The following is a 115,343-nucleotide window of genomic DNA, read 5'->3' as shown; positions in this document are numbered from 1 at the left end:
ATATTCATCAAGTCGGGAATCTCACTGGCGAACACGCGTGTGATGACGTTGGCAATCTCGGTTGCGACGACCGGATCCCCGTACTCCACAACGATGTTAATGACTTGTGATTCTTCTTCACTTTCGACTAAAAGAATCTCACTGATGTCTTTCGGTGCTTCCGCCACTCGAGCTTGGACCTCGTTCAAAATGGCCGGGCTACGCATAATGACTCGATATGTGTTCACAAGAGATAGTGAAGATGAGACTTGTGAACTGTCGACGACATTCGTACCGGCCTCTTCCTTCGGTACAATCAGTACTTGTGTCGAGGCCTCATAAGTCGGTGCAATCACATACTGGCTTAAATAGTAGGCTGCACCCCCGCCCACGAGGATCATCAAGAAAAGAAGCAACATATTTTTCTTTAACACCCCGAATATTTCTGAGAGTAACATCGTTTGACTTTTCACTCATAAGCCCTCCTTCAGACAAAGTTGCGTACACTAAAATCCAGTCGTGACGTTGAGGTCGTTCTCTGTCTTTACTCCTTACCCGACGCTCACTGCAAATCGGAAAGAAATCTTTACCATCTTTTCATGAACTATCATGTCGGCTTATTCTGAACGAATTGTGAATAGATGCGACGCATCTCCGATTTCGAGCGGTCGACGTCGAACGCCTTGACCGACTCGCTGTTGTGGAGCCCCATCTGATGGGACAAATCGAAATCGAGTTGCATCGTCCGGATGGCCCGGGCGAATCCGGTCACGTCTTCCGGCGAACATTTATAGCCGGTCACCCCGTCGATCGAATAGTCATTGATGCCATGCACGTTCGACGTGATGAGAGGGAGTCCGGCTGCCATCGCCTCGAGCGCGGCCATGCCGAGCCCTTCCCGTTTCGACGGGAAAACGAAGCAGTCCGCCGCCTTCATCACTTCGATGACGTCGTCCCGGAAACCGAGCAAGGTCACTTGCCGCTCGAGTCCGAGTTCACGGATAAGCCGCTCGAGGTAGTCCTTATTGTCACCCGTCCCGGCGATCAAATAGCGGAGCGTCGGTTCTTTGAGCGAGGCGATGGCGCGGATGATCGTCTCGTGGTTCTTGTTCTCGTTCAACTCGCCGACCGACAACAAGACGAAGTCCGTGTCACTGTCGACGCCGAGGCCGCGACGCTTCAATGACCGGTCGATGATGACCGCCTCGATCCGTTTCGTGTCGACGCCAATGCCGGGGATACGGAACGTGTGCGACGTCTTGAACGTCTGTGCCCGCGAGAAGTCCTCTTCGTTGATGGTGACGATCGTGTCGGTCATGCGGGCGAGCGTCCGTTCGACCGGATAATACAGCATCCAGTTGAGCGACGGGCTGCCTTTGAAAAAATGGAAGCCGTGCGCCGTGTACATGCATGGGGTGTGCGTCTGGCGCGCGACGAGCCGGCCGACGACCCCGCCGATCGGGGAGTGGCAGTGGATGAAGTGATAGCGGTTCGCCGTCATGACGGCTTTCAACTGTTGATAGGCGCGGACGTGACCGTTCATCTTCTTGATGTCGCGCTCGAAATCGATTTGGTACAACGTGACGCCGTTCGCTTCTAAGTCCTGTTTGATGCGGGCGATCTTCTCCGGCGAATACATGCTGCCCCATTCGAAGTTCGTGGCGACATCGACTTGATACCCCATCTCTTGGAGCATGCGGATATTGTCGCGGTTGAAGCTCTCGATCATCGAGACGACCGAGGCGACCATGAGCACTCGTTTCATCGTTTTCTCCTCCTCACACACGTTTCCGAAGATAGTCGACCCCACGCAACATTAAGACGAGCGGTACGGTCTGTTCATGTTTACAGAGCTGGAAGAACGTCCGCCATTTGATGTCGAAATAACGCATATCCATCTGCGAGTAGGCGCGTTTATATTCTGCTTGCCGGAGCACTTGTTTCAACGACTCTGCCTGGGCGAAAAGTGACTTCGGCGCGGCGAGTTCGTTCAAGCCGATGCCGATCATGCTGAGGGCGATCCGATTATAGAGCGCGTGATTGTAATCCTCTCCAAGCTGATGTGCCTCGATATAGCGCATCAAGATATGGAAGAACTGCATGCGTGAAGCGATGAGGTCTTTATGATAAACACTCGTTTCCGATTTTCGATTCGTTTTTCGATAATGGTAGACCGGGTAATCGATATAAATGAATCGGTGGCAATGCTCCAACGCTTGGATTTGAAAGTATAAGTCGACGAACGTGCCATATGGTCCGCCAAATGATAAATGTTTGATGAGATCGCGATGATAGAGCGTGATGCAGTTCGAATTGAGCGCATCCACCGTTTCCGGGTGAGCCAGTTCCTCCCCGACAAGTCCGAACAGACGGCGATGGACATAACGTCTCGTCTCCTCTGCGTTATACGATAAAAAGTCCGCTTCAAAGATTCGTTTCGGGAGTGAACGCCCTTCGTATTCGCGTACATACGTCCCCATGACAGCATCTGCTCGCTCAGCCTCTGCATGTTCGACCATCAACCGAATCGCATCCAGATCTAGCCAGTCGTCACTGTCGATAAACATGATGTACTCACCCGATGCCAGTTGAAGCCCTCGATTCCGGCAAGCGGAACATCCGCGATTTGTCTGGCTGATAACACGAACCCGCGGATCTTTATCGTAGGTCAACGCAATGTCGAGACTGTGATCCGTACTGCCGTCATCGATACAAATAATTTCGAGGTGTGGATATGTTTGATGGACAAGGCTATCGAGACACTGTCCCAGATAGGCGCTTGTATTGTAGATGGGTACGACCAAACTGACGAGCGGGGTAAGGCTTGGCATGTGGGTCACTCCTTCTAAGTTGTCGTTTCATGATGTGAGGATGCTATCCTCGTTGTTCCCGTAAGCCCTTTCCGGTAACTCACAAACGGAATGAGCCGTGGATAATCTTTTTGTGAAGTATAAAAAACGAAAAAAACCGATTGCATCATCGCAATCGGTTCGTCTATTGAGGTGGAACTATGGAGTTAACATGTCATGATAAATCTGCAACAGACGTTGTAAATTCAATTCTTGGTCGTGGGTGACTTTGGCTCGTCGCTGCGCTGCCGCGGATAAGTTTTTAGCTAACGCATCATCCTCGAAAATTTTGCAGACATAATAAGCCAACATGTAAGGGGCATCATGTTGGTACAGGAACCCTTCTTTTTTGTCGGCCAACATGTCACTCGTCCCGCCTACATAAGACGCAACGGATGGCACACCTAATAGCATCGCCTCCGCCAATGAGTTCGGACTGTTTTCGATGGTGGACGGACAGACAAATACATGAGACTCGAGATAACGTTGGCACATCGCTTGCTCGTCCAACGTTCCTGTGAATGAAATATGTTCACTTAAATTATACTGGTCAATCAGCGATTGAATATAATTGCCATAATGTGTGGCGAACAGCTTATTTTTCCAACCGGATCGATCCGTCAAATCGCTGCCGCCAATGTACAACCTCGCGTCCGGATACCTTTGCAAAATCAACGGCATGGCTTCTAACATGAAATGCAACCCTTTGATGGAATATTGGCCTTGGCTCAAGAAAATCGAATGGGGCTCACATTTCTCCCGCTCCCATGTTTCATGGTAAAACGATTCCCGTAACGTCTCGTTGCAATGGAAGTAAGTGGCCTGGTCATTAATTTGTGAGACGCACGCCCGGTCCCAAGTCGTTCTGCCGATGACATGGTCCACTTTCCGAATCGCCTCCCGTTCAGCCTCCCCGCGCACTTGGAACGTTTTTCGCAATCCGCTCACATGGTCGTGACGAACCCAGTTTCGAAACGTTTTTTTGTGGATGGCGTCTTGGGGCAGTCCGGCAAACGTATGTTTCTCGATGACGGAGACGAGTCCTTGGATGGACACCACCGTCTTCACACCTTGTCGTCGGCAAGCGTTGACCATGGCCAACGTGTGCGGCATCTCTGTCCCAAAGATATGAACGAGGTCTGGCGACACTTCCTGGAGAATTGTTGCGAATCGTTGATGATCTTGAATAGAAGGATCACTCACCTTTTTTATCGGAGAGAATGGATAATATATGATTTTGTCTCCTTCTAACCGTTTCACACGTTTCGCTTGTTTACTTGGAAATGCGACTGAAAGTTTGACTTCATCAAGATTTGACAAATATTTAGAGGTGTTGACGAGCCATCCGCCATATGGGGTTGATGATTCATGTAATAAATGACTTGCCTCGGGCAACGGAATATTAATCAACCATAACACCTTCATACTGGTCTCACCATCCATCTTTATACGTTATAGTCCTCTCGTTCCCTTATTCGGTCTTACGCCCCTCACTTCCTTTGTCAGTGAACGATTTACACGTATGCACTGTAGGTCAATTGTTTAATTGCTCGATTTTCAGGTGATCCATAATGTTATGAAATAAACGCTCTTTCACCCGGTCCGACACGTACGAATTGTGCGGGGTGAGCGTCACCCACTCGAAGTTATAGAGCGGATGATCGGACGGGAGCGGCTCGGTCTCAAAGACATCCAAGGCGACCCCGAAGAACTTTCCTTCCTCGAGTGCCGCGATGAGCGCCTCCTCGTCGATGATCGATCCGCGCGCCACGTTCAATAGGACGGCATCTTCCTTCATCGCCGCAATCGCCTCGGCATCGATCACATGATACGTGTCGTCGGTGAGTGGCAAGGCGACGACGACGACGTCACTCTCCGCCAATACATCATGCAACTCATCCATCAACACGTAACGGTCGACGAACGGCACTTGTTTCTCGCGATGACCGACACCGATGATCGTCATATCAAACGCCCGGAGCCGGGTCGCAACCGCCTCCCCGACGTGACCGAGCCCAAGCAAGGCCACGGTCTTCCCAGTCAATTCGCGTAAACGGCGTTCCTTCTCCCAATGCCGATTCGCCTGCTTCTCGCGAAATGCTGCCCCGTGCTTCATGAAGTCGAGCAGCTGCCAGACGACCCATTCGGCCATCGGCACGGCATACGTGTCGCCGGCGTTATAAACACGGATACCTCGGTCTTCGAGCTCGTCGAGCGGAAGACGGTCGAGTCCGGCACTGACGGCTTGGACGAACCGCAGCTGTTTAAAATCGTCGACGTGACAATATTGGAACACGTTGTTACAAATCAAGCCCTCGACTTCTGAAACGTCGATGTCCGTGACATCCGCCTCTTCACGGAGCGTCGTCACTGTATAGCCAAGTTGTTCGAGTTTTGCGAGTAGTTCAGGAGTCAATCGCACTCCTGTCGACAGCAAATTCAAGATAAGATCCCCTTCCGGTTCTGGATTTCCGCCGTGATGGCATCGACGGTCGAGACGAGGCTCAACCGATTCAATTCCAACCACTCCGGTGTCGCGTGTTCGAGCTGTTGCTCGTACACTCTAATTTTCCATACCCCTTCTTGGAACATTTGTGCCTGTTTGGCGTCAAGTTTTCCAATCGAACCAACGTTACAAAAGCTGCGCGATAGAATCGCAAGTGACGAACCGAGCCGGACATGCTCCCCAATCACTTTCTCGGCCGGGAGCTTCCCTTCCCCAATCCGGGCGATGCCACCAAAGCCATACGGGATGCCCGACGCCTGCATTTGACGAACAATCGCCTCGATTGTTCCGTCGGCGAGCGGCTCGAATAGGAAACTTTGTCCGTAACTCAAATGAAGGTCGTTCAGCCCGATATGAATGTAGTCGATGCCTGTTAATTTGAGCACGTCCGGCATACAAGCGACGGCCTCTTTCGTCTCACACAACAGACAGACTTTGGCCCGCTTGTCGACGAGTTCGATGAACGTCTCAACTTCGTCAACCGTCTTATAATATGGCAACATGACGACGTCCGCTCCACGGTTAATGACCTCATTGATCTCATAGCGTGAGCCTTGGAAAATCGGATTGACGCGGACGAGCAGCTCGGCATGCTTCAAGACAGCGCGCAACCGGCTCACGTCGCGAATCGCGTGGCGCGAGATGACCGTATCAAGATGACCTTGCCGTTCCTCTTTTCCGTTCAACTCCAAATCGACAAATACCCAGTCGACCCCGTTCTGTTCGGCGAGCAGAGCGATATCCGGCTGGTTCGTGATATACATCAGTTTCAAAGGCATGGCGAGCACTCCTTCCGTAGATAGATTACTTTAGGAAAATAGCCCGTCTGAAAAACAACAAAACGGAAATGCGAATAATGCTTTTACAATCCAAATCATGCTGTTTCAGATTTGTGAACGTGTGTCTTTGTACATAGTTACATGCTCCTTATTTGAATATGTTTTGATATCAAACTATGATCGCAACTTCTTTCTAGTTTTGTTTTAAAAATGGGGAATCGGAAATAACTAACGTACAAGATAAAAATTCGACAGTTTTCGGCAAAAAAGGGGTGGCCAATCATGGAATGGATTGTGATATTTGGTGCAGGCGGTCACGCACAAGTTCTGATTGATATTCTCGAATTGATGGGGGTTTATCGTATTGCTGGAATTTATGATGATAGTCCTTCGCTGTTAGGGAAGTTCATTGCAGGATATCCAGTGCTAGGGTTCGTTGATTCGAAAACAGTTGTTCAAAGAGGGATCATCGGTGTCGGAGACAACGTTCATCGTGAGCGTATTGCCGAAAAAATTAAGTACCATAACCCAGACTTCAAATTCGTCAACGCCATTCACCCGAGCGCCGTCATCGGCAAGAACGTGACGCTCGGTGAAGGAACGGCCGTCATGGCCGGCAGCGTCATCAATCCGAACGCCGTCATCGGTCCGCACAGCATCATCAACACGATGGCGTCGGTCGATCACGACTGTGTGCTCGAATCATTCGCCTCAATCGCCCCGGGTGCCCATCTCGGTGGCAACGTCCATGTCGGCGCCCGCACGTTCATCGGCATGAGTGCGACGGTCATCCACAACGTCCATATCGGCCACGACACGGTCATCGGTGCCGGCGCCACGGTCGTGAAAGACATCCCGAACCACGTCGTCGCCTACGGCTCCCCGGCCAAACCGATCAGGGGTCGGATCATGAACGAACGATATTTGTGAACACAAAAACGAGGTCGCCCCGCGCCGGGTGACCTCGTTTTTTCATTTCAGCTCGCGATGCAGCTCGCGGTCGGTGATATAGTCCGGCTCGAGTTTCAAGATGATTCGCTCGAAATAGCGTTGGAGCAGATACATCCCGCCGACGAGAACGGCGAGCGTGAGGAAAACGGACGGTCCCGGTGAACCAAGCTCGTACCATCCCAAGATTAAGTAAAGAATCGCTAAACCGGACAACGTCATCCAGAACGGCAACCGGACGAGCCGTTGATACGTCGCATTGTCGTTGAACGAGGCTCGAATCGTGCCGAACCGCCACTCGCGGACGAGGAGCGGAATGACGCCAAGAAAACCGAAACCAAGCAAGAGATATTCAGATTGGTCGACCTTATCGATCAGTGTCCCGGTGATGATGAATGATGCGACTGCTAAAATGATGGCCCAGCGCTGACTTTGTTTTGCGTAGTCGCCGAGGCGGCGGATATGTTGTTCACGTCTCATGATATACCTCCCTGATTCTCGCTTTTTTATATTACGAAAACCAAACCTGTCTGGTTTCAACACTTATTGAATCAGAAGCAGTCGTATTCCTTATTGTTTAGTCTATTTATAGACTCCATATTTCCAACCCTAAATCTACTCCGTCTTCTTTTGAATAGATTGCTTTCAAGTCGTAGATGGAATTCGCCTGCGGTTTTAACATCGTCCTCAACTCGATAAGGGGGTAATTAGCGCGAAATACATCATGTCCGACTGCAATAATGATTGCGTCTAGTTCTCTTAGTTTCTCCCTCGATACTAAAGGTTGTGAATAATACAATTCTACATCTGACGCGTTCGCTTCCGGATCATGAACAATTACTTCTATACCATAATCGTTCAAAGACGACACAATATCAAACACCTTCGAATTCCGTACGTCGCTGCAATTTTCTTTGAACGTGACACCTAAGACACCTACTCGAATCGCTCCTGATAAACGCTTTTGACGAATCAAGTTTTTGATCACTCGTTGGGTAACGAATTCTCCCATCGAATCATTGACAGCTCGTCCCCCTGAAATAATTTGTGAATGATACCCAAGTTGCTCTGCTTTGTAAATAAAATAGTAAGGATCTACTCCAATGCAATGTCCACCAACTAAACCAGGCTGGAACGGCAAGAAGTTCCACTTTGTACGAGCAGCCGCCAAGACTTCTTGCGTGTCGATTTCCATGCGATCAAATACCATCGAGAGCTCATTCATGAACGCTATATTGATGTCACGTTGAGCATTTTCAATTACTTTTGCTGCTTCCGCCACTTTGATGGACGGGGCTCGGTAAGTTCCTGCTTGAATGATAGTTCGATATAAAGCGTCTATACGTTCAAGCGCTTGTTCGTCAGAGCCAGATACAATTTTTTGAATCGTTGTCAGTTTATGAACCTTATCACCTGGATTAATACGTTCTGGCGAGTAGCCTACCTTAAAATCACTTTGAAATACAAGTCCACTTCCGGCCTCAAGAATGGGAACACAAATCTCCTCTGTCGTACCGGGATAAACGGTAGATTCAAAGATAACTAAATTCCCTGGCTCCAAGACTTGGGCAATCTTTCGAGTCGCTTGAATGATGGGATCAAGATTTGGGGTTTTATCTGCGTTAATCGGTGTTGGGACTGTGACAATATAGGTAGTGCACGCCGCTAGCATTTCCTCTTCAGTTGTAAGCGTAGCCGCTGTCTCTAGCAAAGCCTGTTCCCCTACCTCTTGAGTGACATCAACTTGTTTTAGATAAGAAGCCACTTTCTCGTGGTTCGTATCATATCCGACAACATCAAAAAATTTAGCGAATTCAATCGCCAGCGGTAATCCGACATATCCCAATCCTATGACGCCTATCGTTTCTTTTAATTCCATATAATCGCGCCTACTTTCCCTTCATCATCTTGATATCGCTTTGAGTGAATCATCGGACCACTCCCCAGCTCGCCAAAGCGAAAACTTATGATAATCGTAAGTTTGTTCCCAGTAGTCCATCCAATCCTTGATTGTCTGCCCATCGGCCCACCAAATAGAAGTTGAGACCCCATCTTCTATGAAAGTGGCATGAAGTACGCTGCTATTTGGGTCACGCACTACCGTGGTCCCTTTTGGAATCATAGATTGAGCGTCCATCTCGGTTAGAGACGTAACCGTTCCTTCCTTAAAACGAAAGCCTCCCGTTGCAAGAGCAATCGTCCAATCGTGACGTTGCCCCAGCTGTTCATGTAACTGATCAAAGAATGCATAGGTCGCTTTTGGACCTGGCTCGTCTGGCGTGTGAAAACCATGGACGTTGTACGCCATGACCACGTACTCGATTCCGGAAGGAAGATGGATGTCTTGAAACGATACGCTCGGTTCCAAGACAACCCGTAAAGCCATCTCATTTTCTTTTAGTCGTTCGCGAGCGCGCTCTAAAAACGCCGTATATTCGTTAAAACTTGTTACAGGAATTTTTTCGAAATCAAGCTCGACTCCTGCAAAGGGATGCTGATCAAGCACGTCAAACACTTGATCCCAATATACTTCTTCGAGATTAGGATTTTGAAGCATACTCGTGATGACATTCGGATCTTTTTGGGTGACTGTGTCTCCTACGAACCGATCATTGACTAGAGTTAAATAAATCGGTTTATCATTAATCGATTTGCTAGAGAATACCGTATCGATAAGCTCCTTACTTTGTTCCGTTTGGTAAAGGTGACCCTCCTCATCCACATAACTTGTAAATAAAAATAGTCGATTTAATTCAGCGTCAATCGCTATTGTGTCAGCCACACTCGCTTCACTAGCCCAATCTACAAGCCACCAAGATAAATCAGTTGAAACTTCCTTAGTCGGTTCAGTGAATTCAGGCTCGTCACATCCATACAGCCCTAACAACGTCATGAATACCAGTGGATAAATAACTCTTTTCATAAAGCGTACTCCCTTTTAAAACGTCTCGATAAAGTAATCAACGGTCCGGTCCCAACGTGTTTTCAACTGCCCGATGATTCGTTCAGACCGTGTCGGAGCTGTATCATAAATCACTTGATCGCTTTGCTCAATTCTCAATCCTTCAAACGTGGAATCATAAATCGTTCCTTCATCTTTCTGAAAACCGGTATTTGATTGGAGCGATTGCCCACCCAGCTTCACATAGAACGTGTCTTTAATGTCAGATGGCACGCTCAACATTTGTTTTCCATCGATCCAAACGGACAACTCCTCAGCATCTAGATGCAACTTCAATTGTCGATCATTCGGTAACGTGCGTGGATACTCTCCCTCTACGATACGGGAGCCAGCTTGTGTATCTTCATAAGTATATTGGGTTGCCTTATTGAACGAAAAGTCTTTACCATCCCAGTCAATAGGAGAAAGCATGACTTGTTTAATTTTTTTCTTCTCTCCTAATTCGTCTTCATAAAGAGACAATATATTCTTAGCTAACGCGAGAACGTATGTCTTTCCAGTGCTCGAATCTTGGAGTGAAATGCTCTGTTCACCCATCACTGCCCCAGTCATTCGCGTTGTCAGTGTGGAGTCTGTAGGAATCTCATCCTGTAGCGTCACAACCCCCTCTTTTCCGGGATAGGTCGTGACAATCAGGGACTCTTTCCCAGCTTCTAATACAGCATTTGTTGTTTTGAAACGAGCAGACAGTGTAGCATCTCCTTCAAAGAAAGAAATGTCATATGGAGAATCTTGTTGGAGCTTCATCAATAAATGATTGACCGACCATGATGGAATTGCTTGAACTCTCGTCAAATTATAGATGTCTGACTCGTTGTCATTATAGGCTGTCTGATCACGGTTGAAATGAATCCCGAAAGTGTCTCGAATGTTCTTATCGTTCACTTCTTCTACGTACTCATTCATATTATTGTACAAAGAATTCGCATGCATAATCGCATAACTTTTGGGGACAAATCCAAACGACGATTCATAAATCGTCTTCATATTGGCATAGTCCTTTGTAATCCGGTTCTCCATCTCTTGTTTCGATTCTGTAGAAATCAAATACTCGTCACGTAAATAGTCCATTAAGTAATGATTGTAGTATTCAATATCAGTTTTATCGGGCACATCATTCTCCGGAATCACCCCTAAAAGTTCACCCTGATCATTGAATGTATTGATGTAAGTCAGTTGATATCCGTTTGAACCGAGCTCCCAATAACCACTGCGTATCATCGGCTTCAAATCACGCGGTTTCAAGAATTTAGTATCAGAGCTCTCCATCTTGTCCGCGTATGTGAACATCGTAGCTCGGTAATTTAAGGCTTCAAGCACAGGCTGCGCAAAAATACTGGAGTCATTTCGACCATCTTCAAATGATAAAAATAACGCTTTTTCGGGAAGTGCATCTCCGTTTTCTAAAAAGTTCGTCACTTGATCTTGAGAGATTGTTTCAAACCCTTGCTCTCTTAAAAGGGTTAACTGTTGTCGAAGGGTGTCACGACCAACATATTTAGAAGATTCATTCCTAGCCACTCCGAAGTAAGAGAGCGCCACAAACCCTTTCGTATTCGTATATTTGCTTGCATCGGAAGGCTCGTACCGATCCGTAATCCATACGATGCGTATCAAGGTGACGACAAGCAATAATAGAATAACTGCTTGTATCACCGTACTGATACGCTTTCGTCGATTTTTCGATGCGACATTAAATGACTTACTGCTCATCGTCTCGACTATCCCCTTTCATGGCGAAAAACGGAAATGGCCGTCGTTTCGTTCGTCGTTCTTGCTTTTTATTCTGTTCCAGTACATCTTGAGGCGTGTCTCGAGTCCCCCATGTCGACTTCCAGAATGTGACCCACGCGACTGGCATCTGCCAGAGGAGGACAAACTCATAAAAAAGAACAAAGACAATGCCGAAAGACCAAAGTTTACTTTTGCGGAAGAAGAGATGCGCGAAGCTCATCATCAATGCCATCAATAACAACCCGAGTAAGAAAGTCGTCGGGAAAATGCCATATCGCGCCGGCACATAAATTAAATTGTAAGTAACGACGATTGGAGCGGCAATCGGGACAATTAGACCGACGATAAAGAATGCCGCCATAAAAGGCTCCTTACGCCAAACAAATCCTAGAGCGCGGAGTGATTCACGCAACCATGAACGTTTCCAACGCATCTGTTGACGTAAAAATACGCCTGTTTTAGATGGAACAATTGTCGAGCAAACAGCAAGATCTTGATAACTTGTTCGGTGAGTTTTCAAGATAAAATTCGTCATACTGCGATCATCACCAAATGTTGCCGGATGACCTAAGAAGCGTTGATTTAACCAATCTTCCGAGTTTTTGAGGACGAGATCTTTTCGGTAGCATGAGAGGGGGCCTGATAGACATGTCACACAATCAAACCACGATTCGGCCGCTTTCATAATTCGGAAAGCTACGTAATATCGGACAGTCTGTAGTTTTGTGAGTGCGTTCGTGAATTTATTCTCCACTTCAGTGCGTCCGGCTACGCCGCCCATTTCTGGATCTTGAAACGGTTGAACCAAGTTACGAATTGCTGTCGGTTCTAAGAAACTATCAGAATCAACGAAGACTACTAAGTCATGTTTGGCCATCTTGACACCAACGACGAGTGCTTCTCGTTTTCCGGCGTTTTCACTCAGAACGTGAAAACGCATCCTTGCTTTTGTATCGAAGCGCTCTCCATTGGCATCGATTTTTTCAAAAGCACGTCTTACGCGTTCAGCAGTTTGATCAGTTGAACAATCATCGACGACAATTACTTCAAGCTTGTCAATTGGATAAGCTTGGTCGATGCAGCTAATGATTGTTCGTTCAATCCACTCCTCCTCATTAAATACCGGAATGATAATCGACACACCCGGTTCATAGTCCAAGTTAATCGGCACATTCCGATACAAGAGTCCAAATAGATAACGACTAAGCAAAAAAGTGGCCGCTAACAAACTGTAAAAATATAAAAACTTGTTAAATCGAAAATAAATGACACTTTCTGCCCTCATTAAAATGACGAGCAACGTGATGAACAGGAGAAAAGCACTCGCCATGAAAATCGATAAACCCCAACGGCGTCGCTTGAAATAAAGGTCGAGCGGTTTTTCAAATATGAACGCCATGAATGTGATTTCTTCGCCTTCTATAAGTTCAACAAATGTTCGAACTTTCTTCGCGGATATACTAACTTTCGCTTCATACCCCTCTGGCATCGCACCATCAGGAATTGTGAATTTTAAATGCACTGCCGCATCGAAAGATGTTTCTTGCTCCCCTGCCGGCAACTCGAGTAAAATTCCCGTCGTTGAGATATTATGACACCGTAGCGTCGCTGATTTTTTGTTGTATTTAATTGTCACAGGGAAGTCAACAACGTACCGCTGTCCTTCTAATTTTTTCTTATACATCTCATTCGGATTCTCGATGACCCCATGCTCGAGAAATCCTCTGCGATCGATTGACCGTCGTACACCTTCTGGGTCTGGGATATTCGATAGGATTCGTCTGTCTTGAAGCGGCTGAAGAATAGTCTCTTTTTGTTCGTTCATCTCATTCGCTGTCGTTGACAGCTCCCTCCTTTTCTAACATCTTTGATATCGGTTGAATAGAATAACCGTCTCGATGTAAGGTTTCAATCACATCCGGTAAAACGTCTAAGGTGTGTGACTCGTCAAGCAGGTGCATCGTGATGATGCTCCCTGGTTCGACAGCTGTCATAATCCGGTCATAAACTTCTTCAGGTTCAATCTCCATATTCCAATCCCACGAGGCAATGTCATAGAGCATAATATAATCGACGCCCGTAGCTGTAATCACCCGAGCCGCTTCATCCGTCATGATGCCTTGAGCTGGGCGGAAATAATTCAGTGGTTTCTCTTGGAGCGCTTCCGTCAAAATTTCATCAGAACGCACCACATCTTGTTGTAGTTCATCAGTCGTCATCTCTGTGACCACTTGGTGGTGATAAGAGTGACTTGCGATTTCATGACCTCGCTCTAAAATCAAACGGGCAAGTTGCGGATTCTGCTCCACGCCCCTCGTAATCAAGAAAAATGTTGCTTTTACGTTATATCGGTCTAATACATCAAGCAATTCTAATGTTCTCGTTTCACTCGCCCAATCATCAAATGTCAACGCAACTTTTCGTTCGTCTGTTTGAAATTGGCGAATCACTTTTGGCTGTGTAGCTTCATCAAACGATTGCTCTTTAAGACCATTCGAAGGAATCGTACGTCCAGTGACATAGCTCATATTCTCTAGCTCTTCTAACGTGGAGAACACATATTTTCGGTCATTCATTCTTTCTGCTAACAAATCAATCAATGGGATAATTTCAGGATTCAAATATGTATTTAACTCAATGATTGCTCCGCGAGAAACAAACCGGTCAATGTAGGCAAGCATCTCTTCTGCAGACTGCATCATTCGATCTTTCGGATTAATAGTCGACGTAACGACCCGTTGGTCCAATTGAGAGGCGGCCAATTCAAAGTATTCTGTGCTATCGCCTGATTTAGAACGGACGTATTCAGGATCAAGTGAAAACCGATCTCGTAACACTTGATCAGCTAGAAATATTTCACGATATGCGTCTTCGTAAGATAGTTTGTCGGGTGCTACTAAATTGAGTGTATTGTTTTGAACGGAATGACCAGCATCAATAATCGTCTCAATCAGCTCTGGATTTTCTGCTGCCTGCATGCCCGGCACGAAAAAAGTCGCTGTGATATTTGAACGTTTCAACGCGTCCAATAATTCCATCATCGTCTGATCGTCTGCCAAACCATTAAATGTGAGTGCAATAGAAGGATTTGTCGTTTGTACTGTAGTTAGGGGAGGTAGAGCCGGAAGTGATGCTTTTGGAATCTCAAGCGATGGTTTCACTGTTTCAATTACTTTCTCATCTTGGCAGGCCGCGAGGAGAACCATACTGACTAATATTGAGGATATGAATGAATAGAATTTCATATGATGTTCCTTTCATTTCTGTAATGATGATTTCAAGTACAATACGTCCATCATAAAAAAATGTTTCATAAAGAGGATGTGATTTTTCAATGTTTGGTCAATATTTAGGTGTATAGCTCTATTCCAATGTGCAACTATACGCCTAATCCTATCCTTATATCTCATCTTTTTAAGATTTTTGTCTAAATAAAGAAATCTGAAAATTCCTAAATGTAAGCGTTGACATTTTGTTTTGACACGTGCTACATTTCAAGTATCAAATAACAACTGAACGGTCTCCTGCGCAGGAATGTTACCTTTAGTGGGCATAACCTGACTCGAGTCAGATGGTAGACGTGATTTCACGTATCTCATCTGACACGGGTCAGGTTTTTTATTTGACGCAAACCAAAAATCTAACGAAAAAGGAAGGTAATGGACATGAAGTACGAACAGCTCGCACGCGACATTATCCAGCAAGTCGGCGGCAAAGAGAACGTCAACAGCGTCGTCCACTGTATTACCCGTTTGCGTTTCAAATTGAAAGACGAAAGCAAGGCAAACACGGAAGCCATCAAAAACATGGACGGTGTCGTCACCGTCATGAAGAGTGGCGGCCAATACCAGGTCGTCATCGGCAACCACGTCCCGGACGTGTATAAAGCGGTCGTTGAAGTCGGCGGCTTCCAAAACCAGTCACCTGTTGAAGAAGAGGACGGCCCGAAAGGATCATTGTTCAGTCGGTTCATCGATATCATCTCTAGCATTTTCACCCCTGTCCTCGGCGTCTTGGCCGCGACCGGGATGATCAAAGGGTTCAACGCCCTCTTCGTTGCCCTCGGTTGGCTCGACGCCACATCTGGCACGTATCAGCTGTTGAACGCCATCGGCGACTCGTTGTTCTACTTCTTCCCGATCTTCCTCGGCTATACGGCCATTAAGAAGTTCGGCGGCAGTCCGTTCATCGGGATGGCCATCGGGGCGGCGCTCGTCTATCCGACGCTGTCGACGCTCACGGCCGGTGACCCGCTCTACACCGTCTTCGCCGGCACCATGTTCGAGTCACCGATCCACATCACGTTCCTCGGTGTCCCGGTCATCTTGATGACGTATTCGACATCGGTCATCCCAATCATCATCGCGGCGTTCTTCGCAGCGAAGCTTGAGAACTTCTTGAAGACGGTCATTCCAGACGTCGTCAAAATGTTCATCGTCCCGTTACTTACATTACTCATCATCGTCCCGCTCACGTTCATCTTGATCGGACCGATCGCGACGTGGGCCGGTATGTTGCTCGGTAGCGCCACGGTCGCCGTCTACAACTTGAGCCCGCTCGTCGCTGGTCTCTTCCTCGGTGGCTTATGGCAAGTGTTCGTCATCTTCGGTTTGCACTGGGGCCTTGTCCCGGTTGCCATCAACAACTTGACGTCGCTTGGGTCAGACCCTGTACTCGCACTCGTCTTCGCCGCCTCATTCGCGCAAATCGGTGCCGTACTCGCAGTCTTCCTTCGCATTAAAAATCAAAAGATCAAAACGCTCAGTATCCCGGCCTTCATCTCAGGCATCTTCGGTGTCACCGAGCCGGCCATCTACGGGGTCACGCTTCCACTTAAAAAACCGTTCATCATGAGCTGTATCGGTGGTGCCGTCGGTGGTGGAATCATGGGCATCATGGGTACACAAGTGTATATGATCGGCGGACTCGGCGTCTTCGGTTACCCGTCGAACATCTCACCGGAAGGACTCACGACTGGCTTCTACGGATCACTCATCGGGACGGCCGTCGCCTTCGTCGTCGGTTTCGTCTTGACGTACTTGTTCGGTGGCGTCAACAAAGCGGTCGCCGCGACGCCACAACCAGAAGTCACACCGGTCGCAGAAGAAGTATCAGCCACAAAAGTCGGCCAGGAGCAGATCCTTAGCCCACTCGCCGGGAACGTCGTCAACTTGAAAGACATCTCGGACGTCGCCTTCTCATCCGGCTCGCTCGGCCAAGGCGTCGCCATCGAACCGACGGAAGGCAAGCTCGTCGCCCCGGTCGCTGGGACGGTGTCCGCCCTCTTCCCGACGCATCACGCTATCGGCATCACGACCGAGACGGGCGCTGAGGTGCTCATCCATATCGGCATGGACACGGTTCAACTCGAAGGCAAACACTTTAAAGCACACGTCACGCAAGGCGAGTTCGTCGAGAAAGGACAGCTGTTGATTGAGTTCGACCTCGACGCAATCAAACGCTCTGGCCGTGCCCTCACGACACCGGTCATCGTCACGAACCGGAAAGTGATTTCACCGAGCCGCGCCACAAACGTTCGCTCAGGCGAAGCCTTGTTTGTCATCAACGAATAAATGTGGGAGGGCTCGTCCCTCCCCTATCTGAGAAAGGATGGATTTAATGAGTTTTCCAAACGGATTTTTATGGGGCGGCGCCATCGCCGCGAACCAAGCTGAAGGTGCGTACTTAGAAGGTGGCAAAGGCTTGACGACAGTCGACTTGTTGCCGACCGGGAAGAAGCGGTTCGACGTCATGTTCGGCGACTTGCCGTCACTCGAGCCGGTGCCAGGCGAGTTTTATCCGTCACACGAAGCGATCGACTTCTATCACCGTTATAAAGAAGATATCGCGCTGTTCGCCGAGATGGGCTTCAAGGCACTCCGCCTGTCGATCTCATGGGCCCGCATCTTCCCGAACGGCGACGACGCCGAGCCGAACGAGGCCGGGCTACAGTTTTATGACGACGTCTTCGACGAACTGTTGAAGCATGGGATTGAACCGGTCGTCACGATCGCCCACTTCGACGTTCCGGTCAGCCTCATCCAAAACTACGGTAGTTGGCGCGACCGTCGTGTCGTCGACTTCTTCGAGACGTACGCGACGACGCTGTTCACCCGCTATAACGGTAAAGTGAAATATTGGATGACGTTCAATGAGATCAATATGCTGTTGCACTTGCCGTTCATCGGCGCCGGTCTCGTCTTCGAAGACGGGGAGGACAAGCAGCAAGTGAAATACCAGGCGGCCCATCATCAGCTCGTCGCGAGTGCGAAAGCGGTCAAGGCGGCGCACACCATCAATCCTGACATGCAAGTCGGCTGCATGCTCGCGGCCGGTCAGACGTACGCCTACTCGTGCAACCCGGACGACGTCTTAGACGCGATGGACAAGGACCGTGAATCGTTCTTCTTCATCGATGTCCAGTCGCGCGGCGAGTACCCGGGCTATGCCAAACGTTTCCTCGACGAAAACGGCATCACGCTCCAAATGGAAGACGGCGACCTCGAGTTGTTGAAACAGCACACCGTCGACTATATCGGCTTCAGCTATTATGCGAGCCGGACGACGAGCACGGACCCGGAGATCAACGTATTGACCGAAGGCAACATCTTCAGCTCGCTCGAGAACCCATTCCTCGAGAAGTCGGAATGGGGCTGGACAATCGATCCGACCGGCTTCCGCATCACGGCGAACCAGCTGTACGACCGCTATCAGAAGCCACTGTTCGTCGTCGAGAACGGACTCGGTGCCGTCGACGCGCCAGACGCGAACGGCTACGTCGAGGACGATTACCGCATCGACTATATTGCGAAACATATCGAACAAATGCATGAGGCCATCAAGGACGGCGTCGAGATTCTCGGCTACACGAGCTGGGGCCCAATCGACTTGGTCAGCGCCTCGACCGGCGAGATGAAGAAACGTTACGGTTTCATCTATGTCGACAAAGACAACGCCGGAACTGGTACGCTCGCCCGCTCGAAGAAGAAGAGCTTTGATTGGTACAAGCAAGTTATCGCGACGAATGGAGAAGAAGTGACGCTCAAGGCGTCTGTAGAGAAATGAGAAAAACGCAGGTTGGCTTAATGCCAACCTGCGTTTCGTTTATAAATATTTTTTTATTGCTGTCACCGGATAGTTCGCAGCCTCCTACGTATGATCCGCGCGAAGTGTCGCATTGGACACTAGGAAGTAGTCGTACCTGACTTTACCTGGCTGATTCGGAACGGGGTCGTTCCACGTCTTGTCGAGGTGATACCATTCCCCATCGATTTTGACGAGGTTCCAAGCGTGAAGACCGGTTTCGACTTCCCCTGAGGTATATTTCGTCTCGACTCCGGTCGCTTCTAATAAAAGCAATGTCGTCAGCGCATACCCTTCACAGACACCTTCGCCGTTGAACAAAATCGAGTAAGGCGTATACGGGCTCGCGTAGCTGTCCAAGTTATAGGCCGTGTTCAAGACGACATAATCGTTCACGTATTTCACTTTCTCAAAGTGGTTCAATCCGACCGGCATCTCCGCGAATACTTGGTCGACACGTGCTTGAATTTGGTTCGCCTGTTCGGTCGTCATGTCATAGGTGATGTCGAGCTCGACATCGACGTATCCTCCGTAATCCGTAACCTGCGTTTCCCATTGCCGAGACAAGCGATAGACGTAAATATGATTCGCCTCGAGCCAGTCGCCTGCCTGTTCCATCATTTGTTCAAAGTTTTTGCTGTCCCCGATATAACGGACGGCAAACGACTCATCGAACTGGCTCATATGATAAGCGAGCACCATACCTAATTCTTCTGGTGAAGCAATCTGACCTGGTAACTCGAATGTGTCTCCGAGAAGCGCGGTCGTCTCACTTACGACAGGTTTTGGTTCGAATTGTTTCGCAGGGTTATGTTCGTGCCGCTTTAATTCACTCTTAAGTGAATGAAGTTGATTGTTTGTATAAAACCAAATTATTAGGTGGCATCGAAAATCACTAAGAAGTATTAAAATGATTTTTTGTTGTATTTTTTGCTAATGATGGATATATTTTAACTTTCTTCTCGATATTTGAACGAAGAACAGCTGAATGTATATGCCAAGCTTACGAGTAAAGCCCTTCGTAACTGTGAGTCACAGAGACGAAGGGCTTTACTTTGCTCTCTATTCAACTTAACGCGATATTCAACAGTAGTGAGGATAGACGAAGTTTTCTTTGAGAAATCCTACATCTCGTTTGATGTGTATCCATCGACGGGAACTAAAGCGATTCAGACTCTATTACGTCGATAATTTGAAATATATTTTCCCTTTTGCCCGAGAGATGTCACCGAAACACCATTTTTCTGGACGATCAATCATAACTTGATACAGAATTTGACCGTAAAATTGAGCTGCAAATGTATCGTCTTTTTGACAGGCAATCCAAATGGGTCCATATAGCGTTCCTCTCCAGTCACTCCCTGGAATTCAACTCGATGTATGCACTTCTCCACAATCAATCACTCGATTTAATTCTTCAACAATCACCCGATAATCTTCATTGTTCAAGCTTTTCATCCGTTGCTTAAACGATTTTTCGTAAGCCACCACGGTGATTTGTTTGCCTTCAATTAAGTAGAGCATATCCATTCCTCCTCGAGGTCAAATGCGTCAAAAAATTAATTTGTCTGGGATAAGCGCAAAATTTCTGCCGCGGCTTTAAATCTCATTTCGGGATCCTTAGACTCAAGCAATGACACCATGACTTCCTTTGCTCGATTTTGTACATCTGCCGTGAATAGTTCTGACTTCAATGAAGATTCTTTTGGAGGAGACAGGATAAATGGGTTACTCCCATCATCCTCGAAATTAAGAAACGTTCCAAGTTCCGCTTCTTCGACCGTTCCGGAGAACTTTGTGATAATCCCTCTGTTTTTAACAAACTCAATCACATCATGATTTAGATTTGCTTTTGCGACAGTAGCAACCCATTCAACACTTCGACGATGACACATACCTTCCTCATTGTCATAGGCAGGTTCATAATAATATGGCCCAACAAGCCCAATATGGACGATGACTCCGACCGGGACTAAAATAACATCTTTTTCTTGAATCACGTTCACAAATGTATTCACGGCACCGGTATACGCTCCTAGTTGCTGACCTGTGTATCCATATGCTTGCTCAAGTCTTTCTCGAATTCCTTCACGATTGATTCCCTTCAAATCTCCGATCCCAGGCCAACCGATGCAGACAAATCCTTCATCAAGAAATAACTTCCATCGTTCAATGCCATGCGGACGACTCTTCAATTGAAATATTTGTTTCATAACAAACACTCTCCTACTCTTAGGGTTCTTTAGAATATAATAAGAATAAATCATAGTTTCGTTTTTGTCAAACCTTTAAAGACCCAAAGAGTTTAATGGTTTGAATGAGTTTAAACTATGGGTGCTTTTTATTGAAACCGTACGATGAAAAAACGGCATTCTTATAAAAAGAATACCGTCTCGTTCATCATAAAATCTGGAGTTGTAATCCTGACACATCTTATTCGAACACTCTTGCAATCATAAAGAGCGTTTCCTTTTGGTATATCCACTTCAATTTGTTTGAGCTTATTTTCTGCCATCTTGTATGGTCTCGTCAATCATTTCGAAGGTGCAATGAAACTACTTTTAGCTCTTAAACCGTTTGATACTGCTTCAAACTCTTTCAGTTGATCGATTGTTCCAGAAAGAAGTCCACCTTCGTCATCAAGAATATTCGTCTCAAGCAATCCTTTTGAAAGTTGCGCAATGAGAAGGCTCGTATGAACGGTTTCTTTCTCTTCTTTAGTAAATTGCTTCCAATCAGTTTTAAACTGAATGATTTTTCTAAGGTCTTTATCTGCTTTTAGCTGTAGTTTTCGAATGTCGAGTAATAGGATGTTGAATGAGTTCGTCACATTATAAATATTTTCAAGTGCCGTCGTAAAGATTTGTTGTTGTTCGTGTTTTACTTTGGCTTTAGCTACTTCAGTTCTAGCCTCTTCGAGTTTTTGTGTTGCGATTGAATCCATCACAAAACCCCCGACTGCGATGGCTGGACCAGCCACCAATCCACCAAGTGCTAATGTTCCCCCTGCTATTCCGTAACCACCTGCTGCAAGCGACCCACCACCTAAATAAGCAAGAGTGGCATTTGTAGCAGCTACGCCAGTCAACGAGGTACCTATAGAAGCAGACCCAAGAGACATTATGCCTGAATATGCACCAAATGCTACAAATGCTCCTGTACCTGCAGAAAACGTGACATTTGAAAGAATATTTGTCATTTCAATTGTGTAGCTTTTTAATTCATTAAAAATTTCTTGTTCTGATTTTGTTAAAATTTTCGAATTCATATTCCGAACTTTGTTCATTCTTTCAATATATTTTTCGATTTGTTTTAAAAGTTTAAGTTTTTCTTCACCCAATTTTTCAAGAGATGCATTTGAAGAGACACGTATTTCTTCAATTTCACTTTGCCCTTTTTTTAACAAATAGTTAGCATTTTTTGTGATTCGATTAGCCTCATCACTCTTCTCGATGGCATCGATTCCTTTTTTCACACCCACAGCTCCTGCTACGACAGCTGCTCCTGCTAAAATAAATGGGATTGGCATCTTGTTTCCTCCTGGACATTATAATATGAATGGAATCGTTGAATCTGACATCATCTCATCGAATTCGTCAAAATTCGTCAATCGTAATTTGATTTCAAATTGTTCAGCAAGCCGTATAATTGATTGATTTATTTGTTCTGGCGTAATCGCATACCTAATTTCCCTCATCATAGAATGAATCGTTTCCCACTCCAACGTATCGCGTTCACCAATTTGAATCACTTCTTGATGCAATAAGCTTAATTGCTTCGTCATTTCCAAGCAAAACACTTCAATCTCTAATCGTTTCTCCTTCGCGAGTTTCGCCTTTCGGTTAAGGCGAATCAACTCTTTAACCACATATTGCCCAGCTGCATAACCAATCATCCCAGGTATAGTCAGTATAAGTGGGTTTAACGTATTCGGGACTGCTTGTTTGACTGCCGTCGTTAAAAATGCCGCAGCGAATGTTCCAGTAACGTGTTCGCTTGTATCAGTCAAAAAATCGATAACCTGATAGTTCGAATCATTTAAAAGTCGATATATATTTTGACTGAGATCAACTGAAGAATTAAGGATTTGTCCAATCACATTTGTCTTTGCAATCTGTTTTGCTATAGCTTTTGAGGATGCACTCAACTGACCTTGAATCAATACTGTCGCTCCTGTAATAACATAATTCGAAAGTGTGCTCGTAGCGACAATCTTGGCATAATCGCCCCCCGCTTCTTTCCACGTGTATGCTTCGTCCACGATTAAACGATGTAAAATAAAAGGTGACGCTAAGACACTACTTATAGTCGCCCCTTGGAGAGCAGCCTGTTTACCTGCGACATGGGCTTCCTTGACACTTCGTTTCAAGTGTTCGCGCAATGGTCGCAGTCGATGATTCATCGCATCGCTTTGGGAGCCGCCATCAATTAGCCGAGACTTTACAGATTCGGCATTTTTCTTTTTATCGAGAATTTGTTGAGCTTTCTCAACCTCACCTCGTTGTCTCAACCGATTAATTTGCTCATTATAGCTGTCGATTCGCTTAGTTAAATACTGATGCGCATCGTTCAGCTGTTCAGTCGGAATTGCTAGCCATTGGTCTTGATATTTTCCGAATTCTTTTTTCGTAAGAAACTGTCTGACGTTTTCCGCACCTGTCTTCCCTCTGAACTTGAGTTGGACACTAGATTGATGAATACGTTCACCTGTTCGCTCGTCAATCCAGACAATATCGGCGGTCGGATCGTTGACTTGCCCGAGTTCGTCCGTGCGGTAGGCACGAATGTTCGACTTGTTTCGAATTGCATGAATGTTGTCGCGCGTGACCATATTAATTTCGGCGTCAAAGCCCGCCTGCTGTTTCAAATTCTGGGCGCTATAATCAGGATGAATTTTACTCTTAGCGACCGCTTTATGTCCTTTAGCCCCATTTTGACCTCTATATCCTCGAATCAATTCTTTTTGGACCAGTGTTTCTCTTGTCAATAAGGCATCGAGACTCGATTGGCCCCCTGATCGGATCAAACGCTTCCGTTTAGTATGTATGTGTTCCATCAGAGGCCTCCTTTTTTAGCGTCTGACACACCGCACTGTTGGATAAAACATATTCATCCCAACTCATCTCAGAAGCAAATAAGATGTCATATCCTTCAGTGATACGGCAGTACAAGGGTCTTGTCTCATAAATAGAGCATTGATGGTACTCATTCAAGTGAATACATGTCCCGTTACCGTCATCAAATTCTTCAAATCCAGGAATCATACCAATTTTTCGACAACATAGCCCACATGAATCACAAGGGAAAGTGCGCGCCTTCACGATAACGCCCACACTCCTTCCTAAATAAGATACTTGAATTATATACTTTATTATTGGTTTATACTGCTAAAAAAACATTGTAGGTTCCTTATTTTTACTATTGAGGATTGAGCATTACCACAATTAGTAAGATAAATAAACCTCATCATAAAAACTCATCATACAATCGCATGATGAGTTCCAAAAAAATGATTCATTCTACACTGAACTTATAAACCGTCCTCGAGTGATACAACTCCTCGGGTTTCAGTTCGATCGATGTGGCGATGTCTGGATGGTTCGGTGCGTCCGGGAACGCTTGCGCTTCTAAACAAATTGCACTATGTTTCTGCCGTCCCTCAAGCGTGACCGGTGTCTCTTCACTGAGGAAGTTGGCTGTATAGACGACCATGACCGGTTGATTCGTCTCGACGTCCATGACGCGTCCGCTCACCGGATCATACAACCGGGTCACCCCGTCCTTCAACAGGAACGGATGATCCAATCCACCAGCCTTGACGATGGCTTCGTCCTGCGACGAAATCGCCTCACCGACTGGTTTCCCGTCACGGAAGTCGAACGGTGTCGCCTCCACTTCAAGCAACTCTCCCGTCGGCAACGACTCGTCATCGAGTCGTGCCACTCGGTCAGCCGGTAGCGTCAACACATGGTCATGAATCGTCGGGCGTCCGCCGAGATTGAAATAGTTGTGATGGTTCAAGTTGACCCACGTCCGTTCGTCCGTCTGGGCCGTCATCGTGACGACGAGCTCGTTGTCGTCCGTCAACTCATAGACGACCTTGAACGTGACGTTGCCGGGATACCCTTCTTCCCCGTCCGGGCTCACATACGTAAAGGTAATCGCCTGCCCTTCGACGTCCATGTCCCAATGCCGGGACGTGATGCCTTCGTCTCCACCGTGGATATGATGCGTGGCCTCGCTTGGGGTCAAGGCCACGCCATCAATCTCCGCATTGCGAATCCGTCCGGCAATCCGTCCGACGACGGAACCGAGATAGACCGGGTTCTCCAGGTATTGCTCGGGACTGCCATATTTCAAAATGACAGAGTCCATGTTCCCGTCACGGTCCGGTGCCGTCAGCTCGGTCATGGCACACCCGTATGAAATGGCCGACAAGCGCATACCGTTCTTGTTTTCAATCGTTGCTTCTCTCAACTGGCTCACCTACTTCAACTAGTTTACCTGTTCATTCCCGTAGTCGTCGCTCCGTACTCCACTTTATCGACGTGACTCAAAAACGCGTTCATGAATGCGGTGAAACGTTCCTGTCCTTCCGGCGTCTGTTTGAATACGCCCGCGTCCTCGAGTCCTTTGACGAACTTGTCGACGACGGCCTGGTCGACGATTGTCTTCGCGTCGCCTGACTTCGTCTTCAACTCGTCCGCCCACGCGCGGTGCATGTCCGCGACGTCAACATCTTCTCCGGCCACATAGCGGACGACTTGTTCGAGTTCGGTCTTCAGTCGGGCCGGCAATACGGCGAGCCCCATCACTTCGATCAAGCCGATATTCTCGCGTTTGATGTGGTGGACGTCAGCGTGCGGATGAAAGATGCCGTCCGGATGTTCGTCGCTCGTCCGATTGTTGCGAAGGACGAGGTCGAGCTCATAGCGACCGTCGCGCCGGCGCGCAATCGGCGTCACCGTATTGTGACGGGTCTCACCCGAATACGGGACGATGTCACCTTCGGCATACTCCTTCCAATGCCCGAGCAACTGATTCGCCAACATGACGAGCTGCTCTTTCTGCCGTGAGCGGAGCCGCACGACCGAGAGTGGCCAATAGAGCGTCTCGATTTCGACTTGATCGTAACGGTCCGAGCGATACGTCGAGACGACCTTGGCATCATCCATCGCAAACCGGTAGCGGCCGGCCTGGTAATGGTCGTGCGTCAAAATCGATCCACCAACGATTGGCAAGTCCGCGTTTGACCCAGCGAAGTAATGCGGGAACTGTGACACGAAGTCGAGCAGACGCTCGAACGCGCCCCGGTCGATGACCATGTCCCGCACTTCGTTCGACAACAAAATCGAGTGCTCGTTGTAATAGAGATACGGCGAGTATTGGAACGACCATGCCTGCCCGCCGAGTGTGAGTGGGATGATGCGGTGGTTGGCCCGGGCCGGATGTTTCAAGTGGCCGCCGTAACCTTCGTTCTCAATCGCGAGCAGCCCTTTCGGATAGTTCGTCTCCGGCGTCGGTTGCAGGCGGGCCCGGGCGATCTCGCGCGGGTCCTTCTCCGGCTTCGACAGGTTGATGGTGATATCGAGCGTGCCGTAGCGGGTCGGTGCCTGGTACGTGATGTTGTTGGCAATCCGTTTCGTCTGGATATAGTTCGAGGCTTGGCTCATCTTATAGAAGAAATCCGTCGCCGCTTCAACATCGGCAGCTCGAAGCGCGTTGAACGTGCGCGTCACCTCGGACGGTTTCGAGACAAACACGTCCATGACCTCGGCCATGAACCGGTCCTTCTCTTCGAGCAAGTCGTCGACGAGCCCGCGTTCGACCGCGTGTTCTGTCAATGTCTCGAGCAGATTCGGGATCGAGTCGTGCGGGACGAACGTCGGTTTCGTGAAATCGAGCTGACCGATTCGGGCGAGGACACGGTTCCGTGAATAGACACGGTCTTGTTCCGTGATCAGTTCCTCCCGAATCGCCGCCTCGACGAGTGCTTCAATCGTAGATTCAATCATCGTCTCACCCCTTCGACATGTTTATAGCCTTCTGGATGATGCTTGTGCCAGTTCCAGGCGTCGGCCAAAATGACATCGACCGTCGACCGTTCCGGCACCCAGCTGAGCACTTGCTTCGCCTTGTCCGGTGACGCGATCAGCATCGCCGGGTCACCGGCACGACGGACGCCCATCTGCACCGGGATGGCATGTCCCGTCACGCGACGGGCCGCCTCGATGATTTCGAGCACCGACAGTCCTGTCTCCGTGCCGAGATTGAACACGTCGCTCGCACCACCTTGTTTCAAATAATCGAGCGCGCGCACGTGGGCGTCGACGAGGTCTTGCACGTGGATGTAATCGCGGATACATGTCCCGTCCGGCGTCTGGTAATCGTCGCCGAACACGGTGATGGCGTCACGCTTCCCGTTCGCCACTTCGAGCACGAGCGGGATGAGGTGCGTCTCCGGCATATGGTCCTCCCCGATCTCACCGGTCGGGTCGGAACCGGCGACGTTGAAGTAACGAAGCGCCACGAAACGGATACCGAAGGCACGGTCGCACCATTTCATCATCGTCTCCATCGCGAGCTTCGTCGCCCCGTACGTGTTCGTCGGGTTCGTCGCGGCCGTCTCGCGGATCGGCATCTCGTCCTGGTCGCCATATGTCGCGGCCGTCGAGGAGAAGACGATCCGTGTCACGCCATGTTTCCGCATCGTCTCGAGCAACACTTGGGTCCCGAAGACGTTGTTGTCGTAATACTTCAACGGCTCCTCCATCGACTCGCCGACGAGTGAGTTGGCCGCGAAATGGAGCACCTCGGTGATCGACTCGTTCGCGAACGTCTGGTCCATGAAGGCACGGTCGCGGATATCCCCTTTAAATAAGCGGACCTGTTCCGGTATCGACTCGATATGCCCGGTCTGAAGATTGTCGATCACGATGACGTCTTCCCCGCGCGCGAGCAAGGCGCGGACTGCATGGGAGCCGATATAACCGGCCCCTCCGACGACGAGTACACTCATTTCACTTCCTCCTCTACGAGTTCACGCGCGCCGTCCCCGACGGACGCGATATAAAATGTCGGCGCGTAGCCGATCTCTGTTTCATATACGGTCGACACCGTCTGCATGACTGCTTCCGTCGCCGTCTTGTCGACGATCGCGATGGCACAGCCGCCGAAGCCGGCGCCGGTCATCCGGCTGCCGATGACGCCGTCGCAACTTTGTGTCGCGGCGACGAGCGTGTCGAGCTCGCGACCCGTCACTTCGTAGTCATCTTTCAGTGACGCGTGCGAGTCGTTCATCAGTTGCCCGAACGCGTCGAGCCGTCCATCCTCTAGCGCGATGAAGGCGAGCTTCGTCCGCTCGTTCTCCGAGATGGCGTGTCGCGCCCGCTTGCGAAGTGTCTCCGGGAGCTCGTCCGCCACCGTCTCGAACGTCTCGACCGACAGTTGACCGAGCGAGGCGACGTCGAAATGCTGTTGCAGGAGGCCGAGCGCCGTATCGCACTCGGTGCGGCGTTCGTTATATTTCGAGTCGGCGAGTTCGCGGCGTTTGTTCGTGTTCATAATCAAGATGTCATAGCCGTCGAGTTTGATCGGTGCGTAGTCGTGATGGAGCGTGTCGCAATCGAGCAGGATGGCGTGGTCCGCTTTCCCCATCCCGATGGCGAACTGGTCCATGATGCCGGAGTTGACGCCGATGAAGTCGTTCTCGACGCGCTGTCCGAGATGGACGAGGTCAATCCGTTCGAGACCGAGTCCGTATACCTCATTGATCATGAGCGCCGTCACGAGTTCGAGCGAGGCCGACGATGACAAGCCGGCACCGTTCGGGATATTGCCGGCGAGGAGGAAATCGAATCCTCCGACCGCGTGCCCGTCCGCGCGCAGGAGCGCGACGACGCCTTTGACGTAGTTCGCCCAGTCGTGGCGCGTCTCATACGTCCCATCCGTCAGCGGGAACGAGATGATGCCGACGTCCTCGAAGTTGAGCGAGTAGACGCGGATCAGTTCATCTTCACGCTTCCGGACGAGTCCGTACGTGCCGAACGTGATGGCACATGGGAAGACGTGGCCTCCGTTGTAATCGGTGTGTTCGCCAATCAAGTTGATGCGGCCCGGTGCGAAGAAGCTTCGCTCGGGGCTTGCCGAGAACACGGTCTCGAACTGTTCGTTCAGGTGTGCTGAATCAAATGAAAGCATACGACTCCATCCCTTTCTTTGCTCATGCCGGGCGGATGACCAGGCAATACGCGTCATAGTCCTGTTGTTGTGTGAGTGTGAGGCCTTGTTCCATCAAATAGCGTCCGCTCACGCGTCGGTCGTCATAGACGTAGACGCGCTCCGGGTCGAGCCCGGCGAGTTTGATGCGCAATCGGTTCTTACCGTAATGACGACGGTCGGCGTTGACGAGGACGACATAGTCCTCACCGTCCGTGTAACCCATCGCATGCACCCCGTCCGTTTTGAGCGAGGCAAGGCGATAGCTCGTACCGTGCTGAACGAGCGGGCGGATCGACTTGTATGTCTTGATCCATTGTGCCGCCTCAACAAGCTCGTCCTTGCTCCATTCGAGCAGGTTGCCGCCGATACCGAGCGTGCCTTGCATCGCGCTGACGAAGCGATAACTGAGCGGGAGCGATCGACCGTTTAACCAGTTCGGCGCGTCCGTCACCCAGCAGCTCATCATCTTGGCGTTATAGGCGTACGAGAAGCCTTCCTGAATCTCGAGCCGGTCAAGCGCATCGGTGTTGTCGCTCGTCCAGACTTGTTCGACGCGCGTCAGCACACCGAGGTCAATCCGTCCCCCGCCGCCGGCACATGACTCGAAAGCGACGTCCGGGTGTTTCGCCCGGAGCGTGTCGAGGATGCGATAGACGGCTTCCGTATGACGGAGCCACAGCTCTTTCGCGTCCCGTAACTGCGGACTGTCCGGCTCTGAGAAGGCCCGGTTCATATCCCACTTGATATAGCGGATCGCGTGATTCGACAGCAAATCGTCCAATAGGCCGGTCACGTGCGCCTCGACTTCCGGGAGCGCCAAGTTCAACACGAACTGGTTGCGCGACGTCGTCGATGGGCGTCCGTCCGTCTGGTAAATCCAATCAGGATGCGCCCGGTACAAATCGGAGTCCGGGTTGACCATCTCCGGTTCGACCCAGAGGCCGAACTGGAGGCCTTTGTCCTCGACGTAACGGATGAGCGGCTCGAGCCCGTTCGGGAACTTCGTCGTGTTGACGTGCCAATCGCCGAGACCGGCCGCGTCCGAGTTGCGTTCGCCGAACCAGCCATCATCGACAACGAACAGCTCGCAGCCGATATTTGCCGCCTTATCGACGAGCCGTTTCTGCCCGTCCTCGCTGACGTCGAAATACGTCGCTTCCCATGAGTTATACAAGACAGGTCGGAGCATCTCGCGCGTCCGTTCCGGCATGATGACGTCGCGCTCAAAATCGTGCGCGTTCCGGCTCATGCCGCCAAAACCCTGTTGCGTGTAACCGATATAGCCGGTCGGTGTCGTGACCGATTCACCCGCTTGAAGTCTCTTCGCGAAGTCGAACGGGTTGAGCCCGCCCGTCACTTGCGTAAAACCGAACTGGTCACGTTCGAAATGAATCGCCCAGTTGCCAGAGTGACCGAGGAAGCCGTAAATGACTTCACCGTTCGTCTCCGTCGCCGACTGATCCAGTGCGAACCACGGATTGCTTTGGTGGCTCGTCAAGCCGCGGCGGCTCTCGATCGTCTTCTTACCTGGGAGCAACTCGCCTTGCTGCAGCTGGAACTCGCTCGTCCACGCCCCTGAGAAATGACTGAGGCGAAGTTTGCGTTCCGTCAATCCGAGGCTGAACGACTGTGCGCTCTCGAGCGTCACCGTCTCCCTTGCCTTGAGCGTCATATGGCGGGCGATCATGTCATACGCCGCATACACCGTGAAGTGGAGCGTGACGGTCAACTGTTGAATCGAATCGACCAAGTCGATCTCAAGCGTGTCGCCATCGATGCGGGCATCTTGGAACGTAAAAGCATGTAGCCGTTCACGTTCCGTATGGCTCTTCAACGTCGGCTCCGTATAGACGAGGTCGCCGAACGAGGCGAACTCGTACGCGGCGACGCCTTCTGGTGTCTCGAATGACGAATGCAAAATACGTGCGTCCGGCAGCTCGCCGTAATCGTCTTCATGAAGACGGCCGCCGAGATATTGATGGACGAGTCGTCCGCGGGCGTCGACGTCGAACACGTAGGCGAGGCTTTTTCCTTCAATCACGAAGCGGTTGTCGAAGCAGTAGATCATTCCCCCACCTCCTGCTTCAAGATGACGACGTCGAGCGGGTTGAGCTCGAGCTTGCCTGATACTGCATCCCCGTCGAGCGTCTGCCAGTCGCCTGACACGTCGACCGTCGACGTCACGTCCGTCGAGTGGTTTAGATAGAAGCGGATGACGTAACCGTCGCCGTGGCGGTCGACTTTCTCGACGTCGTCCGGGAGACGGTTCGCATCGATGCCGGCGCGTGTGAGCGCCTCGTTGTAAATCGTATCAAGCATCGCATCATCGACCGATGAGCCGATGTACGTCACGTCGCCTTTGTACGTGTGGCGCGTGACGGCGGCCGTCCCTTTGTAGAACGCCTGCTCATACGTCGCGAGCACGTCGGCACCCTTCGGAGTGATCAAATCGCACCAGATGTTCGCCTCGGACACATAGTCACCGAGTCTAACTTGGTTCGACTGGACCGCCTGTAAGCTCTCGTACTCATCGATCTCGATGCCGGCATATTTTGCGAACTTGCCCGGGAGCGTGTCGAAGTGACAACGGTTGATTGGGTCTTTGACGCCCGTCCGGTACGTGAAGATGACGTGGCCACCGTTCTCGATATAGTCGATGAGCGAGGCATCGAACGTGTCATTTCCGAGGAAATAGAGCGGCACGACGACGAGTTTGTAGCGGTCGAGCGCATCGCCTGGGAAGACGATGTCCGTGTTGACGCCTTGGCGGACAGCTGCCCCGTAAAAGCGGACGAACTCCTGTTTGAAGTTGAACGCGTCCGAGTGCAGCTGATGCGTCCACGCCCATAAGTTCTCTTGGTCGAAGTAGACGGCGACGTCGGCCTTGTATTCGGCCGCGTTGATTAGATCGCCATGCGTCGAGAGCTCTTTCATGACGCCCTGCACTTCATCGAACTTCCGTTTCGGCTTGCCGTCGTGATCGATGATGCCGTGGCAGAACTCCTCGGTCCCGAAATGGGCGGCCCGGAAACGGAAATAGACGATCGCTTCGGCGCCGCGCGCAACGGCCTGATGCGTCCACAGACGGATGTGGCCCGGTCTTGGCAAGTAGCCGATCCGGCTCCAGCCTTGCGCACCACTGAGCTGCTCCATCACCCAGAAGCCTTTGCCTTGTTTTGACGAGCGACACAAGTCATGGTCGTGCGCCGTCTTCTCGAAACGGTTAGGCTCCGGCAACCCGCCCCAGACAGGATAGTTGTCGAACGAGACGTAATCGAGGTCTTGGGCCATCTGTTGCTGGTTGATCGCCATGTCGCTATAGACGAGGTTATGTGTGATGAACGCATCGTCATGGATGAGCGGCCGGAGCGTGTCGACTTGGAGCTTGTTGAACGAACGGTACGCGTCCGAACAGAAGCGGTCGAAATCGACGAGGAGCGACGGGTTGTGCTCTTGGAACACGGTACGAGGGACCGGAATCTGACTCCATGCCGAGTATGTATGGCTCCAGAAGACGGTCCCCCAGGCCGCGTTCAACGCGTCGAGCGTCTCATAGCGGTCTTTTAGCCAGGCTTGGAACGCGACTTGATCGACGTCGCCGTACGAGCGATCCGATTTCTCGTGGCCGTACTCGTTGTCGGTCTGCCAGCCGATGACGGCCGGATGCTTCCCGTAACGTTCCGCCATCTTCCGCGTGATGCGCTCGCAATACTCGCGGTATACCGGACTGTTCACCGTATAGTGGCGGCGGGCGCCGAAACTGATGCGGACCCCGTCCGCCGTCACCGGCAAGATGTCCGGATATTTCTCGATCAACCAGGCCGGTGGCGTCGCCGTCGGCGTGCCGAGGATGACGTCGAAGTCCTTGCCGAACGTGTCGACGACCTCGTCCCAAAATGAGAAGTCGAACTCGCCATCGGCCGGCTCCATCATCGTCCACGCGAACTCCGCCATCCGGATCACGTTGACCCCAAGCTCTTTCATCAAGCGGACGTCCTCGTCCCATAGGGCGCGGTCCGTCTGTTCTGGGTAATAATCTACACCTACATACATTTGATTCACCTCAATCGATTATTTGACCGCTCCCGAAGTCATGCCTTTCTGTAAGAAGCGTTGGAAGAAGATATAGAACACCATCGTCGGCAAGCTGATCAACACGAGCGAGGCGTATAGTTTACCTGGATCACCACCGAGCGCTTCCGTGAAGAACGTCGGGGCCATCGTCACCGTCTGATAGGCCGGGTCCGTCATGAACGTGAGGACCATCAAATACTCGTTCCACGAGTTGAGGAACGCATAGATCGTCGCCGTCGCAAGTGCCGGCTTGGCGAGCGGCATCATGATCTTATAGAAGATTTGGAACGTCGTCGCCCCGTCGATATGGGCTGCTTCCATCAGTTCGTTCGGCAGCTCGTCGAAGTAACTCTTGATGAGCATCAGCCCGAACGGGAGGAAGAACGCCACCTCGGCGCCGATCAATCCCCAGTAGCTGTTCAAGCCGTCAAGGTTGCGCAGCGTGAAGAAGAGCGGGACGATGAGCGACGCGACCGGCAACATGAGCCCGGCCAAGACGAGGTTGAAGAGTAACCGTTTCCCCGCGAACTCGAGCTTCGAGAAGCCGAACGCCGCAAAGGCGAGGAACGAGATCGAGATGATGATCATAAAGAACGCGACGATGAAACTGTTAAAGACGAACTGAGGGAAGTTCGGGTTCTGTAACGTCGCGATATAGTTACTGAAGCCGTTGACCCGTAAACTCTCTTTGAACATGACGAAGATCGGGAACAACCAAATGACCGCCATGAGCGACAAGCCGAGATTGGTGAGCCATCTTCCTTTTTTCGTTTGGATTTCCATGGGTATCCCTCCTCAGTCCATTTTCTTCTGTACGCGTGTCTGGAAGTACGTGATGCTAAGCGCGATGATGAGCAAGATGATGGCGACGGCACTGGCATAGCCGACCTCTTGGTGCAACATCGATTTTCGGAACAGGTATGTCGAGATGACCTCGGTCGAGTTACCCGGTCCACCTTGCGTCGAGATCCAGACGATATCGAACGTCTTCAATCCGCCGATGACCCCGAGAATCGTCAGCGTGAACGTCGTCCCTTTCAAGTTCGGGAACACGACGCTCCAGAGCGTGCGCCAGAAGCCGGCGCCATCGATATTGGCCGCCTCGAACACTTCACGCTCGATGGCGAGCATCGCCATGTAGTACATGATCATCGACGAGCCCGTCCATTGGAAGATGTTGATCAAGATGATGGCGTACAAGGCGACGTCCTGGTCGCCGAGCCAGTTCTGTTCGAACGCACCGAGACCGACCATGCGGAGAAATTCGTTGATGTAGCCGAACTGGAAGTCGAAGATTTGTGAGAACGCGGCACCCAACACGACCGGGCTCAACACGACCGGGAAGAAGAACACCGACTTGAAGAACGTGCGGCCGACACCTTTCGTGTGGAGCAGGTACGCCAAGACGAGCCCGAGCCCGGCTTGAATCGTCACGGTCAAGACGGTGAAGATACCCGTGTTCTTGAGCGCGTTATAAAATTCCGGGTCGCTGAACATACGGCCGAAGTTCTCGAAGCCGATGTACGTCTTCTCGAACGAGATGCCGTCCCACGAGAACAGGGAGTGATAGGCGTTATAGAAGATGCCGTAATAGATGAAGGCGATGACGAACAGGACGGTCGGGGCGACGAACGCCCAGCCGATCAAGTTCTTTTTCAGCTGCGCTTTCTTCTTCGTCGAATCCGGTCGTTGCGGCGGGACCGCCGACAGCTTCGGCTGTTCTTCCGGTAACTCGGTTGCGTGTTGCATAAGGTTCCCTCACTTTCCTATCAAAAAATCGAGCGCCAGTCAGGCTGGCCACTGGCGCTCGTTCGATTATTTACCTTGATCGGCGATGGCTTGGATGCGCGCGAGCGCTTCTTTCGCGTCTTGACCGCCGGCGATGTTTTGAAGTTCTTTGCCGAGCGTGTCGTATACTTTCGGGTCACGGATACCACGGCCCGCGACGGCGTTCTTCACCGTCTCGTTCAAGATTTTGTACGACTCGCGTTCTACGTCAGACGTGAACTTGTCCTCGTACGCCACTTCGATGTCTTTGACGGCTGGTGCCATCTCGAACTTCTCCATGTAGAGAGCTTGGCCTTCGCCTTGCGTCATGTAGGCGATGAAGGCGGCCGCGCCGTCTTGTTGTTTCGACTCCTTGTTGACGCCGAGTGCCATGTCGATTGAGGCGATGACCGGTTGTTCTGTGCCACCAGCGAGGTTCGGGAGCGGGACGAAACCGATCTCGTCTTCGAAGTTGTTCCACTTGTCACGCTTCTCGACCGTCGTCATCGAGTGGGCTTCCCATGAGCCGATGACCCACATCGCCGCTTTCTTGTCGAAGAAGTTGTTCATGCCGTCCATGTATGTCGCAAGGCCCAAAGCGCCTTCTTGGAACACTTTGTCTTCGAACAATTGTTGCCAAAGTTCAGCCGTCTCAACCATCTCTTTGTCCGTCCATTTCGCCTCACCCTCAAGTACTTTTTGGATGTACCCTGGTGCGACTTGGTGGCTCAAGACGTTGAAGACGTCGGTGCCGACCCAGGCATCTTTCGCGCCGAGCTGCATCGGGATGACCTTGTCGCCCGAGGCGTTGATCTTGTCGATCGCCGCAATCGTCTCGTCATACGTCTTCGGCGGCGTCACGCCGTATTTGTCGAGCATCGTCTTGTTGTACATGAGGTACGCCTGGCCTGTGAACCCGACCGGTACCGCCATCTGTTCGCCGTCGACCGTTGTCTGTTCGACGCCGAGCTCGATCAACTTCTCTTTCCAGCCCGAGCCGGCCGCTTTGTCCATGTAGTCTTTCGCCGGGACGAGGCGGTCCTTGTATTGCGGAATCATCGGTTCCTTAAGGCCGATGACATCTGGACCGTCACCGCCGAGCATGGCGACTTGGAGTTGTTGTTCATAGTCCTCGAGACGTTTGAACTTGACGACGTAGTCGTCTTGCGACTCGTTGAACGCCTTGGCCATGGCTTCCCCGACTTCTGGTTGTGGCGCCCAGCCCCACCAATTGATGACCGGCTTGCCGTCTTCCGTCGTCGCGGCCGCCTCTTCCTTGCCGCCGCAAGCGGCGAGCAGTGATGACAAGACGAGTACCGATGATGCGAGTGCGATTGTCGTTTTCTTCATGTTCATTCTCCTTTGAATGTTATGCGACCAACTTGAGGCAAAGCTCCCGAATCAAGTGGTCTGGCATCGGTTGATCTCCGAGCCGGGTGAGTGTGTATGCGATCAATTCCAAATCAAACTGCCAATGGTCGTCTATGTACGATCCGACGACGTATAGGTCGGCCCCGAACGGCAACGCGTCCTGTTGCTTCAACCGCCATAGAAGCATCTCGAACAGTCCGTCGAAATCGTTCGTGCGGGCCTCGTTCAAGTCCGAGACGCGGAACAGCCGGATGTCGCGGGCCTCCTCGTCGTAGAGCCGGAAGATGCCGTCCCGCCGTGAGCGGGTGACGACGACACCGTCAGCTTTTGAGAACGCTTCCAATTCATTAAACGTTGAACCGTCCCGTGTGAACAGCCGTGTCGCCCCGTAGCGACCGAATATATCGTGAAACTTGTCTTTCAGCAATGGTGTCTCTATGTCCATGTCTCCCCCTCCACTTTCCCGTTTGAGAGTGTCACCCCTTACTTAGTAAATTAAATTTATTATCTAACTACAAACAGACTATAGCACATCCGTTTTAGACTTGTAAACGGTTTCATATAAATTATTTTTCGACACAAAAAAATCGCCCTCGAGGTGAGAGCGATTGAATCATTGAATCTCGCCGAACAGTTGGTTCGTGATCAAGGCGGCCGCACCGAGCGCGCCATGGTTCGCATTCCACGGGACGACACGGATGTCCGTCTGGCGGGCGTCCATCGTCAGCGCCGTCTGGGCGACCCGCTCCTGGATGTTGGCGACGACGTTCGGCGCGTAGTTGAAGAGCGGCCCCCCGAGCAGGATTCGGTTCGGGTTGAGCAAGTGGATCATGTTGAGCGTCGCGATGCCGATATATTCCCCGGCCCGCTCATACAGCTGCTGGATGTCGGCGTTCGTTCCGACGGCGTCACGCAGATCATTCAGATTGAGCTCGTGATTCAGCTGCCGGGCCTCGTTTAAGATGGCCCGTTCCCCGGCGACGGCCTCGAGGCAGCCCCGGTTGCCGCACGAGCAGATCGGCCCGTCGAGCATGATGCGCATATGGCCGATCTCCCCGGCGATATGATGCTCCCCGTCGATCAGCTCGCCGCCGTGGACGTAGGCGCCTCCGATGCCGTAGCCCGCGTAGACGTAGAAGAACTCGTCGATGCCGATCGCCTCGCCGAAATAGAGTTCGCCTAAGGCGAGCGTCCGCACGTCGTTCTCGACGAAGACGTTCTGGTTCAGACGCTGTTCGAGTTCTTGTTTGAGTGGGATGTCATGCAAGTGGAAGCGTGGCGCGAACAGGACGATCCCATTCCCCGCCTCGACCATCCCGTGGACGGACACTCCGAGCCCGATGACGTCGCCTTGTGCTTTACCAGCCAATTCTATGTATAGCGTCACGATGGCCTCGATGAACTCATCGTTCGTATCGAACCGTTCGTCATGCCAGGCCTCGCCTAACATCTCCCCATGGATGTTCGTGACGACGCCATGCAACCGACGCTGCGTCGCATCGATACCGATGACGAAACGGTCGCTGGCCGCGAGTTCGAGCATGATTGGCCGTCGTCCCCCGCTCGAGACGCCGAGTTCGCGCTCGTTGATCAGCCCTTCTTCTTTCAGTTCATTGACGATGTTCGAAATCGTCGGCTTCGTCAAACTCGTCGCCTTGGCGAGCTCGACCCGGGACACCGGCTGATGAAGCCGGATGAGCCGGAGGATGAGCGAGCGGTTATACGTCCGCATCCATTTCGAGTTCCGTGGTGTCGTCTTCCCCATAACTGTTCCACCCATTTCTTTGCTTTTTTCTTAGTATAGCATGTCGGGGAAAGCGGTCATGGGTTGGCTGAAAAAAACTGACAACTCAATTCTTTAGCCGTTGCCTAAAAAAATGGGATAATCAACCTTACCCGGCTGATCATCCCACGAACTTCTCCGGTTAATACTACACGGACCCCATCACGCTATATGTCTACCCTCACAAGGAAGTGTGTAGTGCAAAATAGGAGTGCAGAAGTGTGCAACGGAAACGTACACAACTCTGCACTCCTATTTTAGAAAAGAAAAAGGACTTGCCAGCAACCATAATCTCACCCTAACGTTTAAGTTGCGACACAAGAACGTTAGGAGATGGAAGGAATGCTAGTGTCAACAGCGGTTTAAAATTGGTTCTTCCTCACTTTTGGTGAAACGCCTCATCCCTGTAGTTATGTAGACATCGCTTTATATTTCAGTAGAACAACGAGCCTCAAGTGACATTCAATATTTTGATGCGCAACAGCTCCAATCCCGCCCGACCATACATTTGGCGTTTGATCGTCTTCAGTCGGTTGACCTGTCCCTCGACCATGCCGTTCGACCAGGGCAGCGTCATCCCGAGCCGGATAGCGTCGATGTCCCCTCGTATATAGGTCGCGAAAGAGGCTAGTGGGGCTTCGTTCGCCCTTTGCGCCTGTTCACACCACCATAAGATATCCTGTTCAGACGTCGCTTCGCTGAAAAGATTCTTGAACGAACGGACGAGCTCGTTTAATACCTTCAAGAAAGGATGGATGTCCAGTATCTTTATGAGAAGTGGTTTGTTAGAAGGCTCGTCCTCCCAGAGGACTTTCTGGATGATTCGTCGATTGATGTTAATCTCGTGTGGGACTGCTTTTTTCAATCTTGCCACATAAGGTCGAAACGTACTGATTCCACGGAGATATCCTTTCCGTTTCAACGTCCGGTACATCCATTCGGTCGTCCTGCCTTGGCGGATCCATCTGACGATGTCTCCCTTGTAGATGTCTGCGCTGTGTCGTCGATGTGACCGACTGATTCTTGGTGGCTCTGTCATCTGTAGGTATCTACGGCACGTCTTTGGGTCGATATGGTGACGTCTAATCAACTCGGAGATCGGAACACCCTGTCTCGCATCCTGTTGTACTGTGAGAATAAGCGTCCATTTTCTTCTTTCAGCGTCTGTCAGTTCACGTTCGGCGTTAAGGCCATCCGGTTCGAGAAGGATTTTTTCGCTATATGGAAGACGTCGCTTCAAGATGTCTTCAATTTTCTTCCCTAAGTTATGAAACAAGTGCCATCGGTCACTCACCTGTTGAATCGTCTCATCGGCCAAACGGATGGCCTCCCGAAACTCCATGGACCCGTCACGTGCCACCACCTGGATGGTGGGATGCGAACGAATCCAAGCACAGACGGTTTTGACATCCCGAGAGGGAAGTAAGGCGATCGGGCGTCGTGTCTCTAGATCACAGATGATTGTCCCGTACTTTTTTCGTTTTCTCCAGGCCCAGTCATCAATGCCGACCACGCGAGGGTCAGGCGTTTTCCGATGATGTTGTGAGCGTTTCAACAGTCGGAGTAGCGTACTATCGCTGATATTGTTCAAGATACGTTCCAGCCCGATCGCACTCATTCCACTTAAGAGCCTCAGTAGCCCACGTTCTAAACGGATTGTTCTGCGGGAGTGTGGTCGACACAGGGAAGGAAATCTCTCCGTAAAGATGCTTGAGGGGCAGCTTAGTTCGTCGCAAAAGAAACGTCTTGCCTGAATCCGTAGCTGCACATCAAATCCGAACACACGCTCATCGTGCAATGTCCTGATGTATCGGCTATGGACACGATGTGAGCTTTTAGTGCAATGGGGACAGGGTGCGCACGACTTTTTTCCATGACAAATGAACTGATATGTTTCATCACGACGGTTCACCTCGACCACTTCTAATTCTGGAAGAAACTCGTTTAACATGATTGATCCCTTCAATCCTTTTAGTGAACTAATTCCCGAAGACGGACTTCATCAAAAGTGAGCAAGAACCATTTTAACAGCGTTGATTACAGTACGGAACGAAATGGGGCGAGATGGTCGAAGATTGGTTGACTGAGGATCAGATGCTTCAGAAAAAGTTAAGACGAACGAATAAAAAGATTTACGAAACGTTGGTGGCGAACGGATTCGAGGGTTCTTACCGAACGGTCTGCAATTTCATCAAGAGCTGGCATATGACGAGCGAGGAGGAAAACGACACAAGGCACGAACGATTGCAGCACCCTCCGGGTGAGGCGCAGGTGGATTTTGGGACGATGGAAGTCGTCAAAGATAGTCATGCGGTCGATGTAAAGTGCCTCGTCATGAGTCTGCCCTTCAGCAACCGCACAGCAGCCGTCGCCCTTCCTGCAGAGAACCAGGAGTGCTTCCTGACGGGACTCAAAATGCTTTTTGAAGAAATCGGCGGTGTACCGCAACAGCTCCGAATCGATAATCTCCCCGCTGCCGTCATCCAACCGAGAACGACGAAAGAAGAGGCAATCTATACCGATGCTTTTCTACAGTTCATGGCTCATTATGGATTCCAAGTCCAAAGTTGTAACCCTTACAGCGGGAACGAGAAAGGAAGTGTTGAGAACAAGGTAGGATACGTTCGATACAATTTTCTTGTCCCAGCCCCTGTCATGCGTGACTACGATTCGATGAACCGGCAGCTCGCAGTCTCCCTACGGGACGATATGGAGAGGGTGCATTACGAAAAGCATGTGCTGATCCGTGAGTTATTCGAAGAAGAGCAGAGACATCTATTGCGATTGCCACAAGAAGACTTCCCCGTCTTCAAAGAAGAACTGTTCAAGGTGAACAAGTACGGTGAAATAACGATCGATAAGATGAAAGTTTTGGTCCCTTCGGGGGCGCGTCATGGGCAAGTACGAGCCATCTTAAGGTGGGATTCGATGAAGATCATCTCACTTTACGGAGAGATTCTTTACGAAGAAAAACGGCCCTACATGATGACAAAACGTGCGCTCCCATGGGAAAACATCATCAGCACTTGGCACAAGAAGCCGAGAAGCTTCGGGCACTCCCGTTATTCCGAATATCTGCCTGGGAGAATTAAAGAGTATCTGGGCGTGCCGAACTTACTCGTTAGGCAGGAACGACTGGCTTGGATCCGAGCCAAGCTCGCACTGTATCCAATTTTAGAGATCAATGAACGCCTATACGAGCTACTGAGCGAGGACGACGACCCAGCCGTGGTCGAGGACCATCCTTATGATGTGGACTGGAGCAAGTATGATAGCCTGAATCGGCCGTGGGGAGAAGGTGGCACAGCATGAGCTTGAAAGAAATGTGTAAGTCGCTACGTCTTGCCTACGTCGCCGAAATCTATGAATCGATTCCAACGGAATCTCCTGAAAAATTCCTGACGGAGCTTTTCTCTATGGAAATGCGCCTCCGCGAAGAAGCGAAAGCGCAACGATTAATCAAAAAGGCAAAATTCATCAACAACAAGTCACTCGCCGACTATCACTGGGGCAATCAAATATACTTCCCCAAGCATTTAGATAAGGGCGAACTTACCTCACTGAATTTTGTCGAGCATTCACAGAACGTCGTTCTGACAGGGTCCCCAGGAACAGGAAAGACCCATTTGGCCATCGGACTCGGGAGAGAAGCTTGTCACAAAGGTTATGAGGTGAGGTTCTTCCGGGTATCCGAGCCCGTAGAGCAACTCAATAAGGCCTGGCGAGATGGAAAACTGAGCAGCTTTCACTCTCGTCTCGAATCGGCAGACCTAATCATTTTAGATGAGATGGGATACATCCCTCTCACAAAAGAATCTGCGGAACTCCTGTTCCATCTAATCACCGACTGGTACGAGCGAAAGAGCTTGATTATCACATCCAACCTTGAGTTCAGCCAGTGGAATCGCATTTTTGGTGATGCGCGCCTAACGGCGGCACTCGTCGATCGAGTCATACACCACGCTCACATACTCAATTTCACAGGTGACAGTTATCGTGTCACACATGCATTATCGAAACACTAAAACTCAACTGGCAAAGTTCTGTACTTTTCGTTGCATAATTGTGCGCATTTGTATTGCAAAATACAGGAAGGAAACGCTATTCCCCCCGTCTAACCATTGCCCTTATCACACATAAGCCCGGGGATATCTCCGATAACATAGGGCGTAAGGTGACAGAGGCGTGAGACAACGGTGGAAGAACGACTGAAAAGGGGGAATAGCGTTTATACTCGGTCTAACCTAGGAATTACGTAGAGCGCTCGGAAGAGAATCGACCGATGAAAACAATTGATGAACAAATCCATGAGTGGGAGCCGATGATCCATTACGTCGTCCGACACTTGAACATCCATCCGAACGAGCAAGAAGACTGTGCCCAAATCGCACGTATCGCCTTATGGGAAGCGTTGAATCGGGGTTGTACGTTATCAAAGACGTATTGCTTCCAACGAGTCCGCGGGGCCATCTTGAATCATCAACAAAAGAACGCCCGGCACTTGAGGCATGAGATTGCGACCGAACAGTTGCCGGAACAATGCATGATGTCCGAGCGCCATCTCTTCGACTGGCTCGACGAACAACGATTGAAACTGTCACCCCGTCATTTCGAACTTCTCTGTCACCTGATTGATGGGACCGAACAGACACTGGCCTATTCCGCGAGTCGATTGCGGGCGTACAAGGCAGACGTTCAACGTGAATTGAGAGAAGACATTTATTCGAAGGAGTGAACAGCATGGAACATATGACAATCAAAGAGGCCATCACCATTTATTTAGAGGACGTAGAGTTCAGACACCGTAAATCGCAAGACACCGTCAAAACGTATCGGAACACCTTACGCCGATTCGAGAGAATGATGGACGAGTCGAACGTGGCCTTATTAAAAGACGTGGACGAAACCGCCCACGCCTATGCGTATCGAGATGAATTGGTGGACTGTGAGCGCGCGTTTAACACAATCAAGAAGTATGTAAGTGTGATCAAGACGTTCATGGCCTACTCGGTGCACAAAGGCTGGATCACCAAGAATCCGTTCTTACTCGTCAACGTCTCCGGTGCCGAGGCGAGACGGCAATCAATCATCCTCAGTCGCGAACAGCTGCATCAAATCTTGTATCATGCCGACAACGCGACCCTATATAACATTTATATGATCGGGTGTGATGCCGGGCTTCGCATCAGTGAGATATTAGATTTACAGCTTGGAGATGTCGCGTTCGAGACGAATGAATTGGTCATTCGACACGGGAAAGGTGATAAGATGCGAGAAGTCCCGATGAGCGATCGTCTACGTGACGCACTACTGCGTTACATTCAATGGGAGCGGCCGAAGACCGATACGGAATCTCCCTACTTGTTCATCATGCCACGCGGTACAAAAGTTCGGGCAAACTATGTGAACGAGTATTTGCAGAAAGTGTCGAACGAGCAGTTGGGCTTTGGCATCACGAGCCACATCCTGCGACATAGCTTTGCAACAGAGCTTTACAACGCAGATGTCAATATTACTAAAATCAGCCGTTTGCTGGGTCACGCATCGACCGAGACGACAGAATTGTATCTGCATATTTCAAAAGGACAAAAACATGAAACGATTGAGGTATTAAATCAAAAAAATAGGCAAATTGCTACAGAAGAAAAGAAACGTAAGTGATATTTATTTAAATTACAGATTGTCAAATTAAGCGCAACACTACTCCGCAGAGGCAGCGTGTGCAGTCTTCCAATCCAGGCATTTGTAAAGCCGGCCATTAACCTTGGTAAGTGCGTTTGCGAAGACCATTGACATTCTCGTTACTGCCTCTATGCCAAGACGCATATGGGTCGGCGAAATAGAGCAACACGCCGAGAAGTCGCCAGGATACAATCGTGACTGCTGAACTCTTTGATCCGGTCCATCGTACCACCTAAAAAAGTGACCTCAAAGGGCCCAGCGCCACGCTGCGACCTTCGATTGGCAATACGATGTAGAACCGACTCTTACGTTCGATGAAAGTCAATCAGCTTCCCATAGATTTATAAATAAGTGGTGGAGAAGAAGACGCTCCAACTGAAGAGCTTTTCCGCAGTCTATTCCTAGGACCAGATCGCTTCAGTGAATATGGTTTGTAGTTTCTGAGAAATTTAATACAATGGACATCGGACATTGCTAGCATTCCTTCCACTTCTTAACGTTCTTGTGTCGCAACTTAAATGTTAGGTTGAGATTTCGGTTGCTGGCACGTCCTTTTTCTTTTCAAAAATAGGAGTGTAGAGTTGTGTACGTTTCCGTTGCACACTTCTGCACTCCTATTTTGTACTACGTAATCTCCTGACTTTCTTGTATCGCCACTTAAAACGTTAGGATGTCAACTCCGGTTTAAAATTGGTTCTTCCTCACTTTTGATGAAGTCTATCTTCGGTAATTGGTTTACTAAAATGATTAAAGAAATCAATAACGTTAAACGAGCTGCTTCCCAGACTAGTAGTGGTCGATGCGAAGCGCTGTGATGAAGCATATCTGTGCTGTTATCATGGGATAAAATTGTTCGCCTCCTGTCCCTGTTACATAAAGTGCTCATACCTTGTCCACATCAGAACAGTGAAGGATAAGCATGTGCTTGGAATGGATGCGTATTTATGTGTTCAGATGAAACGTTTCTTCTGCGACGAATCTGCCTATACCACGGTTATCTTCACGAAAAAGTTTCCTCCCCTATGTCGACTACCATCTCACAGAATAATCGGTTTGGAACGGGGTATGTTGAAGGCATTGATTGGGATGGGACTGGGACTTCTCTTGAAAAATATCAGTGATAGTACGTTACTCAGAATGTCGAAATGATTGAAACATCATGTGAAGAGACATTCCCCTCGAGTTATCGGTATAGATGACTCAGCTTGGTGAAAACGAAAAAATATGGGATGATTTATGCGACCTGAAAATCAGACGCCATACCGCCTTGCTTCCATTTCGAGACGTCAACACTGTCTGTGCCTAGATCCGTTCACATCTAACTGTCCACAAGGACCGAAATTATCCTTCTGATCAGAAAAATATATTCACGAATCCAAATATTTATGAACTTTTTTTATTTGAATTTTTCACCAAAAGAAACCTAACCATTTCTGAAATGATAGTAGAAACCGCAGCACCATAAATTCCAATCTGAGGAATCAATACTATATTCAATAAAATATTTGTAATTGCTGCTGTAGAGCTACTAAAAGCAATTGATCCAGACTTTTTAGCATAAAATAATTTTGCAACATATATAAAATAGAATCCATTCACTATTTGTCCGATTAATAGTAGAGGAATTATGTTAATCGCACTGTGGTATTCTGGGGAAGAAATATATTTAATCACTATAATTGAAGTGGGTAAATATATTATCGATACACCTACAACAACCCCAGCAAAAATTCTCAGAAGCTTATCCGCTTGATTTGCTTGGTTCATTTTTTTTAATTTTGTATACCTCGGAACCAATGCGTTATTAACACTTGCAAAAAACAAACCAAGAACCATTGAAATTTGAACTGCTAAAGAATAAATCCCTACTTCAGCCACTCCAACAAACTTCTCAAGAATAACCTTATCAGACGAACTGATAATCCATCCACTTGCAACGTGTGGAATCAAAGGCAAACTGAAAAAAAGACTTTCCTTGATGCTTTGCATACTAAAATTGAAATCAATATATTTTATTATGTGAAGATAAGTTATTAAAGTAACGATGGCGCTAATAGAGGCTTGGGCAATCAGAACTCCTTCTGGTCCAAAATTTTTATATTTTATCAAGTATATTGATAATAACATAATTAAAACTGCTTTCGAAAAATTCACAAATACGAATAAATATGCTTTTTCTTGTGCTCTAAATAAAGCTAAAGGTAAAGATAATAGAGCAGACAACCATGAAATGAGAATCAAAAGATAATAGAATGGGTTTATTGGTATATCTTGAAATAAAAAGCTTCCAATTACTTCATTAAAAATTAATAGTAGTAAAGAGAATGCTGTAGAAAACAATGATACAAAAATAAATATTGAACCTAAGTATCTTCTTTGTTCTTTTGGCTGATCTAAGTAATCGTAAAAGAATCTTGTGATTGCTCCGTGAAGTGAGAGTACAAGAAAAATTTGAAGAAGCCCTATTAATGATTGTGTAGTAGTGACCACTCCATACTCTGCAGGAGTAAAAACATTAGTATAAAAGGGTAGCATGATAAACCCTATGATTGGGGTTATCATGCTACCTAAAGTATATAATAATGAGTTTTTAAAAAATGGATTAGCGACTATTTTTTTTAACATATAGAATCACTTCAATCATATATTGATTTTACCTTGCACAATCAATTTGAATTTTTCTAAATCAGAGAAATTATCAATATCCAAATCATAATATTTGTCCATTATGTAAGGATACTCATTATCATTGAGACTTGTATCGCTTGATAAACTAGTGACCTTATTAACATAAATAGCACCATTTATTTTATAGTAATTAGAGAATTCTTGACGTCTAACTGTGCTACTAACCTTTAACAGATTCTCTAATTTTCCTTCTTCGCCTATTTTTCGAATTAGAAGAGGATGGTCTTTTACATAAGATACACCTACAAGACTGTCATAATCTTTGTCAATTGCTAATTTTATCGAATTATCGATATCTATGGAAGAGCGAAGCGGTTGCGTTGGTTGCAATAAAATTACGTAATCATAAATTTGATTTTTGCTTTCAAGTAATTTTAATTCGTGTACAATTACATCTATAGTTTTAGCATTATCAGTGGCCAAGTTTCTAGGACGTAGATGTGGGACATCGACTTTTAAATCGATGCAAACTTCCAAAATCTTCGGACAATCAGTTGATACTATACAAGTATCAATAAGATCACTTTTTTTTATCTCATCTAAGGTATATTGAATTAAAGGCTTACCTTCAATTTCATATATATTTTTTTGTGGAATCCCTTTACTACCGCCTCTAGCAGGAACGATTGCTAATATTTTTTTATTTTTATACATTATTTTTCTCCCGAAAATGTATATCAACAAATTGTTTTTGTATATCGTATTCCCAAACTTTTTTATTTTCTAAAACTTTAATGAACTTTTTATTACTATCGCCCTTCCCGAAATCGCTATAAACTTCGCATTTTTCTTTTTTTACTTCAACCATTGAGTTTAGAATGTTTTGAGTGGTTATATTCTCCACATGTAAAATCCCTTTACTATTCTTGTTATACCTGTTACGTTGTCGTATACCAATATCAATTGCAGATACACCATATACCCTTGCTTCGCGTATACCCGCACTTGAGTTACCAATCATGTATTCAGAGTTATTTAAAAGAGTGAGAAAATATTCAAATCGAATTGAAGGGAAAATTTTAATTCGTCTATTGTTGTATAACCTCTTATATTCATGCAAAATTATTTCGCTACCTTCATCATTATTAGGAAAGATTACTACAAAGTTTTGATCGGATTCTAACATAGCAGAAACGAGACTATTGACATGACAATGTAGTTTATCTAATTCTGTGGTTACTGGATGAAACATGCAGATTGAATAATTATCAAAGTTAATTTCATACCGCCTTTGTACCTCTTCTAAAGAAGGTAAACTGTCAGAGAGCATAACATCTATGTCAGGGGAGCCAATAACAAAAACACTATCTGGATTCTCACCCAATTGACAAATTCTATCTTTAGATTCTAGATTACTAACAAAATGCATATGTGCAAGTTTTGTAATTGAATGCCGAATTGATTCATCAATTGTGCCAGATACTTCACCCCCTTCAATATGAGCTACCTTAATGTTGTTAAATGCCCCTACTATCGCTCCTGCTAAAGCTTCTAGTCTATCACCATGGACGACTATCATATCGGGTTTCATTTCATGAACAAAATTACTTAAACCCAAGATTGTGTTACTTAACGCAATATCCATTTTTGAACCCGATTGTTGATTAATATATTTGTATAAATTTTTAAATCCGTCTTTTTCTATTTCTTTCCACGTCAACCCATATTTAGACAACATATGCATCCCTGTTACAAAAATACTGAGGTTAAAATCCTTACTCAATTCTACTTCTCTCATCAATGTTTTTATTTTTCCGTAATCCGCCCTGGTGCCTGTAATAAATAAAACGTTTTTCATTTAGAATATTCTCCAGTTTTTGAATCAACAAAATCAGACCAACATAGATGTTCATCTACATTAACATCTTTCACCAGAGTTTTCCCTAAGACTGTATGATAATCCTCCGCTCTTATTTCACCCGTTCCAGGTCTTTTAACCCAAACATTGTCTTTTGTTAAAATTTCTCCAGCTTTAATATTTTGAGTAGTGACAACAGTTGCAAATGCAAAGTCAATTGTGACCTTTTCTTCCTCTGCAGCAACTTTTGTTCCGCCTCTCATTTCTGCAACCTCTTTAGTCGCAGAAATGAGTTCCTCTAATTCAATGGGATCCATTGAGCACAAAATATCTGGTCCTTTTCTTTCCTTAGAATCTGTAAAGTGACGTTCGAGAATCGACGCTCCCAAAGCCGTGGCCGCAATAGCGGCGTTGTTATTGACTGTGTGATCTGACAAGCCAATTACTGCTTCTGGAAATGCTTCTTGCATTTCTTGCATACCACCAAGCCTTACCAACCTTGCAGGTGTGGGATATAAATTAGTGCAATGTAGCAACGCGTATGGTACTTTATACTCTTCTAAAATATTTACAGTTTTTCTGATACTAGGTATATCATTCATTCCAGTTGAAACAATCATAGGTTTTCCAAATGATGCAATTAATTCTATCAAAGGATAGTTATTGCATTCTCCAGAACCGATTTTATATGCCAACACATTCATTTTTTCTAATCTGAGTGCTGCAGCTCTAGAAAAAGGCGTGCTTAGATAAATCATATCTTGCTCTTCAACAAAGTTTTTTAAAGCAATCTCATCTGATTCATTGAGTGCACACCTTTTCATTACTTCATATATTGAAACATCTGTATTTCCAGGTATTACCTTCATTGCTTCTTTACTCATCTCATCTTCAACAACATGAGTTTGGTGCTTGATAACTTCTGCACCTGCTTTTTTAGCTGCAAGAACCATTTCTTTAGCTGTTTCTAAACTTCCTTCGTGATTAATCCCGATTTCTGCGATAACTAAGGGTTGATATTTTTCTCCGACTTTTCTTGAACCAATGCTAAATTCTGACATTTTTTTTACCAACTTTCTGTTGTTTTTAATGAAGTTTATTATTTTCCCAAATATCATTTTCGGAATATAGATCTAAATCATATTTGTTAGTGTTATTATTTTGCTCTAAAAAGAATGATATTTCTTTGTTTGTATAAAAAACAGGTATACTAAAAGTTTTCACAAAGTTACTTATATGCTCATGTCCTTGAATACCAATTACAATAGGGTTAGCTTTAAAAGCTATTGCTTCCAATAAAGATGTAGAATAAACTCCAATTACCCAATATGATCTAGCTAGAAGTTCATGAATAGTTTTTTCATCTTTAAAAATTGTTACATTTTTAAATTTACTAAGTTCGACGAGACGAGGATACTTCCAATCCCAATATTCAAACTCTTGAGGATGCAACTTAATAAAAAAATTATAATCCGATAAAGATTGCGCTAACTCATAAATTTCATCAAAAAGCTTTATAGCGATAGTAGGCTGTGAGACTACCAAAACACTTTTTTGTTTTTTTTCTTCAAAATATGAATTTAATTTTTCAACTTGGTAATTTAAATAGTCATAACCCGTTATTTCAGTCTCTAAATTTTGCGGTAAGTTCGTGTTTTTAATCCAGTAATTACCAAAAAAATTAATTCTATCAGGGAAATATGGGATAGTGGTGTTTTTCGGGAAACTATATCCAAAATGTAAATCACTCATGACTCCATGCTGTATTTCAGTCACTTTAATATTATTCATTTGTGCCGCATGAATAATGTGCTCCTTACCGTAAGAGCAAACAAGAAAAATTTCTTTAAGATTTTTACTTTTAAACAGCGGTGAATAAACTTCAACACCAACTAAAAATCCATTTATTTTTTGTTGAACTTGTTTCACTAAATTTAATTTGACGTTTGTTTCATTAAATATTATATTTTCTAATTCAGAAATAATGCTTAAGTTATCCACAGATATAGGTTTAACTCTTTTAATCTTCCTCCTTATTTTATGCACTAGTTTAAGCAAAAAAACTGAACTTGATGGCGCATACAAGGATTTTTCAATATTATTATTATAAACATCATCAAGTATATAAACATTTTCGAGTGTTGGAATCAGAAAATGAGTATAGGGATCAATTTTAATTTGATCAAGTAGTATTTTTCTTGGATTTTCAAATACCAGGTATTCTGTTGTTCCGCTGATAAAATAAGGGTTACGGATAATACTTGTAACAGAGTTTTTTATCAACTTACCAATTTTCTTATTTTCTCTCTTCTTATTTAGAGACTCACCTTGCAATTTTCTTATTATATCTAATCGAATTAATTTCCAAAAGTATACTCCATGTTCATTCAAAGAAAATAATTCGTGTTTTTTCTCTAAATTTAGTATCAATTCATAAATATTGATTCTATTATACTGTTGCAATTAATTCACACCTTCAAAATAAATTATTATTTAAAGTAACTTTTTCCGAAAATTCTTGTTTATATTTTATAATTTCGTTCGTATCCATCATCCACCATTTTGTTTTTTCAAGTTCCATTATTATTTCGTCCGAGAATCTTTTCTTTATGATTTTAGCAGGATTACCAGCTACAACTGAGTATTTTGGTACGTCTTTAGTAACTATGCTTCCCGCGCCAATAATTGATCCTCGACCTATTTTAACACCTGAAAGCACTACGCTATTCGAACCAATCCACACATCTTCTTCTATTATTATTGGTCCTTTTGAAAAAATATCATTTTCGATACTATTAGTGAAAATATTCTGATTCATGAAGTAAGTAGAAATTTTATCAAATCGGTGGTAATCTTCTTGAATAATCACATTAGAACCAATTGAAGTGAATGAACCAATAAATATCTTATTTACTTTAGAAGAGATTCTCGTCCCTGGTCCGTTTATTGAAACGAATCTTCCGATTTCTACATTTCCAGTACATATTGTATTTTGAATTTTACATCCATACTGAGAGGAAACTTTTCCTGAGATGGTCGATTGATTAATAACATTTTTGTATTTGTTACTACCTTTTAGTGCTTTAAAATCCCTTACCGATATTACACTTTTTAAATCTATAGAAAGCGTTCTATCGAATTTTAAATACAAAACCAAAACTTTTTTCACAAAAAACTTTATTGTTTTCATCATAGTTTTATCACCATATTCTCAGTTTTATAGACGTTAATTCACGATAATGATCTTTTAGGTTGCATTACAAATAATAATGCTAGTAAAATTATTAAAATTTGAGGTGAAACTATCATAGGTAACATGTATACTTTCATAAAATTGCTGATAAAAGCTTGAACAAAGTAAATTATTAATACTGCATAAAGTGCAATTATAATTTTGTTTTTCGAACTACTTTTTATCACCTTTTTTAAATTTTGATCAATCATTCCAGTAACAAAACTTAATCCAAATAAAATTATTGTTCCTAAAATATATCCAAAGTTAGAGCGTAAGAAAAACATAGGCATTCCCCCGGTAGTACCACCACCACCTTGACTGGCGTATGAGGAAAAGAGAAGTCCATAAGCTTCTTTAGACAAATTGATAATGTCTCTATTTAAAGCAGAATCTAATAAGAAGGTTGGTACACCACTTCCCCAAAGTATGCCGCCATATTTTTCTTTTAAAACAATATCTTGGACGTAAATCATTCCAGATTGACCAAGTACTGCTCTATTAAATAAATTTGAAAGAGCTTGACCAATACTTTGTACACCCATAAACAACATATACATACTTATGAGCGCAACTAGAACCAGCGCTAAAATTTTAAAATATAGCGAAAAATTATTTTTTAAATTCACATTTTTATACATTACATAGCTAAAAAAGATAGTTAAAAGGATATAAATTACTCCACTTTTTTCAAAGTGATAAGTGTGAAATAGTAGTGTTAATATCGTAGTAATAATAAAAAGTGTTTTGAATTTTTTTTGGTTGTCTAAATAAAATAAAAAAACAATAACCAAAATAAATCTCATTAAATCATTAATTACCAATCGATAGTATCTTAAAAAGAAAGGAATGTCATAATTCGAATCGTAATCGTGTGTAATTGATAGTCTTAAAAGAGCGAGTTCTCTAGGATCGGATATTTTCCCTGTCAATAATAATAGTAGCGGAATACTATCTCGAATAAAGACAAAGTACACGCATGCATAAATTATAACTAAGCCTAATAGAATATATAATCTATTTAGTTTAACATCATTTCCCATTTTTATAAAAGAATGCGATGGAATATTAATTTTAGCTCCCAAAAGTAAACCTAGTGGTACAATGCTTAAAAAAATTAAGTAATCTAAAAATATACTGATATTTAACTCATTCATACCAACCCTTAATCCATAAGAATTGTAATACCCTCCCAATGAAACAAGAAAGAACGTGGCTACCATTATTGCATCTGAAATTGAAAACAAACCTTTTTTACGAAATAAGAAATAAATAACCCCAGTGAATGCTAACAAAAGGTAGTACATTATAAAAATCATAGTATCCATATATTTTAAGACCACTCGTTTCCTATGATAAATTCACTATTACGACTTGTTGGTATTTCTATGGCTATGTAAAGTTTCAAAATATAAATCTGACAAAGTGCGTGATATCGATGTCCAGTTATATCTTTCAATTTTGGCCGGAAGATTATTAGTGAGAACATCATAGTTTGATATTATCATTTCTACTTTATCTATAATATCCTCTATAGAAGTTGCTTCAACCGCATACCCCACTTCCCCTTCTAAAAATTGGCCATCAAAGCCTTGATTTTTAGAATAAATAATTGGCAATCCTTGACTAATTGCTTCGGTATATACTAAGCCGAATGTTTCGGTTTTTGAAGGCATGATGAATATATCGTGATTTCTGTATATATTAATTAGCTCATCTTTATTTTTTGGAGCTATATACTCAACAAAACTATATTTATTCATTTTTTTATACACATTCTGATCTTGTATTTTGCCTACAACAGTAAACAACACTTTTATGTTACTTAATTTACTTAAAGCTTCAACTGAAGACAGAACATTCTTATTAGTATTTATATTTCCTACATAGAGAAACTTTATTTTTTTATCATTTATTTTTCTCTGTGCAAAAAATTTATTTTCATGCCAAAAATTATCAATCGCATTAGGTATAATCATTATCTTTTCATTAATAGCTTTTCTATATTTTTTCGGGATGTACTTTTCCAATAAAATATTTTTATAGGTTTCTGAGAGTAAAATGATTTTTTTTGAATTTAATAAAATTTTCACGCCTAGTTTTCTTAAATGAACCATATATTTAAAGAAAACATTGATATCAGTATTTCTAACAGACACGACGTAGGGAATATTAAATTCACTGAACAGTTTGTATGCGCTCAAACCATCAGTGAATAAAGTATGAGCATGAACCATGCTCATACTTTTATTCACTATTTCATTTTTGACATAGTTATATATTTTCTTTTGTTTATAATGGTAGAAAAACCTATCATTCTTTCTAAATAATAGTGGTGCATCAACATTTTCTTTTCTATCTATAACAAAATCGATAGAGCCATTCACAGGAGAAAAAACCTTACTATGAATACCGTTCAATTCTAGATGATTTAACATTTCATCATAGAATGCATTATATAGATGATTAGAATTAAAGTGATAAATTTCCATTTTTCTCTTTCCTTTTTTTATAGACTCCAATATTTAAATCCATTGTTTATATATTCTTCTGAATTTAATACACTTTTCACATCAATTAAAATTTTTCCACTTTCAGGATTAAATAATTTCTCTATTTCTTTTACATTCATCATTTTGTACTGATCATGTGCTACTGCTAAAACAATACAGTCCGCATTATTAATTTTATCTAATTCAGTTAATTTCAACCCGTATTCATTAGATAACTCTTTTTTATCCGCATTATAATCTACTATAGTTGGATTGATATCAAACTCATTCAGTCTATTGATAATATCAATGACCTTAGAATTTCGTGTGTCGGGACAATTCTCTTTAAAAGTTACACCTAAAATCACAACATTAGCTTCTTTTACAATTCTATTTGATTTTACAAGTTCTTTAATGATAACATCGCCAATAAAAGGTCCCATTCCATCATTAATTTTTCTTCCTGACAATATAATTTGAGAATGATATCCGAGTTTTTCTGCTTCATAAATGAAATAATAAGGATCAACACCGATACAGTGTCCTCCAACTAAACCCGGATAAAATTTCAACGCGTTCCATTTGGTATTCATGGCCTCAATAACTTCATCTGTGTTAATGTTCATCCGGTCAAATACCATAGCTAATTCATTCATAAATGCAATATTTATATCTCTTTGGCTATTTTCAACTACTTTGGCTGCCTCAGCAACTTTAATCGATTTCGCTTTATGCACGCCCGCCTTTACTACAAGTTCATATACAGCTGCAATATTCTCAAGCGTCTCTTCATCAATCCCAGAAACAATTTTTACAATATTTTCAAGTGTGTGTGTCTTATCACCAGGATTAATTCTTTCTGGAGAATAGCCAACTTTGAAGTCTCTTCCACATTTCAACCCAGACACTTCTTCTAAAATCGGAATACAAACTTCCTCAGTCACCCCTGGATACACAGTAGATTCATATACAACTATTGAACCTTTTTTTAAATTTTGACCTACTGTACGACTCACATTTTCAATAGGAGTCAAGTTAGGAGTTTTATCGGCATTTATTGGAGTAGGAACCGCAATTAGATAAAAATCAGCTTCTTTTAGTTTATGAGGGTCACTAGTGAATTTTACTGTTGTTTTTTTTATTTCTTCATCTCCAACTTCATTAGTTGGATCGATACCGTTTAAATACTTTTCAATCTTATCTTTATTTAAATCGAAACCAATAACATCAACTTTTTTTGCAAAAGCTACAGCTATAGGCATTCCTACATACCCCAAACCAACAACAGCTAATTTCGATCTTCTCGCAAGTAATTCTTCAAATAGTTTCATATATGATCCCGCCTTCAATTATTTTGATCTTCTTTTTAGATATTTAATTACCTCAACACCAAAATGCCGAGGATATTTTATGATTGACGATAAGCTATTAACAACAAATTGAACATATTGTTGATTTCGTTTATATGCAATAGACATAACCACACTATGTCTAAAATCCACATAACTATTCTCTTCATCAGTTAATAAATTCCGATATTTTTGTTTGAAATTATATAAATCCTTTTCTCCGTTTATTTTATTTATGCCAAAGGAAATTCCACCATCATTATGACGATATGCAACGACATCACAAGTATCTATGTATCCAATTTTCAAATCTGATTCTATAGTCTTAAGCATCAAATAAAATTCTTGACCCATCTTCACTTGTTCAAACCCACCAATTTCTTTCAACTGAGTTGTTTTATACATAAATGTTGGTGTTCCTGTTAAATGATACATCAAATGATATTTTAAGTAGTCACGTTTATTATAATTCTTAGGAATATCAAATGTTCTATACTCTAAAAATTTTCTATTTTCGTTTACAATTTTCAAATTTGTAAAACTCATGTCCACACCATTATCTATCATAAATGCCAGTTGCTTTTCGATTTTTCTTGGTTCATATTCATCATCGTCATCTAAAAAAGTCAAATAATCACCAGTCGCAAGATTTATTCCTATATTTCTAGCTAAAGCCCCACCCACGTTTATTTCGTTTTTAACGTATATACATCTATTATCGAAATTCTCTTCATTCATAAAACTTTCAATAACATTTCTTTCAAGAGATTCCGGGACATTATCATCGACAACTATAATTTCGATATTTGGATATGTTTGATTATATAAAGAATCTAAAGCTCTTTTTAGATATTTTGCTGGTCTTTTGTACGTAGGAACAATTATTGATACTTTGTTTTGCACGTTTTTTCCCCAATCTCATCAATTATTATCATTCTAAATTAAAACTTAATGGGCTATAGAAAAATTACTTACTCTTTAAAAAATTCTTTTTGGTGTGTTCTTTTTCTTCAGTTGTTGAAGCTACTTCATTTGCATACGTACCAGTACCACCTTCTAAAACACCTTCACTTCTTAATACGCTTATTAAAGTTCTCAGAAAGCAACGGAAATCCATCTTTGCTGATATATTTTCAATATAATAACCGTCTAATTCCGCCTTCAGTTTTATTGGCAATTCATCTCGCCCGTTGATTTGAGCCCATCCTGTTAAACCAGGTAGCACATCATTTGCTCCATGTTTTTCTCGTTCTTCAATTAAATCATATTGATTCCAAAGTGCAGGACGAGGACCAATCATTGCCATGTCACCTTTTAAAATATTGATGATTTGAGGCAGTTCATCGAGACTTGTTTTCCGAAGGAACTTCCCGACTTTTGTAATGTAAAGATCCGGGTCTAATAACAAATGTGTTGGTGTGTCCTTAGGAGTATCGATTTTCATCGTCCTAAATTTTAAAATTTTGAAATGAGTTTGATTCACTCCGACACGCTTTTGTTTAAAAAAGACGGGACCTTTCGACTCCAATTTAATCGCAATCATAATCCCGACAAATAAAGGTGATAAAACAATTAATCCTACTAAAGAAAGAATGAAATCAATTTTTCTTTTCTGCTCAATGTATTTCATTATTCACACTCCAATGGTCAAACAGTTTCTCGAACGTGGTTAATAGAATCATCTTGCAACTCAATACCATCATTGGCCCAATTAATAAGGTAAAGACTAAGTGCTTCACTCGTTTTAAGATGATTAATTTGATTTAGTTTTCCATCTAAATTCTGCTCTTCCGACACAATGCCCGTAAAGATTTTGGGATATACTGCTTCCGAATGGACTTCGCCTTCTTTCAATAGCTCCTCGAACATTTTTTCGCCTGGACGAATCCCACTATACTCAATGGAGATTTGTTCCTCCGTAAAACCACTTAATTTGATCATGTTTCGAGCAAGGTCAACAATCTTAACGGGCTCACCCATATCTAAAACGAATACTTCTCCGCCGTCCGCAAGCATTCCAGCTTGAATAACGAGTCGACTGGCTTCAGGAATGGTCATAAAATATCGTGTCATATCTGGATGAGTAACTGTAAGAGGACCGCCTTTTTCAATCTGACTTTTGAAAAGTGGGATAACTGATCCACGACTCCCTAAAACATTACCAAAACGAACGACAGCATACTTCGTACGACTTACTTTTCCTAAGCGTTGAACGACCATTTCAGCGATTCGTTTTGTGGACCCCATGACATTTGTTGGATTTACTGCTTTATCAGTCGAAATCATAACAAATCGAGAAGCCTCAAATTTATCGGCCATTTCAGCAACGTTTTTAGTCCCATAAATATTATTCTTTACCGCTTCATGAGGATTTGCCTCCATCAATGGTACATGTTTATGGGCTGCAGCATGAAAGACAAGATGGGGAGTGTAAGATTCAAACACTCCTTTTAATCGATTTCGATCCTGTACGTCCGCAATAATCGGGATAAGTTCAATATCCAAGTTCAAATCACGAAGTTCACGTTCAATCAAATAAATACTATTCTCTCCGTGACCTAGCAACAGGAGGCGTGATGGTTGAAATTTCAAAATTTGTCGGCAAATTTCAGAACCAATTGATCCACCAGCACCAGTTACAAGAACCGTTTTGCCTTCTACTTCTGACTGTATCCCAGAGATGTCCAGCTCTACAGGGTCACGCCCAAGTAAATCTTCAATTGAAACCTGGCGCATCTGGTTGACTGATACTTTACCGGCTGCCACTTCTTCAATCATTGGCAACGTATGAACATTTGTACAAATCGATTTTGCACGTTTGATGATTTCTAATCGTTCTTTATAATTCATTGACGGGATAGCGAAGACAATCTTATCAATTGCCTCACGTTCAACTACCGATTCTAAATCATTAACCTTCCCCAACACTTTCACGCCGTTGACGGTTAGTGATTGTAGATGGCTATTATCATCAATAAACCCAATCGGGTTCATTCGATGATTTTGTGAGTGCTGCATTTGACGGACGAGCATTCGTCCAGCTTGTCCAGCTCCAATGATCAGCGTCCGTTTTTCATCTTTTCGTCTCTTTAATTTTTTATTAAATAAACCGGAAGCAGAATTAGAGTTCCAAGTGATTATTACACGCGAACCTAAGCGAATTGCTCCTAAAGCTAATAAGGAAAGACAGAAACTGAGAAACAACATGCGTTCCATTGCTTCGCCGTACACCGTGAACTGGAGTCCATATAAAATAAGTGTACTCGTCATAAGGGTCAATGCGAGACGCAAAGCTTCTGATATGCTCGCAAACCTCCAAGCAACACTATACAGACGGCTAACACTTGCCATAATGATAAATAAGCAACTATACATTAAAGCCGATTCCACAAAATGATTTCGATCGATAGTTTTAATGAATTCGATGGGGTATAAAAAAAAGTACGTAATTAGCATCGAAGACAAAAGAGCCAAAATATCAAGCCCCACTAACATACTAAGTCTGAAAGATTTTCTACTTATTTCAGGTATTGACATTTTTTCCTCTCCCTCAAAATTAAAAATAATAAAAACAGAATTACAAAATCATATTTTCTACATTTATTCATTTTTATACTGATTAGACAAAATTAAAAAAGGATGCACTGAACACCCTTTTTTGAATTTATAAGTTAAGAATACCATTTTCGCCCTATTCCAAAAACCGACTATTAGGAAATTAAACCTAATTCGTTCGACACGTATCGACATATCAGTCTCCCATTGAGATTTTTCAGTCATTTCCACTTTCCGCGCCAAGACTTCGTTGGCACGATCGGTGGATCTACATAAACAAATGTGTCGTCTAAAATAGCTTGCCCATTCTGAAGAATGTTGTCGACCAACATCGAGTCGTCTAGTTTTTCAAGTGCGACTTGTGAGTCATCCCAATAAAACGTTCGTCCACCGACACTATGCGCATCTGAAGCGATTAATTGGCTTAAGCCGTTACGTAAGAAGAGCAACGATAACTCCTGTACAGTCTTCCCAAACTTCCCGACCAGACTCGCTGTCGTTACTTGAGATAATGCTCCGGACGAGACAAAATCCACTAGTCGCTTCGGATTCGTCGCAAATTCTTTGTTTCGTTCTGGGTGCGCGATGATGGGCACAAATCCTTCTGCCTGCATGTTGAAGAACAATTGCTCCGCGTAATTTGGAACACTATCGCTCGGAAACTCAACGAGAACATAACGCGAGTCGGCCAGTGTCAAGGCAGTACCATTATTCAGTGCTTCCAATAACCCTCCAAAGATACGAATCTCTTGACCTGGATGGAGTGTAAGAGGCACTCCTTCCAACGTTAAGATTCGTTGCAGTTGCTCGACCGCGTGTCGAACATCCAACTCTTTCGTATCGAATTGAGGATGGAACGCGTGAGGCGTAACAATCAAATCCGTTACACCTTCGTCTGCGGCACGTTTTGCCATTGCAATCGCAACGTCCACATTTTGAGCACCGTCATCGACGGCAGGTAATACATGACAATGAATATCAATCATGAGACTGCTCCTTATTCATATCCGTAATAGTAGTACTGGTCATCCGTACCTTGTGGTTCGCGTCGGTTCAAGACAACACCTAAAATATGGGCATCTGCCATAACAAGTTGCTCTTTCGCCTTCAACACCATATTGCGATCTGATTTGTCACAACCCACGACGAGCACGACGCCGTCCGCATCGCGTGCGAGGATGCGTGTATCTGCCACTTGCATCATCGGTGGCGCATCTAAAATAATGACATCATATTTTTCTTTCGCTTCTTCGATCAAGCGCGTCATCATTTTCGAAGACAGCAGCTCTGACGGATTCGGCGGAATCGGTCCAGCCGCCAACAAATGGAGTCCTTCGACTTTCGTCTCATGCACGGATTTTTCGAGTGTCGTTTTTTTCGCCAAGACACTCGATATACCGATACCGTTCGGCAAACGGAACGTAAAGTGAACCGTCGGACGGCGCATATCGCAATCCATCAACAAGACGCGCTTTCCTTGTTGCGCATAGACGACAGCAAGGTTCGAGGCGGTCGTTGACTTCCCTTCACCTGACGTCGACGATGTCACGACAATCGTCTGAAGCTCATCATCGACGGCCGTGAATTCCAAGTTGGTCCGAATCGTCCGGTATTGCTCCGATATTGGCGATTTCGGTTTATGGAGCGTAATCAAGTCGCGCCCTGTCTTATCATATTGGGTATTGGCATTTTTTCGTTTTCCAAACTTAAACATGGGCACGTTCACCTTTCATCTCTACGCCATTTTTACGGACAGCACGCATTTCATTCCGATCGATGACCGGGATCGAACCAAGGACAGGCAATTCGAGAACCGTCTCGACATCTTGTTCAGTTTTAATGCGTCGATCGAGGACGACCTTTAAGAAAGCAATCGCTACGCCAATCATAGCGCCAAGCACAGTGGCAATCGCCGTATTGAGCAAGATGTTTGGTTTGACCGGACTTGCTGGCACAGAGGCGGCCGATAATACTTTGACGTTATCTACTCCACTCATGAGCTCACTTACTTCTGTCGAGAAGACTGTACTGATTTCGTTCGCGATATCTGTGGCAAGAATAGGGTTTGTATGCTGTACTTTTATGTTGATGACTTGTGAATTCTGTTCACTATTGACCGATATCAAGTCGCTAATGTTTTCTGGGGATCCAATTACGTTATCTTGAACTTGTTCTAAAATCGTAGGGCTTTGAATGATGACCCGATATGTGTTGACGAGTGCGACTGACGACTGAACTTGACTGCTGTCGATCATGTTGTTTTGCGTCTCTTTTGGCGCGACCAATACTTGAGTCGACGCTTCATACGTTGGTTGAATAATAAATGAACTCACGAGAAATGAGATAATGGCTGCGATGAGAGTGAGACTGATAATGGTTCCTTTGTTGCGCTTTAGGATGGAGAACAGTTCTCCAATCGAAATCGTTTCTTCTTTCATAATGCGTCCGCATGCTCCTTTGACGGTTATTTCCTTGGAAAAATCCCGCAGTTAATATTAGTTACTGACAACAATCAGTATTATAGCAAATAATTTTAGATATGATGACTCATTTTTAAAATTTTGGGTTTTTTGGATGTAGAATCTGCTAAAATTCATTAGGAAGAACTTAACAAAAGGGGGAGAACCCGTGCATCATAGCGAACGATTGCTTCATTTGCATTTGACAGTCGATAAGACCATACGATCCGAGTTACATGAGAAGATCAGAACGAGTTTAGGGGATGGGAAAACATTAGCCACTTCCTATATCGAACTCACAAATGAGGAGCTCGTATCAAATGCCCTGTCTACCAAGACGGCGGAAGATTTTAATGCTTGGTTAAAAGGAGAAGAGAAAGATGGGGCTTTTCTTACATACTATATAGGCCTGTTAGAACATTGCTTACCAAGAGAAGATGGCAGTTCATTGATTGAAACAGCCCCCATTCCGAAACCTGAGTCTCCTAAGACAATGACAGGGACACCCAAGCCTAGATACATCCCAGAAAAACCGGTCCCTTCTCGAGCCGAACGGGCGCATTACTATCCGGCCGACATTAAACCGGCCAGATCAAGACGACGGGGAATCAAGACGGTTGTGGCCACACTACTCGTCCTCTTGTTAGCAGGCGGCGCCTACATCGGCTATCCTTATGCAAAAACATTGTTTGTAACGGTAGAAGAACCAATCAACATCAAGGAAGTGACACCTACTCCAGTTGCAGAGGACGAACCGGTCATCGAAGAAACGGCGAGTCGTCAATTATGGTTGGTTGAGAAAAATGTAAACCTCTTGACGGACACTGAAGGGACGGCAGTGGCTTATATCGGTGATATCGGGGATCGCTACGAGGTGGTATCAGAGGAGGGTGCATACGCCGAAGTAAAATTGGGTAATACGACGGCATGGGCCCCATTAGACCAAACGACGACTGAATGGCCTAAATCTACATTAACGGACGCACAGCTCATCGATTGGATTAACGTGAATGTAAACAATGAATGGCTACAAAGTAGCCCCATCTCTTATTTCGGGATGCCGAAACAAGAGTTACTTGACACGCTTGGCGAGCCGATGAGTACTGACAGCGATGTCTTAAATGAGTATTTGTTCTATTCGAATGGATTCCTTATCGTCCAACAAGGTGTCATCACGGCTATCGACTGGACGAACACAGGTGTGTCACTCGAAGGGTTCACCGACCTCGGGGATCCACAACTTAAAACGGACGATGCACTCGTCTACGAAAGTCCGAGCTATTCACTCCGCCTCTTCGTCGGTACGACCGGACAAAGTCGTATCCGATTGACAACCACTCGATAATCCGTCACCATGATTCTAGCTACAAGGAGGTATGATGATGACTAAGACATTTACTTTATTAGTTACCGGCGGTGCCGGTTACATCGGTACGCACACGACACTCCAGTTGCTTGAGGCCGGTCACGATGTTGTCGTACTTGATAACTTATCAAACAGCAATCTCGAGGCGTTACGACGCGTCGAAACACTAGCGAATCGTTCTGTCACCTTTTATGAGGGCGACATTTTAGATCGTTCGTTACTTGACAGCATCTTTGACGAACACTCGATTGATGCCGTCATCCATTTCGCGGGATTGAAAGCCGTCGGCGAATCGGTATCTGAACCGCTCCGTTATTATGAGAACAACGTCGTCGGGACGACCGTATTGCTTCAAGCTATGACTGATCACGACGTGAAACGAATCGTCTTCAGCTCATCGGCAACCGTCTATGGTTTACCGGAAACGACGCCAATCGACGAGTCATTCCCGCTCAGCGCGACGAACCCGTATGGTCGGACGAAATTAATGATTGAAGAAATATTACGTGATGTATCAATCGCCGATCCATCATGGAGTATCGCCCTACTACGCTATTTCAACCCAATCGGTGCGCATGAGTCTGGCCGAATCGGCGAAGACCCGTTCGATATCCCGAACAACTTGATGCCGTACATTACACAAGTCGCCGTCGGTCGCTTGAACGAACTGAGCGTGTTCGGTGACGATTACGACACACCAGACGGGACCGGCGTCCGCGACTACATCCACGTCGTCGACTTGGCCGATGGTCACTTGAAGGCGCTCGATTACGTCATGGCCCACACTGGTGCCGAGGCATTCAACTTAGGGACCGGGACAGGCTACAGTGTCCTCGACCTCGTCCATGCGTTCGAGGCCGAGAGTGGAAAAGCTGTCCCTTATCAAGTGACACCGCGTCGCCCCGGCGACATCGGGATCTGCTTCGCCGACCCTTCGAAGTCGAAACAAATGCTCGGTTGGGAAGCGAAACACGACGTCCGCGCCATGTGCCGCGATGCCTGGAACTGGCAAGCAAACAACCCAAACGGTTACCGCTAATACAAAGCGAGTCCCCATCAAGGATGGAGACTCGCTTTTTCATTGCTTAACCCAAGCGTAACCGTACGCTTCGAGTTCAATCGTCGCAACCGGTTCCCCCGTGAACAGATTCGTCCCGCTCGCTTGCACAGTTACTGGCTCACTGCTGACGTTCGTATACAACATGAGCGTCTCCCCTTCACCCTTCCGTTCGACCGTGAAGACGCGCTTGTCGGACGTATCGATTCGCTGTGCGGCATACGGTGAGAAGGCCGGATGCGTCCGTTTGACGTTCAACTGGCTGATGATGCCCGAGAACACTTGTAGCCGATACGGGTCCGTTTTCAACTCCTGGATCAGCGCGTCATGGTCAACCGGTGTCTGGACACCGAGCAGTGTCCGGTAATCAATGGCCGGGATGCCTTGTAGCGAGAACAAGATGCTGTGGGCGGCGAGAATCATGTCGACGCTCGGCTCGATCAAGTTCTTCTCGAATGGATCTCGTTCTGCCATCGACAAGAAATTGAAGTACGTCTCCCCTTCTCCTGGTGCTTCGATCCGGTTCGCCCAGTCGGACAGCTTCTTGGCGTCACCTTGCGCGAAGGCGAGCATCGTGTGCGACGCGAGGTCGAAGTGACAAATGGCATCGGCGACGCTGATGTATGAGCCGAGCGCTTGGACGTCCCCTTCATAGGCGAGAATCAACTGCCCGTGCGGTTTATAGTGATGGAGCACCGCGTGCCACAGTTCGATGACGCGTTGAATGCTCTCCTCGGGCATACCACGGAATGATTGCACATGAACACGCAGCTTCGTCGCGCCTTGAGCGAGCCGCTCGATGAAAGCGTCTGTCTCCTCAAGCAAATTGAACTGTAGCTCGTTGTAGACGTCAGGCTCGGTGTCGTACATGAGCTCGAACTCATGCTTGAAGTGTCCGAGGTCCTCATATAATCGGATACGCGGATTGATGGCCGTATCGGTCGGCTTGGCCGGATATGGGAACAGCGAGACGAGATACAAGTCGCTGATCGACGCCTGGACGTGTTCCTTCAACAGATCATGGAGCGCGTCCAAGTCTGGACTTCCGTCCGTCGTGACGGCGTTGGCGTCCATCATGAGCACACTCGTCTTCTCGCTCACACTTTCCCCGTCATGCCAATGATGACCATCCCACTTCATGAACAGCTCCTGCCAGTCCTCTGATGTATGGTCGTCCTCTAATCGGTTGATAATCGGTTCAACAGTTTCCCAAAGCATGTGATCCCTCCTCAGTGTCTCTTTATCACTCCCACCGATACACGATTTTCAAACGCAAAAAAGCCGTCCCTAAGGACGACTCAATTCATCAAGCGCTGTAGCTCGGCTTGGACATCGGCGAGTGAGGCTTCATTCGGATGCCAGTAATAGATGCCGTCCGACTCCAGACCACCCGCTCCTTCGATGCGGAGCGTGCTGGCATTACGGAACGCCTTCATATAGTCCGTCGACAACGCCACGAGCTCGTTGAACTCGATGTTCGTCTTGGCCCGGTTGCCGGCGACATCGAGCAGCTTCGTCACTTTGTCGACCGAGAAGTCAGAACGTCCCTTATCGACGATGGCCGCGACGACGGCGCGTTGCCGCTCTTGGCGACCGAAGTCACCGTTCGGGTCGTCGTAACGCATGCGGGCGTATGACAAGGCCGAGGCGCCGTTCAAATCGACCTGTCCGACGGGATACGAGTATCCATCTGACGAGAACGCGAAACTGTTCTCTACCGTGATGCCGCCGAGCGCGTCGACGACCTCGGTGAACGCCTCCATGTCCGCCTCGACGACGTAGTCAATCGGGATATCCAAGAGCCCTTCCACCGAATCCATCGCCATCTCGGCCCCACCGAACGCGTAGGCGTGGTTGATCTTATCGTTCGTGCCTCGTCCGACGATTTCCGTCTTCGTATCGCGCGGGATGCTGAGCATCGCTCCCTCATCCGTCGTCGGGTTGAGCGTCATGACGATGATCGAGTCACTCCGTCCCTGCTCCCCGTCACGGCGGTCGATCCCGAGCAGTAACACCGATACCGATTCTTTCTGTTCAATCGTCTCGACTTGTTTCCGTTCTTCGCTGATTTCCAAATTGTCGTTCACTTTCGTCACCGTCTCATTGACGTCCCGGTACATCGACCAGACGAACAAGCCTCCGGCGACGAGGAAGACCGTCAAAACGCCGAGCGTGATCGCCAACACTTTTTTCCAGCGTGATTTCTTCTTATGTCTCGCCATGCGTGCACCTGCTTTCAAAATCGTTAGATATGGATATAATTCCCGCTTCACGTGTTGTATTATAGCACGTTGTCAAAAAATGCTAACCATATCTTTTCAATTTTCATGGGAAATGTGTCTTATAGCGAGCACGCCGCATGTGGTCGGGCCAGGCCGCGTTGATCTCGGCCCCAAGCAGCATCGTCGCCGCCGTCAAGTAGAGCCAAATCTGCAGCAAGATGACGATGCCAATCGTCCCGTACGTGTCCCCGAACATCGAGAACTGGTCGACGTAGACGCTGTAGGCTGTCGACAGCAGCTGCCAGGAGATGACGGCGAAGACGGCACCGGGGAGCGTCTCCGTGAATTTGACGTGTTGTTGTGGGGCGATCTTATAGAACATCGAGAACGCAAAGATAAGGATGACGGTCGACAACGTATAGCGCGCTAAAGTCGCCAATCGGTCAAAGTCCTCGAGCATTGGGAACCAGGTGTACATGAGCTCGACGAACTCACGGCCAAAGATATGGAAGACGATCAAGATGACGGCCCCGATGCTGAAGGCGATGAGCGTGAGCAAACCAATCAACCGGCGAACGACATAGCCCCGGGCCTCCGTCTCCCCGTAAGCGAACACGGTCAGCTTGACGAGGCGGGCCGTCCCGTTCGATGCCGACCAGACGGCGATGATGGCCCCGATGGAAACGAGACCGGCGTTAATGTTGCCGCTGACGTCATAGACGATCGACAGCATGTCGCGCACGCTCGAACCTGGGATGAGAATCTCGATCTGTTCAATCAACAAGGCATCGTCGATCCCGAGCCACGCCATGACGGCAAACAAGAGGACGAACGTCGGGATGATGGCGAGAAACCAAAAGAACGCGAGCGTCGCGCTGTAATCATTAATATGGTGGTCCTTGAACCGATGGCGGACATCGATGAGGAGGCGAATCAGGCGGTCGAGCACACACGTCACTCCTTTTCTTTTTATTATGACACAATTAAAATGCCTCATCCGATTTGGATGAGGCATTACATTACTGTTCCATCAATTCAGCCAAGTAAGATTTGACCTCACCTAAAGACGTGCTTGACGGGCGCCAGTAGTAAATCCCATCTTCTTCTTTACCGCCTTGTCCTTCCAATCTTAACACATCTTGGTTTTTAAACGCGGCCGTGTATTCGGTCGACAACGTGCGCAACTCTTTGAACGTGATGTTCGTCTTGGCATTGTTTCCAAGAACGTCGAGCATATTCGTGAACTTCGAAAGTGAGAAGTCATTGACCCCTTCATTGACGATTGCCGTGATGACAGCTCGTTGACGTTCTTGACGACCGAAGTCGCCACGTGGGTCATCGTAGCGCATCCGTGTGAACGCTAACGCTTCCGCTCCGTTCAATGTTTGTACGCCCGGATTGAATGTGTATCCGCCTGATTCGAAGGCAAGGTCGTTCGTCACTTCAACACCGCCGAATAAATCGACCGCATCTTGGAAACCTTTCATATCCACTTCGGCCACATAGTCAATTGGGATTCCAAGGAAGTTCTCGACCGTATCAAGTGCCATCTCTGCCCCACCGAATGCATAAGCGTGGTTGATTTTATCGGCCACCCCTTTGCCGACGATTTCCGTCTTCGTATCACGTGGAATGCTGAGCATGGCACTCTGATCTTTGTTCGGATTGAGGGTCATAACGATGATTGAGTCGCTGCGTCCCTGCTCATCGGCACGCCGGTCGACACCAAGAAGAAGGACCGAGATTGGCTTTTTCTCTGCAATCGTTTTTTGGTTCATCCGTTCCTTGCTCAAGCCTGACGACTCATTGATCCGATTGACCGTCGAGTCCACTTGATTGTAAAGATAAGCCACTAACCCGCCCCCGAGGAGCAACATCACCCCAAGCACTCCCGCTACAATGAGTGCGATTTTTTTCGTACGTGATTTCTTGCGACGACTTTTCTTGACGCGTCTCTTTTCTTGTTCCATATGATTTAACACCTTTCGCCATTTATTCTATGTCATAACTTGTATTTTACCACGTAAATCTGTAAAGCAATTTACATTTTTTAATCTATCGGTCAGTATTTAGGGACGCTTTTTCATAATATAAGTTATTTTATTCACTTTTAGGAAATTGATTTTATCAGGGTGTATAATTTAGAAAATGTGAACCTTATTCTTAACATAAAGGAGCGAATCCCGATGTGCTTTACCGTCACTTGCTATTTACCAAATCAGCAACTGATTTCTTTTGAACTACAAGGCGACACGAGCGAAGCAGTGACATCCAAATTTGAACGGATGCTACTTGAAGCAAGTAATAATGGAGGAAGCCTACGAATAGGCGATACTCATTCACTAAACCCGAATACGATCCTAGCCTACCGCATCGATGAGTTGAAGCCCCTCTTTTGAAGTCCACCCATTTCGGGTAACTCTTATAAGGAAACCACTACAACGAACGGGGTGAACCGATATGGAATTAGGGATGATCGGACTTGGGAAGATGGGGTTGAACTTGGCGCTCAACTTGACGGACAGTGGACACCATGTGCTCGGCTACGACCCGGGCAACGTGTCAACGAGCCAGTTCGAGACGAAATCTTCGCTCGAAGAAGTCGTCGAAGGGCTGAAGGCGCCACGCGTCGTCTGGGTGATGGTGCCGGCAGGCGATGTGACCGAGCACGTCCTGAACGACCTGCATACGTTGTTGTCACCAGGGGATATCGTCATCGACGGCGGCAACTCGAACTATAAAGAATCGATGCGGCGGGCCGAGCACTTCAAAGACAAGCTCATCTACTTCTTCGACGTCGGGACGAGTGGCGGCATGGAAGGGGCGCGGCACGGCGCCTGCACGATGATCGGTGGAGATTTGGAGGCGTTCGGCAAAATCGAGGAGTTGTTCCACGACGTGTCGACGGACAATGGCTATTTGTATGCGGGTCCGAGTGGCAGTGGCCACTTCTTGAAGATGATCCATAACGGCATCGAGTACGGCATGATGCAGGCAATCGCCGAAGGATTTGAGATTCTTGAGAAGAGCCCGTTCGAGTACGACCACGAGCAAGTCGCCCGCGTCTTTAACCACGGCTCGGTCGTCCGCTCTTGGCTGATGGAACTGACCGAGAGCGCGTTCCATAAGGACGCGAAACTCGATGATATCAAAGGGGTCATGCATGCCTCAGGGGAAGGCAAATGGACGGTCGAGACGGCACTCGAGTACGGCGTGCCTGCACCCGTCATCGCGATGTCGCTCATGATGCGGCAGCGTTCTCTCGAAGAGGACACGTTCTCCGGAAAAGTCGTCGCCGCCCTGCGAAATGAGTTCGGCGGTCATGCGGTGGAGAAAAAATAAGAAAGAGGGGGACGCAATGCGTCTCCCTCTTTTAAATTCGGATGATTGGTAAGTCCCCATCGTAGTCAAAGATAAACTCGATTCGCTTCTCCCATAATAACAAGATCCCTTTATGACCCCCGATCGTAATTGGGATAACTTCATTCTTTTTAAAGTTTTTGTGCTGGGCGTACAGTTTGCGCAACGCTTCCGTCTCTTTCGTCCCTTCACCGAAGAAACCTGCCAATCCGGCATGCACCGCTTCATTACCAGTGGCTTGTCCGGTCGGATATTTATCGTAGCGTGAACGCACAAACATGAGCGAACTCAATTTCGACTTGTCATATCCCCCAATGACAAATAAGTATTCATCCATTGGAACAGTCGTTTGAAATAGATGTGAGTTTACAAACTGATACCCGTGTTCAGATTTGATAGTAAATAGGAAACGATTCTGATTGACACTTTTGTATTTCTTTAAATAGTCCATCGATTTTTGTTTTGATAAAAATGATGTCTTCTTGATAGGTTTCGATACTGCCACAGTTGACGTCTTCATGTCTTTTGCAGCGACCCATCCAGTTTTATTGCCGTAGCGAATTTTGTAAAATCCTGCCAACTGTTCGTTCACGGTGACGGTCGTACCCTTCTTCAACGTAAAGGCTTGTTTTTTATGTGCGTCGACCCGCGAATAGACAATGACTTGGCGCTGCGTCACATAAGGAGCCGCTTTCAATGCCACACCTTTTTGAACTTTACGCGTGAGCGACTGCTCGTTTACATAACCCGTCCGATTCGCATAACGTACCTGTAACCAACTCCCTTTCTTGGCGACATACGTGACAGTTTTTTGCTTGGGTATGAGAATGAGTTGCTTCCCTTTGTAGGAAGTAGTCGCTCTTAAATACACTGCAGTCTTCGTTTGATAGGACGTTAATGTCGTCGTTGCAGCTTCAACGGTTGAAGCAATCGGAGTTAATGTGGCAAACACAATCAACAATGCGATGACATACATCATGATTTTCTTCATGTTTTATCCTCCTTATTTAATCAACTGCTTCACAGACGGGGATAGGTTACCTGCCGCATCCCTTACCCGAACGGATAGAGTTGCTCCCTTCTTCAAACCTTTAAAGGTGAGCTTATAGGTCCCTTTGTCTGTCACCTTCGTTTGCATCGTTTTTTTGCCGTAGGTGACAATAACCGTCGCTTTCGGTTCGGCTTTCCCTTGAACAACGCCAGACTTGGCAGTGACGGCGTTCACTGTCGCTTTTGCCGGTGCAATTTTATCAGTGATAGACGTCGTATACAGTGGGCTCTTTAACTTGCCATTTACAGCTTGAATGGTGTAAGTTTTCGCCTGCTTTAGGGAAACATTGACCGCAAACTTCCCTTTTGAGTCCGAAGTGGTGGTATACGTTTTACCGTTTACTCGGATGGTGATGACTGTTTTGGGCTTCGTCACTCCAGTGATGGCGCGATCTAGATTCGAGACCGGCTTCACATCAAGAATGGCAAATTCACCTTTCGGTCCAGTAAGTCCGCCGAGAGCCGGGTCAATCATATGGATTTGATACATTAAAGACTCATTTAATGGAATGCCACTACGATAAAAGTCGCCGACGACCGCATACATCTCACCTGACTTAAATCCGCTGTACACGATTTCCGCATCTTTTGTCGCGGTGACTTTCAAGACGGTCCCTTTTTTGTAGATCCCGGGTGGCAGATTAAATTTCGCTGTCGCCGGCTTATAGTCATAGATTTTATGTTTCGATACATGCTTCTTTCCATAACGGTCGGTCAGTTCGATGGTGACCACTTTCCCCTTGGCGATTAATCCCTTCATCGCAAACGTTCCATTCTTTTGGACTGCAACGGTCTTACCGTCAATTTTGATTGCTTTGGTGCCCGGCAAGGCTAATCCTTTTAAATTGAACGTCTTCTTATCCTCGTTTAATGAAATGCCTTTACTCAATTCGACGAGACCCAAGTTATATGGTGTTTTTGTCACGACACGCTTTTTTATCGTATTGTTCCCTTTCAAGTAAACCGTGCTGGCTAGTTTACCGGTTCCTGATTTGAACTGTTTGGCATATACCGTTTCTTTTACGCGCTTTCCTTTCTCCATGATGACCGTCCCATAAGCATGAATCGGTAAAGTTGCGTCTGTATTCACAATCAATGTGGCTCCTTCGAGTACGATAATCCGCTCGATATACCGATTTTCTTCGAATAGTTTCGTCAAGTTGACTGTCCCGTTTGCCACGACCCAATTCCTGGAGTCGACGTCGTACTCCTCGAACGCCATCGTCAACCCTTTCGGAATTGATTTCACGTAGAGTTTGTTCTCATACATATCAATTAGCTCAAGTCCGACTAACTCCCATTTCCCACTCATTGAAAAGTCCCATCGCTTCAAATCTAGCACCGCTGTTTTCGAACGCCCTTCCCACGGCTCAAGCGTCTTCATAACTCCGCTCGGTAAATGTTTGAATGTTGCTTTCACTTTGAAAAAGCCGCTGTTGTCGTCTGCTTGAACGACCAATTGCGAGTCTTTTGTCTTGGAATGTACCATCTTCACACTTTTAAACACAGGCAACGTGGTATCTGGAGTGACTTGAAACACAGGTTTCAAGTTGACGGGTAGTTGAACATCATAGCGATGATTCGTCTCGTCATCATAGAACGAGATTTCTTTTAGACTCCACGTCCCGATTGCATTCCAATCACCTAAGTTCTGATCACTCAAATCCACTTCAAACTGTTTTTTCTCCGCATGATAGACAGGCGTCAGATAGAACTCTTCCTTGGCTTGTTTATTCTCCAAAATAAGGCTCATCGGATCAGTCGGCACCTTCAATCCATCCAAGTCGATGGTCATGAAGAAAGATTTCACTTTGTTCAATTGAGTGACGTCCAACGTTTTTAGGATCCCATCCACTTTTGTTAATTTCGGTTTTGGAAAAGCGAGTGTGAACACTTTTTTGTCAGGGATGTGTGAGAGATCCAACTGATGTTCGTCACCGTTCTCATCTCGAACAATCAGACGCGTCAGAACCCAATCTCCTTCCGCTTGAAAGTTCCAACTTTCTAAGTCGACTGTAATTTCAAGTCCATCCATGTTCGGATACGCGAACACAGTCTCTTTTTCTTTCGGAGATTGAACGTTCTGTAACTCCGCCTCGACTTGCCAAATCCCCAGTTCCGGTGATTTGTCCAGCTTGAGAACGATATCCGTCTTAACATGGCTAGAAGAGAATGTTTTTCCTGATGCTTTCATTGATACGAGAGAAACCTGGTCCCCAGTTGCACCTTTAATAGGCTCACCAATAAAAGAAGTTCCTAATAACAAAATAGTTGTCAGTAATAATAAGCGAAGTAATTTCATGTTCATTCATTTAACGCTCCATTCTACATATAATACATTCTCCATTTAGTATAAATAATCCTAATCATTCAATTATCTTACTTTTGAGCATGTAGTCAGTAAGATTTTCAATTTTGTACAATATTAGGTCGTTATTTTTATCAGAGAAAGTACTATATTTTGAATTGAGGTAAATCTTTCGAAAAATCAGGTCCCTCTATTTACTTTGTACAAATAAAAAAAGTATGCGCGTCGCATACTTTTCCAATCAATGACTTCCTTTGTCGAAGTTTAGTAATGAAATGATAGGTTACCTCACTCCATCACGTTGCCTTCGGCCGGGATTGGCGTCTGCTTCAACATGTTCGCGAAATGGTACAAGTTGTACGCCATGACGCGTCCATTCTTTTTCGTGAAGGCGTTGTCGCGCCCGGCATCGATGTACGAGTCACCGGGCCCGGCCTCGCCGACCCAGTAGGCATCGACGTTCGGTGGGACGGTGAAACCGATATGGGACAGGCCATACAGGATCGAAGCACAGGCGTGTTTCGCCCCGTCCTCATTTCCCGTCACGACGACACCGCCGACCTTGTTGTAGTAGATGGCCTGGCCCAACTCGTTCGTCAAAGCGCTGCCCCCATACAACCGCTCGATGACTTGCGTGGCGACGCTGCTCTTCTCGCCGAGCCAAAGCGGTGTCCCGATGATGAGGATGTCGGCGGCTTTGACTTTCTCAAAAATCTGGGGCCATGCATCACCGTCCCCTTCATCCTCGGTCACGCCGAACGCGACGTTGTAGTCGACGACGCGGACGATCTCCGAGTCGACCCCGAGCTTATCGAAGTGCGGGATGATGTCCTTCATCAATCCTTCCGTGTGCGAGGTCGTGTCCCCGCCTTTCAAGGAACAGTTCAAGAATAAGGCTTTCATCGAATCCCTCCTTAAGTAATCAACAGTTAGGTGTTCCCGGTCGGTCCATGACCTAATCCCTTCAACTCTTTATATGGAAATAATATACAAAAATATATTTAACGATTATTTATGCGAGATGCTGTTTAGGCATGTAATTATCAGTTAATTCGGCTCTATATCAACGTTTATAGGTCTATCCTCTCATTTTTCCAATCCTTTGTTAAAACTTATTTACTATTACCTAAAAGATGGGTATATTAAAAAACGTTGCGCTATTTGTAATGAATGGAAAATGAAAAACAGTTTGAACGGGGGTTCAACTGTTCTATAGGTTTAATGAATCATCTAACGACTTATAAGGGGGAACTTATGACACGATTCAATTGGCTCAAGCCACTTATGCCGAAAGCTGGTCTGACACCGCTCACACTCGACTCGGCGACGAATGACCGTGACTTCATCGAGGGACATATGGATCCAATCTACCTACTCGACATTGACGGACAAATCATCGACTGCAATGAAAAGCTGGCACTGTTGCTCGGGCATAACAAACAGGAAGTCCTGACCCACTTTGCCGAGTTCACCTTACCGGCAGACCTAGACCGCGTCAGCAACCATTTTCATCGCGCCTTGTCTGGGCACGAAGAGACGTACACATGCCAAGCGATTCATCGGGACGGACGACGGCTCACCCTTCAACTGACGAATATCCCGGCTTACGACAAGCATCTCATCACCGGGGTGTACGGGATTGCCCGTGACATCACTTACGAACAATCACTCGAAACAGACCGGACCCAACTGTTATTGGAGCGAGACTTGCTGTCTGATACCCCTGGCCTCGCACTCATCTCCTTCACGAAAGATGGTATGCTGACAGACTGTTCGCCTGCCCTCGCGTCTTGGCTCGGAAACGTGCCGAAGACGTACGCCTCGTTCTTACACCATGTCACCCCATCCGACCGTCCTCTCCTCGATACGCTCTGGCATGCATTGTTGACCGAGGAGACATTAGAAGGTCCAGTCTCGTTCTCACTCACGGTCGGCTCGAATAGCCATGTCTTATCCGGAAAGATGGCATCGTTCGGTGACGTCGTCCGCGGTGCCTTTTCTGATGTGACCGAACAGGAGACACTCACCCGCTCACTCCGCGAACGTGATCAACAGTTACAGTCGCTCTATCAGTATGTCGATGCCTCCGTGTATGAACGGAACCTGTTGACCGGGAAGTATGCATTTTACACGCACGGTGTGGAGTCACTCTTCCAAGTCACCCTTGACGAGATTAACCGACGCTCCCTCGACTATAATGAACGAATCCACCGGAACGACCGAGCTAAAGTCCGCGCCGCCCATGCCGATGCTGAATCCGGTCGAGAACATCGGATCGTCTATCGAACCCAATTCGAAGAGGACGTCAAGTGGATTGAAGAACGGTTGATTCCACAGTTCGATGACTCACAGCGTGTCATCTCGGTGATGAGTGTCGCCCGTGACATCACCCGGATCAAAGCTCAAGAAGAACAGATTTGGCAGCTCGCCATGCATGATTCATTGACTGGTCTTCCCAACCGAAGCCTATTTCTCCATGAGCTCGCCGATTGGATTGAACGGGATGAGCAAGTCGCCGTCTTGACATTCAGTTTCAATTCAATTCATCGCATCAATCACGATTTTGGTTACGCTGTCGGAGACGACTGGATTGTCGCGACGACTTCCGCGCTGCTTCATCAGGCACCAGCCAAAAGTTTCGTCGGCCATTTGGGCGGAGACGAATTCATGCTATTGACTGGATACACTGACGAAGAGACGCTCGATGCGACATGCGCCTCCTTACTCCATCTCGGTCAAAATTATATCGAGGTCGGCCCGTACGAATGGCGGCCTCCTGTCACGATTGGAATCAGCCGGTATCCCCACGATTCATCCATACCGGAGGAGTTGTTGCAGTACGCTAACACTGCACTCGGACGAACCCATCTCGCCGGATCCGATTCTGTCGTCTATTATGCGTCGAATTTTAACATCGACTCGTATCGAAAACATCAGCTCGGCAAAGACTTGCGTCGCGCGATTGACGAGGACGAACTGTTCCTCGAGTTTCAACCGAAAGTCGACGCTTGGTCGGGCCGAATCACAGGGGCCGAAGCACTTGTCCGGTGGCAACATCCCGAATGGGGGCGCATCCCGCCGAACGACTTCATCCCATTATCTGAGGAGAGCGACCTTCACATCAAACTCGCTGACTGGGTACTCGACCGGACATGTGTAGCGCTCCATGGTTGGCAGACTCGGAATTTACCGGTCGTCCCCGTCTCAATCAACGTCTCACCGAAACGACTCCTTCACGGGAATTACACGGAGACGGTGAAACGAGTACTAAAGCGTCACGGTGTCATGCCCTCACTTCTAGAGATTGAAATCCTCGAGACGGACGTGCTGAGCGACAGTGTGAAAATTCACGAGACGCTCGATCAGCTCGACGCTGCCAACATCCGGGTCGCCCTCGACGATTTCGGAACGGGCTACTCATCGCTCTCCTATTTGCAGCAATATCCAATCAAGTCGATTAAAATTGATCAACGCTTCGCCGCCGACCTTCACGAGAACAAGAAGACGCAAGGCATCGTCCGGACGATTCTCTTCATGGCCGAAGAGTTCGCGATGGATGTCGTCATCGAAGGGGTCGAGACGCTCGAGCAACTCGAGACGGTCCGGCGTCTCAACTGTCGTACCGTCCAAGGTTATCTGTTCAGTCGGCCGCTCTCGCATCAAGCGTTCGAGACCGCACTTGAGGAGCGATTTTTAGCGACGATGGAAACGGCGGGGCCGGCAGGTGTGAGACAAGCGTTCTCACTCGAGGCGAACGTGACGATTCATAAATTCCACGACCGGGAACTACAGATCGGGTCGACGCCTGTTCTGTTAACGAAGAGCAGTCTGCGGTCGCTTCACTTCTATGCCCGCGTCCGCTTGCCCATCACCGACGCGATCGAGTTGAAACTGTTGTTGCCGTATCAAGGCGAAGAAATACCCATCTTTATCCGCTTGCTCGGGATCACTGAACTCGAGAGCGATTTGTTCGAGTATGAGGCGAGCTACCTTCATCCAGGTGAAGCCCACCGTGTCGTCACCGCGCTCCAACATCATTTGACGTGACCTCTCGCTCTCGGTGGGAGTTTTTTTAGAGCGAGGCCGAAGTTACTTGAAAAGGAGGCTGTACTGATGACACGTTTCATTCATATTGCTGATTTGCACCATGCGAGACATACCGGGAACGCCATCACAACTGAACGGACCAGTTTTGCCATCCAAGCCGAGAAGCTCGCCCAGCTCGCGGAAGTCATTCGACATGAAAACATCAAGGCAGTGCTCATCGCTGGAGACATCGAAGTGAGCGACCCGGAAGATTTCGTCCCGTATTTGAAGACGTGGACCGCCCTCGGTGCATCCGTCTATTTGGTATACGGGGACCATGATATCCATCGGCTCGCTTACGACGACTGTTGGCGTCAGATTGAGCACGTGCATAGTTTCCTTCGACCCGGGTATGTCTTCGATGAAGCGCTCGGCGCCGCGATTTATGGACTCAGCTGTGAGACGAACCAGACCGGGTTGAAAGAGGATATCGCACAGACACCGATGCGAGACGACCCGTACCCGAATATCTTCCTCGGTCACGGGGACCGACAACGGTTCTCCGCATCCGTCGTCGCCCGGCTCGGGTTCAGCTATTACGCCCTCGGTCATCATCATCGCTATGAGGTCACTCGACGTGGCGATGCCGACCTCGTCTATCCTGGTCATGTCTTCTCGGTGTGGGACGGATGCGGCAAGGCGTGGCCAACCGGCTATGTCATCGGTGAAGTCACATCGTCAGGGATCACACACGAGTTTCGACCATTCACAGGTCCAGAGACGCGACGGCTCAGTTTCAATCCGTTCATCCGGGACGGGTCATGCCTCTTGCTCACGCGCGACAATCTCGAGGGCCCGTCGGAACAATGGATTGAAGAGGACGAAACGGTGTTACGCGATTTCGTCCGCTCCACGCTGACCACCTACCCTGATGATTATTTCGTCACACCGAGCCGGTCGACAGGTTTTCCGACGCGCCGGCTGTCGATGACCGGACGAACATTGCTGGAAGACGATGAACGATTCGAGGAATTTTTCGCCCGCAGTTTTAAGGCGACGAAGACGACACAATAAAAATGACCCCCGATGGTTACATCGGGGGTCATTTCACAAACGTATGTTCGTTTCAAGGGACAGCGCAAACAGGCGCTCTCTTATTCGTTTCTTCTATTATTAGCGTAGCAAATCACGCAACATAAGTCTATTCTTTCTCGACTGGAATCCGTACAGTGAAGACAGGCCCACTGAAGGAGGACATTCATGGAAACATACCGCTGGGACCTCAACTTGAAGGTCCGCCTGTTCGGCGAAGGGATGTTCAATCTGTTGTTTTGGATGTATTTTCCGTTCATCACCGTCTATTTCGCCCAGTCGCTCGGCGTCGAGCTGGCCGGTCTGCTCATGGCCGTGCCGCCGCTGTTCCTGTTAATCGGTAGTTTAATCGGTGGTTCGCTCGCGGACGAGATTGGACGCCGTCCCGTCATGCTGGTCGGGACGTTCGCGCAAGGATTCTTGTTCCTCGCCTTCGCCTTGTCGACGAACGCCTACGTCGATTACATCACCTATATCGGCATCGGCTTCATGGGCGCGATCTATAAACCGGCCAGCTCGGCCATGGTCGCCGACCTCGTGCCGACCGAACATTTACGGGACGTGTTCGCGACGTTCATGGCGTCGAACAATATCGGCGCCGTGCTCGGTCCAATCCTCGGGGCGGTCCTCTTCTTCGAGCATCGCCAGGCGCTCCTGTTCGGTTGTGCCTTCGTCCTGTTCGGATACGGGGTGCTGCTCGCGGCGCTCACCCATGAGACACGGCCGGGCTCGACCGGGAAGACGGTCGCCAAAACATTCCGCACTCAAGGGCGTTCGTATGCGACGATTCTGCGCGATCCGTTGTTCCGCCTCTATTTGATTGCCGGCGTATTCGCCTTGATTCCAATCATGCAGCTCGACGTGTATTTACCGGTCTATTTGATCGAACAGGCCCCGGCCACGTTCGATGTCTCGAACACGATCCTGTTCGGCTGGCTCGTCGCCTATAACGGCCTCTTGTTCGTCGTCTTCATCATTCCCGTCACACGCGTGTTCCGGGCATGGGACGAACGACGCGTCTTCCTGTTGTCGACGTTTCTCGCCGGCTTCGGGACGTTCCTCATCGCTTTCTCGTCGAACGTCTGGTATTTGCTCGTCGTCACGACCGTGTTCACATTCGGCGAGTTGATTCGCTCTCCGGTCAGCCAGAGCTTCGTCAGCCGCTACGCCCCGGCCGAGTCACGCGGACAATACCTCGCAGCCGATACGCTCCAAAACACGATCGGCAAATTCCTCGCACCAGTCACAGTACTCATCTCAGGTTTCGTCTCCCCGCTCGCCGTGTTCACGCTCATCTTGCTGTCGGCGCTCGTCGGGATGGCGCTGTATTCGAAATTATTCCAACGACTTACGCAACAAGACGGATGACCGCGGTCATCCGTCTTTCGCTTGTCCATCGAATAATTCTTCGCCCCGCTTCACCCGACCGTCCGGGTACTTGTAGGCGACATGTTCGAGCGACAGCTTCGTCGGCGTATCGAGCCCGGCCGCGGCCGCCATGTTGTAGAGCCCTTCCCGGAGCGAGATGATATAGTTCGTCACGCGGTAACTCTTCTCGTCGACGACGAGGGCGTGCTGCAGTTTCGGGTCGGTCGTCGCGACGCCGACCGGGCATCGGTTCGTGTGGCATACTTGCGCCTGGATACAACCGACATTGAACATGAGGCCCCGGGCGATATTGACGCAGTCGGCCCCAAGCGCGAGGGCGACGGCAATCTTATCGGCCGTCACGAGCTTGCCGGAGGCGAATAAGGTGACGCGGTGACGGAGCCCATGTTCGACTAGTAAGCGATGCACGTATGGGAGCGCGGCCTTCAACGGCAACCCGACCGTATCGGCGAGTTCCTGGTACGTCGCCCCGGTCCCCCCTTCCCCACCATCGACCGTGATGAAGTCAGGATGTTTCCCCGATGACGCCATCTCTTGAATGAGCGCCTCGACGTCTGAAAGCCGGCCGACGACGAGCTTGATGCCGACGGGCTTGCCGCCGATGTCGCGCAAACGCTCGATGAAGTCGAGCAGTTCCCGGTCCGTCTTGAACTCGGAGAAGCGGTTCGGGCTATCGATCGTCACGCCGACTTTGACGCTCCGGATGCGGGCGATCTCTTCCGTCACTTTTGAGCCCTCGATATGGCCGCCCCTCGTCTTCGCGCCTTGGGCGAGCTTCAATTCGAAGGCACGCACTTGCGGAATCTCACTCTTCGTTTTGAAGGCCGCTTCGGAGAACGCCCCGTCCTCGGTCCGGACGCCGAACAGCGCCGGCCCGATTTGACAGATGAGGTCGACCCCGCCTTTCAAGTGATGGTCCGACAGGCCACCTTCCCCGGTGTTCATCCATGTGCCTTTGGCCCGGCCAAGCCCGATCGACAGCGCCGTGATGGCGTTCTCGCCGAGCGAGCCGAAACTCATTGCGGATTGCCCGACGAGGCCGCGGATCCGGAACGGTTCCCGGCACGTCTGTTTCCCGATGACGATGCTGTCTTCTTCCATCAACAAGGACGGACCGACCTCGCGTTCGACGATCCGCTCTTTCCGCGTGAACAGGTTGTCCTCCTCGACTTGGTACAGCCGCGACGACACGGTGTCCCGGTTGTCGATGCGGAGCTCGTCCCGGTTCGTCGGGTAGAGCACGTTCTGGAGATAGAAGCCGCCGCCTTCGAAGTCCCGCTCCGAGCCGAATCCGATGATGCGCGACTTATATTTCCCCGAAATCACGGCCGCCTCGTAGTCGTTCCGGGAGAACGGTTTTGACTCGTTGTCGTTCAAGAACAAGTATTGGCGCATCTCAGGTCCGACCTTTTCCAAGATGTAGCGCACCTTGCCGAGGATCGGGAAGTTCCGGAGGACGGAATGCTCGCGCTGGTGGCGGTCCTTCCGCCAAAGGTACAAGATGAACAGGAACGGGGCGGCAATCGTCGACACCATCAAGACGAGCACGATGGCGAGCATCGTCGTATTCACGGACATGAGTGGTTCCTCCCTCACGTATAGTCCTTATCCGATACCACGGGTCCTTCCTGATGAAACGAAAAAAACCGACGTTTCCGTCGGCCCTTACTTCTTGATCAACTCGTTCGCTTTGTCGACTTTCTCTTTGTCGTGTTTCAATTGCTTCTCGATATCGTACGCCATGTACATATCGTTCTTGATCATATAGTCGGCGATCTCGGCATGATCTTCGATCGCTTGGTTCAATTGTTTGATGAGCACTTTCCGGACCTCGGGTGACGCCGTCTCGGTCACGGCTACCGCATAGGCGCGGACGGCCGACTTCGCCGTGATGAGCAGGTCGGTCGCGATCAATTCGTCCCGTTGTTTGCTGGCCCGTTTCAAGTTTTCCGTGATTCCCATCCGTCTCTCCTCCTTACGCCTTCTTCGGCAACAGCTGTTTCAGTTCACTGATCGCTTGCTCGGTGTTCTTCAAATGTTTGCGTGCGATCTTCTGCAACTTCTCGTCTTTGATGAGCGGTTCGCTCACGTATCCTTTGACAAGCCCCGCTTGCTTCAGCGTCAACATCTCATGAATCTCTAACACTTCATGGATGGCGAGTTTGTTTTTAGCCATGTCCGTTCCTCCTTTTAGCGTGTCGAATGAATGTGCGCTTCTTCGCGCTTATGCTTGAGCAGCCAACCGTGGAACACGAACTCGACGACCGCGGTCACTAGTGCCGTGTACAGCGCGAGCAACACGAAACTCGTATCGGTCCCGATATCGAAATCGAGAATCCACAGGAAGAACCACGTCAAGAAGAAGACGAGGCCGAAATCGGCCGCTGTCGCAATCAAGTTACCGAATTTCCGTAATACGAACAGATCCCCCAGCCAATAGGCGATGATCGCGACCATGAATGATATCCACACGGCGTGATACCATGGGACGTTGAACCCGAACGTCAAGACCGCGAGAAAGACGACGAGAAGCGCCACGTGTTTCACGGTCAATGCCTTCAAATGATTCACTTCCATCGGAGACTCCTCCTTTCTACCACTCGTGTCTTAGACTATGTTTCCCTCCCGTTCAAATCAAAAACGAGAAAATTTTCCATTTTTATTATGCTATAGCGATTGCCTGACTCTCGATTTCAAGGATGAGACCTGGCTTCCTCTAAACGAAGACAAGCGTTTTGCGGCGAACATTTTCTACAAACATTTACAAATCGATGACATCACGTCCATCTTTCAGTGGCGTGAGCGGTGAACAAGGTAAATCGACCACAAAAAAAGAGACCTTTCTCAGGTCTCTTGGTCGCTCGGGATGACAATCTCATCGAACTGTTGGTCACGGCAAAGGGTGATGGCTTGCATCGCAAGCTGGTAGTCCACTTCCGGCAATGTGATCAGCTCGGTCGGGAGCACCCACTCCTTGTTGTTGTACAAATGGATGACGAGTTTGACGAGAATGAAATCCTGTTTCTCGAACGTGTTGTCGTCGATGATGGTGGCCGTACTGATCTTGCCTTGCTCGAGGTCCATATACGGCAACAATAGACTCCGCACCCGCTCATTCCCGGCGATCACATAAAGGGCGGAGAAATACTCTTTCTTGACGTCTCCGGGATTAATGAGGCGCTGGGCCAACTGTTTGAACACGTCGTAGTGCTCGGTCGTCAAGAAGTTAAGGTTATTCATATCTGTCGTTCCTCTCTGTGTAAGCAAAAATCAATCTGTTTATACTAATTCCACCCTTTTGCACTTTATAATCCTCTGACGATGCTCATACCCCCACCTGTATCTACCAAATCTTTTCAAAATTTTAGGTTTTTATTTATTTTGATAGTGGAACTATATCCTTGTCGTTCATTCACCAGTTGTTCAAAAAAGGAGGAGTTCCATGTTTCGTCATCAGAAGGAATTGCAGTTCGAAGTGAAAGTCGATCGTCCCGACCCACAGCTCGCCCGTCAAATCCAAGAGGTGCTCGGCGGTCAGTTCGGGGAAATGACCGTCATGATGCAGTACTTGTTCCAAGGCTTCAACTGCCGCGGAGAAGAAAAGTATAAGGACATGCTCATGGACATCGGGACCGAGGAAATTGGGCACGTCGAGATGTTGTGCGCCCTCATCTCGCAACTGCTCGACGGGGCGTCACCGGACGACCAGGCCGAGGCGGCGAAAGACCCGGCGACGGCGGCCATCCTTGGCGGGATGAACCCGCAACATCTAATCGTCAGCGGGCTCGGCGGACTGCCGACGAACTCGAACGGGGTGCCGTGGAATGGGTCGTATATCGTCGCGAGCGGGAACTTGCTCGCCGACATGCGCTCGAACTTACACGCCGAGACGCAAGGGCGGCTCCAAGTCGCGCGTCTCTACCATATGACAAAAGACGAAGGCGTCCGGAAAGTGTTCCGCAAGATGCTCGCCCGTGACCGCTATCACCAATACCAATGGATGGCCGCCATCGACGAGCTTGAAGAGAAGAACGGCGTCATCGTGCCGGCGAGTTTCCCAGCGAAGGACGAGTTGGAAGCTGAAAAACACGGCCTCGAGTTCTGGGATTTGTCGGAAGGCAATGAGTCGAGCCAAGGCAAATGGGCGACCGGCAGCGCGCCGGACGGTGCCGGCGACTTCGTCTATTTAAGCGACCCGGCCCCGCAAGGCCAGAAGCCGGTCATGGACACCCCGGACAAGACGCTTCATCACGACTTGGATGCCCCGGGCGGTGTCGAGAAAGTCGTCAAAAAAGTCGCAGATCAAATCAAGCGGAAATAAGAAAAAAGGCTGACCCTCGGGCCAGCCTTTTCACATGCGCCGGAGCGAGATGGCTTCGCGCATCTTCTGGAGCGATTCCCTTCCCTCTTCCCCGCGTCGCATCATGACGACGGTGAACAAGGCGTCGATCAGACTGAGCTCGGCGATTCGCGAGGCGAGCGCCTCAGAACGGAACTCCGTCTCTTGCGACACGGTATAGAGGGCGACGTCACACAGCTTCGACAGCGGTGACTTCGCATAGTTCGTGATCGCGATGGTCGGGACACCGCGCTCGTTCAACACTTTCGCCACATCGAGCGTATCTTTCGAGGCACCCGAGTGCGAGATGAGGACGGCGACGTCATCTTTCGTCAGCTGGGACGCCGACATGAGCTGCATGTGCGACTCGAGGTTCGCCGTGACGAACAACCCGCTCCGGACGAACTTATGATAGGCGTCGAGCGCGATGACGGCCGAGCCCCCGCTCCCGAAGAACTCGATGCGATGAGCCGACAGCAGCAGGGCGACCGACTTGTCGAGCGAGGCCGCGTCCAAGATTTGCCGTGTCGCCTCGAGCGTCTTCACGTTCGAGGTGAAGATTTTCTCGGCGATCTCATGTGGCGTGTCTTCGTTCGAGATGTCTTCATGGATATCTTGGAGCGGCGCGACGACATCGGTGGCGAGCGCGATTTTCAGCGCCTGATAGCCTTTGAAGCCGACGCGCTGACAGAAACGGAACACAGTCGACTCGGCGACGTCGAGGTCGTCGGCGACTTGATTGATCGTATGGTGGATGATGCGTTCGGGCTGTTTCAAGATATAGTCGGCGATGCGTTGCTCTTTCTTGCTCAGTGTCGTATAGGCCCCACGGATCCGGGCCAGGCCGTTCATCGATTCCATGTGTCTCACCCTTTTTTCTTTTAACGATACCTTTTCGAAAAAAATTCCGCAATCAATGACCCGCATAATTTGTCTAAATGAGTACTCTAAAAAGGAAAATACTTACTTTCAACGAATTATGAAAGTGTATTCTCATTTATTATTCGTAGGGGTGAATTCGTGTTAGCAGAAATTAAAGGAAAAGTTAGCCGCACTGGTTCAAACTTATCAGAAAGGTTGGAGGACAATCTAACCGGTAACGTATTCGGAGCTTTGCGTTACATCCCTTTTATAGACGGCCTCGGAAAGGTATTAGCAAACGCAGTTCAAGAACTGCCAGATACGGTTAATTTACCAGATATTAATTCATGCATTGACCACATCAAAGCTCAGTATTGGGCAGACGTGATTGAATTCTGGCCGTACGATAAAGAAGGTGAACTAGATGCCCTACTGACCTTCGAAGATACAATGATTGGAATCGAAGTGAAATACTTGAGCGGACTCTCTTCAGTAGATGAAACAGGCGTAATTCCGACAGAACTGAGTAAGCATCAATTAGTGAGAGAATCTCGCATTATTTCACGAAAGGGCAATCAGAAAAATAAAATTCTACTTTTTATTGCGGACAGACAAATGTGTAACGATGTGATGAAAAGTATAGAGAAATCGTCTATAGCGTCGGGCGTGACACTCGGCTTCGTATCGTGGCAAGACTTCTTACATGAATTGAAACAATTAAATGGATTAGATCAGTTCCAACAGATTATCATCCAAGATTTAATCGAGTTGTTGACGAGAAAAGGGTTTGAGGATTTTATCAGTATGAACACTAACGAAGCACCACTCATACATACGGACCAATTATTCGATTTCAGTATTTTATGCAATGAAGTAACAATTGATTTTGTAACCAATACATCAATTAATAAGGAGCTATATTATGAATTCAACTGAGAACGTAAGAAATGCCTTCCATGTCGTCTATAGCACGTACGAGAACATCCATAAGTTAATGGACTATACGAAAACCATTGCCCCAGAAAAAAGTCATTACGTCAGTGTCGTCGATAAATTTCTACGCTACAAATCAGACAATGATTTCGCTGGTTGGTTCATCGGTGATTTCATTCTCATCTTTCAAAACAAGGACCACAATGAGTTTGAAAATGAATGGCGGGACGGACCATTATACGTCATGGAAATAGAGTTGTACAATGAGGAATTAGAGTTGAAAGAAAGTCAGCTTCCTTGTATTCGACTATCCAAATTTGTATATGACAATGAAACGATGCAAGGTTGGGGTAAAGGATGTTCTCCGTCCAACCATTGGAGATTCTATTACCCATTACGTAATGCAGATCTGATGAACATTGAATTAGAAAATGGTTATTCTCGTATCACTCCTATCAATCAAGAAAGTAGTGATCGTCATTACTGGGGCGTCCAACATATCGTCAGCAAACAAATCCCCCTGATGGATGTGACTGCCGACAACGTCGTCGAAAAGATATTTGCTACGTTTGATTCACTCTAACCCATCCCACCTATACATATTCAATCGTCCCGCCTTGTTTATAGGTGGGACGTTTTCGTGTAAAAAAGAATAAAATTCCGCAATCTCTATTGAAAATCGAATTTAATTTGATATTATAGTGGAGAGATGGAAAAAAATTCGATTTAGAGGTGACGATATGCAAATCGGTTTGATTGGATTAGGCAAGATGGGATACAACTTGGCGCTCAACTTGAGCGACCACGGTCATACGGTCGTCGGGACGGACGCCGGGAACGTCGAGGCGACATCGAAGTTTGAGATCGTGTCGACGCTCGAAAACGTCATCAACTCGCTCGAGACGCCACGCGTCGTCTGGGCGATGGTGCCGGCCGGTGACATCACCGAGACCGTGCTAGCAGAACTCCTTGAGAAGCTAGAGCCGGGTGACATCGTCATCGACGGTGGCAACTCGAACTACAAGCTGTCGGTCGCACGCGCCGAACAGTTCAGCGCCAAAGGCATCGCCTTCTTCGACTGCGGGACGAGCGGCGGCACGGAAGGCGCCCGTAACGGCGCCTGCACGATGGTCGGCGGAGACGCCGACGCCTGGCCGACGATCGAGCCGATCTTCAAAGACCTCTCGGTCGAGAACGGCTACTTGTACACGGGACCGGCCGGCAGCGGCCACTTTCTGAAGATGATTCACAACGGCATCGAGTACGGCATGATGCAGGCGATCGCCGAAGGGTTCGACATCTTGGAGAAGAGCCCGTTCGATTACGATTACGAACAAGTCGCCCGCGTCTGGAACCACGGATCGGTCGTCCGCTCATGGCTCATGGAACTCACTGAGAACGCGTTCTCGAAAGACGCGAAACTCGACGACATCCGCGGCGTCATGCATTCCTCAGGGGAAGGAAAATGGACGGTCGAGACGGCGCTCGAGTTGCAGGCGGCGGCCCCGGTCATCGCTATGTCGCTCATGATGCGCTATCGCTCACTCGAGGACGACACGTTCTCAGGGAAAGTCGTCGCCGCACTCCGTAACGAGTTCGGAGGACACGCGGTCGTCAAGAAATAACCGCAAGGAAAAGGTCAGGGGTGGCCTTTTCCTTTGGTAATATTTGTAAACGGTTACACATAAGGTAAAGGGGGAAATACATATGTCGGGTTCGACACTCATTTTAATTGCGGTCGCAGGGATTTTCTTGCTCTTATTCTTGGTCATGCGGACGAAGCTTCACGCGTTCGTCTCACTTCTCCTCGTCAGTCTACTCGTCGGGATTGCGGCCGGCATGCCGCTCGGGGACGTCATCGCCTCGATTCAGAACGGGATGGGCGGCACGCTCGGCTTCGTCGCCGTCGTCGTCGGTCTCGGAGCCATGTTCGGGAAGATGTTAGAAGTATCGGGTGGCGCGGAACGCCTCGCCCAGACGCTCGTCAATAAGTTCGGCGAAGACAAGGCGCAATGGGCGCTCGCCATCACCGGCTTCATCGTCGCCGTGCCGGTCTTCTTCGACGTCGGTTTCATCATTCTCGTGCCAATTGTCTACGGTCTCGCCAAAAAGACGGGCCGCTCGCTCCTCTACTACGGGATTCCGCTGCTTGCAGGTCTCGCTGTCACGCACAGTTTCATCCCGCCGACACCAGGTCCGATCGCCGTCGCCAACTTGATTGGGGCCGAGCTCGGCTGGGTCATCTTGTTTGGGGTCATCGCCGGGATTCCGGCCGCAATTTTGGCCGGTCCGGTTTTCGGAAAATATATCGCGAACAAGATTCAAGTCAACATTCCAGACTATATGGAATTCGAAGAGATCGACACGTCGAAAGAGCTGCCTAGCTTCAAGATGATCGTCTCGCTCATCTCGATTCCGCTCGTGTTGATTCTCGCGAACACGTTGTCTGCCGTCTTATTAGAAGAAGGAAACAGCATCCGCACGTTCTTCACGTTCATGGGTCACCCGTTCGTCGCCTTGACGCTCGCGACGTTGCTCACGTTCATCTTCCTCGGCACACGCCGCGGCTATACGCGTGACGAAGTGCAAGAGATTGCGACGAAAGCGCTCGAACCGGCCGGGATCATCATTCTCGTCACCGGTGCCGGTGGCGTGTTCAAACAAGTGTTGATCGACTCAGGTGTCGGTGACGTACTCGGGGAAATGATGGCCGGGTCACCGCTGCCGGCCATCGTGCTCGCCTTCTTGATCGCGACCGTTGTCCGTGTCGCCCAAGGTTCGGCGACCGTCTCGATGGTCACGGCGGCAGGACTCATCACGCCGCTTCTCGAAATCCAGAATATCACCGGTGCCGCGCTCGGCCTCATCGTCATCGCAATCGCCTCTGGTGCGACCGTCTTGTCTCACGTCAACGACTCAGGGTTCTGGCTCGTCAACCGCTACTTCGGGCTTGACGTGAAAGACACGCTCAAGTCGTGGACCGTCATGGAAACGATTATCGGATTGACCGGCTTCGCGGTCGTCTTCTTGATCAGCTTGTTCATTATTTAAGTTAGGAAGTGATGTGTGTGTACACCATTGGCGTCGATATCGGGACGACGAGCACGAAAGCCGTCCTGTTCCATAACCAGCAGCAACTCGCGGTACATAACGTGTTGTACCCGCTCCTCACCCCGGACACGGAGACGGCCGAGCAAGACCCGGTCGTCATCTACGGGGCCGTGCTCGAGGCGATTTCGGCCGTCCGTGCCAGAGCCGACGGGCCGATCCGCTTCGCCGCGTTCAGTTCGGCGATGCACAGCCTGATCGCGCTCGATGCGTCAGGTCGCCCGCTCACCCACAGCATCACCTGGGCCGATAGCCGGGCCAACCCGTATACGCAAGAGATCAAACGCGACTTTGACGCGAGCGCGCTCCATATGCGCACCGGCACCCCGGTCCATCCGATGGCCCCGCTGTCGAAGCTGCGTTGGTTGAAGGCTGAACATCCGGACGTGTTCCAGCAGGCGGCCAAGTTCGTCTCCATCAAAGAGTACGTCTTCTATCGCTTGACCGGTCGCTTCGTCATTGACCATTCAATCGCCTCGGCGACAGGGCTGTTCAATTTGAAGAACTGCGACTGGGACGCTGAGGCGCTCGACGTCGCCGGCGTCACACCCGAGCAACTGTCCGAGCTCGTGCCGACGACCGAGATTTTAACGCTCAAATCGGATGTTGTTGAGACGCTCGGCTGGGACTTCCCGCTCGTCATCGGGGCGAGCGACGGGGTGTTATCGAACCTCGGGGTTGGGGCGTTCGAACAAGGTGTCGTCGCCGTCACGATCGGGACGAGCGGGGCCATCCGCACGGTCGTTCGTGAACCGGTCGAGGACCCGAAAGGACGCATCTTCTGTTATGCCTTGACCGACAAGCATTGGGTCATCGGCGGACCGGTCAATAACGGCGGCATCATCCTACGCTGGCTCCGCGACGAGTTCGCGGCGAGCGAGGTTGAGACGGCGAAACGCCTCGGGATGGATGCCTATGACGTATTGACGCGCATCGCCGAGACGGTCAAACCGGGCTCAGACGGTCTATTGTTCCACCCGTACTTGATGGGTGAACGGGCCCCGCTCTGGGACTCGAACGCACGCGGTTCGTTCTTCGGCTTGAGTATCCACCACAAGCGCGAGCACTTCATCCGCTCGGTGTTAGAAGGCGTCATCTTCAACTTGTATACGGTTATGCTGGCGCTCGACGAGTTGACGGGCGCACCGAACCGGATTCATGCGACGGGCGGCTTCGCCCAGTCGAGCCTGTGGCGTCAGATGATGGCCGACATCTTCGATACGCCGGTCGTCGTGCCGGAGAGTCATGAGAGCTCGTGTCTCGGTGCGGTCATGCTCGGCGAGTATGCGTTCGGCGACATCGACGACTTCACGGCCGTGCCGCAAGTGACCCATGAGCATACGCCAAACCATGAAGCGACAACGATTTACCGGGAGTTGCTGCCGATTTATATCCGGCTCTCTCGTCATCTCGCGGAAGAGTATGAGGCGATTGCCGCGTTTCAGCGGAAGCATGTATAGGAAGAGGCCGAGTTCATCGTGAACTCGGCCTTTCGTTTACCGCTCGTACGTCACCATAACGAACTGTCCAGATGCACGTTGACTCGTCAGTCTCAACTTCGTCTCTTTCGTGCCTTCTGGGAACAGCGGGATCCCTTCCCCAAGAATCACCGGGGCGATGGCAATCTCATAGCTGTCGATCAAGTCGTGCTCCATCGCCGCCTTGATGACCTCGCCTCCCCCAACGAGCCAGATGTCCCCGTCGACGTCTTGCTTCAATCGTTCGACGAGCTGCTCGATCGGCTCATCCGTGAATGTGACGTGCTCGGCTTCCCGGTCCGGGCTGCGTGTCAAAATGTAGTTCGGAATCTTGTCATACGGATAACCGTCCGGCTCAAGCACGAGCACTTCCTCGTACGTCTTCCGCCCCATGATGACGGCACCGACCCTCTGAAAGAAGTCGGCGTAGCCGTTGTCCCCCTCCCCCTCGACCGCGAACAACCAATCGAGTTGGTCGTTCGTTCGGGCAATTTTTCCATCTAAACTCGTCGCGATATATAAGACGACGTTTGCCATGATGAATTCCTCCTTGATTCGTGATACATTCAGCTTACTTGATAAACACGACAAAATATGACGGGAATGGATGAGATGAAAAAGCGACATCTTCACTTGATTCGACTATTGAATCGCGGGCGACGGTTCACGGCGAACGAACTCGCTCTTGAGACGGGTGCCTCGGCCCGGACAATTCAGCGCGATATGCTGACGCTCGAAGAACTTGGCTATCCGATTTGGAGCGTCCCCGGCACGGGCGGCGGTTATGAGATGTTGCCGAATCGGTTGTTGCCACCGCTCCAGCTCCGGGAACAGGAAGCGGTCGCGCTCTACCTCACCCTCAAATGGATGGAACAAATCCCGGACGTGCCGTTCGGTAACATGCGGGACACGCTGTCCGACTGGTACGTGAACGAATTGCCGCACGACCTCGAGACGAAAATCGATCGGCTCGAAAAGAACATCCTCTGGCTCGGGAACAAGACCGTCCCATCGGCGCCGTTCACGAAAGACATCTATCGTGCCGTCGATCAACGACGGAACATCGAGATGACATACGCCACGACGAAAGGCAGCCGCACGTTCACTGTCGCGCCGGTCGGGATGGCGCTCCTCGATTTGAAATGGTACGTATTCGGTCTCTCGGATTACGGCCTGCGCCAATATCGCATCGACCGGATTGAAGCGATGCGCCTGCTCGATGAGACGTTCGAAGCGGACGACTTGGCGACGCTCCTCGAGGCGACTGACGAACGAAGCGGCGTGACCGTTCGGCTCAAGCTCACCCCGCTCGGCCGCCGTCTGCTTGAAGACGTATTACCCGATATCGGGGATAAGAATGAGTGGGACGTGCCGAAAGCCGAGCTCTCGTTCTTGTCGCGGCAATTGCTCGCGGCCGGAGCGGAAGTCGAGGTCGTCGAGCCGATTGAATTACGGGAAATGATGCGGGAGCAAGCGGAACGGCTTTGGGACCGGTATCGTTAATCAAATCGATGCTTTGTCCTCATGTAAGAATTGTCTTTATATGGTAATATGAGTCCATATTGCTACATGTAAAGGAGCGTTCGCATGACCAAGCTATCGTTTTCAAAATTATTTGTCTCAATCAGTGTCATCTCATTGTTCGCTATCATGGTGTACCTTAACGTCTCGACGCTCGAACTGAACGAGACGATCGGTTCAGGGCTGTTCTACTTGAAAGGCTATTATGAGGAAGGCAACATGATCGTCACCGAGCAAGGGATTGGCGTCATCACGCTGCCGCTCGCTATCGGTCTCGTCGCTTCGACACTCATCAAAAGCGCTCAATTTTATCGTGCCTCGTCGGTTATGAACTAACCTTCTCATCTCGGACAAAGAGCCCAACCGTAAATCGGTTGAGCTCTTTTTTCAATTCGCTTGGTCCATCTCTTTATGCAGTTTGAGCAACTCATTCTTGTACAAATCCGAGCGTCCTCCAAAGATGGCCTGGATGTTATTTTTCACTTTCACGACCCCGGCTGCCCCGAGTGCCTTCAACTCGTCCTCATCGATTTGGGACACATCTTTCAATTCGACACGAAGACGTGTGAAACAGGCATCGATATCGATGATGTTGTCACGGCCACCGAGCGCCTCTTGAATGGCAAGTGCCGTCGTTTGGATTGATATCTTTCCTGATTTCTTTTCATTGTAGTCTTTGCGGGTAAACAGTTTCGTCTCTTGTCCCCCTCGGCCCGGCGTCGCCAAGTTCCATTTTTTAATCGCGAACGTGAAGATGCCGTAATAGACGAAGAAGAATCCGGCCCCAACGACGAGGTTCATCCACCAGCGCGGCGTCCCTGGCAACACATTCACCAAGACATAGTCAATCAATCCCGAGCCACCGGCCCAGCCGATATGGGCGTCAAGAGCGTACATGAGCGCAAACGACACCCCTGTCAACACACTGTGCACAACGTAAAGGAGTGGTGCAATGAATAAGAACGTGAACTCGATCGGTTCCGTGATCCCGGTCAAGAACGCCGTCCCAGCCGCTGCGAGCAAGAGACCACGCACGACGGGACGCTTGTCCGGGTCGGCCTGACGGTACATGGCGAACGCCGCTCCAAGAAGACCGAACATGACGATCGGGAACTTGCCGGCCATAAAGCGTCCGGCCGTCACGTCGACACCTTCTGCGATTTGAGCGAGGAAAATATATTGGTCCCCGCTCACAATCGAACCGCCAACCGTCGCCGTGCCGCCAAGTGACGTCCATAAGAACGGTGCGTACCAGATGTGATGTAATCCGGTCGGAATCAATAACCGTTCGAGCATTCCGTATAACCCGACGTAAGCCGGATTCGTCGCATCACTCGCGATGACATTCGCCATCGCTGTGAGGCCGGTCTGAATCGGCGGCCAAATGAGCATCATAAAGAAACCGAGCAAGATGGAGAAGAATACCATGACGATACCGACCGAACGATCTCCGGCGAAAAAGCCGAGCATCTCTGGCGGGTTGAACGTGTGGAATTTTTTATACACCCAGACCGCAAGCAAGCCGACCGCGATCCCACCGAGCACACCCGTCTCAAGTGACGGGATACCGAGCAACATGCCGTACTCCCCGCTCTCCGCCGCCATTTCTGGTGTGATCCCAAGGGCAATCGAGATCGTCGTGTTCATGATGACGTAGCCGACGAGTGCGGCAAGTGCCGCAATTCCCGACCCGCCGGACAGACCAACCGCGACGCCAATCGCAAAGATGATTGGCAAGTTGGCGAAGATACTCAACCCGATTTGAAGCATCCCGGCACTGATCGCTTCGACCGTCCCGTTCTGTAAAAACGTCCAACTTTCTGCAAGCGGACCTGTTAGCGCCGCGCCGAGACCAAGTAAAATACCGGCCGCCGGCAAGAGCGCGACTGGTACCATGAGCGCCTTCCCGAATTTTTGAAATACCCCGAACCATTGACTCATTTGATTCACTCCTCATGTGTAAGCGTTATCAATTCACAAAACGAACAAAGGGGAATAACTCCCCTTCGTCTTTAGCGTGCGATCGTCTCCCGTTGTTTGAGGGCCGGCCAATAGTTTTCGTTCTCGTTAATCAAATCGTCAAGGATTTGACGGGCGACCGGCGCATCGACGACGGTCCGGTTGAGCGTGAGTGCCTGGAGTGCCTTTTCATAGCTGTTCTCGAAATAGGCGTCGACGACGAGCTGTTCGTAGGCGAGCTGTCCTTCAATCATCCCTTTGTAGAAGCGAGGAATGTGTCCGACAGCGAACGGCTTCGGTCCACGGTTCGTGAGCATCGCCGGCACTTCGACCATCGCATCATCCGGCAAGTTAGCGATGATGCCGTCGTTCTTCACCATGACGATGAAGATGTCGCCATTGTTGTAGGCGAGTGACGCTGCGACGCGAATCATGTAGCAACCGTGGATGTCGACTTCAAGATGCACGTTCTCAAGTGAGTCGTCAGCGATGATTTGATCGCACATCGAGAAGACACGTTGTTGGCGGCCGTTGATGACTTGACGGGCCCGCGTGTTCTCTACGTCTTCCTTCTCCGCCATGTCGGACGGATACAAATAATACTGAAGGTACGTGTTCGGCAAGTATTCCGGGAAGTCGGTGAGCATCTTCTCGACTTGCTTGAACGTCTTGATCCAAGATGGGTCGTTTGCGATCTCTGAGTCTTCTGGGATAAACCCGTCCTCTAAGATGGCGCGCTTGATGTCTTCCGTCAATTCGTTGCCTTCTTTGTCATAGATGCCTGTGAACCAACCGAAGTGGTTGAGGCCGAAGTATTCCGGCACGAGATCCCAAATTTCTTTGCCAAGAATCTTCGCGTAGCTCACCATGATTGCGGCCGGCATGTCACAGATATTCAAAATCTTTTTGTCATTCGGGTAGGCACGCTTCAACGCCTCGGCGACGATTGCGGCCGGGTTCGTATAATTTAAGATCCAACCGTCCGGTGAGCCTTGGCGGATGTCTGCGACGAGATCAATCATGTCCCCAATCGACCGCATCCCGTACGACATCCCACCCGGTCCACACGTCTCTTGTCCAACCACGCCGTGACGGAGCGGAATCTGTTCATCTTTCTCGCGCATCTCCAGGCCGCCCGTTCGAATTTGAACGAAGAAGAAGTCCTTGTCGCGGAAGGCGTATTCTTTGTCCGTCGTATACTCGAACAGCTCGAGCTCTGGGTAATGCTCACGCAAGATGATTTCAGTCGCTTTGGCGACACGCTCCTGGCGCTCACCATCCGTATCGTAAAACGTGATTGAACGTAGTGGGAAGTGAGCTTTCTCTTCAATCAAGCTCATAATCATACCGATTGTGTACGTGCTGCCGCCACCGACGACGACGAGGCGTTGTCCTTGTTTCATGTGTGCGTTCCCCTTTCGGATACATATCTTATTGATTACAATACAAATTTAATACATATTATTTTAAACGTCAACAATATTTTTGAAAACGTTTTACTTTGTGTATACTAGAAGTATGAATTCAGGTCGAAATCGGAGGGTCAGTCATGAAAGCAAAATCACCGCTCTACCAACAAGTCGCCCACAAAATGCGCACGTTTATCGAGTCCGGCACTTGGGCGCCCGGTGAGGCGATCCCGACCGAGGCTCAACTCGTCGAAGAGTTCAGCGTCAGTCGAGTGACTGTCCGGCAGGCGGTCAAATTGCTCCAAGAGGAAGGTCTCTTATGGAAACGACAGGGCAGCGGCACATACGTCCAGTCCGAAAAGATTGAACACAACATGTACGAATTAAAAAGCTTCACGGAAGACATGAAACGAGAAGGGAAAGAAGTGACGAACAAAGTACTCACCTTCACGTTGCAACCACCGAGTGAGAAAGTGCGAGAGGCACTCGAACTCGAAGATGGCGAGCTCGTCTTCTACGTGAGGCGCCAACGATTCGCAGACGGCGAACCGCTCATCGTCGAGGACACATACTTGCCGCTAAAGCTGTTCCCCGACTTGACGTACGAAGTGATGTCGCAATCGAAGTACGCCTATATCGAAGAAGTCAAACAGTTCAAGATTGCGGACAGCGTTCAAGAGTTCATCCCGGTGCTCCCGACAAAAGAGATTGCCGAGATGCTCGGAGTGAGTGAACGAACGCCCGTACTCAAAGTCGAACTCTATTCGTTTCTTATGGATGGCAGTCGGTTTGAGTTCACAGAAACGTATTTCAAGAGTGAAGAATACCGCTTCATCATCCGCGCCGGACGAAGACATTAAAAAGGACCTGTGAATCACAGCGATTCACAGGTCCTTCGTCAGTTAATGACGATCGACAACTTATAATTGACGAACTTGCTGAGCCCGTCCAAAAAGGCGTTCAGTTCTTGGTTCGACGGGAATCGGCACTCCAAGACGTAACAGCCGTCCCCGCTCACCTTGTAGTTATTGCGGACGTACGGCCGGTGCTCCTCGAGGAACATGAGATACGGGTCGTGGAACGTGCTCGACGTAAAGATGGTGATCATCGTGTGAACCGGTAACCCGAGCTTGTCCTCGTTCACGCGAATCGTATATCCTTCGATGATGCCGAGGTCTTCGAGCTTCTTGACGCGCGTCGCCGTCGCCTGCCCGGTCAAGTGCACGTGTGCCCCGAGTTCTTTCATCGTTATCCGGCTGTTCGCCTGTAGCGCCTCGATGATGAGGCGGTCTGTTGGATCGAGCATAGGTGACTCCTTTCACGATTCAAGCCAATCCGTCCAAACACTTGATTCGTGTTATGTATGAAACGACGGCTGCTTGTTAGACTGTACATACATTATAGCTAAAAGGAGAGATTTTTCTATGCACGTGCAACTGATCCGTAATGCCACACTACGCGTTGAATACGCCGGAAAGACGTTCCTCATCGACCCATTCCTCGGGGAGAAGGGCGCCTATCCCCCGTTCCCGAACTCGGCACGGCAAGACGCTAATCCATTGGCCGACCTGCCAATCGCGATCGATGACATTCTGACAGGCATCGACGCCGTCATCTTGACCCACCTGCACCTTGACCACTACGACGAGGTCGCCAAACAAGTTCTGCCGAAAGCGATCCCGCTGTTCGTGCAAAACGAGGACGATTTGACTGTCATCGAAGGCGACGGCTTCACGAACGTGACCGTGTTGAGCGACACGACAGCATTCGAAGGAATCAGACTCACGAAGACAGCCGGGGAGCACGGTCGCGGTCCGATTTTAGAAATGGCCGGTCTCGTGTGCGGTGTCGTCTTCACCCACCCTACGGAACAGACGCTCTATGTCGCCGGGGACACGGTCTGGTATGACGAAGTCGCTAAGACGATTCAAGCGCATCAACCAGCAGTCATCGTCGTCAACGCCGGGGACAACCAGTTCGTCGAAGGCGGGTCGCTCGTCATGAACGAAGAGGACGTCCGCCATGTGCATGAGGCGGCTCCGTCGGCGACGATTATCGCGGTCCACATGGAAGCGGTCAATCATTGGAAGTTGTCGCGTCCTGACTTACGTGCCTATGCGGCATCACACAACTTCGCCGATCAACTCATCGTTCCAGAAGACGGCGAGACGATTTCACGCTAACGAAATAACGGCCCTGACCTTTCACGTCAGGGCCGTTTTTAGCTTCATCTTTGAATCCATTTTGTGGTATTCTATGCTTCATACCGATGCCATGTCACCCGTTTTTTGCCTCGAGGGAGTTTTGTGAGAATGAAGAAACGCGTCATTTTGCTCATGTCCATCTTTTTGTTAATCAGCTCCCTGTCCCAGGCGGCAATCCCGAAACCGAAAGCCTATAACGACCGCAGTCTCATCTATTTGACGCTCGATGACGGGCCGAATCGGAAGACGGGAGCGTTGCTTGACGTCTTGAAGAGGCATCGGGTGAAGGCGACCTTCTTCATCCTTGGGAAGAACATCGAGGGGAATGAGCACCTCATCCGACGCATCGTCGCTGAAGGCCATCTTATCGCCTTGCATGGGATGACACACGTGCGCGAGGAGTTTTACGCGTCGCCGATGACGGCCGTGCGTCAGATGAAGGACGTGCAACGTCTCATTTATGAAGCGACCGGTATCCATACGAACATGGCCCGTACGATTTACGGTAGTGACGCAGGCATGACGCCTGCGCACTGGCAAGCGATGGACGAGGCCGGTTTTGAGATTTGGGATTGGAACGTCGGCAGTCTCGATCACATCTATAAGAAAGACAACGCCCCGATCGAGCAGCGTGTGTTCAATCGGCTCGAGGCGAATTACGAGATGAATATTGCGTCCATCATCTTGGCACACGATCACTCGATGACACCGCAAGCGCTCGATACGATTATCCGCTATGCGAAAGAACGCAATTATGAGTTCCGGACGTTAGAAGGGGTACATCCCCCGTACAACTTTTTCAATCCGGGGGAACCGAATCAATAAAGAATGCCCCGCATCGATGGATGCGGGGCATTACTATTACATCTCTAACTCTGTGAACGCGAGCGGGACGAGTTCTTCAAGCGTCACTTCTTTCACGTCGGCGTTGCCGTTCGTGAGCAACACTTTGAAGTCCGGGTCGCCGAACTCGACGAGCACTTGGCGACAGATGCTGCATGGCGGCAAGAAGTCGACCGTGTCACCTGACACCGCGACGGCTTCGAAGTCACCTTTTTTATAACCTTGCGCGACCGCTGTGAAGATGGCCGTACGCTCGGCACAGTTCGTCGCACCGAACGAGACGTTCTCGACGTTGACGCCGTCGATGACCGTTCCGTCCTTCATGAGAAGCGCCGCTCCGACACGGAAGTTCGAATATGGGGAGTAGGCGTTCTCTTTCACTTGACGGGCACGCTCGACTAATTGTTGTTGGTTCATGGGATCATGTTCCTCTCTGACTCATAATGAACTGATGCCAGTTCCCGGCCTCTCTTTTTTGGGCAGGATTTTTAGCATACACCTCAAGCGATAGAGAAGTCAATGAAATTTTGAAAGCGGTCACAATATTTCATCCCCATAGCGGATTGAAAAGGTGACGCACAGATCTACCCACAAGAGGTTGTCCTATGACTTATGATTCAAATCGTTTTTTCCTTTTAATATCTTTGAGCTGTATTTCCCTAAATAACAAATCGTATTTCGGAGCCAAGGTTAAAATTGAATTCATTTGTCGTTTACTTTTTTGAAAAATAACCAGCTAATAAAATAGAAATTATGTTCATATTTATGATTTTCATGTGCTTAGTAACGATTTTTTAGACTTCAATATGACATTTGTCACACCTATACAAATTGCATAGGTCTATTACATCAATTCCATTTTTTTCTTTATTTACGGTTGATTACCAATATCATCATATTCAATAATTAAATTGCCACGTGAGCTTCTAGTCAGGAGGAACCATCATGAAAATCAAACATCAAGCTTCAAGTAATTACTCTGAGATGTCGAATGGCTCAGAAACAATGCATTATGCTGCAGGTTCATGCTCTTGTTCATGTTCTTGCTCATGTTCATGTTCTTCATCTGCTTAATTGTTATGTACGCTCCAGGAATACTCTGTATTCCTGGATACATTTTTTAAAAAAGGAGCCCATACTTTGAACACTGCTATCTCCATTAAAGATTTAGTTGTTGAAAGGCCATCAAAAAAAATTCTCGATTTTATTGGCCAAGAAATTGAGATTCCTTCAGGTAGTGTAGTCGCCGTGCTCGGAGAAAACGGAGCGGGAAAAACTACACTGATTGAGGCCCTATTGGGTGAAATACCTTTTGATGGTAGTGTGACACCCCAAATCCACCCTACAGAAGTCGGCATCGTCTTTCAAAAAAATATGTACAATGACATGTTGAAAGTATACGAATTGATTGAACTTGTAACCAACTACAAGCGACGTGATGAGGCATATTCTCGACTAATCCATTCCTATGAACTCGAGTGGCTCGCAGACCGCTACATAAAAGATTTGTCTGGTGGAGAAGCACAACGTCTAACGCTCGCACTTACCTCTACACGGAATAATTCCTACTATATCTTTGATGAGATCACCTCAGGACTAGACTTCAAGAAACGTGAGAAGCTCTTGGCCAATATAAAAGAGTTTACTCGAGGTAAGACGGTTTTGCACGTCACACATTACTTTGAAGAATTAGTAGATTGGGCGACTCACTTATTGATTCTAAAAGACGGTAAAATCAGATTCTTTGGAGTCGTCTCAGTTTTTGAAGACGTTTATTCGCATCACTCTATCATCAAAATTATGGACGGCAAGCGAGAATTTCTTGATTCGATTGAATTAGAGACAATCAAGATGGAGGATTCCCTTGGTTTAATCATTGAAAGTCACAATCAGGAATCTGACTGGTTACGTAAGGTGCAACAACAAAACCTTGATTTCACCATTCTCAAGCAAAACTTGTACACCTCATTCTTGCTGTGTAGTGAAAGGACAAATTGATGCTTACTCATTTGAAATTGAGCTTGAAAATGCAGCTCAGAATCCCAATCTCGATTTTCTTCTCCTTGGTGTTTCCTATTCTTATGTTAACGATTATGGTTGTGTCATATGGGAATTTCTCCATCGGGAACGGATATCGATTTGTTGATAAGTATTTTTTAATCAGTACGGCAATCGGACTGATTCCTATTGCTTTCATCAGCTTTCCGATTTGGGTGGGAGAAAGTATTGGGAATGACAGCTTGAAGCGACTAAAATTTTTCGGGGTCAATATTCGTAGTCTATTGATTGCGGACTTACTATCCTATATCGTACTGGCCCTAACGAGTATTTTATTTAACATTCTAGTTGCTACGGTTTTCTTTGATTTGAACCTTCCGACAATGGCACACCTTTTTAGTTACTTGTTACATACTATGTACCTGATGCTAGGCTTGTTCTTGTTTGGACTCGTTCTCGCTCTTTATGTGAGAAATACCAAGCTATTGTTGCCGTTGGGGATGATTTTACTTTTTTCGATCTATATGTTCATTGGTGTATTCGTTCCATTTAACGAGCTCCCATCACCACTCAGAAACATAGCGGAATTTCTACCAGTCAAATATCTAGCGAACGACTTTTTTAAAATTTGGACGAATGATTCACTCATCAATAAAACCTTCCTTGGAGTAAACACAGTATGGATATTCATCGCTAGTGGACTTGTCGTAGTTAAAACTATCTGGAATCGAGGAGATATTATATGAATAAACAGGCACTAAGAGTCACTTTAGAGATTGCTGTAGGAATGATTGCTTCGGCGGTGCTATTTTATTTTGTCATCCGTTTCGGGTACACAGAAGCCGCTGCTAATAATGGTGCAATCACTTTCTTAGGCTTAGAAATCTTTAGTTTCGAGAATGGTACAGAGACTCCCAATACGAACAACATGATGTTACTTGGCGTCGTGTCATCTCTATTGTTTGTCGTCCTCGGGGAGCTCATGTTTGGTCGTAAGAAAAAGACGTCTAGGAGAGCAGCATAATGATTCATATCAAAAATAAGGGTTTACTGCATGAACACACTGTTCTCTTGAACGATTCGTCCAATCTTTCGAATCGCGATAACAAACACCTCTATACGCAAATCTTGCAGGGAAATGCAGAATCCCCGATGATTTCTTATCTAATGAACCTAAACAAACAGGGCTTGAATGACTTTAAAAGTATCGCCAAATTCAACGAACTAAACATTTCTGCCATGTACGGGGACTCGATAAAGTATGAGGAGATTATTGACGGAACAACCATCTTTTTACCTCAAAAGAAATTTAAGAAAATCAAAGAATCTTTCTCTTCTATCATTTTGAAGCGAAGATCTGGACGACGGTTTCATCACTTTGAAATGTCTATCGATACACTCAGCCACCTATTGAAGTATGCATTCGGTTTATCAGATGTCTTCCTCCCAGGCGCGAGGGAGGGGAAGCATCGAATGTACTCTTCTGGAGGTGCTCTATATCCCATCTCCGTTTACTTGTATATCAACAACGTAGAGGGATTATCCAACGGCTTCTATAAATACCAACCAGGTTCACATACGCTTGCCCCTGTTAATACTGAGACAATCAACACTGCCGATTTCTTTGCTGGCTCGGGAATGGATATGCCAAACTCTTGCTTCAGTTTATTTTTCAGGTATGACATCAACCGAAACTACGTTAAATATGGTGAGCTTTCACTGCTCAATTCGTTTGTAGAGGTAGGCGTCATGTCTCATAATTTTGACTTGGTCGCTACGTCCCTCGGATTCGTATCTTGCCCGGTCGCCGGATTCAATAAAAATCTTATCGAGACCGCTTTGCATCTAGATCAAGTAAACGAGCACATCATCTTCTCAAGTATCTGTGGAAAGGAATAATATATGAAAACTTTTATCTACCCACCCTCTTTAAGGGTCATCAATAACCAACATGAATATATCCTCCATAAAGGGGTCCTTCATCGAGATGAGCTCACCATCGATAAAGAAGAGAGTAGTACTCGCTTCATAGAGGACTTTAATCGCTTTATTACGGACCGTCATATCACACTCAGTGAACACTCGGATACGTTTGAAGATTTCATACTTTTGAACCGAATGGGCTACATCGATCAAAAAATTAACCGGCCAGAAAACATTCTTGTTTTGGTCGAAGATTCAATTCATGAGTCTACCTTCACACAATTCTCTGAGTTGGCCCGTGTTGAAAAACTTTCGACCATTCTATCCAAAGACTTGGTTAAAACGTTCATGGAAGAAAAAAAGAGACATTCACTTGAAGAAAAGACGGAATATTCCGTTAATTTTCTACGTGACTTTGATTCGGTATATATGATCGATTCAATGGCCAACCTTAATCGACTTCGTGCCTTTAATCGCCTCATGAACTTGGCAAACCTACAGAATACTATCGCAACTTATGATAATGAACATATTTTCATTACAGCCATTCACCACGGAGAGACCGGCTGCTTTGAGTGTTTAGAAAAAAATATCGTCACACGATTCGGATATCCAGAATATCCCATTGAATCCGACTATGAATCAACCCCAAAATCCGCTGAACTGAATATCATCACAGGAATCATTCAAAAAGAGCTAGAGAATATCAATATTTACGAACGTAGTTCTCTACTTGGGAATGTGCAACATTTTCACCTTCAGAACTATGAATATTCCTTTAACACAAATCGTGTTCATGTGAGTTGTCCTTCATGTGCCGAGATGAAGAACATCCAATTTAAAGAGCAAACCTTACGCTCGATTAACATTTTGGAAGGAATTCTACAGTAATGATCACAGTATATAATGACATCAACTATAACCGAACCCGTCAATCACTTCTTGGTGGAACCGTGACCGGATTATGGAACAAGAATTCGTTCTTCCTGGGGTGTAACTCGCATCCCGTTCCACAGTATTTTTATATGACTTCAAACTACACAGATTTCTCAAAAGTCATCGAGGGCGCACCTCGGGACGTCAACTACCACTTGAGTGGATATGGGACCACGTATAATGAATCTTTGGTCAGTTTTTTAGGGGAAAGTGCAGAACGGTTCTCCTTCGCTACAATGTATGCAGCCTATAAAGATAGAATCGTGAACGCTTCTTTTGTAGAACTTACCAAAGCATATCCAACCGCATTGATTTGTGATTTAGATTTGATCAATGTTTACTTTACACGAGAAGATGTGGCCCATTTCATCTCTGATGAGGACGTATTGCAATGGGTGCCAATGATTTCTTTGTTCGATCCAAAAACAACTGTGTTCATCCCTCTTCAGATGGTAGTGATGTATGAGAAAACCCTTTTCGAGAACGAGAAAAGGGTCAATAATAGTGCGGTCTCAACGGGTACCGCCTGTCATGAGTCGTTTCCTCAGGCCTTAGAGAATAGTATCAGTGAGCTCTTACAAATTGATTCACTCAATCTTTGGTGGTACGGGGGGCATACGGCACCAAAGGTAGAGGTGAACATCGAGGATATTCTGACTAAATATTTCTCGAGTCAACAAAAAGCCGTCAAGATGTTCCTCTCACACTTCGATGTCAGGTTCTTAGACATTTCCTATGACAAGCCTTTACATATTGTCGTATGTGAAATCACGACTAAGAATCCTGCGTCACCTTTACCTAAATACGTCGTCGGCTCTCAAGCATCTTCTTCAATGGAGACAGCGGTTTACCGCAGCTTCTTCGAGTGTATGACAGTTGTAGAGTATGCATTGAACGTCTCTTGGATGGATACCGATAAATTTAAAAAAATGACTGGTTCACCTGATAAACAAGATATTGACAATCTCGATGACAATGTCATTTACTACGCAAAATACGGACGCCCTGTTCTAAAGCATCAACCAGTCTCACAATTTAGTCATCAAAATAAAGCGTCCGATTTATCTGACTTAATTCGCCAGACACAGTCTTTATCAAAATTCGCCTGTTATCTACCGATTTCATCATCCGAGTTCCAACATTTGAACTTAGAGGTCGTGAAAGTCATTACACCAGAACTTCTCCCGATTTCACTTCCTTCTTATCCGCCATTCCATCATCCGCGTTTCAAACAGACAGGAGGGATTCACAATAGAATTCCCCATCCTTTGGCGTAGTATTGTATTTTATCTGACGGTCTTTCCAGGTATGTTGCTGGTGTTGGCGAATACATTGAATTTATGGAGCACCTTTCGAGAGTTATATCGATTCTTGATTATCTTGTCGCTAGTCGTCTTGATGAACACTTTATTGTTCTCAGAAGTCAAGATGATCTATCTGACACTATCTGCGTTAACATTATTGGCAGGGTCTTTCGTGTTCGAGTATTTTCAATCTTATCGAAACGTAAGGCTCGATTTTTTTAAGAATCGCTATACGTTACTTGCCATCGTATCAATTCTTCTCTACCCGATTGTTGAGGAACTGGTGTTTCGCTATTTTCTGTATCAGCATTTCGTGAGTTTTGGATTTCCAATCCCATATTATTTTTTGGTGTCCAGCCTATCGTTCACTGTGACCCACATGTTCCATCAAGGCACGAAGTCTATTTACAAAATCGTGTTCGCACTTGGTCAAAGTGTCTTATATTGGTACTCCCAAGAAATCCTGTTATGCATCATCGTACATATGTGCTTCAACGTATTTGTATACTTCGATAAAATGAGTCGGATTAACAAGTACACCTAAAGTCGTATATGTGAGACTACCAAAATACCATTTTTGGTAGTATTAAACGAGCTTGTATACATTCGATGGCGAATGTATACAAGCTCGTTTTTAACAACTTCATCTAGAGATTGACCCGAAACTTTTTCTGATGTATACCGCCTTCGCTCGCTCATCAAACGTGACTAGTCGAAGCCCGCTCTTCCCTTCAAGCCGCGTACTATTCTAGTAATCAGTAGTTTACAAAAGATATGGCTCCGTTCTCTTTATAGTTCCCCTCTCCGGTTCATCCGGATCAAGAGGTAAATCAAATACGGCGCCCCGACCATGCCGGTGATGACACCAACCGGGTAGCGGGCCGTGAAGGCGAACTGACCGATGAGATCGGCCGCGAGCACCAAGATGACGCCGACGAGTGCCGCCGGGATGATCGTCGAACGGCCGTCCCCAACGAGCCGCTTCGCGATCGGTCCAGCCAGGAACGCGACGAAGGCGATCGGTCCGGTCGTCGCCGTCGCGAGCGCCAGCATGAGCACCGAGGCGACAATGAGCAGCACCCGCGTCTGGTTCGTCTTGACACCGAGTGACGTCGCCGTCATCTCCCCGAGCTCTAAAATCTGCAACTGTCGGCTGAGTCGGAGGATGACCGGGAGGCAGAGCGCGACCGCAATCATGAGCGGCGGGAGCGTCTCCATCTTCACCCCGTTCAAGCTACCGCTCAACCAGCGCATCGCCGTCCCGACATCGTTTTGGCGGCTAATGAGTAGCAGATAGTTGATGACCGCCGTCAGCATCGCTTGAATCCCGATGCCGACTAAGACGAGCCGGCCAATCGAGAAGGCGGCGCCTTTCGACAAGAAGTAGATGGCGAGGACGGTCAACAGCCCGCCGATAATCGAGATGATGGAGACGAACGTATCGCTCGCCTGTAAGACGACGATACCGAACACGGCCGCCGCACTCGACCCGGTCGTGATGCCGATGACGTTCGGGTTGGCGAGCGGGTTACGAAGCATCGTTTGGAACACCGTCCCGGCAATCCCGAACGCAAGTCCGGCGAAGACACCGGCGAGCATGCGCGGCAGACGAATCGTGCCGACGGCGAACGAGGCGCCCGGTACTTGATCCCCGAACAAGACACGGACGACGTCCGCGACCGGATAAATGGTGTTGCCGAGCATGAGCATCGTCGCGCTCAACGTAAGGGCCAGCGCGAACAAGACGAGCGTCACGAAGACGGTCCGTTGCCGGCGCTTACGACTGTTATGGATGATGGGTTGAATCGATTGGTTCGTCATACGCCACGCACCTTCACTTTCATCGTCAAAGCGATCAAAATCGGTGCCCCAACGAACGCCGTGACGATCCCGACTTCGAGTTCCCCGGGACTACCGAGCAACCGTCCCGCCACGTCAGCGAACGTCAATAAAATCGCGCCGGTGAGTGCTGACATCGGGATGATATAGCGTTCATCTGCTCCGATGACCAAGCGAACGAGGTGCGGCGCGAGTAAACCGATAAAACCGATTGGCCCGGCCAATGCCGTCGCCGCCCCGCACAAGATGACACCTGCGAACGAGGCGATCCCTTTCAACGTGCCGATGCGGACACCGAGACCTGTGGCGAGCTCTTCCCCGAGCGCCAAGATGTTGAGGGACGGTGCCGCCAAGATGGCGATGACGATACCGCCGATAAAGAACGGCAGGAACGTCATAATCGAGTCCATCGTCCCGGCCCCGACGCTACCGACCTGCCAGAACCGGAACTGGTCCATGACGTTCGAGCGCGGAATCATGATGGCCATGACGAGTGACGACAAGGCCGCACTCGTCGCCGCGCCGGCCAAGACGAGCTTGAGTGGCGTCGAACCGCCCCGGCCGAGCGACCCGATTCCGAACACGAACGCCGCCGTCAAGAGCGCGCCGGCGAGCGCGAACCAAATATAATCGCTCGCGGTCGAGATGTTGAAGAAGGCGATCCCGACGACGACGAACAGGGCCGCTCCCGTGTTGACCCCGAGAATGCTCGGGTCGGCGATCGGGTTGCGCGTCACCGACTGCATCAATGCGCCCGAGACACCGAGTGCTGCCCCGCACATGAAACTGAACACCGTCCGAACGACCCGCTGCCGGACGATGTCCGCTTCATACGACTGAACAGCCGGACGGAATAAACCGTCAAGCAGTTCATCCCATCCGACTGTCCGTGAGCCGAAAGCAAGCGAAGCGAGCATACAGACGACGAGCAGGACGAGCGACCCTACGAGGAGGAGCCCGAACCGTTTCGGCGTGTGTAACTTCTTCGGCATATTCATTTGATTACTCGACTTTCGCGAGTGCTTCTGACACGAGTTTCACATAGTCGTCAATCGTATATTCGATCGAGAGTGGTGATGGTGTCCCAGCAGCCGCGAGCGGCGTGTTATCTTCGATCATGACGACCGAACCGCGTTTGATGGCCGGCACTTTGCTGTAGAGCGGGTCAGCTTGAAGTGCTTTCAACGTCTCTTCGTTCCCGTAGGCGACGAAGATGTCGACGTCGTTCAAGATGTCAGCGTTCTCTGAGCTGAGCTCGAGGTAGAAGCTGTTCTCATCTTTGATTTGGCTTGTGATGTTCTCAGGGTACTCCATGCCGAGCTCTTCGATGAAGGCACCGCGTGGGTCACCCGTCGTGTAGATGTAGAACTTCGACAGGTCGTCCGGGCTGAGCGCGACGAATGCCGCTTTCTTCCCTTTCATCTCCGGTACTTCAGCTGCCTTGTCGGCGATGAGTTTCTCTGTGTCTTCAATCAACTGTTTGCCTTCTTCTTCCATGCCCATGGCCATTGAGTCGTAACGAACCGTGTCCTGCCATGATGACACCCAAGGCGTCTCTTGGTATGCGACGACCGGTGCGATTTCTGTCAACGTGTCGTAATCTTCTTGCGTGATGCCTGAGTAGGCGGCAAGAATGACGTCCGGCTGTGAGTCGGCGATCGCTTCGAAGTCGAGGCCGTCCGTATCTTGATAGATGTTCGGGTTTTCTTCACCGAGGTCTTTCAACTTGTCAGCCGTCCATGGCAACATGCCGCTGCCGTCTTGGACACCGTAGTTCGCAGCCGAGAAACCGACTGGTACGACGTCGAGCGCGAGCGCCACGTCTTGGTTCGACCAACCGACGGTTGCGACGCGTTCTGGCTTCTTGTCGATGACCGTCTCGCCTAACGCGTGTTTGATGGTGATTGGATAGCCTTCTGCCGTTTCGGCAGATTCATCTGTCGTGGCTGCATCTTCGTTGTTCGAGCCGCATCCTGCGAGCACGAGCACGAAAGCAGACATGATGATGAACATATGTAGCATTTTCTTGTAGCTGTTCATGTCCTAGTCCCCTTTTTTCTGTATGACAACGTTTTACGCCGACATTGATAATCATTATCATTTATGAGTATAGGATGAATGTCTTGACGTTGTCAATGTGAACTTCCATCTATGTTGGACAAGAAACAGCTTTTTATTAAACGCTATGCGTGTCTAATAACGTATTGACATGGGTTTGCGTCGGTAAAACGTCAATCGCACCTTTCACCGATGCGACGAGCGCGCCAGTCGCATTGGCAAACCGTAAGACCTCTTCGCCCTGACGACCTATGAATGGTTCGAGCGTGGAAAAGGTCGTCTCATTCGCAAGCAACTGATATAAAAATCCCCCCATAAACGCGTCGCCGGCACCTGTCGTGTCAGCGACCTTGATTGGAAACGCAGGTGCCTCACAGGTGTGATTTTTTGTATAAATCGTGGCTCCTCGCGCCCCTTTCGTATAGAGCACGATGCGCACATTGCCTTTAAACAAGGAAGCGATCGCTCGTTTTTGTTCGGGGATACCCGTGATGAATTCAAGCTCTTCTTCCGACACTTTGAGGATATGGGCGAAAGGCAGAAACTCTTGAATCGTCTGTTTGTAGACGTCTAAGTCATTCCAAAGTGAGGTGCGTACATTCGGGTCAAAACTGATGATGCCACCGGCTTGTGTCATCCATTCGATTGCACGACGATGGGCATATTTCATCGGACTCTCGACCAAGTCGACCGACCCAAAATGAAAAATATCCTGTTGATTGAACCATTCTCTCTTCACTTCATCCTCATTCAGTAATAAATCAGCCGACGGATTTCGATAGAACGAAAAGTCTCGATCGCCGTCCTCTTTTACCGAGACGAACGCTAACGCTGTATTCGCTTCACTCGTCCGGAAGATGTGTTCGACGCCAACCCCTTTCTCTTTCAGTGTAGAAACCAAATAGTCCCCGAACGCGTCATTGCCTAGCTTTGTAATCAGTGAAGATCGTCCTCCTAATGAAGCCACGACGGCAGCTACGTTTGCCGGGGCCCCTCCTGCGACCCGTTCAAACGTCGTTACTTGGTCCAACGATTGTCCTTTCGTATGCGCAATCAAATCAATTAGCGCCTCACCCATACAATGAAGTTGTCTCATGTTCATTTCCATCCTTTCTCATTTTCATAAAAAGGGCCAAGCCCCACCTCGAAAGATGGATACTTGGCTCTGCATGTTTATTGTTCGTTCCACACATCGCTCAAACTCCAAACACGGCACGATTTGATGTCGACACGTCCCCCCTCGGAATAGAACGATAGACCGAGACTTGTCGGATCCGGATAAATCCGGCTCGTCATCACCGTCGTCCCACCGTTGGCGAATACTTCTACTGATGAGCGGTCCAAGAAGAGACGCAAACTGAGCACATCACCTTCTCCTTCGACCTCGACCGTTCTCACCCCATCGACGCCCACACCTGACTTCGTCCGATCGAGTGATAGTTGTTGCGTCTTCGTCGAGAAGCGAATGACCGTCTCTTGCTCCCCGTCCTCACTGCGACGCAACTTGATGCCGAATGTCTCCGCCGTCACATCACGTAAGGAAAACTCAACTTCTACTTCGAGCAACTCCTCTGTGACGTCGGTGACGATCTCTGTGTCCTCGATGGTCGATAGATTCAAGTCAAATCGTTTCGAACGAAGGGCCGTCAGCTCTTCGACCGGCTCCATCTTGATGCGGCGGTCCTCCATCCGCGTCAGCACACGTGGTAACGTCAACGCCCCGGCCCAGCCATGTTCTTTCGTCGGCATCTCCGATTCCCACATGTCCATCCACCCGATGGCGATGCGCCGGCCTTTGTCATCGAGCAACGTCTGCACGGCATAAAAATCATGTCCATAATCGAGTTCTTTAAATGCGCCCCGGTCGAATGTGTTCGTCTCATAGTCGAACGACCCCGTCATGTATCCGGTCTGGAATAGGTTTTGATAACGGTCACCTTCTGGTTTCATCCCTTGCGGTGAGAACAAGAGCACGTGCTCGCCGTCGAGTTCAAAGAAGTCCGGACATTCCCACATGTATCCTTCCGTCCCATCACTCTCTCCGAGCACACCGAGATACTGCCATTCCTTCAAATCTGCCGACTTGTAGAGGATTGCCTTCCCGATGTCACCTTTTCGGGTACCGAGGACCATGTACCATTCGTCTTCGTGCTTCCATACTTTCGGATCACGGAAATGACCAGAACCGTCTTCCGGGTGCGTCGGGATGACCGGATTTCCAGGATGCTTCTCAAAGTGGATGCCGTCGGTGCTCGTGGCGATACATTGAGATTGGTCGAGAATATCTTTCTCCTTGTCAATGAAGAGATTACCCGTATAAATCAATGTGAGGACACCATTGTCATCGACCGCGCTCCCAGAGAAGCAACCGTCCAGCTCGTATTCCTCTGTCGGGGCGATCGCAATCGGGAGGTGCTCCCAATGGACGAGGTCTTTACTCTTCACGTGTCCCCAATGCATCGGTCCCCAATTCTCGTCGTACGGATGGTGTTGATAGAAAACATGATACTCACCTTTGTAGTGAATCAGTCCGTTCGGATCATTGATCCAATTGGCCGGTGCCATGATGTGATAGCCGAGCCGATACGTCGTGTCTAGTTTCGCTTTCGCTTCGGCCACTGCTTTGTCTGCCTCTGTATGTGTTGTGTGCGTTAACATATGATCGCTCCTTTAAGTTAAATGACTTGTCCCATATCTTTTGATGTTGGTTTTTGAAGATCGGTCTTCTTCTCGTTCAATAACGTGAACATCGAGATGACCGTGAACGCGAGAACGATGGCTCCCATCGCTAAATACGTTTGTCTAAATCCGATACTGTCATAGAAGTATCCGGCAGCCGGTGACATGATTGACTCCCCGACCTGTTTGGCGAACTGGAAACCGACGAGATACAGCACCGACGATAGACGCGTATCGAAATTGGCTGCCAAGTATTTGAAGATTGCGACGAGCATAATCGGCAACTCCAAGGCGTGAATCAGCTTCATCGACGAGATACCGATTGGTCCCTCGACAAGCCCCGAACCGACAATCCGGAACGCCATCAAGTATCCGGCAAGAATCAAACTGTTCTTCGCCCCAAGTTTATTGACGACGAACGGTGCGGCGAACATCATTCCAGCCTCTAAAAAGACCTGCAGTGAATTCAAATAGCCGAACACCTGGTTCCCTTGTGCTTCCGTCGGGAAGAGCGACGAGTAATAGACCGGGAACTGTTGGTCGTACACGCCGTACACGCAGGCGACACCAATCACATACAGCATCAAATACCAGAAATCTTTCAACGTGAACAAATGACCGACGTCTTTCAATGTGACCGAGGCCGCCCGCTCCATCTCGACATCCGTGACTTCTATCTTGATGGACAAGATGATCGCGACCAAGACGATGGCCGAGACCGACGCCACCCAAAAGTTGATGTTTGGGTTGATGTTGAACAACTGCCCTGCGAAGAACGTCGCTGCAGCCCACCCGAGAGAACCCCACATTCTCGTCTTCCCGTACTCAAAATCGTATTTCCGTCCTACTTTTTCAATATACGACTCGATTGCACCAATCCCGGCAAGGAAGGCCGTCCCGAGATAGAGCCCCCCGATAGCGGCACCGATGATGACGTTGTACTGAAGGAGTGGTCCGTATACATAGATGTAGAACGGACCGACAAACACGAGCAGCACGCTGATAAAGAATAAAATGTTTTTCTTTAGACCAATCTTATCGGAGATGAATCCATAGAGCGGTTGCATCAACAGCGCAAAGATAGCGTTTACAGAAAAGACCAAGCCAGTCTGGGCGCCAGTCAGTTGCATCTCTTGACCGAGCCAAATCGAGAACAGTGAATAACTCGACGACCAAGTGAAAAAGAAGAAGAAGAAATAGGCACTTAGTTTCCAATACAAGATTTTTGACGTTTTCATGATGGTGTCTCCCTCAAAAATAGAATGAACTACAAATTGAAAGCACTTTCAAAATCATAATATGTCAACCGCTTTCATATGTCAACCGGTTGACATATTGTTGTCACTTTTTTTCTTGGATTGAAAAAACCCGCTCCTCGTACAGAGCGGGTCCATCTTTAAGCGTCGGCGCCTTGAATCATACGGACGGGAAGTTGAATTTCTCTACCTTCATCCGTAAATTCCCCGTCGATTTCTTTCAGCAGAAGATCGATGGCCGTCTTCGCAATCTCTTCGATCGGTTGTTGTACGGTCGCGAGTTCTGGCAAGAGCGAGCGGACTGCCTCGGTCCCATCATAGCCCACCACTTCGATTTTTCGTGACGAGTGTTTAGAAGCTTTCATCACGCGCATGAAGGAAGCCGCGAACAAGTCGTTCGTCGCGAACACCCCATCGAGCTCCGGTTGTTCTTCAATCAACTTTTGCATGACGGCTTCTTGACTCGTACGGTCAAAGACTTCTTCGACCTCGTACACGATCGGTTCTTGACCGTGTGCTTTCATCACGTCGAGGTAGGCTTGCCGTCTGAGGCGGGCCGGTGTCTCGAGTGACCCTTCCCCATCGATCAAAGCGATGCGGCGACAGCCTTTTGTCCATAAATAATCGGTCGCCAGCTTACCCCCTTGATAATTATCCGAACTAACGACCGGAATCGTATCAGATAAGTAACGGTCAATTGCCACGACCGCCAAATTTTGTTTATGGTAATCGAGAATCCCACGGTTATGTGTCCCGACGATAATGCCATCGACTTGGTTTCGGAGCAACATCTCCAAATAACGCTCTTCTTTATCGACTTGGTTCAAACTGTTGCATAGGAGCACTTTGTACCCGTTCGCTGCACAGTAGTTCTCAATATGGAACGTGAGCTCCCCGAAGAACGGGTTGGCCGTTGTCGGTAAAATCAAGCCGATTAAGTGCGAGCGCTTATTGAACAGTGACCGCGCCACATCGTTCGGAAAATAGTTGAGTTCTTGCATTGCCGCCTCAACTTTTGTTTTAGTCTTTTCACTGATATAGCCACGATTGTTCAACACACGTGACACGGTTGTCGGAGAAACCCCAGCCAACTTGGCTACGTCCTCAATCTTTGGTTTCATCGAATCGTTTCTCCCTTCCTAGCTCTCGCTTTCAATTATACAAAACTGTGCGCGTTGATGCAGGATTGGAGTGGATTCAGTGAAGAAAATCAGGGACGGTTGTTTCGCATCACATCCGCCATCGGACACCCTGCTTGCTCGAGCTCGGAGACGATGCGTGTATAATCCGTCTCGTTTCGATTCTGGCTCAGCTTGAACGCGGCCTGCATCTCTTCGATGTCAATGCGGAACCCGACGACGCCGTATTTCTGCCGCTGTACCGGTTCCGATAACTCCTCCCAGACGACGGCGTGCTCGCGGTCCCCTTCATGGTCTTGAAGCAGTCCGGCCAGATCCTCCTCAAGTTGTGCCTCGTTCATAATCGTCGCCTGTCCGTAGGCATGCACCGCCTGATAGTTCCACGTCGAGACGTCCTCATGCCCGTACCACGACGCCGACACATAGGCGTCCGGGCCTTGGACAATCAAGAGCACGGTCTGGTCTTCAATCGTTTGCCATTGCGAATTGTTTTTCGCGATGTGTGTCGTGAACCAAGCATGGCCATCTTTTTCATGAAACCGGAGCGGTACGTGCGTCGCGATCGGCTTCTGTCCGTCATGCGTGACGACGGTGCCGAACGGATGGACCTTCAGAAAGGCGTGGACTTCTTTCGGATCATTTACAGCGTATAGTTTTGGGACGTACATCGTATTCCTCCTGTCTTTAGGCTTCCGGTCACCCCTTCTTCCGTCTAAGCTACGTCAACTAGGGTAAAGAGTAGATGACGCGATTTTACTGAGGAGGGATTTGATGAAACCGACGATTCAAGCATTCGTGTTCGATGTATACGGGACCTTGTTCGATGTTCATTCCGTCCAGGCGGCGTGTGACGAACAGTTCCCCGGAAAAGGTGACCAAATCAGCCAAGCGTGGCGGACGAAACAGCTCGACTACTTCTTTACTCGCCACATCATGGGGCGCTATGAGGACTTCTCTGTCGTCACGCGTGACGCGCTCCGGTATGCCTTGTCGGCGGCCGAAGTGACGTGGACGCCCGAGACCGAGGACGCATTGATTGCGACATATGCGGAGCTGTCGCCGTACAAAGAAGTCGAGGACGTGTTGAAGCAGCTGCAACCTAAACAGACCGTCGTTCTTTCGAACGGGACGGACGCGATGCTCGAGAAACTCATCCAAAACGCCGGGTTCACCGACCTGTTCGATGAACTCGTCAGCATCGACGGCATCAAACAAGCCAAGCCGTCACCGGCCGCCTACATGCACTGGTTCAAGAACAGCGGGTTGAAGCGGGACGAGGTGCTGTTTATGTCCTCGAACGGTTGGGACATTGCCGGTGCGAAGAACTTCGGATTCCATACCGCTTGGATCAACCGCGACAGCAAACCGGTCGATATGCCCGACCTGGCCCCTGACGCCGTCTACGAGGACTTGTCAGGCATACTGGAATGGGTCACGGACGAAGCGGCTTGGCCATAATCAAATCGACTTGAGCGTCGTCACCCATATAAAACGTATGCGCCCCGGTCTGGACGAAGCCGTGCTTTCGGTAAAAGGCGAGTGCCTTATGGTTATGTTCCCACACACCGAGCCAGATTTCACGTTTGTTCAGTTCGCCTGCGCATGTGATGGCCTGGTCATACAACGCCTTCCCGACGCCACTACCTTGGAACTTCCGTCGCACATAAATCCGTTCGAGTTCGAACGCCTCTTCGCCCATGGCCTCGGTCTGGGCGTTGTTGGCGTTCACTTTTAGATAACCGGCGACTTCCCCGTCAAGTATGGCGAAGAAGAACTGTGAGTCCGGATTCGAAAGCTCTTTTTTAAGTTGCGCTACGTTGTACGCCCGCTCGAGATACGCGGCCAAATGCGCCGGGTCATTCTCCGCTTCGAACGTTTCCGTGAACGTCTCGATGCTGATGGTGCGAAGTGCGTCAACGTCTTCGATTGTACAAGCTTTGATGGTGATCATGATTGTTCCCCCTAGTAGTCTCGTTTCTTCCCTTTTTTCACGGCATCCCAGTCCCCTTCGATATTGTGGCGGACCCGCTTCAACAGCCGGAGCAGCTGCTCGGCTTCCTGGTCGCTCAGCCCGGCGAGCGCGACATCCGTCGAATGCTCATGCTCGCGGATGATGACCGGATACAGCGCCTTGCCCCGTTCAGTCGGGACGAGCCGCTTGATTTTCTTGTTGTGCGGGTCGTCCTGCTTCGTGATCAACCCGTTCGTTTCCAACTTTTGAACCGCCCGCGCCGCCGTCGTCCGATCGACTTTGATCAATTCGGCGAGCTTCTCTTGAATGATGCCCGGCTCCTCACAAATCCGGACCAAATATAAATATTGCCCTTTCGTCAGCTCGAGCTCTTTGAACTCGATATTGCTGATCGAGTCGAGGG

General features: G+C 48.2%; 106 protein-coding genes (2 of these 106 only partly in view). 33 read left to right on the top strand and 73 right to left on the bottom strand.

What is annotated here, in order from left to right; genetic code table 11:
* The 6 genes from KNP75_RS02385 to KNP75_RS02360 all read right to left on the bottom strand — a co-directional run.
* Nucleotides 1–452 carry the 5' portion of a YveK family protein gene (locus KNP75_RS02385; RefSeq protein ID WP_052090165.1) on the bottom strand. It extends 325 nt beyond the left edge of the window, so only the first 452 of its 777 coding nucleotides appear in the window; the start codon lies at nucleotides 450–452; its stop codon lies off the left edge, out of view.
* 134 nt (nucleotides 453–586) lie between these two features.
* Nucleotides 587–1,744 (bottom strand): glycosyltransferase family 4 protein, encoded by a 1,158-nt coding sequence (locus KNP75_RS02380; RefSeq protein WP_215189689.1) that lies wholly within the window; start codon nucleotides 1,742–1,744, stop codon nucleotides 587–589.
* A gap of 13 nt (nucleotides 1,745–1,757) precedes the next feature.
* Complete coding sequence (locus KNP75_RS02375; protein ID WP_215189687.1) at nucleotides 1,758–2,810, bottom strand: glycosyltransferase family 2 protein; 1,053 nt, start codon at nucleotides 2,808–2,810, stop codon at nucleotides 1,758–1,760.
* Between the two features lie 177 nt (nucleotides 2,811–2,987).
* The gene (locus tag KNP75_RS02370; protein WP_353049016.1) at nucleotides 2,988–4,031 is read right to left on the bottom strand and encodes a glycosyltransferase family 4 protein; all 1,044 of its coding nucleotides are present in this window, start codon (nucleotides 4,029–4,031) and stop codon (nucleotides 2,988–2,990) included.
* A 331-nt stretch (nucleotides 4,032–4,362) separates the two neighbouring features.
* Entirely contained in the window at nucleotides 4,363–5,271 is a 909-nt protein-coding gene (locus KNP75_RS02365) for an NAD(P)-dependent oxidoreductase (RefSeq protein WP_215189683.1), read from the bottom strand.
* Nucleotides 5,268–6,113 (bottom strand): aldolase/citrate lyase family protein, encoded by an 846-nt coding sequence (locus KNP75_RS02360; RefSeq protein ID WP_215189681.1) that lies wholly within the window; start codon nucleotides 6,111–6,113, stop codon nucleotides 5,268–5,270. Before KNP75_RS02360 ends, KNP75_RS02365 begins: the two co-directional genes overlap by 4 nt.
* A 282-nt stretch (nucleotides 6,114–6,395) precedes the next feature.
* Here KNP75_RS02360 and KNP75_RS02355 point away from each other — a divergent pair, with 282 nt between their 5' ends.
* On the top strand, nucleotides 6,396–7,043 hold the full coding sequence (locus tag KNP75_RS02355) for an acetyltransferase (RefSeq protein WP_215189679.1): 648 nt from the start codon (nucleotides 6,396–6,398) through the stop codon (nucleotides 7,041–7,043).
* Nucleotides 7,044–7,085: 42 nt separating this feature from the next.
* Here the strand turns inward: KNP75_RS02355 and KNP75_RS02350 are convergent, their stop codons facing one another.
* The 6 genes from KNP75_RS02350 to KNP75_RS02325 form a co-directional block, all read right to left on the bottom strand.
* On the bottom strand, nucleotides 7,086–7,541 hold the full coding sequence (locus tag KNP75_RS02350) for a hypothetical protein (protein ID WP_215189677.1): 456 nt from the start codon (nucleotides 7,539–7,541) through the stop codon (nucleotides 7,086–7,088).
* Nucleotides 7,542–7,647: 106 nt separating this feature from the next.
* Nucleotides 7,648–8,940 carry a nucleotide sugar dehydrogenase gene (locus tag KNP75_RS02345; protein ID WP_215189675.1) on the bottom strand — a complete coding sequence of 431 codons (1,293 nt, stop codon included), beginning with the start codon at nucleotides 8,938–8,940 and terminating at the stop codon, nucleotides 7,648–7,650.
* A gap of 24 nt (nucleotides 8,941–8,964) precedes the next feature.
* On the bottom strand, nucleotides 8,965–9,984 hold the full coding sequence (locus tag KNP75_RS02340; RefSeq protein ID WP_215189673.1) for a glycoside hydrolase family 18 protein: 1,020 nt from the start codon (nucleotides 9,982–9,984) through the stop codon (nucleotides 8,965–8,967).
* A 15-nt stretch (nucleotides 9,985–9,999) separates the two neighbouring features.
* Nucleotides 10,000–11,736: a polysaccharide deacetylase family protein gene (locus KNP75_RS02335; RefSeq protein WP_215189671.1), complete on the bottom strand. Its 1,737-nt coding sequence runs from the start codon at nucleotides 11,734–11,736 to the stop codon at nucleotides 10,000–10,002.
* A complete protein-coding gene (locus tag KNP75_RS02330) occupies nucleotides 11,726–13,582 on the bottom strand; it encodes a glycosyltransferase family 2 protein (RefSeq protein WP_215189669.1) in 1,857 nt (618 codons plus the stop codon). The genes KNP75_RS02335 and KNP75_RS02330 overlap by 11 nt, the downstream gene beginning before the upstream one ends.
* Nucleotide 13,583: 1 nt before the next feature.
* Nucleotides 13,584–15,002 carry a polysaccharide deacetylase family protein gene (locus KNP75_RS02325; protein ID WP_215189667.1) on the bottom strand — a complete coding sequence of 473 codons (1,419 nt, stop codon included), beginning with the start codon at nucleotides 15,000–15,002 and terminating at the stop codon, nucleotides 13,584–13,586.
* A 420-nt stretch (nucleotides 15,003–15,422) separates the two neighbouring features.
* Here KNP75_RS02325 and KNP75_RS02320 point away from each other — a divergent pair, with 420 nt between their 5' ends.
* Nucleotides 15,423–17,330 (top strand): beta-glucoside-specific PTS transporter subunit IIABC, encoded by a 1,908-nt coding sequence (locus tag KNP75_RS02320; protein WP_215189664.1) that lies wholly within the window; start codon nucleotides 15,423–15,425, stop codon nucleotides 17,328–17,330.
* Between the two features lie 37 nt (nucleotides 17,331–17,367).
* Nucleotides 17,368–18,822, top strand: a complete 1,455-nt coding sequence (locus tag KNP75_RS02315; protein WP_215189662.1) for a 6-phospho-beta-glucosidase — start codon at nucleotides 17,368–17,370, stop codon at nucleotides 18,820–18,822.
* Between the two features lie 84 nt (nucleotides 18,823–18,906).
* Here the strand turns inward: KNP75_RS02315 and KNP75_RS02310 are convergent, their stop codons facing one another.
* The 18 genes from KNP75_RS02310 to KNP75_RS02230 all read right to left on the bottom strand — a co-directional run bounded on the left by KNP75_RS02310 (nucleotide 18,907) and on the right by KNP75_RS02230 (nucleotide 40,007).
* Complete coding sequence (locus KNP75_RS02310) at nucleotides 18,907–19,542, bottom strand: transglutaminase domain-containing protein (RefSeq protein ID WP_215189660.1); 636 nt, start codon at nucleotides 19,540–19,542, stop codon at nucleotides 18,907–18,909.
* A gap of 666 nt (nucleotides 19,543–20,208) precedes the next feature.
* Nucleotides 20,209–20,364, bottom strand: a complete 156-nt coding sequence (locus KNP75_RS02305) for a hypothetical protein (RefSeq protein WP_215189658.1) — start codon at nucleotides 20,362–20,364, stop codon at nucleotides 20,209–20,211.
* A gap of 35 nt (nucleotides 20,365–20,399) precedes the next feature.
* Nucleotides 20,400–21,053: a hypothetical protein gene (locus KNP75_RS02300; protein ID WP_215189656.1), complete on the bottom strand. Its 654-nt coding sequence runs from the start codon at nucleotides 21,051–21,053 to the stop codon at nucleotides 20,400–20,402.
* Nucleotides 21,054–21,373: 320 nt separating this feature from the next.
* Nucleotides 21,374–22,369: a hypothetical protein gene (locus tag KNP75_RS02295; protein ID WP_215189654.1), complete on the bottom strand. Its 996-nt coding sequence runs from the start codon at nucleotides 22,367–22,369 to the stop codon at nucleotides 21,374–21,376.
* A gap of 18 nt (nucleotides 22,370–22,387) precedes the next feature.
* The gene (locus KNP75_RS02290; RefSeq protein WP_215189652.1) at nucleotides 22,388–23,896 is read right to left on the bottom strand and encodes a hypothetical protein; all 1,509 of its coding nucleotides are present in this window, start codon (nucleotides 23,894–23,896) and stop codon (nucleotides 22,388–22,390) included.
* Nucleotides 23,877–24,161 (bottom strand): YkgJ family cysteine cluster protein, encoded by a 285-nt coding sequence (locus tag KNP75_RS15795; RefSeq protein WP_353049029.1) that lies wholly within the window; start codon nucleotides 24,159–24,161, stop codon nucleotides 23,877–23,879. Before KNP75_RS15795 ends, KNP75_RS02290 begins: the two co-directional genes overlap by 20 nt.
* Nucleotides 24,162–24,354: 193 nt before the next feature.
* Entirely contained in the window at nucleotides 24,355–25,326 is a 972-nt protein-coding gene (locus KNP75_RS02285) for an aldose epimerase family protein (protein ID WP_353049015.1), read from the bottom strand.
* Between the two features lie 14 nt (nucleotides 25,327–25,340).
* Entirely contained in the window at nucleotides 25,341–26,855 is a 1,515-nt protein-coding gene (locus KNP75_RS02280; RefSeq protein ID WP_215189648.1) for a UDP-glucose--hexose-1-phosphate uridylyltransferase, read from the bottom strand.
* Nucleotides 26,852–27,859, bottom strand: a complete 1,008-nt coding sequence (galE, locus tag KNP75_RS02275; protein ID WP_215189646.1) for a UDP-glucose 4-epimerase GalE — start codon at nucleotides 27,857–27,859, stop codon at nucleotides 26,852–26,854. Before galE (KNP75_RS02275) ends, KNP75_RS02280 begins: the two co-directional genes overlap by 4 nt.
* Nucleotides 27,856–29,040 carry a galactokinase gene (locus KNP75_RS02270; RefSeq protein ID WP_215189644.1) on the bottom strand — a complete coding sequence of 395 codons (1,185 nt, stop codon included), beginning with the start codon at nucleotides 29,038–29,040 and terminating at the stop codon, nucleotides 27,856–27,858. Before KNP75_RS02270 ends, galE (KNP75_RS02275) begins: the two co-directional genes overlap by 4 nt.
* A gap of 22 nt (nucleotides 29,041–29,062) precedes the next feature.
* Entirely contained in the window at nucleotides 29,063–31,129 is a 2,067-nt protein-coding gene (locus tag KNP75_RS02265; protein WP_215189642.1) for an alpha-galactosidase, read from the bottom strand.
* Complete coding sequence (locus KNP75_RS02260) at nucleotides 31,126–33,114, bottom strand: beta-galactosidase (RefSeq protein ID WP_215189640.1); 1,989 nt, start codon at nucleotides 33,112–33,114, stop codon at nucleotides 31,126–31,128. The genes KNP75_RS02265 and KNP75_RS02260 overlap by 4 nt, the downstream gene beginning before the upstream one ends.
* 18 nt (nucleotides 33,115–33,132) lie before the next feature.
* The gene (locus KNP75_RS02255) at nucleotides 33,133–33,918 is read right to left on the bottom strand and encodes a carbohydrate ABC transporter permease (RefSeq protein WP_131472964.1); all 786 of its coding nucleotides are present in this window, start codon (nucleotides 33,916–33,918) and stop codon (nucleotides 33,133–33,135) included.
* A 12-nt stretch (nucleotides 33,919–33,930) separates the two neighbouring features.
* Nucleotides 33,931–34,884 carry a carbohydrate ABC transporter permease gene (locus tag KNP75_RS02250; RefSeq protein WP_214828741.1) on the bottom strand — a complete coding sequence of 318 codons (954 nt, stop codon included), beginning with the start codon at nucleotides 34,882–34,884 and terminating at the stop codon, nucleotides 33,931–33,933.
* A 66-nt stretch (nucleotides 34,885–34,950) separates the two neighbouring features.
* Complete coding sequence (locus KNP75_RS02245) at nucleotides 34,951–36,252, bottom strand: ABC transporter substrate-binding protein (RefSeq protein WP_251128173.1); 1,302 nt, start codon at nucleotides 36,250–36,252, stop codon at nucleotides 34,951–34,953.
* Nucleotides 36,253–36,271: 19 nt separating this feature from the next.
* Entirely contained in the window at nucleotides 36,272–36,718 is a 447-nt protein-coding gene (locus KNP75_RS02240; protein WP_215189635.1) for a hypothetical protein, read from the bottom strand.
* A 168-nt stretch (nucleotides 36,719–36,886) separates the two neighbouring features.
* Complete coding sequence (locus KNP75_RS02235) at nucleotides 36,887–38,038, bottom strand: ROK family transcriptional regulator (protein WP_215189633.1); 1,152 nt, start codon at nucleotides 38,036–38,038, stop codon at nucleotides 36,887–36,889.
* 469 nt (nucleotides 38,039–38,507) lie between these two features.
* Nucleotides 38,508–40,007: an ISL3 family transposase gene (locus KNP75_RS02230; RefSeq protein WP_215189632.1), complete on the bottom strand. Its 1,500-nt coding sequence runs from the start codon at nucleotides 40,005–40,007 to the stop codon at nucleotides 38,508–38,510.
* A gap of 113 nt (nucleotides 40,008–40,120) precedes the next feature.
* On the opposite strand from KNP75_RS02230, the gene istA reads away from it, so the two are divergent.
* From istA to KNP75_RS02210, 4 genes are all read left to right on the top strand, one after another.
* Nucleotides 40,121–41,368, top strand: a complete 1,248-nt coding sequence (istA, locus tag KNP75_RS02225) for an IS21 family transposase (RefSeq protein ID WP_215189630.1) — start codon at nucleotides 40,121–40,123, stop codon at nucleotides 41,366–41,368.
* The gene (gene istB, locus KNP75_RS02220) at nucleotides 41,365–42,081 is read left to right on the top strand and encodes an IS21-like element helper ATPase IstB (protein WP_215189628.1); all 717 of its coding nucleotides are present in this window, start codon (nucleotides 41,365–41,367) and stop codon (nucleotides 42,079–42,081) included. The genes istA and istB overlap by 4 nt, the downstream gene beginning before the upstream one ends.
* 257 nt (nucleotides 42,082–42,338) lie before the next feature.
* The gene (locus tag KNP75_RS02215; RefSeq protein WP_215189626.1) at nucleotides 42,339–42,791 is read left to right on the top strand and encodes a sigma factor; all 453 of its coding nucleotides are present in this window, start codon (nucleotides 42,339–42,341) and stop codon (nucleotides 42,789–42,791) included.
* A 5-nt stretch (nucleotides 42,792–42,796) separates the two neighbouring features.
* The gene (locus KNP75_RS02210) at nucleotides 42,797–43,717 is read left to right on the top strand and encodes a tyrosine-type recombinase/integrase (RefSeq protein ID WP_215189624.1); all 921 of its coding nucleotides are present in this window, start codon (nucleotides 42,797–42,799) and stop codon (nucleotides 43,715–43,717) included.
* Between the two features lie 1,404 nt (nucleotides 43,718–45,121).
* On the opposite strand, the gene KNP75_RS02205 is transcribed toward KNP75_RS02210, so the two are convergent.
* From KNP75_RS02205 to KNP75_RS02135, 15 genes are all read right to left on the bottom strand, one after another.
* A complete protein-coding gene (locus tag KNP75_RS02205) occupies nucleotides 45,122–46,363 on the bottom strand; it encodes an oligosaccharide flippase family protein (protein WP_215189622.1) in 1,242 nt (413 codons plus the stop codon).
* Between the two features lie 15 nt (nucleotides 46,364–46,378).
* Complete coding sequence (locus KNP75_RS02200; RefSeq protein ID WP_215189620.1) at nucleotides 46,379–47,080, bottom strand: acylneuraminate cytidylyltransferase family protein; 702 nt, start codon at nucleotides 47,078–47,080, stop codon at nucleotides 46,379–46,381.
* Nucleotides 47,073–48,224: a UDP-N-acetylglucosamine 2-epimerase gene (neuC, locus tag KNP75_RS02195; RefSeq protein WP_215189618.1), complete on the bottom strand. Its 1,152-nt coding sequence runs from the start codon at nucleotides 48,222–48,224 to the stop codon at nucleotides 47,073–47,075. Before neuC ends, KNP75_RS02200 begins: the two co-directional genes overlap by 8 nt.
* Nucleotides 48,221–49,285 (bottom strand): N-acetylneuraminate synthase family protein, encoded by a 1,065-nt coding sequence (locus KNP75_RS02190; protein ID WP_215189616.1) that lies wholly within the window; start codon nucleotides 49,283–49,285, stop codon nucleotides 48,221–48,223. The genes neuC and KNP75_RS02190 overlap by 4 nt, the downstream gene beginning before the upstream one ends.
* Nucleotides 49,286–49,310: 25 nt before the next feature.
* Nucleotides 49,311–50,687: a hypothetical protein gene (locus KNP75_RS02185; RefSeq protein WP_215189614.1), complete on the bottom strand. Its 1,377-nt coding sequence runs from the start codon at nucleotides 50,685–50,687 to the stop codon at nucleotides 49,311–49,313.
* Between the two features lie 13 nt (nucleotides 50,688–50,700).
* Nucleotides 50,701–51,417, bottom strand: coding sequence for a CatB-related O-acetyltransferase (locus KNP75_RS15735; RefSeq protein WP_285800831.1), 717 nt, complete (start codon nucleotides 51,415–51,417; stop codon nucleotides 50,701–50,703).
* A gap of 38 nt (nucleotides 51,418–51,455) precedes the next feature.
* The gene (locus KNP75_RS02175; RefSeq protein ID WP_215189612.1) at nucleotides 51,456–52,784 is read right to left on the bottom strand and encodes a hypothetical protein; all 1,329 of its coding nucleotides are present in this window, start codon (nucleotides 52,782–52,784) and stop codon (nucleotides 51,456–51,458) included.
* Nucleotides 52,785–52,823: 39 nt separating this feature from the next.
* Nucleotides 52,824–53,948 carry a glycosyltransferase family 4 protein gene (locus tag KNP75_RS02170; protein ID WP_215189610.1) on the bottom strand — a complete coding sequence of 375 codons (1,125 nt, stop codon included), beginning with the start codon at nucleotides 53,946–53,948 and terminating at the stop codon, nucleotides 52,824–52,826.
* 17 nt (nucleotides 53,949–53,965) lie between these two features.
* Entirely contained in the window at nucleotides 53,966–55,279 is a 1,314-nt protein-coding gene (locus tag KNP75_RS02165) for a nucleotide sugar dehydrogenase (protein ID WP_215189607.1), read from the bottom strand.
* 18 nt (nucleotides 55,280–55,297) lie between these two features.
* Entirely contained in the window at nucleotides 55,298–56,200 is a 903-nt protein-coding gene (locus KNP75_RS02160; RefSeq protein WP_215189606.1) for a glycosyltransferase family 2 protein, read from the bottom strand.
* 64 nt (nucleotides 56,201–56,264) lie between these two features.
* Complete coding sequence (locus KNP75_RS02155; RefSeq protein WP_215189604.1) at nucleotides 56,265–56,927, bottom strand: sugar transferase; 663 nt, start codon at nucleotides 56,925–56,927, stop codon at nucleotides 56,265–56,267.
* Between the two features lie 17 nt (nucleotides 56,928–56,944).
* Nucleotides 56,945–58,834 (bottom strand): polysaccharide biosynthesis protein, encoded by a 1,890-nt coding sequence (locus tag KNP75_RS02150; protein WP_215189602.1) that lies wholly within the window; start codon nucleotides 58,832–58,834, stop codon nucleotides 56,945–56,947.
* Nucleotides 58,835–59,073: 239 nt separating this feature from the next.
* Nucleotides 59,074–59,838 carry a tyrosine-protein phosphatase gene (locus KNP75_RS02145; RefSeq protein WP_215189600.1) on the bottom strand — a complete coding sequence of 255 codons (765 nt, stop codon included), beginning with the start codon at nucleotides 59,836–59,838 and terminating at the stop codon, nucleotides 59,074–59,076.
* Between the two features lie 11 nt (nucleotides 59,839–59,849).
* The gene (locus tag KNP75_RS02140; RefSeq protein WP_215189598.1) at nucleotides 59,850–60,566 is read right to left on the bottom strand and encodes a CpsD/CapB family tyrosine-protein kinase; all 717 of its coding nucleotides are present in this window, start codon (nucleotides 60,564–60,566) and stop codon (nucleotides 59,850–59,852) included.
* On the bottom strand, nucleotides 60,559–61,290 hold the full coding sequence (locus KNP75_RS02135) for a YveK family protein (RefSeq protein WP_215189597.1): 732 nt from the start codon (nucleotides 61,288–61,290) through the stop codon (nucleotides 60,559–60,561). Before KNP75_RS02135 ends, KNP75_RS02140 begins: the two co-directional genes overlap by 8 nt.
* 469 nt (nucleotides 61,291–61,759) lie before the next feature.
* On the opposite strand from KNP75_RS02135, the gene KNP75_RS02130 reads away from it, so the two are divergent.
* Nucleotides 61,760–62,656 carry a hypothetical protein gene (locus tag KNP75_RS02130; protein ID WP_215189595.1) on the top strand — a complete coding sequence of 299 codons (897 nt, stop codon included), beginning with the start codon at nucleotides 61,760–61,762 and terminating at the stop codon, nucleotides 62,654–62,656.
* 37 nt (nucleotides 62,657–62,693) lie between these two features.
* Nucleotides 62,694–63,716 carry a UDP-glucose 4-epimerase GalE gene (gene galE, locus KNP75_RS02125; protein WP_215189593.1) on the top strand — a complete coding sequence of 341 codons (1,023 nt, stop codon included), beginning with the start codon at nucleotides 62,694–62,696 and terminating at the stop codon, nucleotides 63,714–63,716.
* Between the two features lie 39 nt (nucleotides 63,717–63,755).
* On the opposite strand, the gene KNP75_RS02120 is transcribed toward galE (KNP75_RS02125), so the two are convergent.
* The 4 genes from KNP75_RS02120 to KNP75_RS02105 all read right to left on the bottom strand — a co-directional run bounded on the left by KNP75_RS02120 (nucleotide 63,756) and on the right by KNP75_RS02105 (nucleotide 67,926).
* Complete coding sequence (locus KNP75_RS02120) at nucleotides 63,756–64,952, bottom strand: alpha-amylase family glycosyl hydrolase (RefSeq protein WP_215189591.1); 1,197 nt, start codon at nucleotides 64,950–64,952, stop codon at nucleotides 63,756–63,758.
* An 80-nt stretch (nucleotides 64,953–65,032) separates the two neighbouring features.
* Nucleotides 65,033–65,956 (bottom strand): LCP family glycopolymer transferase, encoded by a 924-nt coding sequence (locus KNP75_RS02115; RefSeq protein WP_215189589.1) that lies wholly within the window; start codon nucleotides 65,954–65,956, stop codon nucleotides 65,033–65,035.
* A 103-nt stretch (nucleotides 65,957–66,059) separates the two neighbouring features.
* The gene (locus KNP75_RS02110) at nucleotides 66,060–66,905 is read right to left on the bottom strand and encodes a YihY/virulence factor BrkB family protein (RefSeq protein WP_215189587.1); all 846 of its coding nucleotides are present in this window, start codon (nucleotides 66,903–66,905) and stop codon (nucleotides 66,060–66,062) included.
* Between the two features lie 70 nt (nucleotides 66,906–66,975).
* Nucleotides 66,976–67,926: an LCP family glycopolymer transferase gene (locus KNP75_RS02105; RefSeq protein ID WP_215189585.1), complete on the bottom strand. Its 951-nt coding sequence runs from the start codon at nucleotides 67,924–67,926 to the stop codon at nucleotides 66,976–66,978.
* A 490-nt stretch (nucleotides 67,927–68,416) separates the two neighbouring features.
* On the opposite strand from KNP75_RS02105, the gene gnd (KNP75_RS02100) reads away from it, so the two are divergent.
* The gene (gnd, locus tag KNP75_RS02100) at nucleotides 68,417–69,298 is read left to right on the top strand and encodes a phosphogluconate dehydrogenase (NAD(+)-dependent, decarboxylating) (RefSeq protein ID WP_215189583.1); all 882 of its coding nucleotides are present in this window, start codon (nucleotides 68,417–68,419) and stop codon (nucleotides 69,296–69,298) included.
* A 31-nt stretch (nucleotides 69,299–69,329) separates the two neighbouring features.
* Here gnd (KNP75_RS02100) and KNP75_RS02095 read toward each other — a convergent pair whose 3' ends face one another.
* The 3 genes from KNP75_RS02095 to KNP75_RS02085 all read right to left on the bottom strand — a co-directional run bounded on the left by KNP75_RS02095 (nucleotide 69,330) and on the right by KNP75_RS02085 (nucleotide 73,577).
* A complete protein-coding gene (locus tag KNP75_RS02095) occupies nucleotides 69,330–70,307 on the bottom strand; it encodes an SH3 domain-containing protein (protein ID WP_215189581.1) in 978 nt (325 codons plus the stop codon).
* 12 nt (nucleotides 70,308–70,319) lie between these two features.
* Nucleotides 70,320–72,560 carry an Ig-like domain-containing protein gene (locus tag KNP75_RS02090; protein WP_215189579.1) on the bottom strand — a complete coding sequence of 747 codons (2,241 nt, stop codon included), beginning with the start codon at nucleotides 72,558–72,560 and terminating at the stop codon, nucleotides 70,320–70,322.
* Between the two features lie 402 nt (nucleotides 72,561–72,962).
* Complete coding sequence (locus KNP75_RS02085) at nucleotides 72,963–73,577, bottom strand: flavodoxin family protein (RefSeq protein WP_215189577.1); 615 nt, start codon at nucleotides 73,575–73,577, stop codon at nucleotides 72,963–72,965.
* A gap of 351 nt (nucleotides 73,578–73,928) precedes the next feature.
* Here KNP75_RS02085 and KNP75_RS02080 point away from each other — a divergent pair, with 351 nt between their 5' ends.
* The 3 genes from KNP75_RS02080 to KNP75_RS02070 all read left to right on the top strand — a co-directional run bounded on the left by KNP75_RS02080 (nucleotide 73,929) and on the right by KNP75_RS02070 (nucleotide 79,160).
* Entirely contained in the window at nucleotides 73,929–76,721 is a 2,793-nt protein-coding gene (locus tag KNP75_RS02080; RefSeq protein WP_215189575.1) for a sensor domain-containing protein, read from the top strand.
* 66 nt (nucleotides 76,722–76,787) lie between these two features.
* Nucleotides 76,788–77,774, top strand: coding sequence for a metallophosphoesterase family protein (locus tag KNP75_RS02075; RefSeq protein WP_215189573.1), 987 nt, complete (start codon nucleotides 76,788–76,790; stop codon nucleotides 77,772–77,774).
* A gap of 186 nt (nucleotides 77,775–77,960) precedes the next feature.
* Nucleotides 77,961–79,160 carry an MDR family MFS transporter gene (locus tag KNP75_RS02070; protein ID WP_215189571.1) on the top strand — a complete coding sequence of 400 codons (1,200 nt, stop codon included), beginning with the start codon at nucleotides 77,961–77,963 and terminating at the stop codon, nucleotides 79,158–79,160.
* Between the two features lie 6 nt (nucleotides 79,161–79,166).
* On the opposite strand, the gene KNP75_RS02065 is transcribed toward KNP75_RS02070, so the two are convergent.
* The 5 genes from KNP75_RS02065 to KNP75_RS02045 all read right to left on the bottom strand — a co-directional run bounded on the left by KNP75_RS02065 (nucleotide 79,167) and on the right by KNP75_RS02045 (nucleotide 82,421).
* The gene (locus tag KNP75_RS02065; protein ID WP_215189569.1) at nucleotides 79,167–80,759 is read right to left on the bottom strand and encodes an FMN-binding glutamate synthase family protein; all 1,593 of its coding nucleotides are present in this window, start codon (nucleotides 80,757–80,759) and stop codon (nucleotides 79,167–79,169) included.
* An 87-nt stretch (nucleotides 80,760–80,846) separates the two neighbouring features.
* Complete coding sequence (locus tag KNP75_RS02060) at nucleotides 80,847–81,143, bottom strand: spore coat protein (protein WP_214708960.1); 297 nt, start codon at nucleotides 81,141–81,143, stop codon at nucleotides 80,847–80,849.
* A gap of 13 nt (nucleotides 81,144–81,156) precedes the next feature.
* On the bottom strand, nucleotides 81,157–81,357 hold the full coding sequence (locus KNP75_RS02055; protein WP_214708958.1) for a spore coat protein: 201 nt from the start codon (nucleotides 81,355–81,357) through the stop codon (nucleotides 81,157–81,159).
* 14 nt (nucleotides 81,358–81,371) lie between these two features.
* Entirely contained in the window at nucleotides 81,372–81,758 is a 387-nt protein-coding gene (locus tag KNP75_RS02050; protein WP_215189567.1) for a DUF2512 family protein, read from the bottom strand.
* 267 nt (nucleotides 81,759–82,025) lie between these two features.
* Nucleotides 82,026–82,421 carry a hypothetical protein gene (locus KNP75_RS02045; protein WP_215189565.1) on the bottom strand — a complete coding sequence of 132 codons (396 nt, stop codon included), beginning with the start codon at nucleotides 82,419–82,421 and terminating at the stop codon, nucleotides 82,026–82,028.
* A 202-nt stretch (nucleotides 82,422–82,623) separates the two neighbouring features.
* On the opposite strand from KNP75_RS02045, the gene KNP75_RS02040 reads away from it, so the two are divergent.
* Nucleotides 82,624–83,502: a manganese catalase gene (locus KNP75_RS02040; protein WP_215189563.1), complete on the top strand. Its 879-nt coding sequence runs from the start codon at nucleotides 82,624–82,626 to the stop codon at nucleotides 83,500–83,502.
* A 30-nt stretch (nucleotides 83,503–83,532) separates the two neighbouring features.
* On the opposite strand, the gene KNP75_RS02035 is transcribed toward KNP75_RS02040, so the two are convergent.
* Complete coding sequence (locus KNP75_RS02035) at nucleotides 83,533–84,381, bottom strand: MurR/RpiR family transcriptional regulator (RefSeq protein ID WP_215189561.1); 849 nt, start codon at nucleotides 84,379–84,381, stop codon at nucleotides 83,533–83,535.
* A 159-nt stretch (nucleotides 84,382–84,540) separates the two neighbouring features.
* Between KNP75_RS02035 and KNP75_RS02030 the strand changes: the two genes are divergently transcribed.
* From KNP75_RS02030 to gntK, 5 genes are all read left to right on the top strand, one after another.
* Entirely contained in the window at nucleotides 84,541–85,317 is a 777-nt protein-coding gene (locus KNP75_RS02030) for a hypothetical protein (RefSeq protein WP_215189559.1), read from the top strand.
* Complete coding sequence (locus KNP75_RS02025) at nucleotides 85,304–85,897, top strand: hypothetical protein (protein ID WP_215189557.1); 594 nt, start codon at nucleotides 85,304–85,306, stop codon at nucleotides 85,895–85,897. The genes KNP75_RS02030 and KNP75_RS02025 overlap by 14 nt, the downstream gene beginning before the upstream one ends.
* Nucleotides 85,898–86,054: 157 nt before the next feature.
* Complete coding sequence (gene gnd, locus KNP75_RS02020; protein WP_215189555.1) at nucleotides 86,055–86,939, top strand: phosphogluconate dehydrogenase (NAD(+)-dependent, decarboxylating); 885 nt, start codon at nucleotides 86,055–86,057, stop codon at nucleotides 86,937–86,939.
* Between the two features lie 82 nt (nucleotides 86,940–87,021).
* Nucleotides 87,022–88,365: a GntT/GntP/DsdX family permease gene (locus tag KNP75_RS02015; protein ID WP_214792320.1), complete on the top strand. Its 1,344-nt coding sequence runs from the start codon at nucleotides 87,022–87,024 to the stop codon at nucleotides 88,363–88,365.
* 17 nt (nucleotides 88,366–88,382) lie between these two features.
* A complete protein-coding gene (gntK, locus tag KNP75_RS02010) occupies nucleotides 88,383–89,882 on the top strand; it encodes a gluconokinase (protein ID WP_353049014.1) in 1,500 nt (499 codons plus the stop codon).
* A 36-nt stretch (nucleotides 89,883–89,918) separates the two neighbouring features.
* On the opposite strand, the gene KNP75_RS02005 is transcribed toward gntK, so the two are convergent.
* On the bottom strand, nucleotides 89,919–90,437 hold the full coding sequence (locus tag KNP75_RS02005) for a dihydrofolate reductase family protein (RefSeq protein ID WP_215189550.1): 519 nt from the start codon (nucleotides 90,435–90,437) through the stop codon (nucleotides 89,919–89,921).
* Between the two features lie 75 nt (nucleotides 90,438–90,512).
* On the opposite strand from KNP75_RS02005, the gene KNP75_RS02000 reads away from it, so the two are divergent.
* Nucleotides 90,513–91,403, top strand: coding sequence for a helix-turn-helix transcriptional regulator (locus KNP75_RS02000; RefSeq protein ID WP_251128172.1), 891 nt, complete (start codon nucleotides 90,513–90,515; stop codon nucleotides 91,401–91,403).
* Nucleotides 91,404–91,487: 84 nt separating this feature from the next.
* Complete coding sequence (locus KNP75_RS01995; protein ID WP_215189546.1) at nucleotides 91,488–91,757, top strand: hypothetical protein; 270 nt, start codon at nucleotides 91,488–91,490, stop codon at nucleotides 91,755–91,757.
* A gap of 51 nt (nucleotides 91,758–91,808) precedes the next feature.
* Here the strand turns inward: KNP75_RS01995 and KNP75_RS01990 are convergent, their stop codons facing one another.
* Both KNP75_RS01990 and KNP75_RS01985 read right to left on the bottom strand, forming a co-directional pair.
* On the bottom strand, nucleotides 91,809–93,362 hold the full coding sequence (locus tag KNP75_RS01990; protein ID WP_215189544.1) for a PTS transporter subunit EIIC: 1,554 nt from the start codon (nucleotides 93,360–93,362) through the stop codon (nucleotides 91,809–91,811).
* 71 nt (nucleotides 93,363–93,433) lie between these two features.
* Nucleotides 93,434–94,783, bottom strand: a complete 1,350-nt coding sequence (locus KNP75_RS01985) for a 6-phospho-alpha-glucosidase (RefSeq protein ID WP_215189542.1) — start codon at nucleotides 94,781–94,783, stop codon at nucleotides 93,434–93,436.
* A 146-nt stretch (nucleotides 94,784–94,929) separates the two neighbouring features.
* On the opposite strand from KNP75_RS01985, the gene KNP75_RS01980 reads away from it, so the two are divergent.
* Nucleotides 94,930–95,649, top strand: coding sequence for a GntR family transcriptional regulator (locus KNP75_RS01980; RefSeq protein WP_029594765.1), 720 nt, complete (start codon nucleotides 94,930–94,932; stop codon nucleotides 95,647–95,649).
* 38 nt (nucleotides 95,650–95,687) lie between these two features.
* Here the strand turns inward: KNP75_RS01980 and KNP75_RS01975 are convergent, their stop codons facing one another.
* Nucleotides 95,688–96,095, bottom strand: coding sequence for an Lrp/AsnC family transcriptional regulator (locus tag KNP75_RS01975; protein WP_215189540.1), 408 nt, complete (start codon nucleotides 96,093–96,095; stop codon nucleotides 95,688–95,690).
* Between the two features lie 118 nt (nucleotides 96,096–96,213).
* Between KNP75_RS01975 and KNP75_RS01970 the strand changes: the two genes are divergently transcribed.
* Both KNP75_RS01970 and KNP75_RS01965 read left to right on the top strand, forming a co-directional pair.
* Nucleotides 96,214–96,972 (top strand): MBL fold metallo-hydrolase, encoded by a 759-nt coding sequence (locus KNP75_RS01970; protein WP_215189538.1) that lies wholly within the window; start codon nucleotides 96,214–96,216, stop codon nucleotides 96,970–96,972.
* A gap of 129 nt (nucleotides 96,973–97,101) precedes the next feature.
* Nucleotides 97,102–97,818 (top strand): polysaccharide deacetylase family protein, encoded by a 717-nt coding sequence (locus tag KNP75_RS01965; RefSeq protein ID WP_215189536.1) that lies wholly within the window; start codon nucleotides 97,102–97,104, stop codon nucleotides 97,816–97,818.
* Between the two features lie 36 nt (nucleotides 97,819–97,854).
* Here the strand turns inward: KNP75_RS01965 and KNP75_RS01960 are convergent, their stop codons facing one another.
* On the bottom strand, nucleotides 97,855–98,253 hold the full coding sequence (locus KNP75_RS01960; RefSeq protein ID WP_021066236.1) for a cytidine deaminase: 399 nt from the start codon (nucleotides 98,251–98,253) through the stop codon (nucleotides 97,855–97,857).
* 528 nt (nucleotides 98,254–98,781) lie between these two features.
* Here KNP75_RS01960 and KNP75_RS01955 point away from each other — a divergent pair.
* The 8 genes from KNP75_RS01955 to KNP75_RS15790 all read left to right on the top strand — a co-directional run bounded on the left by KNP75_RS01955 (nucleotide 98,782) and on the right by KNP75_RS15790 (nucleotide 104,541).
* Nucleotides 98,782–98,910, top strand: a complete 129-nt coding sequence (locus KNP75_RS01955) for a listeriolysin S family TOMM bacteriocin (protein ID WP_152567760.1) — start codon at nucleotides 98,782–98,784, stop codon at nucleotides 98,908–98,910.
* Between the two features lie 66 nt (nucleotides 98,911–98,976).
* On the top strand, nucleotides 98,977–99,834 hold the full coding sequence (locus KNP75_RS01950; RefSeq protein WP_034779095.1) for an ATP-binding cassette domain-containing protein: 858 nt from the start codon (nucleotides 98,977–98,979) through the stop codon (nucleotides 99,832–99,834).
* Nucleotides 99,834–100,580, top strand: coding sequence for an ABC transporter permease (locus tag KNP75_RS01945; protein WP_034779098.1), 747 nt, complete (start codon nucleotides 99,834–99,836; stop codon nucleotides 100,578–100,580). Before KNP75_RS01950 ends, KNP75_RS01945 begins: the two co-directional genes overlap by 1 nt.
* Nucleotides 100,577–100,858, top strand: coding sequence for an LlsX family protein (locus tag KNP75_RS01940; protein WP_215189534.1), 282 nt, complete (start codon nucleotides 100,577–100,579; stop codon nucleotides 100,856–100,858). Before KNP75_RS01945 ends, KNP75_RS01940 begins: the two co-directional genes overlap by 4 nt.
* Nucleotides 100,858–101,733 (top strand): SagB family peptide dehydrogenase, encoded by an 876-nt coding sequence (locus tag KNP75_RS01935; RefSeq protein WP_034779101.1) that lies wholly within the window; start codon nucleotides 100,858–100,860, stop codon nucleotides 101,731–101,733. The genes KNP75_RS01940 and KNP75_RS01935 overlap by 1 nt, the downstream gene beginning before the upstream one ends.
* Before the next feature lie 3 nt (nucleotides 101,734–101,736).
* On the top strand, nucleotides 101,737–102,648 hold the full coding sequence (locus tag KNP75_RS01930; protein ID WP_215189532.1) for a hypothetical protein: 912 nt from the start codon (nucleotides 101,737–101,739) through the stop codon (nucleotides 102,646–102,648).
* Nucleotides 102,648–103,970, top strand: coding sequence for a YcaO-like family protein (locus KNP75_RS01925; protein ID WP_034779105.1), 1,323 nt, complete (start codon nucleotides 102,648–102,650; stop codon nucleotides 103,968–103,970). The genes KNP75_RS01930 and KNP75_RS01925 overlap by 1 nt, the downstream gene beginning before the upstream one ends.
* A gap of 31 nt (nucleotides 103,971–104,001) precedes the next feature.
* Nucleotides 104,002–104,541 (top strand): CPBP family intramembrane glutamic endopeptidase, encoded by a 540-nt coding sequence (locus KNP75_RS15790; protein ID WP_084592868.1) that lies wholly within the window; start codon nucleotides 104,002–104,004, stop codon nucleotides 104,539–104,541.
* Nucleotides 104,542–104,786: 245 nt separating this feature from the next.
* On the opposite strand, the gene KNP75_RS01915 is transcribed toward KNP75_RS15790, so the two are convergent.
* The 8 genes from KNP75_RS01915 to KNP75_RS01880 form a co-directional block, all read right to left on the bottom strand.
* Nucleotides 104,787–105,818, bottom strand: coding sequence for a FecCD family ABC transporter permease (locus KNP75_RS01915; RefSeq protein WP_215189530.1), 1,032 nt, complete (start codon nucleotides 105,816–105,818; stop codon nucleotides 104,787–104,789).
* Nucleotides 105,815–106,828: a FecCD family ABC transporter permease gene (locus KNP75_RS01910; protein ID WP_371816335.1), complete on the bottom strand. Its 1,014-nt coding sequence runs from the start codon at nucleotides 106,826–106,828 to the stop codon at nucleotides 105,815–105,817. The genes KNP75_RS01915 and KNP75_RS01910 overlap by 4 nt, the downstream gene beginning before the upstream one ends.
* Nucleotides 106,829–106,838: 10 nt before the next feature.
* Nucleotides 106,839–107,876: an iron-siderophore ABC transporter substrate-binding protein gene (locus tag KNP75_RS01905; RefSeq protein ID WP_021066227.1), complete on the bottom strand. Its 1,038-nt coding sequence runs from the start codon at nucleotides 107,874–107,876 to the stop codon at nucleotides 106,839–106,841.
* A gap of 136 nt (nucleotides 107,877–108,012) precedes the next feature.
* Nucleotides 108,013–108,990, bottom strand: coding sequence for a carbohydrate kinase family protein (locus KNP75_RS01900; RefSeq protein ID WP_215189528.1), 978 nt, complete (start codon nucleotides 108,988–108,990; stop codon nucleotides 108,013–108,015).
* Between the two features lie 77 nt (nucleotides 108,991–109,067).
* Complete coding sequence (locus KNP75_RS01895) at nucleotides 109,068–110,552, bottom strand: glycoside hydrolase family 32 protein (protein ID WP_215189526.1); 1,485 nt, start codon at nucleotides 110,550–110,552, stop codon at nucleotides 109,068–109,070.
* 17 nt (nucleotides 110,553–110,569) lie between these two features.
* On the bottom strand, nucleotides 110,570–111,811 hold the full coding sequence (locus KNP75_RS01890; RefSeq protein ID WP_215189524.1) for an MFS transporter: 1,242 nt from the start codon (nucleotides 111,809–111,811) through the stop codon (nucleotides 110,570–110,572).
* Between the two features lie 158 nt (nucleotides 111,812–111,969).
* A complete protein-coding gene (locus KNP75_RS01885; protein WP_214753788.1) occupies nucleotides 111,970–112,950 on the bottom strand; it encodes a LacI family DNA-binding transcriptional regulator in 981 nt (326 codons plus the stop codon).
* An 89-nt stretch (nucleotides 112,951–113,039) separates the two neighbouring features.
* Nucleotides 113,040–113,636, bottom strand: a complete 597-nt coding sequence (locus KNP75_RS01880; RefSeq protein WP_215189522.1) for an FMN-binding negative transcriptional regulator — start codon at nucleotides 113,634–113,636, stop codon at nucleotides 113,040–113,042.
* A gap of 103 nt (nucleotides 113,637–113,739) precedes the next feature.
* On the opposite strand from KNP75_RS01880, the gene KNP75_RS01875 reads away from it, so the two are divergent.
* On the top strand, nucleotides 113,740–114,426 hold the full coding sequence (locus tag KNP75_RS01875) for a haloacid dehalogenase type II (RefSeq protein WP_215189520.1): 687 nt from the start codon (nucleotides 113,740–113,742) through the stop codon (nucleotides 114,424–114,426).
* On the opposite strand, the gene paiA is transcribed toward KNP75_RS01875, so the two are convergent.
* Nucleotides 114,401–114,922 (bottom strand): spermidine/spermine N(1)-acetyltransferase, encoded by a 522-nt coding sequence (gene paiA / locus KNP75_RS01870; RefSeq protein WP_214802428.1) that lies wholly within the window; start codon nucleotides 114,920–114,922, stop codon nucleotides 114,401–114,403. The two genes, KNP75_RS01875 and paiA, sit on opposite strands and share 26 nt — an antisense overlap.
* An 8-nt stretch (nucleotides 114,923–114,930) precedes the next feature.
* Nucleotides 114,931–115,343, bottom strand: partial view of a MarR family winged helix-turn-helix transcriptional regulator gene (locus KNP75_RS01865; protein ID WP_214798729.1) — the 3' portion only. Its footprint extends 40 nt past the window's final position; 413 of the gene's 453 nt are visible here — the last part of the coding sequence; the start codon falls outside the window, past its right edge — the gene reads right to left on this strand; the stop codon is at nucleotides 114,931–114,933.

Origin of the sequence: Exiguobacterium sp. s6 (assembly GCF_018618155.1) — a bacterium.
Classification (GTDB): Bacteria; Bacillota; Bacilli; order Exiguobacteriales; family Exiguobacteriaceae; genus Exiguobacterium; species Exiguobacterium mexicanum_A.
Note: the sequence above shows the minus strand (reverse complement) of the source record. Positions and strands in the feature narration are given on the sequence as shown.

Bases quoted from the DNA above. Each gene is read 5' to 3' on its own strand.
- KNP75_RS01900 (WP_215189528.1), bottom strand. From the start codon at position 108,990: ATGAGACAACTTCATTGTATGGGTGAGGCGCTAATTGATTTGATTGCG.
- KNP75_RS01915 (WP_215189530.1), bottom strand. From the start codon at position 105,818: ATGACGAACCAATCGATTCAACCCATCATCCATAACAGTCGTAAGCGC.
- KNP75_RS02295 (WP_215189654.1), bottom strand. From the start codon at position 22,369: ATGCCAATCCCATTTATTTTAGCAGGAGCAGCTGTCGTAGCAGGAGCT.
- KNP75_RS02155 (WP_215189604.1), bottom strand. From the start codon at position 56,927: ATGAAATACATTGAGCAGAAAAGAAAAATTGATTTCATTCTTTCTTTA.
- KNP75_RS02140 (WP_215189598.1), bottom strand. From the start codon at position 60,566: ATGTTTAAGTTTGGAAAACGAAAAAATGCCAATACCCAATATGATAAG.
- KNP75_RS02055 (WP_214708958.1), bottom strand. From the start codon at position 81,357: ATGGCTAAAAACAAACTCGCCATCCATGAAGTGTTAGAGATTCATGAG.
- KNP75_RS02190 (WP_215189616.1), bottom strand. From the start codon at position 49,285: ATGTCAGAATTTAGCATTGGTTCAAGAAAAGTCGGAGAAAAATATCAA.
- KNP75_RS02095 (WP_215189581.1), bottom strand. From the start codon at position 70,307: ATGAAGAAAATCATGATGTATGTCATCGCATTGTTGATTGTGTTTGCC.
- KNP75_RS02315 (WP_215189662.1), top strand. From the start codon at position 17,368: ATGGATTTAATGAGTTTTCCAAACGGATTTTTATGGGGCGGCGCCATC.
- KNP75_RS01945 (WP_034779098.1), top strand. From the start codon at position 99,834: ATGCTTACTCATTTGAAATTGAGCTTGAAAATGCAGCTCAGAATCCCA.
- KNP75_RS01965 (WP_215189536.1), top strand. From the start codon at position 97,102: ATGAAGAAACGCGTCATTTTGCTCATGTCCATCTTTTTGTTAATCAGC.
- KNP75_RS02270 (WP_215189644.1), bottom strand. From the start codon at position 29,040: ATGCTTTCATTTGATTCAGCACACCTGAACGAACAGTTCGAGACCGTG.
- KNP75_RS02090 (WP_215189579.1), bottom strand. From the start codon at position 72,560: ATGAAAGCATCAGGAAAAACATTCTCTTCTAGCCATGTTAAGACGGAT.
- KNP75_RS02260 (WP_215189640.1), bottom strand. From the start codon at position 33,114: ATGTATGTAGGTGTAGATTATTACCCAGAACAGACGGACCGCGCCCTA.
- KNP75_RS02045 (WP_215189565.1), bottom strand. From the start codon at position 82,421: ATGAATAACCTTAACTTCTTGACGACCGAGCACTACGACGTGTTCAAA.
- KNP75_RS02080 (WP_215189575.1), top strand. From the start codon at position 73,929: ATGACACGATTCAATTGGCTCAAGCCACTTATGCCGAAAGCTGGTCTG.
- KNP75_RS02305 (WP_215189658.1), bottom strand. From the start codon at position 20,364: ATGCTCTACTTAATTGAAGGCAAACAAATCACCGTGGTGGCTTACGAA.
- KNP75_RS01940 (WP_215189534.1), top strand. From the start codon at position 100,577: ATGAATAAACAGGCACTAAGAGTCACTTTAGAGATTGCTGTAGGAATG.
- istB (WP_215189628.1), top strand. From the start codon at position 41,365: ATGAGCTTGAAAGAAATGTGTAAGTCGCTACGTCTTGCCTACGTCGCC.
- KNP75_RS02310 (WP_215189660.1), bottom strand. From the start codon at position 19,542: ATGGTGCTCGCTTATCATATGAGCCAGTTCGATGAGTCGTTTGCCGTC.
- KNP75_RS01985 (WP_215189542.1), bottom strand. From the start codon at position 94,783: ATGAAACAAGGACAACGCCTCGTCGTCGTCGGTGGCGGCAGCACGTAC.
- galE (WP_215189646.1), bottom strand. From the start codon at position 27,859: ATGAGTGTACTCGTCGTCGGAGGGGCCGGTTATATCGGCTCCCATGCA.
- KNP75_RS01880 (WP_215189522.1), bottom strand. From the start codon at position 113,636: ATGTACGTCCCAAAACTATACGCTGTAAATGATCCGAAAGAAGTCCAC.
- KNP75_RS02380 (WP_215189689.1), bottom strand. From the start codon at position 1,744: ATGAAACGAGTGCTCATGGTCGCCTCGGTCGTCTCGATGATCGAGAGC.
- KNP75_RS02035 (WP_215189561.1), bottom strand. From the start codon at position 84,381: ATGGAATCGATGAACGGCCTGGCCCGGATCCGTGGGGCCTATACGACA.
- KNP75_RS02050 (WP_215189567.1), bottom strand. From the start codon at position 81,758: ATGGAAGTGAATCATTTGAAGGCATTGACCGTGAAACACGTGGCGCTT.
- KNP75_RS15790 (WP_084592868.1), top strand. From the start codon at position 104,002: ATGTTGCTGGTGTTGGCGAATACATTGAATTTATGGAGCACCTTTCGA.
- KNP75_RS02340 (WP_215189673.1), bottom strand. From the start codon at position 9,984: ATGAAAAGAGTTATTTATCCACTGGTATTCATGACGTTGTTAGGGCTG.
- KNP75_RS02240 (WP_215189635.1), bottom strand. From the start codon at position 36,718: ATGGACATAGAGACACCATTGCTGAAAGACAAGTTTCACGATATATTC.
- KNP75_RS02210 (WP_215189624.1), top strand. From the start codon at position 42,797: ATGGAACATATGACAATCAAAGAGGCCATCACCATTTATTTAGAGGAC.
- KNP75_RS01935 (WP_034779101.1), top strand. From the start codon at position 100,858: ATGATTCATATCAAAAATAAGGGTTTACTGCATGAACACACTGTTCTC.
- KNP75_RS02040 (WP_215189563.1), top strand. From the start codon at position 82,624: ATGTTTCGTCATCAGAAGGAATTGCAGTTCGAAGTGAAAGTCGATCGT.
- KNP75_RS01895 (WP_215189526.1), bottom strand. From the start codon at position 110,552: ATGTTAACGCACACAACACATACAGAGGCAGACAAAGCAGTGGCCGAA.
- KNP75_RS01885 (WP_214753788.1), bottom strand. From the start codon at position 112,950: ATGAAACCAAAGATTGAGGACGTAGCCAAGTTGGCTGGGGTTTCTCCG.
- KNP75_RS01875 (WP_215189520.1), top strand. From the start codon at position 113,740: ATGAAACCGACGATTCAAGCATTCGTGTTCGATGTATACGGGACCTTG.
- KNP75_RS02015 (WP_214792320.1), top strand. From the start codon at position 87,022: ATGTCGGGTTCGACACTCATTTTAATTGCGGTCGCAGGGATTTTCTTG.
- KNP75_RS15735 (WP_285800831.1), bottom strand. From the start codon at position 51,417: ATGATGAAAACAATAAAGTTTTTTGTGAAAAAAGTTTTGGTTTTGTAT.
- KNP75_RS02215 (WP_215189626.1), top strand. From the start codon at position 42,339: ATGAAAACAATTGATGAACAAATCCATGAGTGGGAGCCGATGATCCAT.
- KNP75_RS02300 (WP_215189656.1), bottom strand. From the start codon at position 21,053: ATGAAACAAATATTTCAATTGAAGAGTCGTCCGCATGGCATTGAACGA.
- KNP75_RS02375 (WP_215189687.1), bottom strand. From the start codon at position 2,810: ATGCCAAGCCTTACCCCGCTCGTCAGTTTGGTCGTACCCATCTACAAT.
- KNP75_RS02120 (WP_215189591.1), bottom strand. From the start codon at position 64,952: ATGCTTTGGGAAACTGTTGAACCGATTATCAACCGATTAGAGGACGAC.
- KNP75_RS02025 (WP_215189557.1), top strand. From the start codon at position 85,304: ATGAATTCAACTGAGAACGTAAGAAATGCCTTCCATGTCGTCTATAGC.
- KNP75_RS01995 (WP_215189546.1), top strand. From the start codon at position 91,488: ATGACCAAGCTATCGTTTTCAAAATTATTTGTCTCAATCAGTGTCATC.
- KNP75_RS02005 (WP_215189550.1), bottom strand. From the start codon at position 90,437: ATGGCAAACGTCGTCTTATATATCGCGACGAGTTTAGATGGAAAAATT.
- KNP75_RS01890 (WP_215189524.1), bottom strand. From the start codon at position 111,811: ATGAAAACGTCAAAAATCTTGTATTGGAAACTAAGTGCCTATTTCTTC.
- KNP75_RS02230 (WP_215189632.1), bottom strand. From the start codon at position 40,007: ATGTTAAACGAGTTTCTTCCAGAATTAGAAGTGGTCGAGGTGAACCGT.
- KNP75_RS01930 (WP_215189532.1), top strand. From the start codon at position 101,737: ATGAAAACTTTTATCTACCCACCCTCTTTAAGGGTCATCAATAACCAA.
- KNP75_RS01910 (WP_371816335.1), bottom strand. From the start codon at position 106,828: ATGCCGAAGAAGTTACACACGCCGAAACGGTTCGGGCTCCTCCTCGTA.
- KNP75_RS02345 (WP_215189675.1), bottom strand. From the start codon at position 8,940: ATGGAATTAAAAGAAACGATAGGCGTCATAGGATTGGGATATGTCGGA.
- KNP75_RS01970 (WP_215189538.1), top strand. From the start codon at position 96,214: ATGCACGTGCAACTGATCCGTAATGCCACACTACGCGTTGAATACGCC.
- KNP75_RS02075 (WP_215189573.1), top strand. From the start codon at position 76,788: ATGACACGTTTCATTCATATTGCTGATTTGCACCATGCGAGACATACC.
- KNP75_RS01955 (WP_152567760.1), top strand. From the start codon at position 98,782: ATGAAAATCAAACATCAAGCTTCAAGTAATTACTCTGAGATGTCGAAT.
- KNP75_RS01975 (WP_215189540.1), bottom strand. From the start codon at position 96,095: ATGCTCGATCCAACAGACCGCCTCATCATCGAGGCGCTACAGGCGAAC.
- KNP75_RS02105 (WP_215189585.1), bottom strand. From the start codon at position 67,926: ATGGAACAAGAAAAGAGACGCGTCAAGAAAAGTCGTCGCAAGAAATCA.
- KNP75_RS02175 (WP_215189612.1), bottom strand. From the start codon at position 52,784: ATGGATACTATGATTTTTATAATGTACTACCTTTTGTTAGCATTCACT.
- KNP75_RS02115 (WP_215189589.1), bottom strand. From the start codon at position 65,956: ATGGCGAGACATAAGAAGAAATCACGCTGGAAAAAAGTGTTGGCGATC.
- istA (WP_215189630.1), top strand. From the start codon at position 40,121: ATGGTCGAAGATTGGTTGACTGAGGATCAGATGCTTCAGAAAAAGTTA.
- KNP75_RS02145 (WP_215189600.1), bottom strand. From the start codon at position 59,838: ATGATTGATATTCATTGTCATGTATTACCTGCCGTCGATGACGGTGCT.
- KNP75_RS02000 (WP_251128172.1), top strand. From the start codon at position 90,513: ATGAAAAAGCGACATCTTCACTTGATTCGACTATTGAATCGCGGGCGA.
- KNP75_RS02150 (WP_215189602.1), bottom strand. From the start codon at position 58,834: ATGTCAATACCTGAAATAAGTAGAAAATCTTTCAGACTTAGTATGTTA.
- KNP75_RS02165 (WP_215189607.1), bottom strand. From the start codon at position 55,279: ATGAAACTATTTGAAGAATTACTTGCGAGAAGATCGAAATTAGCTGTT.
- gnd (WP_215189583.1), top strand. From the start codon at position 68,417: ATGGAATTAGGGATGATCGGACTTGGGAAGATGGGGTTGAACTTGGCG.
- KNP75_RS02170 (WP_215189610.1), bottom strand. From the start codon at position 53,948: ATGGAAATTTATCACTTTAATTCTAATCATCTATATAATGCATTCTAT.
- KNP75_RS02235 (WP_215189633.1), bottom strand. From the start codon at position 38,038: ATGGGGAAGACGACACCACGGAACTCGAAATGGATGCGGACGTATAAC.
- KNP75_RS02330 (WP_215189669.1), bottom strand. From the start codon at position 13,582: ATGAACGAACAAAAAGAGACTATTCTTCAGCCGCTTCAAGACAGACGA.
- KNP75_RS02280 (WP_215189648.1), bottom strand. From the start codon at position 26,855: ATGATTGAATCTACGATTGAAGCACTCGTCGAGGCGGCGATTCGGGAG.
- KNP75_RS02320 (WP_215189664.1), top strand. From the start codon at position 15,423: ATGAAGTACGAACAGCTCGCACGCGACATTATCCAGCAAGTCGGCGGC.
- KNP75_RS02245 (WP_251128173.1), bottom strand. From the start codon at position 36,252: ATGAAGAAAACGACAATCGCACTCGCATCATCGGTACTCGTCTTGTCA.
- KNP75_RS02250 (WP_214828741.1), bottom strand. From the start codon at position 34,884: ATGCAACACGCAACCGAGTTACCGGAAGAACAGCCGAAGCTGTCGGCG.
- KNP75_RS02325 (WP_215189667.1), bottom strand. From the start codon at position 15,002: ATGAAATTCTATTCATTCATATCCTCAATATTAGTCAGTATGGTTCTC.
- KNP75_RS01905 (WP_021066227.1), bottom strand. From the start codon at position 107,876: ATGAACAGCTACAAGAAAATGCTACATATGTTCATCATCATGTCTGCT.
- KNP75_RS02290 (WP_215189652.1), bottom strand. From the start codon at position 23,896: ATGGAACACATACATACTAAACGGAAGCGTTTGATCCGATCAGGGGGC.
- KNP75_RS02360 (WP_215189681.1), bottom strand. From the start codon at position 6,113: ATGCCTTTGAAACTGATGTATATCACGAACCAGCCGGATATCGCTCTG.
- KNP75_RS02200 (WP_215189620.1), bottom strand. From the start codon at position 47,080: ATGTATAAAAATAAAAAAATATTAGCAATCGTTCCTGCTAGAGGCGGT.
- KNP75_RS01980 (WP_029594765.1), top strand. From the start codon at position 94,930: ATGAAAGCAAAATCACCGCTCTACCAACAAGTCGCCCACAAAATGCGC.
- neuC (WP_215189618.1), bottom strand. From the start codon at position 48,224: ATGAAAAACGTTTTATTTATTACAGGCACCAGGGCGGATTACGGAAAA.
- KNP75_RS02070 (WP_215189571.1), top strand. From the start codon at position 77,961: ATGGAAACATACCGCTGGGACCTCAACTTGAAGGTCCGCCTGTTCGGC.
- KNP75_RS01925 (WP_034779105.1), top strand. From the start codon at position 102,648: ATGATCACAGTATATAATGACATCAACTATAACCGAACCCGTCAATCA.
- gnd (WP_215189555.1), top strand. From the start codon at position 86,055: ATGCAAATCGGTTTGATTGGATTAGGCAAGATGGGATACAACTTGGCG.
- KNP75_RS02065 (WP_215189569.1), bottom strand. From the start codon at position 80,759: ATGTCCGTGAATACGACGATGCTCGCCATCGTGCTCGTCTTGATGGTG.
- KNP75_RS02355 (WP_215189679.1), top strand. From the start codon at position 6,396: ATGGAATGGATTGTGATATTTGGTGCAGGCGGTCACGCACAAGTTCTG.
- KNP75_RS02060 (WP_214708960.1), bottom strand. From the start codon at position 81,143: ATGGGAATCACGGAAAACTTGAAACGGGCCAGCAAACAACGGGACGAA.
- galE (WP_215189593.1), top strand. From the start codon at position 62,694: ATGACTAAGACATTTACTTTATTAGTTACCGGCGGTGCCGGTTACATC.
- KNP75_RS02085 (WP_215189577.1), bottom strand. From the start codon at position 73,577: ATGAAAGCCTTATTCTTGAACTGTTCCTTGAAAGGCGGGGACACGACC.
- KNP75_RS02265 (WP_215189642.1), bottom strand. From the start codon at position 31,129: ATGATCTACTGCTTCGACAACCGCTTCGTGATTGAAGGAAAAAGCCTC.
- KNP75_RS02255 (WP_131472964.1), bottom strand. From the start codon at position 33,918: ATGGAAATCCAAACGAAAAAAGGAAGATGGCTCACCAATCTCGGCTTG.
- KNP75_RS02135 (WP_215189597.1), bottom strand. From the start codon at position 61,290: ATGAAAGAAGAAACGATTTCGATTGGAGAACTGTTCTCCATCCTAAAG.
- KNP75_RS02205 (WP_215189622.1), bottom strand. From the start codon at position 46,363: ATGTTAAAAAAAATAGTCGCTAATCCATTTTTTAAAAACTCATTATTA.
- KNP75_RS02335 (WP_215189671.1), bottom strand. From the start codon at position 11,736: ATGAGCAGTAAGTCATTTAATGTCGCATCGAAAAATCGACGAAAGCGT.
- KNP75_RS02350 (WP_215189677.1), bottom strand. From the start codon at position 7,541: ATGAGACGTGAACAACATATCCGCCGCCTCGGCGACTACGCAAAACAA.
- KNP75_RS01990 (WP_215189544.1), bottom strand. From the start codon at position 93,362: ATGAGTCAATGGTTCGGGGTATTTCAAAAATTCGGGAAGGCGCTCATG.
- KNP75_RS01960 (WP_021066236.1), bottom strand. From the start codon at position 98,253: ATGAACCAACAACAATTAGTCGAGCGTGCCCGTCAAGTGAAAGAGAAC.